This is a genomic window from Leptothrix cholodnii SP-6 (assembly GCF_000019785.1).
In the GTDB taxonomy this organism is placed as follows: Bacteria; Pseudomonadota; Gammaproteobacteria; order Burkholderiales; family Burkholderiaceae_C; genus Sphaerotilus; species Sphaerotilus cholodnii.
On sequence record NC_010524.1, the window covers coordinates 670,767 to 779,581 of the forward strand.

The following is a 108,815-nucleotide window of genomic DNA, read 5'->3' on the forward strand; positions in this document are numbered from 1 at the left end:
CAGCGGCACGCGGCTGTGGCCGCTGTCGCGTGCAGGCTATCCCAAGCAGTTCCTGGTGCTCGACGACAGCAACCGCAGCCTGTTCCAGCAAGCCGCGCTGCGCCTGGTCGATCTGGCCGCGCCTGACCTGGCGGTGGCCGCGCCGCTGATCGTCGGCAACGAAGAACACCGCTTCCTGGTGCTCGACCAGTTGCGCGAAGTGGGCTGCGATCCCAGCGCCGTGCTGCTCGAGCCGATGGGCCGCAACACCGCGCCGGCCATCACCCTGGCGGCCCTGCAGTCGCAAGCGGGCGGGACCGATCCGGTGCTCGTCATCGTCGCGGCCGATCACGTCGTTGCCGATCTGGCGGCCTTCACCGCTGCGCTGCAGCAATCGGCCCGGCTGGCCGCCGATGGCGCCATCGTCATCCTCGGCATCACGCCCGACCGCCCGGAAACCGGCTACGGCTACATCCGCAGCACCCCTGAAACCGGCGCCGCCCGGGTGATGCAGTTCGTCGAGAAACCCGACCTCGCCACCGCGCAGCGCTACCTCGCCGAAGGCAGCTACAGCTGGAACAGCGGCATGTTCGTGCTCAAGGCCTCGGTGTGGATGGCCGCGCTCGAGCGCTTCCGCCCCGACATCGCCGCCGCCACCCGCGCCGCCTTCGACGCCAGCACCACCGACGCCAAGTTCGTGCGCCCGTCCAAGGCGCTGTTCGCCGCCGTGCCGAGCGAATCGGTCGACTACGCCGTGATGGAGCGCTGCCCGCAAAGCGAGTTCGACATCCGCATGGTGCCGCTGTCGGCCGGCTGGAACGACCTGGGCGCCTGGGACGCCGTCTGGCAGGCCGCCACCAAGGACGCCGCCGGCAACGCCGCCTTCGGTGACGTCATCGCCCAGGACAGCCGCAACACCCTGGTGCACGCCACCAGCCGGCTGGTCAGCGTGGTCGGCCTCGACGATGTGGTCGTGATCGAAACGCCCGACGCCGTGATGGTGGCCGATCGCAGCCGCAGCCAGGACGTCAAGAAGATCGTCAACCTGCTCGACGCCCAGAAACGCACCGAACACAGCCTGCACCGCAAGGTGCACCGCCCCTGGGGCTGGTACGACAGCATCGACCACGGCCCGCGCCACCAGGTCAAACGCATCATGGTCAAGCCCGGTGCGAGCTTGAGCCTGCAGATGCACCACCACCGCGCCGAACACTGGATCGTCGTCAGCGGCACCGCCGAGATCACCAACGGCGACAAGGTCATGATCCTGAGCGAGAACCAGTCCACCTACATCCCGCTGGGCCAGACCCACCGCCTGGCCAACCCCGGCAAGATGCCGCTCGAGATCATCGAGGTGCAGTCGGGCAGCTACCTGGGTGAAGACGACATCGTGCGGTTCGAGGACACCTACGGCCGGCAATGACACGGGTCAGGCTCTTCGGCGTGTCGAAGAGCTTCTCATGTCGATCGGTTCCGCCGCATTGCTGATCGTCGACGTTGCTTCCACGATCGTTTCTGCGGCTTTCCCGATCCTTGGCGTTGTTTCCACGATCGTTGGCATTGTTTCCACGATCGTTTTCGTTGCCAAATCTATCGTTCAAGCTGCGTCCCCTGTCGAAAAACGGGCGTCCACCGATCGGTTTCGCAGCGTCCAGAGTCGGTTCCGGTTCTTCTCCGATCGGAAAAACCGCTTCCAGTGTCGGTTCACATCGCGTCGGTGGTCGAATTTGCAACATCTACGATCGGTGCAGCTTCGAGAAACGGTTGTTGATGGAACGTCCACGGTTGTGTTTGAAACGTCGACGGTTGTTCCTGAAGCTTTCGCGAGCGGAAAAATCGTTACGCGAGGCTGCGAAGATCACCTCGACCTCGCATCCGGATCTGGCATGAAGCAAGCCCTCACAGCATGAACAAGACCCTGAAGATCTACGTCACCGGCCACCGCGGCATGGTCGGCTCGGCCATCGTGCGCCGGCTCCAGTCGCTGGGTTACAGCAACATCCTCACCCGCACCCACGCCGAACTCGACCTGCTCGACCAGCGCGCGGTGCACGCCTTCCTGGCCGACGAGAAGCCCGACTACATCTTCATCGCCGCAGCCAAGGTCGGCGGCATCCAGGCCAACAACCTGTACCGCGCCGACTTCCTGTACCAGAACCTGCTGATCGAGGCCAACCTGATCCACGGCGCGCATCTGGCGGGCGTGCAGCGCCTGATGTTCCTGGGCAGCAGCTGCATCTACCCGCGCGACTGCCCGCAGCCGATCAAGGAGGACTATCTGCTGACCGGCCCGCTCGAACAGACCAACGAGCCCTACGCCATCGCCAAGATCGCCGGCATCAAGCTGGCCGAAAGCTACAACCGCCAGTACGGCCGGCAGTACATCAGCGCGATGCCGACCAACCTCTACGGCCCCAACGACAACTACGACCTCGCCAACAGCCACGTGCTGCCGGCGCTGCTGCGCAAGGCGCACGAAGCCAAGCAGCGCGGTGACGCCGAATACGTGGTCTGGGGCAGCGGCACGCCCAAACGCGAGTTCCTGTACGTCGACGACCTGGCCGACGCCTGCGTGCACCTGATGCAAAGCGGCTACGACGGCCCGCTGGTCAACATCGGCACCGGCGAGGACGTGACGATCCGCGAACTCGCCGAAACCGTGATGCAGATCGTCGGTTTCGAGGGCCGCATCGTCTTTGACGCCAGCAAGCCCGACGGCACGCCGCGCAAGCTGCTGGATGTGAGCCGGCTCAAGGGGCTGGGCTGGCAAGCCAGGACCGGCCTTCGTGATGGAATCCGTCTCGCCTACGAGGCCGCGCCGTTTCACACTTGAAAGCTCACATGGAAGCACTGCGTCTGATCCTCACGCCTGTCAAGCGGCAGTTGGTCATTGATCTGCCAGAAGCCCTGTCGCATGGTGAATGCGAGGTGATCATCCTGCCCGTCAGCCAGACTGACCGGCCACAGCTACAGCGACGCAAGCCTTCGGAGCGGCTTCAAGGCACCCGCGTTTCGGGCGACCTGCTCATCCCCGTGGTATCCGACGACGCCTGGGATGCCCTCCAATGATCTTGCTCGACACCCATGTCTGGGTGCGTTGGCTCGTGCCGGGGGATCAGCCTTTGCCACGGGCCTTGTCCGATCTGATCGACCTCGAGGACGACGTTTGCGTGAGTGCGATTTCGCATTGGGAGATTGCCTACCTGCAAAAGAGAGGACGACTCAGTCTTCCGCTGGACATTCAGGATTGGCTCCGTGAAGCCACCGTCGGATCAGACATACGCACGCTTGATCTCACCCCGGTATCGCAGTCAGGTCCGCCGCCTTGACCGATGTCCACCGTGACCCTGCCGATCGATTCATCATTGCCACCGCGCTCGAAACCCACTGTCGCTTGCTGAGCTTGGATCAGCAATTTCATCTCTACCCTGAACTCGCCGGCTTGTTGACCGCAGCCTGAGAAGCACACCATGACCACCCCTCAAAAAGTCGCCCTCATCACCGGCGTCACTGGCCAAGACGGCGCCTACCTCGCCGAGTTCCTGCTCAAAAAGGGCTACCAGGTGCACGGCATCAAGCGCCGCAGCAGCCTGTTCAACACCGACCGCATCGATCATCTGTACCAGGATCCGCACGTCGAGCAGCGCAATTTCACGCTGCACTACGGTGACCTGACCGACTCGACCAGCCTGGTGCGCATCGTCCAGCTGGTGCAGCCCGACGAGATCTACAACCTGGCCGCCCAGAGCCACGTCGCCGTCTCGTTCGAGGAGCCCGAATACACCGCCAACGCCGACGGCATCGGCGCGCTGCGCCTGCTCGAAGCCATCCGCATCTGCGGCCTGGAAAAGAAGACCCGTTTCTACCAGGCGTCCACCAGCGAGCTCTACGGCCTGGTGCAGGAAACCCCGCAGAAGGAAACCACCCCCTTCTACCCGCGCAGCCCCTACGCGGTGGCCAAGATGTACGCCTACTGGATCACGGTCAACTACCGCGAGGCCTACGGCATCTATGCCTGCAACGGCGTGCTGTTCAACCACGAAAGCCCGATCCGCGGCGAGACCTTCGTCACCCGCAAGATCACGCGTGCGGTCGCCCGCATCGCGCTGGGCCTGCAGGACTGCCTGTACCTGGGCAACATGAGCGCGCTGCGCGACTGGGGCCATGCGCGCGATTACGTCGAGATGCAGTGGCTGATGCTGCAACAGCAGAGCGCCGAAGACTTCGTCATCGCCACCGGCGTGCAGTACAGCGTGCGCCAGTTCGTCGAGAAGGCGGCTGCCGAACTAGGCATCACGATCGCCTTCGAAGGCGAGGGCGAGCAGGAGTTCGGCTACGTGTCGGCCGTCACCGGCAAGCAGGCCAAGTGCAAGGTGGGCGATGTGGTCGTCAAGGTCGACCCGCGCTACTACCGCCCGACCGAAGTCGAGACCTTGCTCGGCGACCCGACCAAGGCCAAGGTCAAGCTCGGCTGGACGCCGCGCACCACCTTCGACGAACTCGTCAAGGAAATGATCGAGGCCGACTACACCAGCGCGCGCAAGGACAGCCTGGTCAAGATGGCCGGTTTCCAGGCCTTCGATCACCACGAGTGAATCGGGCGGGCGTAGTGCCCGCCTTCGACGCGCTTCAGGCCGGCGGCTCTTCGGCGGCCGGCAGCACGTCTTCGTAGATGCTGGCCACGCTCAGGGTCTGGCCCAGGCTGGTCAATTCGATCGCGTCTGCCTCGCCAGCCGGATACAGCACCCAGTGGCCATCGTCGTTGCGGCGGAACAGGTCCACCTGCATGCGGTCCTGCTCGACAAACAGCACTTCCTGCAAGCTCGCCAGGCTGCGATACAACTCGAACTTGCGCCCGCGGTCGTAAGCGCCGGTGCTGTTGCTGATCACTTCGACCACCAGTGTCGGATGACGCTTGGCGAGATCCGCTTCGGTGCTGCGGTCACGTGGGTCGCAGGTGACGAACACGTCGGGGTAGACCACGGCGTCGGCGGTTTCGATGTACACCTTCATGTCGGACATGAAAGTGCGGCATGGCGTGCCGCGCAACGAATTTCTCAGTGCCACATACAGATTGCCGGCGATCCGGTTGTGCGCATCGCGCGCCCCGGTCATGGCGAACACCTCACCGTCGACCCATTCGTGGCGATCGTGCTGCTCGGCCTCCCAGGCCAGGAAACCGGCCAGATCGAATCGGCTGGCCACTTGCGCATGTCCCATCTGCAATCTCCGGCGAATGTTCGGTATCGCGTGATTCGGGATGCTATCGCGGCGCGGACAATGCGCGCTGATTTTCCAGCCGGAGTCACACAGCCTTGAAGGCGCTCTTCATCCACCAGAATTTCCCGGGGCAGTTTCGCCATCTGGTCGATCATCTGGCACGCCAGGGCGGCCACCAGCTGGTCTGCATCGGCCAACGTGACGGCGCGCCGCTGCCGAACACCACCTACGTGCGCTACCGGCCCAAGCGCGCGCCCGGCCCGGCGACCCATCCCTATCTGATCGGCATGGAGTCCGCGGTGCTCGCCGGCCAGGCGGTGCTCGAAACCCTGCTGCAGCTGCGCCAGCAAGGCTTCGTGCCCGACGTCGTGATCGCCCACCCCAGCTGGGGCGAGACGCTCTACGTGCGCGAGGCCTATCCCGCCGCCCGGCTGATCCATTTCTGCGAGTTCTACTACCACACCGAGGGTGCGGACGTCGGCTTCGACCCGGCTTTCCCGCTCACGCTCGATCAGCGCGCCCGGCTGCGCACCCGCAACGCCTTGCACCTGCTCAACCTCGAGAACTGCGACGTTGCCGTCTCGCCCACCCACTGGCAGAAATCGGTGCACCCGCTGGCCTACCAGCCGCGCATCGAGGTGATCCACGAAGGTGTCGACACCCGCGCGGCACGCCCCGACCCGCTCGCCACCTTCGAGCTGCCCGACGGCCGCGTGCTGCGCGCCGGTGACCCGGTGGTGACTTATGTGGCGCGCAACCTCGAGCCCTATCGCGGCTTCCCGCAGTTCATGCAGGCGCTGGCGCAACTGCAGGCCCAGCGCCCCGACGTGCAGGCGCTGATCATCGGTGCCGACGGCGTCAGCTACGGCAACCCGCCCGCCGACGCGCCCAACTGGCGCGAGAAGCTGCTGCGCGAACTGCCGCTCGACGCCAGCCGCACGCACTTTCTCGGCACCTTGCCGCACGCGCGTTACCTGCAGGCGCTGCAGGTGTCGGCCGCGCATGTCTACCTCACGGTGCCGTTCGTGCTGTCGTGGTCGCTGCTCGAAGCGCTGGCCAGCGGCTGCCTGGTGATCGCTTCCGACACCGCGCCGGTGCGCGAGGTCATCCAGCACGGCCGCCAGGGCCTGCTGGTCGATTTCTTCGACGTCGCTGCGCTGACGCAGCACCTGCTCGCAGCGGTCGACCAGTCCGCCGCGTTCACCGCCCTGCGCCAAGCCGGGCCGGCCCACGTGGCTGCGCGATACAGCGTCGACGCCGGCTGTGCCCAGTGGCTGGCGCTGCTGCAGCGTGTCACGCAGGATTTCAGGTTCCAGCGCTGAGCGAACGTTCCATCGCCGGAAGGAGGCGATCGAGCTCAGGACTGCAGCGCTGGACGGTAGGCCCGATCCAACTCGGCGGCCACCGCCTCAAGCCGTTTGTCCAAGGTCCAGATCCGGGTCTGGTCCTTGAGCAGTGCGGAGGCCAGCAGGCTGACGTCGACGAAACCACACCCGCGGCCGAAGAGCGCTCGGCGCTCAATCAGGGCCCGCAGTTCGTCGGGCGCCGCGACCGGCACGCTTTCAAGCTCAGCCAGCATCTCGATGATGGATTGCCAGCCAGGGGGTGTCCCGCAAGCGATTTCCACCACGACGTACGGGTGGCACACGACCAGGCCTGCTTCAAGCAGCGCCACGAGCCGCTCGTTGCGCTGCTTGAAGTGCCCGACCCATACGGAGGTGTCGACGAGCACGTTCATGAGGTCGGTGTTTCGTCGCGCCGGCGCGGAGCAAGGTCGATGTCCGGGGCCTGGCCACCCAGGGCTGCCAGGCGCCGAGCGGTCTGCTGCTGGATGAAGGCCTTGACGCACTCCTTCAGCAACTCGGACTTCTCGATCCCGGGCGCTGCCAGCGAAACAGCCTTGGCAAAGAGTTCGTCATCAATCGTGAGTGTGGTCCGCATGGATCGTCTGGTGCATCAACATGCGCATCAGTCTGCATCAACCAGTGTGCCAAGACAAGCGCGTCAGGCTCGGGGGCATCGGGGCGCGCCATCCGATGGGCTGAACAGAACATGAAGGCTCTTCCCTGGCCGTGATGCGCCGACAACACGCGCACGCCCGGCGCAGTGAGCATTGCCCGGTTCACCCACCACGCACTGCAAACGCCCGAACCACGGGATTGTTGTGCCCTGTTCGCTGCGGTCTAGTGGCGGGTGAAACATCCATCAGACAAGCCCGCGCGATGCGGGCGTTTTATTGCGCATAGGGACACCACCAGCATGGCCACGTACATCAGCGTCGACGACATCGTTTACAGCGAAGGTGACTCGCAAGCGGTCTTCACCCTCCGGCTGAGTGGCGATGCCGCCACCACTGCGATCGACGTCAATTTCTCGACCACCGACGGCACCGCGCTCGACGCCACCGACTTCGACCACGTGACGGGCATCGTCACGATCCCGGTCGGCGATACGAGTGCGACGATCAGCGTGCCGATCACGGACGATGCCACGCTTGAAACCATCGAAGGCATCCTGCTCCAACTCTCCACCACCACGCCGGGCGCGGTGCTCACCCGCGGCACCGTCACGGGGCTGATCGTCGACAACGACATGCCTGCCGGCGTGCCCAACGTGAGCGCAGGCGATGTGGTGGTCGATGAAACCGACGGCATCGCCACGGTCTACATCACGCTCGACAAGCCCTCCGACGTCGACGTCACCGTCCACTACCAGACCCAGGCAGCCACAGCAGCGCCCGGCCTTCTGGACACCGAGGGCGACTACGTCACCGACAGCGACAGCATCACCATCCCGGCCGGCCAGACCGTCGCCAGCGTCGACGTGCTGATCAACAACGACGCCCTCGCCGAAGGCCGCGAGGTGTTCGCCCTGGCGTTGACCGGCGCCGTCAATGCCGTCATCACCGACCCGCGTGCCCACGTCGTCATCCAGTACAACGACGCCGCCGCCGTGCCCACCCCGGTGGTCAGCGTGCAGGGCGGCACGATGGTGGAAAACCAGGGCTACGTCGACTTTCTCGTCACCCTGAGCGCACCCGGCAGCGCCGAGGCCCGCGTCAACTACAACACCGGCGACGGCACCGCGCTGGACGGCGTCGATTACGAGAGCGTCACCGGCACCCTGGTGTTCGCCCCCGGTGAAACATCGAAGACCGTGCGCGTGCTGGTGGCCGACAACGCCGTCATCGACGGGACCCGCACCTTCAGCCTCGGCCTCAGCGGCATGAGCGGCCTGGTCAGTGGTGTGCTCACGGCGCAGGGCGTGATCCTCGACAACGAATCGCTCACGCCGCCCACCGTGCTGGCGCCGGTGCTGATCAACGCCAATGCGGGTGCCACCGGCAACATCCTGGGCGGCACGGGCTACAACGACAGCCTGACCGGCGGCGCCGGTGACGACGTGCTCGACGGCCGAGCACTCGACGACACCATGAAGGGCGGCGCCGGCAACGACACCTACATCGCCGAAGAAAGCGGCGGCCAGATCACCGAAGAAGCGGCCAGCGGCAACGACACCATCATCAGTTACCTGTCCAACTACACCCTCTCGTCCACCATCGAGAACCTGGTGCTCGGCGGGGTGGCCAACATCAGCGGCACCGGCAGTGCCGAGGCCAACACGTTGACCGGCAATACCGGCAACAACACCCTGAACGGCGCGGGTGGCAACGACACGATCTACGGGGGTGCGGGCAATGACAGCCTGACGGGTGGCACGGGCACCGACAGCCTGCTGGGTGGCGCGGGGGACGACACGTACACCTACGACAGCGGCGACGTGATCGTGGAGGGGCTGAACGAAGGTAACGACACGATCCTGAGCGCCGTGAGCCTGACGTTGGCGGTGGCGAATGTCGAGGGCATCACGTTGACGGGGGCGGACAACGTCAATGCGACGGGCGACGGGTTGGCGAATACGTTGACCGGGAACACGGGCAACAATGTGATGGATGGGGGTGTGGGAGCCGATAGCCTGGCTGGTGGGCAAGGCGATGACACCTATGTGGTCGACAACGCGGGAGACGTGATCACCGAGGGGGCGGGCGCCGGAACGGATACCGTTCAGGCGAGCATCACGTACTCACTGGCAGGGCTTGCCAACGTCGAGAACATCACGCTGACGGGCAGTGCAGCGATCAACGCCACGGGCAACGCGCTGGCCAACCGTGTGATCGGCAACGCTGGCGCGAACCGTCTGGTGGGCGATGCTGGCAACGACACCCTGGGCGGTGGGGCGGGCAACGACACCATGGTGGGCGGGCTGGGTGACGACGTCTACTACGTTGATGCAGCCGGGGATGTGGTCACGGAAGTCGCAGGCCAAGGCACCGACACTGTGTATTCGAACGTCAGCTACACGCTGAGTTCGGAAGTCGAGTCTCTGGTGCTGACCGGCTCGGCTGGGTTGAGCGGGACGGGCAATGACTCGGCGAACCTGCTGGCGGGCAATGCGGGCGCGAACAATCTGACCGGTGGCCTGGGTAACGACACGCTCAACGGGGGGGCAGGTACCGATAGCCTGGCTGGTGGGCAAGGCGATGACACCTATGTGGTCGACAACGCGGGAGACGTGATCACCGAGGGGGCGGGTGCCGGAACGGATACCGTTCAGGCGAGCATCACGTACTCACTGGCAGGGCTTGCCAACGTCGAGAACATCACGCTGACGGGCAGTGCAGCGATCAACGCCACGGGCAACGCGCTGGCCAACCGTGTGATCGGCAACGCTGGCGCGAACCGTCTGGTGGGCGATGCTGGCAACGACACCCTGGGCGGTGGGGCGGGCAACGACACCATGGTGGGCGGGCTGGGTGACGACGTCTACTACGTTGATGCAGCCGGGGATGTGGTCACGGAAGTCGCAGGCCAAGGCACCGACACGGTGTATTCGAACGTCAGCTACACGCTGAGTTCGGAAGTCGAGTCTCTGGTGCTGACCGGCTCGGCTGGGTTGAGCGGGACGGGCAATGACTCGGCGAACCTGCTGGCGGGCAATGCGGGCGCGAACAATCTGACCGGTGGCCTGGGTAACGACACGCTCAACGGGGGGGCAGGTACCGATAGCCTGGCTGGTGGGCAAGGCGATGACACCTATGTGGTCGACAACGCGGGAGACGTGATCACCGAGGGGGCGGGCGCCGGAACGGATACCGTTCAGGCGAGCATCACGTACTCACTGGCAGGGCTTGCCAACGTCGAGAACATCACGCTGACGGGCAGTGCAGCGATCAACGCCACGGGCAACGCGCTGGCCAACCGTGTGATCGGCAACGCTGGCGCGAACCGTCTGGTGGGCGATGCTGGCAACGACACCCTGGGCGGTGGGGCGGGCAACGACACCATGGTGGGCGGGCTGGGTGACGACGTCTACTACGTTGATGCAGCCGGGGATGTGGTCACGGAAGTCGCAGGCCAAGGCACCGACACGGTGTATTCGAACGTCAGCTACACGCTGAGTTCGGAAGTCGAGTCTCTGGTGCTGACCGGCTCGGCTGGGTTGAGCGGGACGGGCAATGACTCGGCGAACCTGCTGGCGGGCAATGCGGGCGCGAACAATCTGACCGGTGGCCTGGGTAACGACACGCTCAACGGGGGGGCAGGTACCGATAGCCTGGCTGGTGGGCAAGGCGATGACACCTATGTGGTCGACAACGCGGGAGACGTGATCACCGAGGGGGCGGGTGCCGGAACGGATACCGTTCAGGCGAGCATCACGTACTCACTGGCAGGGCTTGCCAACGTCGAGAACATCACGCTGACGGGCAGTGCAGCGATCAACGCCACGGGCAACGCGCTGGCCAACCGTGTGATCGGCAACGCTGGCGCGAACCGTCTGGTGGGCGATGCTGGCAACGACACCCTGGGCGGTGGGGCGGGCAACGACACCATGGTGGGCGGGCTGGGTGACGACGTCTACTACGTTGATGCAGCCGGGGATGTGGTCACGGAAGTCGCAGGCCAAGGCACCGACACGGTGTATTCGAACGTCAGCTACACGCTGAGTTCGGAAGTCGAGTCTCTGGTGCTGACCGGCTCGGCTGGGTTGAGCGGGACGGGCAATGACTCGGCGAACCTGCTGGCGGGCAATGCGGGCGCGAACAATCTGACCGGTGGCCTGGGTAACGACACCCTCAATGGTGCGGCAGGTAACGATGTGCTGAATGGTGGCGTGGGTTCGGACCTATTTGTGTTCAACGGAACCCTGAACGCTGCATCCAACGTCGACACCATTTCTGATTTCTCCGCAGGCGATCGGATTGCGCTGGACAATGACATATTTTCGGCGCTTGGTGCGGCGGGCACCTTGAACTCGTCATCGTTCTACGCTGGTGCGGGTTTTGTCGAGAGTACGAGTGCCGCACAAGCTGCCGGCGTGTATTACGATCTGAACACGGGTAGCCTTTATTACGATGCAGACGGATTTGGCTCGGGTGTGGGTGTCAAGTTTGCTGAGGTTTCAGGCATCCCGACCTTGAGCAACGCGTCTTTCATTGTTCAGGAGTGATTCACTCCGATTGATGTATCGAGGCCGGTTGATACGTGGCGCCCTGCGGGCGCCCGTTCGACGGGTTCAGTTCAGCGGTTCAGTTCGTTGTAGTAACTCACAAGCGGACTGGCTGGCGGCCGCGAGATAGCTGTTCCGACATGGCTGCAGTTGCTGAAGCGCACCGCGCCATCGTGGCCGATCGCGTCATTGATGTCGATCCGACCGGCTGAGGCGGTGCTTCCTTCGACCGTGAGCTTCAGGGTACCGCCTGCGCCTGACCAGCGGATGTAGCGGGCGCGGGCATCTCTGCCGCTGAACTGCATTGCTGACAGGCGGATTTCGTTCCAGCCGCTCGAAATCCGAGAATCCACGAATCCGTTCTCAGAGTCGCTGTAGTTCGTTACACGTCCTGACGCAGTGAACCTGCTGGCCGTTCCGACGATTCGCCACGGCGTGTATTCAAAAGTGCCGTTCAGCGATACCTCGGGCGTGTACACCCATGCTGGCTGGCCTGGAGTTGCTCTGGCGTGCCACACGGTGCCGACCGATTCAATCCGAGTACCGCGCAGAACGGCTTCGTTCATGGGTCCAATGCGCCCGCCGCGGAACAGGATGGGTGTGGTCACTGAGGCGCCCACCCAATCTCCGTTCAGCCACGGTGACAAGGTGCAATCGTGCACCTCGGCGGTTTTTCGAGCGGACAGTGCCGACGATTGCGAGAACCGACTGGATCCTCCGCTTTCCACGACTCGTCTAAGGGTGAGCCCATCGATGTTCAAGACGACGTCGCCTACGACTTGGATGTCCTCGAACGTACAGTCCGGCGAAGTATTGAACGTGCCTAGCTGGCCGCGGGCGATGCCATTGCGAGCAGCCATTCGTTTCATTGCCTGCCCAAACACTGGGTCGTTCGCCCAACTCAGCCAGCCATCGAAATTCGTCAGGACGTTGTCATGGTCGAAACTCTGGTGGCAGGAGAAGCTCGCGATGCCGGTGAGCGGGCCGGTGTCGTACATCCCGTCTGCGCTGCAGTGCGCGCAGCCGGACCAGTCGATCACGTGTCGTGCCGCGGTCGCACGGGTGTCGGTTGACCGCTCGTGCCGACAGTGGATGAGCTGGATGCCGTAGCCCATTCCACCGGTAACAACGTCCTGAGGCTTGATGAGATCGCGCATGGACGACGTGCCGCCGACACACCAGCGTTTCATGACTGCGGGTTGCTTCGTGTTACGGGCCTTGCCGATCACCGCCGAGCCGCCGATCGAGTACTGCTCGCCGATGCCGGCTACGCCTGACGTTCGTGTCTCCAGGGTGGCGTATTCCAACTCTTGGATAAAAATCGAGGTATTTCGGACTGGTATGACCTGCTGAAAAACGTAGGGCGTGCCTGCCGCTACAGGCCAAGCCGACCGATAGTCAAAAGTGACTGTCCGTGCCAATAGGTCCACCGCTGTGACCTGCAATAGATATGACAAGGGACCCCATTCGCTGCGCTCAGGCCGGACCCGCCAATGGTCGCCCACCGAGAAGGCCGAGACATCACTGAGTTGCACCGTTTCGCCACCGTCGGATATCGCCGCAGCGAGTGGCAGGGTGAGTTCGATGCCCGACAGGGATCCATTGACCGTGATCACGCCGGTGAGACGTTCCGCTGTCACCCCGCGTGGTTGCTGCCCGCGCCAAGTTACCTTGCAACGCAGGCGCAGGGTTACACCGTCTGTTTCCACGCGCACCGGCGTGACGATCGTGCAGTTTGTGTCACAGGTGATGTCGGTGTAGCCCGCTGCCAACATCGCCTGTATGGACTGTCCTGCGTCCTCCCCGATGCCCCAATCTTCCAGGCGGCCTGACCGTCCACCAGCAGGTGCGGAAAGCACGCTGGCGCCGGCCATGAGTGCACATCCTCCGACGAACAGCGCAGCAATGTCTCGACGGGTCAATCGCTGGGAGGGTGAATCACCCGCCCCGTTTCCGTTGATGAATCCCGCTGGGCGGTTCCACCGGGGTCCGGGGGGACGCGAGACCATCGGTGAGTTGCTGTCGGCTAAGACCACTACAACTGCGAGCCCCCCAATGCGCGCGCCAAGGTGGCCCTGACCACGCGCAGGAGAAACTTCGGTAGCACGAGTTGACGACGGATTCTTGACGGCTCCAGCCACAATCGGTAAGCCCATTCGAGGTGAAGCCGAACGAGCCAATCCGGTGCTCGTTTTACCTTGCCGGTATAGACATCCAGTGATCCACCCACCGGTAGCACACGGCTTGCCGGGCAGCGCTCAAAGATTCGTGAGCCGATCAACTCTTGCCGCGGTTGACCCAGGGCCAGTACGACGATCTCCGGCTGGCGAGCCACGATTGCGTCGATCGACGCATCGTCATCTCGGGTGTAGCCGTTCTCGCAGAACACCAACTGATGCTGAGGGTACTGCGCCGCCAGCTGCGTGCGTGTCATCGCGTTGACCTCGGGAGAGCCACCCCAGACCGCGAGACGGCTCGGTGGCGCGGTTGCCAGCACGTCCAACCAGAGTTCGCACCCCGGGATCTTGTGAAGACGGGTTCTGCACAACCACCTGGCCGCGATCACGGTGCCGATACCGTCTGCGTATCCGATGCTGCTGTTCACACACGCCATGAACGCCGGGTCCTGCCGCATCAACGCCTCGGCACCGAGGGAGACGTAAACACCGGGCTGGTTCACCACCTGCCGTGCCAGCGCACCGCGCGAATCGAACGGCCAGACTCTGTAGCCGAAGATGTTCAGTGGCTGCATAGCTGGCGATAGAGTTGCGTGTACTTGCCGACCAGAGAGGGCCAGGTCCGGGTCTGCGTGACGTGCGCGTATCCGGCGTCGATGACCGGCTGGAATCGGCTGAAGTCACGATGGACCAATTCGATGGTGTCCATGAGGGCGTTCACGTCCTCTGCGGGTACCACGAGGCCCGTGCGGCCGCCGGTCACCAGTTCCTGCATGCCACGCACCGAACTTACGACCACCAGCTTGCGCTGCGCCATCGCCTCCAGTGGCTTGAGTGGCGTGACCGAGTGTGCAATCGGTTCGTCTCGTCGGAAGTTGATGATGACGTCCAGCCGGTCGTAGATGCCGCTCACCTGAGCGAACGGTACGGCCCCGGTGAACTCGATCAGGTCCGTGACGCCCCGCTCACGCGCAAGCACTTCGAGCTTTGCCTGCTCCTCCCCTCGGCCGGCAATGATCATGCGGGCATCAATGCCACGTTCGGTTCGGAGCCTGGCCAGCGCGTCGACAACGAACGCCAAGCCCTCCAGGGGGATCAGCGAGCCGATGAATCCGAATGTGGGGTTCGAGCCGCCCCCTGCTGTGGCTGTCAGCGCGCCCACGGGTTCCAACGGACGCACCATGTTCTGATGCACGCCATTGGGCACAAGAATCGGGCGCGGATTCAACGGTCCGTACTTCTCCATCAGGCCTTGGCTGATGACGGCCAGCGCATCGGCCCGGCGGGCTAGGAAGCGCTCAATGCCCCCGAACAGTTTCTGGAAGAACGTGCCCGAATCGAAATTTTCGTCGAGGTGCCAGTCGCTGCGCATCTCGTACACGAACGGCAGTCCGTACCGACGCGCTGCCAGCAGTCCGACCAAGCCACACGCGAAGATGGCGTGTGCATGGACAACCTGGGGGCGCTCCTCCTCGATGACGCGACACACGGTGCGATAGAAGCCGACGAACGAGAGCGCCTTCTTCGCCTTGACGAGCAGGCTCTTCTTGCGATTGATTGCGAAATCGGCGTTGCCTGCGTAGGTACGGTAATACTTGATTCCGTCGATCACGTCGATCGAATCTGATCCCTGGCCTGCCTGAAGCGGGGAAGTCACGATCACCGGAATCATTTCCCCGGACCCGAGTTGAGCATCGACGATGCTCTTGCTGCGGGTACTGGAGCCGGAGACGTCTGGAACTGATTGGTAGAGAATGTGAACGATTTTAATCATGCTGCGACTCCTGTTTTTTTACCATGCCGGAGGCGGAGGTCAGCCAAAATATAATGACGGCAAAATATGATTGATAAACGATTGACATGGTTAGGGCGCAAAGTGCCAATGCGAGTAGTGTTATTAATCGGCCATGTCTGCTGAACTGTTCTTGATCAAGGGCGTAGCGTAACGAGTAAAGGGTTAGTGCTAAGCCGGCAATTCCATACTTGTAGATGACTGTAAGAAAGAAATTGTCAATAAATGGTGAGAGTGGGTCAATTCCCTCTCTGTACTCAAACCATGGTATATGGAAAGCGCTTCCAAGTCCGGATCCAAAAAATATCCCAAGCCAACCTGGTCCTGTGTTTAGCCAGTTAAAGAATGGTTCATATCGGGTCGTTAGGGCCTGAAGTATGAGTTCCGCTGATGCGAGAGCGACGATGCGACTGGCTAGTTCTTGTAGTGCAAATATGAGCGCGGCAAGTCCTGTGCCCAATATGGCTGTGATCAAAGTGCCGACTAAAACATTGGATCGAAAAGCGATGTAGATTATTAAGAGTAGTCCGGCAATAAGAAAAGTTCGGTTTCCAGATGCGTAACTGACGACAACGAATGAAATGAAAATTATCCAAAGCGACGTGTTTATTTTTATGAATCTGAACGGTCTTGTCGCGAAGAGAAGCATAGTTGCAAACATAAATGGGAGAGAGAAGTCTGAGTATCTCTCTGTCATTTCTGGATCGTTTGCGTAAAATTCGTCACTGATGCCGCTAAAGCTAGCGAGTGCGCCTGATTGATTTAATTTTTGCAGAATTATGCACTTGATTGCCGCAGTAAAAAAGGCTGGTGCGATAGTTCTAATTATTTCGGTCGGCTCAATAAATTCCTTGCCGCTCGTTGGCGTGCTCCTGCTTGCGCGATGTAGTAAGTAGAAGGCAGGTACATATAGAAGTACTTTCGTATCTCGCAGCAAGCTCGGCATGTGTGCGCCAAATTTATTCGGCGCCATCGCGATTATGAAAACGATAAGAGCCGCCGATAGCGTGAGGAGCAAAAGGAAGCCAATTTTGAAGCGGACGCGCTGGTCAGGACTCAGTAACAAGTGAGCTGCGAACCCAAGCAGTAAACCATCAGTAGCGGTAACTCCGGCTCGATAATAATGGGCAACGAAAATGCTTGATAAGGGCAAAATCGCCGCACCCCAAGCAAATGCTCTGATAGTCGACAGACGCGGATGAGCGGCCGCTTGATAGCCAAGCAAGCATGATGCTGCGAAGAGCGTCAAAAAGACAATCAAGCTCATGCGATACTACTAATTTATCGGTTGACGCTTTTTGAAAAGCGCGGAAGTTTTTTTCTTAGTTGATTAATTCCCATGGCTAGCATTACTATCCAGCAGATCTGCAGGGGTGCTTCAAGTTGTTTCCCGTACAGAGCCGTTGCGACGGATAGCGCCGTGCAAGTGCTAGACATTAGGTAAAGTGTGGTGGTGTTGAAATTGATCCATGCTCGTTTTGCCATTTCTGTCCTTAATATCAATAGAGCTAGGAATGAAATGGCGGTTGCGCTTGCCGCACCTTGTGCGCCAAAATTTGGAATAAGTAGAAAATTTGCGATGCCGTTTACTACTAGCGCTGCGACTGCGGCGATCATTGTTTCTCGGCTTCTGCGGGTGATACCAAGCCCAATTCCGCTGGCTTCGCTCAATGTGTAAAGAAGTGGGTATCCGAGGCAGGCCACTAAAATAAACTGAACGTCGATATATTGTGGTGGAAGTATTGTTTTAATAATCCAAGAGAGTAGCCCTGATGTCGCGAATATTACGACAACCACTGAAAGGATTGTGCTGACCATTTTCTCGATAAGAATTGGGTCCACTCCATCCGAACTCTTTTTGTAGATCATCGGAGCCCAGATCGTCGAGAAAATGCTCTGAATGATCACAGCAATACCAGCAAAGCTGGCGGCTATTGAGTAACTGGCAAGTGATTCAAAGGTTGACAGTTCTTTAAGGAATATACGATCCAACGAAATCATTCCCCAAAATGCAACTCCGCTTAAAATAAGTGGGGAGCCGAAATGAAGTAATTGGCGCAGGGGTATGACTCTTGATGGTGTGTCACATATAGTCGCACTCATCCAAGATTTGCGGGTCATCCAGCCAATCACGACTACAACAGACAGTAGCGATATCGCATTCGCGATGAGGAGTTGAGTTAGTTGACGTTGGGTGGAGCCGATGACAAAGAACGTCAAACAAGCTAGGACAGAAAGCTTTGGAAGAATTTGGCTAAACGAAAAAATAAGGCCTCGCTCCTCCATCCGTACAACGAGCGCGATAAACCGCCCTAGGAAAGCACAGACTAGGCACGCCGCCACAATCGCACTAGCGGTCGCGCTCTCAAGATCAAACAGGAGTTTCGACAGCGCAGACGGCCATGCCAACAGAGTCAGGAGGCTGAGTGTCAGCAGGCTCAGGCCAGGCCAGACACAGCGCTTCAGGAGGGCAGCCTTGTCCGCGCTCTCATGGAATTCCCGCACGTAGGCCTGGTCCAAACCCAGGCTGAACAGCAGCAGGCAGAAACTGATCGCCACTTGGAGCATGGCGATCCGGCCCACGTCTTCTGCAGGGAAGTACCAGGCGGTGAACGGAACGATGAGCAGACCGAGCGCCGCGGAGCCGATCGGCCCGACGGCGAAGGCTGCAATCTTTCGCGCGTTCAAGAGTAGAAACTGTGCACGGTATCGATGACCTTCTGTCGAATCTCCGGCGACATCGAGTACCAGAAGGGAAGCCGAATCAGCCGCTCGCTCTCGGCCGTGGTGTATCGGTCTTCACCGTGAAAACGGCTGTATTTCCGGCCTGCAGTGGCAGAGTGCAGCGGTACGTAATGGAAGACAGCGAGGATGTCTGCGTCCTTCAGATGCTTGAGCAGGGCAGTCCTCTCCGCGAGGTTCTTCGCCTTCAATTGATACATGTGACCGTTGTGTTTGCAGTGTTCCGGTACATGAGGGCGCACGACCAGGCCGCTTGTCTCAAGATCTGCAAATGCGGCGTGATAGGCGTTCCAGGTGGCGAGGCGGTCACGATTGATTTCGTCAGCCATCGTCAGTTGACCCCACAAGTAGGCGGCCTGCAGTTCAGATGGAAGGTAACTGCTGCCGATGTCGACCCAACTGTATTTGTCGACCATGCCTCGGAAGAACAAACTGCGGTTGGTGCCTTTCTCCCGGATGATTTCCGCGCGCTGGGCATAGCGCGGATCGTTCACAATGAGTAGCCCGCCCTCGCCACCACTGGTGTAGTTCTTTGTCTCGTGGAAACTGTAGGCCCCCAGGTGGCCGATGGCGCCAAGTCGCCGGCCCTTGTAGGTGGACATCATGCCTTGAGCCGCATCCTCGATGACCTTCAGGCCATGTCTTTCTGCCAAGGCCAGGATCGGATCCATTTCGCAGGACACACCGGCGTAATGCACCACGACGATCGCACGAGTCTTCGCCGTGATGGCTGCTTCGATCAGGTTCTCGTCGATGTTCATCGTGTCTGGCCGGATGTCGACAAACACGATCTGCGCGCCACGCAGTGCGAAAGCATTGGCGGTGCTGACAAAGGTGTAGCTCGGCATGATGACTTCATCGCCAGGCTCAAGGTCGAGCAGGATCGCCGCCATTTCCAGCGCTTGCGTGCCCGATGGCGTCAGCAACGCGGAGTCGCACTTCAACTGTTCACGAAACCAATGATGACTGCGTTCGGTGAACGCACCGTCGCCGGACATCTTCGCGCTGCGCATGGCAGCTTGAACGTATTGATCTTCCTGCCCCGTGTAGGGCGGCCTGTTGAACGGGATCATCGTGATGCTTCCTCTTTCAAGAAGGCCTGCTCAAGATCGAGCAGGCCCTTCAGTCGGTCTTTCGTGCGCCGGGCTGGCACGCCGGCGTAAATGCCCCAGGGCAGGGTGGACTTTGTTACCAATGCCATCGCGCCGATGGCGCAACCTTCTGCAACTTCGACCCCCGGCATGACGATGGCTCCTGCGCCGACGATGGTCTGGCGCCTGAGGGTGACGGCCGCGAATTGTTCGTTCTTGTACTTGCGTGGGATGAGCGAGTTCGTCATCGTCGCGCCGCTGTAGTCATCCGTCTGGGAAAATACCTTGACTCCATAGGCCAAAGTACAGAAGTCGTCCATGAAGACACCCGGTACACCACCGGCCACCAGGCACATCGGGGTGACGTGGTTGTATCGGCCGATGCGGATGCGACCCGAAAGGACGCAGAAGTCGTCGATGCGGGAGTGATCTCCGATTTCGATCTGGTCTGCGTTGTAGATGGACGCCTTGTCGCTGATCTTGACATCTTGGCCCAAGTGGCGAAAGCCAAAGGCCTGCAATTGCGTTTCGGTGTAATACGCCATCAGTGTGTCTCCAGAATGCTGCGCCATTGATTCACGAGCTTGGTTTCACTGAATTGCTCTCGGATGATTTGACGGTTCCGCTCAGCGAGCTCCGATGACAGGGGTGCTGGTTTGAAGTCTTCGATGTTTCCCACCGTCAATCCCAGGTTCGTCAGGCTCTGCCACGACGTTGTGGACTTTCGCATATAGACGGTTTTGCCCAACCCCAGGAGCGAAATGATGTTGCCCATGCCTTGCTGGCGTTCATGATTGAAAACTGCGATATCGATGCCAGATAGAAGTTTCAGGTAGTCGCCGTAAGGCATGAACTCCCGCAGCGCATGGAATTTGCTGCCGAACTTCGCGCTGCCGAATTTGGTTACTTCGTCGGCATACTGTTGGTCGCCATAGGATAGCGGTGCATGGATTTCCAATCCCGTTTCCAAATGGGGAAGCAGTGCAGCAAAGATGCCATCATGATTATTCGAGCGATCTGCTGAATTTCCCACCAAGATCTGCAAGTTACTGCCTGAATTCCGTGTCGGTAGTTCAAGGTGGTGGTACACGTTACTCGCATAGCACAAGCAGTCATGGTGCTGTCCCTTCGCTCCATACCACTGCCTGGCAAGTGCAACGTCGCCGCTAACATAAGTCACCAAGTGACCGATCCGCGGAATGACGAATCGCCTGAGCATCTCCTTCAGGCGGGACTGCCAGCTCGTGCCGATCTTCTGGTATGCGTACAGGTCGGCTCCCCATATGATCCAGTAGGTTTTCTTGAGCAGCCATGGTTGCAGTGCCAGAAGGACCAGCAGTCTGAAATGTGTCAGTCCGTGCAGCACGATCTTGCCAGCCAAGTTCATCTTCTTGGCGAGCACAGCCAAGCCTATCGGTTTGGCCGCGTAGTCCGACAACCGATGTATTCGGCTTTTTTCACCAGGTTGGTACAAATCACCGCGGTGAATGAAGAAGAAATGGTGGCGGTCCGCTGCAAGCCGCGTGCGAGTCAGTTCGATGAAGGGTGGAATGAACTTCTCGAACTCGACGATGTGAAGAACGTCGTTAGGCTTCATCACGCACTCCGCCACGCAGGCCGTCAAATGCCGAAACCTGTATCGCAAGTGCAGTGCTCATTGCCATAGGCCGCGGCAATCGACGATTTTTAGCGGTTGGAGTTGCTCACGCGAAATTTCTTTGAATTGCTTGTGATCGACCAACAGGAGAATCACGTCGGCACAAGCAAGTGCAGTTTCTACCGACGTCAGATTCAGTCGGGTTTGCCACTTTTCAGGCAGTCGGTCGATATTGGGCTCGACCGCGAGTACCGAGCCGGGGTGGTTTGCTGCGATCTTCTGCGCGATAGATGCTGCAGGGCTCTCGCGCAGGTCATCGATGTCCGGTTTGAAGGCCAAGCCGAAGCAGGCGACGGTGATATCCGAGATTGTCTTGGCCGGTTGGCTGATGAGGCTGTCCGCCACCGCGACCTTGACCTTGTCAATCACCCAATCAGGCTTGCTGTCATTCACCTCACGAGCCGAACGGATCAGGCGAGCTTGATCGGGTGCTGCGCTTACGATGAACCAAGGATCGACCGCAATGCAGTGCCCGCCAACTCCGGGTCCGGGCTGCAGTATGTTCACGCGTGGGTGCCTGTTTGCAAGCCGAATCAGTTCCCAGACGTTGATTCCGAGCTTGTCGCAGATGATCGAGAGCTCGTTGGCAAAGGCAATGTTGACGTCACGAAAGCTGTTTTCCGTCAACTTGCACATTTCGGCGGTTCGTGCCGTCGTGATCACGCATTCGCCGAGCACGAACGTCTTGTACAAGCGTGCGGCCACTGCTGAGCAGGCAGGCGTCATGCCACCAATGACGCGGTCGTTTTGTACCAATTCCTTCAGGACATGACCCGGCAGCACCCTTTCCGGGCAGTGTGCTATGCGGATGTCTGACGTTTCGCCGTGTGTCTGCGGAAAGGTCAGGTCGGGCCGTTCCTGTGCCAGCCAAGCCGACATTTGCTCGGTGGCACCAACCGGCGAGGTCGACTCGAGAATGACGAGGTTCCCCTTTTCGAGCACCGGCGCAATCGATCGGCAAGCCTGTTCGATGTAGCAGAGGTCCGGATCGTGATCCCCGTTGGGGCCACTCTTGAAAGGCGTTGGCACAGCGATAAGGAATGCCTGAGCTCGCTCGGGTCGAGTGGTAGCCCGCAGATAGCCTTCTGTCACTGCTGCATGCACAACCATGTCGAGATCCGGCTCGACGATGTGGATGCGGCCTTGATTGATGGTTTCAACCGCATATTCGTTAACGTCGACCCCGACGACCTTGATCTTTCGACTCGCAAATACAGCCGCTGTCGGCAGACCGATGTAGCCAAGACCAATGATGGAAATAGTGTCGAACGATTGATTCATGATGCGGGTTTGAGTTGCCGGAAGGCTTGAATGATGCGATCGCTGGCTTGGCCGTCGCCGTAGGGGTTGTGAGCAAACGCCATTGCACGATATGCAGAAGGGTCGTCGAAGAGTCTGCGCGCTTCACGAACGATGGTGTCGCGGTCTGTTCCAACCAATCGGACAGTGCCGGCCGCCAAGGCTTCTGGGCGTTCTGTAGTGTCACGCATTACCAGAACTGGTTTGCCCAGAGATGGCGCTTCTTCCTGGATGCCTCCGGAATCGGTCAGGATGATGTAACTGCGCTTCATGAGGTATATGAAGGGCAGGTAGTTCAGCGGCTCTATCAGATGGACATTTTGAGCTTGCCCAAGGATTCGCCGCACTGGCTCTTGGACATTGGGGTTTAAGTGAACAGGGTATACGATTTGGATGCGAGGATCTTCTGATAAATCGCGCAGTGCATTGCATACGGCCTCAAATCCCTGCCCGAAGTTTTCGCGCCGATGGCCGGTAACCAAGATCAACTTGCGAGAAGAATCCAGGAAAGGAAAGAGATTTCCCATCTCTCGGTTCAACTCGGCGTCGTTGTCAATCCGGTGGCTGACGCTCAACAGCGCATCAATGACCGTGTTGCCAGTCACTCGGATGCGTGATGGTTCGACATTCTCTTTCAGGAGGTTGAACTTGGCTTCGTCAGTTGGCGCGAAATGCAGCGATGCAATGCGCCCCGTGATTTGCCGGTTGACCTCCTCGGGCCACGGCGAGTAGATGTTGCCAGTGCGGAGTCCGGCCTCCACGTGGGCGACTGGTATCTGTCTGTAGAAAGCAGCTAGGCTCGTGGCCATGGACGTCGTGGTGTCACCATGAACGAGCACCCACTGCGGCCTAAAGTCGTCCAGCACCGGATCAATGCCGTGCATGATACTGGTAGTGATCTGAGTCAGGTTCTGGCCGGGCTTCATCAAGTCGAGGTCATACTCAGGCTGGATATCGAACAATTGCAGCACTTGGTCAAGCATTTGTCGATGCTGTGCTGTCACGCAAACGCGGGTTTCGAACTCAGGGAACTGCTGAAATCGCTTGACGAGCGGGGCCATCTTGATGGCCTCGGGTCGGGTTCCGAATACGAGCAGGAGTCGGGTTTCAGTGGTCACGATAGATAATCAGTCTGAGTGCTGGGTGGTCGCGTTGTAAGTATGGGTCAGCGGATAATGGCCTGCTTCAGTGCATCCATTTTGAGACGGCCATCTGCTCGCGTCGTATAGCCTCTAAGGGCGTGGCTTGCCAGTACATACAGCACGGACAGTATGAATGTCAGAATCGTGGCAAGCACTGCGATCATGCCGCGCTTGGGGCCGGATTTGTACTCGGGTACCTGCGCGGGATCAATTACCTGGATTACCGATCCGTCACGAGCCTCATCTGCGCGAGCCATCTCGTATTGACGAGCAAACAAGTCGAATAGGGTTTCGTAATATTTGAAATCACGAAACCGTGTCACGTACTCTGCGCCGCTTCCTTTGGCGCGTTCTGGCTCGTCACGATTGGATCTATGAAGTTGTTCACGTAGTGATGCTAGTTCCAGTATCGCATTTCGCAACTGAGGGTTGCTGTTGGTCATCGATTCTCGCATCACTGATACCTTAACCTCCTGGGCGGTTACTGCTGCCTGCGCCTGCGCGAGTTGACTGACCGCTGCTTCGGGATTGGTCTTCAATACCCCTGTATTGATTCCGCCTTCCGTTAAAAGTATCTCGGCTTTAATGAGCTTGGTCTTCGTGTCGGAAAGCTGTTTCTCAAAAAACAAGCGTCGCTGTGCCGCTTCCGTCACTGCAAGGGTGCGCATTAAATTTTGGAGTTCGTCGACATAGGCGGTCGCTATCTTCGCAGCACGCTCAGGATCGTGATCGTCAACCTCGATGTCGATCAGTCCGTCTTTGCCGGCCACAATCCGGCTGTTTTTCTCGAGCCTTTCACGGGCTTTGAATTGGTATTCGACTTCGTAGATCTCACGCAAACTGAATTCGTTAACAATTGCATCGACGATGGCTCGACTCTTCAGCATGCCGATCCACTGATCTGACGGATTTTTAAGACCGGAGATGCCGCCAAGCGCACTTGCCATACCGCCCGCAGCGCCTAGTAGTGCCGTGAGTGCGCCACTTTGTTGTTGCTGCGGAGGTAGTAACTGGACGCTCGCGGTGTAGGTCGGTCGGACGAGATAACTCATTCCGAGTGCCGCGCAACCAACTAGCAGAGGGGCGACGACGAGGAGCAGTTTGCGTCGTGAGAGGATTAACAGGACATCGATGAGGGAAAGCTCCTCGCTGGCATTCATATCAGATATGACATTTCCAGTTTTTGTATCGGCGCCTGTCTGTTGTGTAATTTGACTCATGATGTACCCGCTTCTGCAGAGACTTGATCGCCGGCATTCAAGCCGAACTGACAAAAAATCCGGCTCCAATCCTTGCGCCTGCGTGTGAACGAATCCCAGAAGGTTTCACGATTGGTCTTGCCGGACACGACCAAGATGTCGCAGGACATCATTTCCACCTTCTCGATGCAGTTGAACGAGTCGCGGCAACTGGTGAGGAACATGGTGCCGTCGGCGCGCTCGGCGTGACGCCGTCTTCTAGCGTCAAACCCGGTACGGCGGGTGCAGAGTGTGGTTCGAGGGAGATGCATGGATCGCTGTTCTCGGCACAGGCCAAGGGTCAATGGGAGCGCGGTCGGTACGGTGGCGCTCAGTGTAAGACGGTCGATTTGCTCCCCGACCTGTGTCCCCAGATGGTTGTAACTGAATGCTGGGGGATCGCGATGTATTGCGGTTTCCAGCGGATTCAGTCTCAGCTACCCGCCCCGTTCACCAGCCAGGCCGCATGCTGGCCGTCCTCGATGGCGTACACCCCACGTGCGCTTTTCCACACCAGGGCCTTGTCGCGCAGGGCGTCCAGCGCGTACTGGATGGCCGAGTTGTCGATGCGGATCTCCTCGGCGCTGAGTTGGGCGCAGACGGCTCTGTAGCGTGTCAGGGTGGGGGTGCGAAAGGGGGCGTACAGGTCGCCGGTTTCCGCCATGGTCTGCAGCACGGCGGCTTGCAGCGGCGGCAGGCTGTTGACCTGGCGCATGAACTCGCGGCGCGCTTCCTCGAGCGCGGCGCGGGTCTGTTGCAGCAGCAGGGCGTCGGCGCGGCTGGCGTCGAGGTCGGGCACGAAGGCCAGTTCGTCGAGCACGCGGCGCAGTGTTTCCGGGCGATGGCCGCAGATGGCGAAGGCGTCGTGCAGGGCGCTCAGGCTGGGCAGGATTTCGCCGTCGAACTGCTGCAGCTCCCAGGCCAGGTAGGCGTCGTCGAGCAGGGGCATGTCGACCAGCGATGCGTTCAGGAAGGCCTGGTCTTTGCCATGCACCAGCAGCGCCAGCTTGTCGCGGTTGGAGCCGGTGGCCACGAGCCTGAAGCCATGGTGGGCCGAGCTGTTGATCTGGTCGCGCGCCGCCTTCAGGGCAAACAGGGCCGAGGCGCCCGCTTCGGTGGTGAGGGCATGCTGGGCCTCGTCGATCACCAGCACGATGAGCGCCTGGGTGGCGTCGGACAGCGCGCTCAGCCCCTCGGCCAGCGTGGTGCCGCGGCCGACGCCGACCTTCTGGATGTCGAGTTGCAGGCCGCCCACGGCGATCTTGTCGAGCCCGCCTTTGCGGGCCCATTGCAGCAACCGGCTTTCACGCGAGAGCAGGTGGCGCTGGATGGCGCTGCCGATGAGCTCGCCGGGGTCAGCGCTGCGGTCGGCCCACAGGTCGACATAGATCACCTCGGCGTGCTGGGCCTGCAGCGCAGGCACGAGGTCTTCGCGGATGAAGGTCGATTTGCCGGTGCGCCGCGGCGCAGCCAGAAACACCCCGGAGGCGCCCTTGGCCGACAGGATGCGGCGCACGTACACGTCGGCAAGGCTGGCGCGATGGAAGACCGACAGGTTGGAGTCCAAGGGCGTCGCGCTCGTTATGGAGGGGCTGGGGGCGTCAATTAGGGGGAATTATAGTTTTGTACAGTTTTGGCCGTTCAGGCGCAGCACTGTCTGCAGTGCGTGTGAGCGACGGTCAGGATCGGCTTGTCAAAAGTAAACTGACGCAATGCGCTTGACCGACGACCAGCGAAAGGCAATTGTCTCCATCACCGCCGACTTGGCAGGAGGCGATGCGCGTGTTCGCCTCTTCGGCTCGCGCGTGCACGACGATCTGCGCGGCGGCGACATCGATCTGCTGATCGAATGCCCGCGGCCCATCGAGCGCCCGGTGCGCTTGGCCACCCAGATCACGGCCCGCCTGCAACGCGCGCTGGGTGACCGGAAGATCGACGTGCTGGTGGTCGATCCGCAGACGCCGTTGGAGCCGGTTCACCACGCCGCTCGCGCGCAGGGCATTCTGCTGTGACCCAAGCGCCCGACCTGGCTGACCGGCTGCGTTTTTTGCTCGAAACCGTCGCCCTCGAAGCACAGCACCTGTGTGATACGGATCGGCGCCTGTTTGCCGAGCCTTTCACGGCCGAACGCGCCAGCCGGTTGAAAACCGATGCCTTGTTGTCCGAGCGTGCCGATGCTTTCGCGGCGCGCTTCGCACGGCTGCAAGACACGGCGGGCGACAAGTTGCTGCCCGCATTGTTGCGTCGACTGGCCGAGCCGGTCGGCAGCGTCTTCGACAACCTCGATCGCGCCGAGAAGCTGGGTCTGCTCTCGCAACCCAGCGACGAGTGGGTTGCCGCTCGTGCCTTGCGCAATCGCATGGTCCACGAGTACGTTCGTGATCCTTCGGCCTTGGCTGCGGCTCTGAACGAAGCGCATGCAGCCGTGCCGATGCTCACGGCCTTCGTGGCGGCGTGTCAGGCGTACGTCGCCGCTCGGAAACTGGTCTGAACGGCCTGCGCCCCATCGGCCGTTGCCTGCTTAATTCCGCAGCGTCTTGATCGCCGCCGCACTCAATCCGAACTGATAGAAGATCTGGCTCCAGTCCTTCAGCCCGCGCGTGAACGAGGCCCAGAAGGTTTCGCGGTTGGTCTTGCCAGGCACCACCAGGGTGTCGCCGGGCATCATTTCCACCTTCTCGATGTTGCTGAACCAGCCGCGGCGGCTGCTGTGGATCACGGTGCCGTCGGCGCGCACGACGAACAGGTTGTCGAAATCGGCATCGGCGTCCACGCCGGCGACGTCCAGGTAATCGCTGACCCTGCGGCCGGACCTCCACAGCAACGCGTTGTTGTTGGCCACGGCACCCACCGCGAACACGAAGGCGGGTTTGGCGGGGATGGTGACGCGGTCGCCGTCTTCGAGCTGCAGGCCGGGCAGGTCGGCGGTGCCGAACGCGGTGGTCGGCAACTCCAGCGAGATGCGGCCGCTGGCCTTCATGGTCTTGAGTTTCCTGAGCTGGGCCTTGGCGGCCTCGCCCTGGGCAATGCGCAGGGCCGCCGCACTTTGCGAGTCGGTGGCCGACAGGCTGGCGGCGGTGCTCGCCGCTTCGCTGGCCAGCTGCGCCTCGAGCCGGGTCACGGCTTCGTCGAGTGCCAGTTGCTGCTGGCGGCGGGTTTCTTCACGCGCGAATTCGGTGCCGAAGACATACGCCTCGGTCGTGACGCCACCGACACGTTCGAGCAGCTGCGGCAGGGTTTCGCCGGCGCGGATCTGATAGATGCCGGGCGCGCGTACCTCGCCCTGCACGCGCACCAGGCGGGTCTGCGAGCTGACGGGGTTGCGGATGTCGGCGCGGCCGAAGATGGTGATCACGTCACCGGGCTGCAGCACCAGGTCGTGCGCCGGGTCCCGGTCGATCACGGCCTTGCCGAGGTTGAACGGGATCAGTTCCATCGCCACGCGGTCGGTGTTCAGGCGCTCGATGGCGGCGTATTCCCAGTTCGGCTCGTCGAGCAGGTTGCGCACGTCGCGTTCGAGCTTGGCGGCGCTGACGTCCCGGCTTTCGGTGAACTGCACCAGCTTGTTCTTGCGGACGTAGTAATCAGGCGTGATCAGCGCTTCGCGGTCGGGGATCAACTGGCTGATGCGCATGCCCGGCGTGAAGGGGTAGCGCAGCGGTGCGGCGACGTTGCCGCGCAGGGTCACGGCGTTGGCAAAACGCGGCGCCACGCCGAACAGGGTGAGGATGTCGCCATCGCGCAGGCGGGCTTGGCCGACGGCGCTGGCCAGTTCCACGGTCGACACCACCCGCGGCGCGCCGGGGTTGCTGCTGTCGATGCGTTCGAGCTGGGCGCTGGCGAGGTTGGTGGACGCGGTGGTGCCGCCGCCGTAGGCCAGCACGTCGGCGATGGTCTCGCCACCGGCTTTGAGTTCGTAGATGGCGGGGATGTCGAGCGAGCCGGTCACGGCCACGCGCGGGCCGGCGGGGTTGAACACGATCACGTCGCCGGGCAGCAGGCGGGCGTCGCTGGTCTTGCTGCCGCGCACCAGGAAGTCGTAGAGGTCGAGCTCGCTCACCACCTTGCCGTCGCGCTTGAGCTGCACGCGGCGCATGCTGCCGTTCGGGCCGGGGCCGCCGCTGGCAAACACCACGTTGACGAGGGTCGACAGGCTGCTGACGGTGTAGCTGCCGGGCTTGCGCGCCTGGCCGACCACGAACACCTGCACGCTGCGCAGCTGTCCCAGCGTGACGTTGAGGCTGAAGTTCTTGAACACGCGGCCGACCTGGCTGCGCAGATGGCCTTCGACTTCGCCGGCCTTCAGGCCCGCCACGCCGATCGAACCCACGCGCGGGATGTTGATCTGGCCGTTGCGGTCCAGGGTGGCGCGGTAGTCGACGTCGATGCTGCCCCAGGCGCGGATGTAGAGCTCGTCGCCGGGGCCGAGCACGTAGTCGACCGGCACCGGCACGCGGTCGACCGGTGCGAAGGTGCGCTCGGCTTCGTCGAAGTAGCGCTGGCCGAACACCGGCAGCTGCTGGCCGGTGGCGCTGTAGACGAAGCGCTGGAACTCGTTGGTGGCCAGCGGCACGCGCACGATGCCGGTGCCGGGGTCGGCGCGCACCTCCAGTTCGGCCGGGCGCGGTGCGTCGGGGCTGAGTTGGCCGCTGTTGTCGATGGTGGGCACGCTGGTCGCGCCGGGGGTGGCGCCGCTGCCCGCCGCACCCGCAGACCCGGCACCGACACCACCGCCGATGGCCGTGCCGCCGACGGCCGCCGGAGCCCCGCCGCTGATGCCTTGTGACCAGGCGGGCGGGCTTGTCGTGCACATCAAGGCGGAGACCAGTGCCAGCGACAGGTGGGAGCGAAACATGGGCATCGAGGGGGCTCGTGGAGAGTCGTGGAGAGGGTGTGACAGTCGAACCGGCGGGGTTCGGATGCGGCCGATTCGAGAGGTGCGCAGTGTAAGACCCGTGTTCTGCCGATCCGCATTTCCGGGGCTGTGGCAGGGGTGCGAGCCCGGATCGGCGTGCCGATGTGGTGAATTTTCGCGGTTCGGCGTGGCGGCCCTGTCAAGTCCCCCCGGGCACGAGGGGTGCAAAACCTGGATGGTGGCTGAACCTGCCGATTCCGGCGTCGCCGGGTGGCGATTCAGGCCACGGATCGGGTCGAGAGGCCCGGTGAATCGCTTTTGAAGACGGATCCGGCCGGCTGGGCGGGGCTGTCGGAGCCTGTTTGGGGCCGATTTCAGGCTGCAACGCAACCGACACCGTGGATCGGGCAAGCCCAAATCTGCAATCGCAGATCGAAACCTGAACGGTTGCTGAAGCGTCGTCGCCCTTCGACAACGTGGCTTTACGGCCTTAAGCAATGAACTGTGATGTTTTCACGGGCGTTAAGCAGCTTTTCCGGATCGGGCCCCATGTGGGTCGATTTGTTAATGGGATCTCATCCCATGACTTTTGCCCGATATGCGATTTTTTCATCTGTGGTTTTGTCGGGTAATGACAGAAATCAACTTGCAAAGCGCCTCTGTGGGTCTTCCGCCCAGGTGAATGTGGGTGATTGCCCCCAATCGAAAGCTGAACGGTAGAAAAGAGGGGGTGTTGATACCCATCAAGCACACTTGTATCGTTCAGTCAGAGCTCCTTAAGAACGCTTACGGGCTCCCCCGGTTTTGTTACAGACGGCGTGCGCGCTGGCTGCGGGTGAAGCTGCGCTTTCTTTCGGCGAGTCGATTTGGCGGGCTGTTGATCGGCCCGATTTTCCAGATGGCTTGATTGACCTTCGAGATACTAATAAAGGGGTTAACTGTGTCGGACTTGAACAAGATACCGTCCCAAGGGCCGGTGGCTGAAAGCCGGTGGATGAGGCGTGGTGCCTACATCCTGGGTGCGCTGGGTGCCGTGAGCCTGTCGGTGGCCGTGACGGCGCAGGTGGTGGGCGAGGTCGACATCTTTGGCGATCCGCCGCCGAACGATCCGTCGGCACTGATCGAGCCCGCGATCGGCGACCAGGCCAACGAGGATCTCAAGCTGCTCGAGCACAGCAACCATTCGTCCTACGAGGGCACGCCCAACGGCGAGAAGGCCGACGTGTACGTCGAGGCCGCCATCCAGCCCCTGCAGCAGACCAGCGAGAAGATCCCGACCGGCGGCAAGCCGAGCCCGGACTTCGGCGCCAAGCGCTACACCACGCCGCTGCTGATGTTCGAGGAGTTCGGCCCCGAGAAGCTCGACCCGAGCGTGCAGGCCGGCACCAACCCGCTGCCGCGTCCGAAGATCGGCCCCTTGCCGGCGCAGGATCCGCGCAGCGCAGCGCGCAGCGCCCCGGACGGCACCGAACTCGAAGCCTTCCTGGCGCAGCCGGGCATGTACCCGTTCCCGACCCACCAGTCCAACACGCTCGACGCCAACCCGTGGCGTGACGACGTGGCCGAGTTCCTGGGCCGCAGCGTCAACTCGCCGGCCGAGGGTCGTCCGCCCGGCGAGGGCTGGGCGCACCAGCGCTGGAACGAGATGTACCCGCAGGCGTTCTTCAAGACCGCCCAGGCCGGCTCGCGCGTGAACAACGGCTTCCGCGACCAGAAGCAGCTGCACAAGTACAAGGTCGGCGAGTTCGGCCCCGGCGGCCTGTATCACAAGCCCTTCCTGACCTCGAAGGCCAACGGCACGACCGCCGGCATCGACGTGCGCTTCCACCAGAACTTCCCGGTGCAGCACCAGAACTCGGTCTGGACCTTCGACGGCACGATGCCGCCCAAGCTGCTGATGGTGCGTTACGGCGAGCCGATCCTCATGCGCCACTACAACGCGCTGCCGATCGATCCCGCCGCCAACAAGGGCTTCGGTCTGCACACCATTTCCACCCACATGCACAACGGCCACAACCCGGCCGAGAGCGACGGCGTGGCGCAGGCGTTCTTCTTCCCGGGCCAGTTCTACGACTACCGCTGGCCGATCCAGCTGGCCGGCTACGACACCGTCAACACCGGTGCCACCGACCCGCGCGCCGGTTTCCCGTGCTCGCCTGGCGAGACGCTGTTCGTCAACGACGCCAGCCCCGGCAAGAAGGCCTGCCCGGCCAACGGCGTGATCAAGATCCGCGGCGACTGGCGCGAGACGATGAGCACGCAGTGGTTCCACGACCACATGCTCGATTTCACCGCCCAGAACGTCTACAAGGGCAACGCGGTGATGATGAACTACTACAGCGCGATCGATCGTGGCAACGAGAAGATCGACTGCCATTACACCGACCCGAACGCCAACGACCCGAGCAAGGTGCCGACCAAGGTCAACCTGTGCCTGCCCAGCGGCAGCGGCATGCCCTGGGGCAACCGCGACTACGACATCAACCTCGTGATCGCCGACAAGGCCTGGGGCCGTGACGGCCAGCTCTGGTTCAACGTCTTCAACAAGGACGGGTTCCTGGGCGACCGCATCCTGACCAACTTCGTCTACCACCCGTATCTGGACGTGCGGGCACGGCGCTACCGCTTCCGCATCCTGCCGGGTTCGGTGTCGCGTTATTTCGCGCTGGCGCTGGTGCATGAGCGCACCGACACCAAGGGCGAGATCAAGGCCACGGTGGGCGGCAAGAAGATCAGCTACGACCGCGTGCCGTTCCACATGGTCGCCAACGACGGCAACATCCTCGAGCACGCCGTGCCGTTCGATGGCACGGTCGACCTCGACGCCAACGGCGACAAGCTCGAGCACAAGGGCACGCTGCCGCAGATGGCGATCGCCGAGCGCTACGACATCGTCGTCGACTTCAAGAAGTTCAAGGCAGGCGACAAGCTCTACTTCGTCAACACGCAGGAACACGCCGACCCGGTCAAGACCAACCGGCGCATCCCGGTGGCCGACGTGCTGACCGGCAAGTACAAGCCGGCCGTGCTCGAGGACAAGGACGGCGACGGCGTGGCCGACCGCTGGACGGATGGCGACCCGGGTGTGGGCAAGTTCATGGAACTGCGCATCCAGTCGTGCAAGAACGCCGCCGGCAAGGCTGTCGCCTGTGTCGACACCAGCATGAACCCGGCCGACTACGTGGCCGGCAAGAAGAAGATGGTGCCGCTCAAGCTCAACCGCGACGACCCGGTCCACCACGCCAAGCTGCAGAATGCGACGCACCGCGAGTTCAAGTTCGGCCACAGCGGCGGTACCGACGAGCAGCCCTGGACCATCAAGACCGACGGCGGCCCGGGCTACAACGCCGACATGCGTCGCATCACGGCAGCGCCGCAGCTGTCGACCGGCCCGACCGCAGGGGGTTCGGTGCAGAACGAATCGCCGTACGAGGTCTGGTATCTGGAGCTGCAGGGCAGCTGGGATCACCCGGTGCACGTGCACTTCGAGGAAGGCATCATCCTGCGCCGCGACGGCAAGGCACCGCCCGAGTGGGAGAAGTGGGCTCGCAAGGACATCTACCGCATCGGCCCGGACCCGCATGCCGGCTCCAGCGTCGAGGTGGCGCTCCAGTTCCGCGAGTTCGCCGGCACCTTCGTCGAGCACTGCCATGCCACGCAGCACGAGGACAATGCCATGCTGATGCGCTGGGACCTCGAGCGCCCCGGCCAGACCCTGGCTATGCCCACCCCGATGCCGACCTGGGACGGCGTGCACTACACCGGCTCGGCCGCTCTGGCCACCTTCAAGTCGGGCGCCGGCACCGGCACGACCTACCAGCTCGGTCAGTGATCACGGTACCCTGATGCCCTGACCCTCGAGGCGGCGCGCAAGCGGCCGCCTCGTTTCCGTTTCTGCATCCTCACCGGAGTCGTCCATGCGCTCTTTCAGCCTCAGGCACTGGCCCTTGCTCGGTGGCATCGCGGTGGCTGCCGGGGTGGCGCTGGCCGCCTCGTTCTGGCTCCAGCCCCATGAAGCCGTTGCCGCCGCTTCCAACCAGACCGGCGGTGAAGTCTGGGGCGCCAACTACTTTCCGAACGTCGTCCTGACCGACCAGGACGGCAACAAGGTGCGGTTCTTCGACGACCTGGTCAAGGGCAGGATCGTCGCGATCAACACCTTCTTCACCAGCTGCTCGGCCAGCTGCGGGCTGGAGACCGCGCGCATGCGCGAGGTCCAGCAGCTGCTCGGCGACCGGGTCGGCAAGGATGTGTTCTTCTACTCGATCACGATCGACCCGCTGACCGACGGGCCGGCCGAGATGAAGGCCTATGCCAAGCGCTTCAACGTCGGTCCGGGCTGGCGTTTCCTGACCGGCAGCGTCAAGGACACCGAGCTGCTGCGCCGCAAGCTCGGTCTCTACGACGACAAGGACGCCGCCAATCCGAACAAGAACGATCACATGCTGCATTCGGTGATCGGCAACCAGGCCACCGGCCGCTGGATGCGGGCCTCGCCGTTCGAGAACCCGGTCGTCACCGCCACCCAGATCGGCACCTGGCTCAACAACTACAAGCTGCCGCCCTCGAAGGACACCGCCTACGCGCTGGCGCCGCAGCTGCTGCGCAACATCTCCGACGGCGAGAAGCTGTTCCGTACCCGCTGCGCCTCGTGCCACAGCGTGAACGCGGGCGACAAGTCGATGGCGGCGATGCAGAAGGTCGGGCCCGACCTGCAGGGCGTCGGCCAGCGCCGCCCGCGCGCCTGGCTGGAGCGCTGGCTCAAGGAGCCCGACGTGATGCTGGCCCAGAAGGATCCGATCGCCGTCGCGATCTACAACCAGTACAACAAGGTGGCCATGCCCAACCTGCGGCTCGACTCGAAGCAGATCGCGCAGCTGCTGGAATTCATCGACGAAGAAAGCGCCTTGCCGGCCGGCGAAAAGCGCATCAAGCAGTGAGCTCGGCCGGCAGCAGGCCGCGCAGGCTGTTGCACAGCACGATCCGTTCGGCCGACAGCAGCTCGGCGCGGCTGATCGGGCGCTCGGTGGCCCGGTCGATCGGCCCGGCTGCCTGGCCGTCCAGCACCGCGCCACGCAGCACGCCGGGCAGCAGCTGGCCGCGTGCCGGCGGCGTGAACCAGCGGCCCTGCAGGCGCACGAAGACGTTGCTGCGGGCGCCTTCGGTGAGCCGGTCGTCGGCATCGAAGAACAGCATGTCGAAGGCGCCGGCGGCTTCGGCCTGGCCGATCGCGGCGTCGTAATGGCTGCGCCGCGAGGTCTTGTGGCCGAGCAGCACGGCCTCGTCGGGTGGCACCGGTCGATCGGCGACGAGCACGCGCACCGACGGCCCGGTGGCGTCTGGCGATGACGCCAGCGGTGCCAGCGGCGCGGTGCGTACGCTGAGGCGGCCGTCGGCGGCGAGGTCGAGCCGCACCCGCTGCAGCGTCGCCGGCCCGCCAGTTGCGCCCAGGGCCTGCGCCAGCGTCGCCCGCGCCGCGGCTTCGTCCCACACGAACCCGAGTGCGCGCGCGCTGCGTGCCAGCCGCGCCAGGTGGGCTTCGAGCCGCAGCAGCCGCGGGCCTTCGGCGCGCAAGGTCTCGAACAGCGTGAAGCCGGGCTCGAGCGCGGTGGCGTAGCGGGCCTTGAGACGGCATTCCTCGGCTTCGTCGGCGGCCACCGAGTCGAGCACGATGCCGGCGCCCACCGCCAGCGTGGCCGCGCGCCGGCCGCCATCCTGCGCCGACAGCCGCGGGCCGAGCGTGACGGTGCGGATGGCGACGCTCAAGCAGAAATCGCCCACCGCGCGGCCCGGCTCGGCCCCATCGAGCCAGCCGATCGCGCCGGTGTAGAGGCCGCGCGGGCTGGCTTCGAGCCGCGCGATCAGTTCCATCGTGTGGTGCTTGGGCGCGCCGGTGATCGAGCCGCACGGGAACAGCGCGCGCAGCAGCGCGGGCAGGCCGGTGGCGGGTGGCAGCTCGGCGGTGACGGTGGACGTCATCTGCCAGACCGTCGGGTAGGCCTCGGTCTCGAACAGCCGCGGCACCCGGACCGAGCCGGTGCGGGCGACGCGGCCGAGGTCGTTGCGCAGCAGGTCGACGATCATGAGGTTCTCGGCGCGGTTCTTGACGTCGGCCTGCAGCCAGCGCGCGGCGGCCTGGTCGGCCGCGGGCTCGGCGGCGCGTGCGGCCGTGCCTTTCATCGGCCGGGCGGTCAGCCGGCCGCGCTGGTGCTGCAGGAACAGCTCCGGTGAACACGACAGCACCCAGCCTTCATCGGGCAGGTGCAGCAGCGCGCCGAACGGCACCGGCTGGCGTGCCCGCAGGCGCCGGTAGAGCGCCAGCGGGTCGCCCCAGGCCTGGCCGCGCATGCGGTAGGTGTGGTTGATCTGGTAGGTCTCGCCGGCGCGGATCCAGGCGTGGATCTGCTCGATGGCGGCGGCAAATGCGGGTTCGTCGACCTCGGCCTGCAGGGCGCTGAAACCGGCCGGACCGGGCCCGTCGCCGGCCGCGTCGTGATCGGCCAGCCAGCGGTCGACCGCCGCGCCGGCGAGCCGCTCGCAATTGCGAAAGATCAGCAGCCGCAAGGCGCTGGCATCGTGTGCTTCGAGGTGCTGGTGACCGGCACGCAGCAGCTTGGCGCCCCATTCGTAATCGGCCAGCAGCACCGCGTGATGGCCGGCGGCGAGGTCGGCCGAAGCGGCGGCGCAGACGGCGTCGAGCGTGGCCGGGTCGGTGCAGCGGTGTTCGTGCAGGTAGCCGCTGTAGAGCCGGCTGCAGGCTGCGGACGGGTTGGAGGGGCTCGACGTCGAGTCGTCGAGCAGCGCAAAAACGGCGTCCATCAGCGGCGGGCCTTCACGGGGGCGTCAGAGGTTCAGCAGCGCGGCCAGAAAGGCGGTGGCCACGCACAGGTGTGCGCTCGTCTGGGGGTTGAGGTCGCGGGTCTTGAGCATCTCGTCCCAGCGCGCCCATTCGGCCGGTTCGGGGGCGTGATGCGGGGCGGGCAGGCGCATGCGCCAGCCGCGCGCCTGCAGGTTGACGCTGAGGGCGCGCTCGGGGCCGTGCTGGCGCACCAGGTGCGAGTCGGGGCCGGTCGACAGCCAGCGCAGGAAGGTGCGCTGCATCGCGTGTTCGAGCGCGCTGTTGAGCGTGGGCAGGCCGCCGGCGCGGATCTGCGGCGACACCGGCACGGTGCCCATCGCGCTCAGGAACACCGGCAGGCCGAGCTCGAACATCTCGTGGTAGGCGTCGGTGTACTGCAGGGCGATGCGGTCGCGTGGCGCCGCCGATGCCATCGCGGCGCGCAGCGTCATGCCGGCCGGGCGGACCAGGCCGCGTTCGTCGGTGCGGCCCAGGCCGTCCGGATCGGCCTGCGCGATGGCACGAAAGGCGGCCACGGCGTCGTCGGCGTCGAGCCGGCCGAGCAGCATCTCGAGCCCGTGGCGCAGCCCGCTCGGGCCGTGTGTGTCGGCTCGCTGTTCGGCCGCGGCGGCCAGCGGCGCGCACAGCAGCACGATGCCCAGGTTGGGGCTGCAGCCGGTGGCCTCGCGGCCGGCCTGGATCGCGCCTTCGATGCGGGCGCCGATGCTGGCGCCGTGATTGGTGAGCGGGCCTGCCGCAGCGTTTGCGCTGTCGAGCAGCTGGCCCGGGCTGGGGCCGGTGCCGGGGGATGCGAGGCTGACGTTGCCGGGCTTGCGCACCGCGACGTCGAGTCCGCAAGCCCAGCGGAACGCCGACTGGATGCGCGCGCGGCGTCCGGTCGAAGGGTCGAGGGTCGAGGAGCTCATGACCCGTAGTGTGTCAGGCCTCGCGTTACATGTGCTTAGCAAGGGGCAGGCCGACTTTGTGTGCAGGGCTGCACGGTCTGCCCGGCGGGTGCGTCCGGCAGGCTCATGGCCTGAGCCAGTTGGGGCCCAATGGATCACCGCGTGAGCCACCGCGACCTCGTGGTTCGTGGCTTTTTCCGAGGGGTGTGGCCGAGCTTGAACAACGGTGCGTGCATTCGGGATTTTTGCGTACCCCGCGCACCCTCGTTCGCGGGGGCAACAGCCCCAAACCGGCTTCGGCCTCCATGGTGCGTGGCTACCATGAAAAAACTCGAAAACAGGCCTGCAAGTCGTGGCCTCGGATCGATCGGATCGACAGCGTCAACAACCACGGACGGACACCGGCATGAACACCTCGCGCCAGACTCAAACCGCTACCTCTAACGGGATTGGCAGCATGCTGTTCGGACGCAGGAAAAAGCGCGGCGACCCGCTGCAGGAACGCATCGACTGCCTGATCGGGCCGGGCACCACGATTGCCGGCGACCTGATCTTCACCGGCGGCCTGCGCATCGACGGCATGATCCAGGGCGACGTCACGGTCTCCGACATCAAGGCCGGCACGCTGGTGATCGGCGACGGCGGCTGCATCGAAGGCGACGTGCGGGTCTCGCACGTGATCGTCTACGGCGAGATCCGCGGCACGGTCTACGCCACCGGCCTGGTCGAGCTGCATCCGAATGCGCGCATCACCGGCGATGTCCATTACGACGCGATCGAGATGCGCGCCGGTGCCGAGATCGAAGGCCACCTCGTCAAGCAGTCGGCGGCCGGGGAAACGCAGTGACCGTGCAGGCCTGGGAGACCCATCCGGTGTTCTCGCATGTGCGCAGCGGCAGCCTCGAGCCGCTCGAGCATGGTGATGCCCGCGAGCAGTGGCGTCACCTGAGCGCGCTGGTCGCACGCGATGGCCACGACCTCGAATCGCATGCGCGGCGCGTCCTGCTGGCGTTCCGTCCGCCGCTGACGGACCTGGCGTTCGGCGCGCTGGTCGACCTGTTCCTCGCGCTCGGCGAGCGTGGCCGCGGCCTGCGCCGGCGCCTGCTCGAGACGGGCGAGGGCTGGCTGGAGGCCGACGAGGCCCATTTCCTGCGCATGCACCTCGAGCCGGGCCTGACCCGGGCCACCGCGCTGCCCGCCGCGCCGGGTTCGGTGTTCCACAACGCCCTGGTCGGCGTGGCGCAGATGGTGGCGCACCAGCGTCACGCCGTCGCGCAGATGTCGCCGCATGCGCAGGCGGTGTCGCTGCTCGAGGACGGCGACCTGGCCGGCGCCTCGCAACTGCTCGAGGACGCCTTGCTGGCCGATCCGTCCGATGCCGAGGTCAGTCATGAACTGCTGGGCATCTACCGCCACAGCCGCAACGACGCCGCGCGTGCCGCGATGGCCGAGCGCCTGCAGGCCAGCCACGGGCGTCTGCCCGACGGCTGGGCCTGAGCGCAGACCCCCTCATCCCGCTTCACCCGAACCGAGCCCAGACCCCGTGGATCTCTCCAAGCCGCCAACCCGCCTGAAGGTGGTGCTGCTCTCGCTGCCACCCCGCACCCAGGCCGTGCTGGACTATTTTTTCTCCAGCACCGGCCGCAGCAGCTTTTCGCCGACCTCGGCCGACGTCGCTGACGCTGCCATCTTCGACCTCGACACGCTCGAGTCGCGCAACCACTGGGATGCCTTCTACGGGCAGACCGGGCGGCCCGGCATCGCGATGTCGATCCAGCCTCAACAGGTGACCGGCGCGGTCTGGGTGCGCAAGCCCATCACGCCGGCCGCCCTGCTGCACGCCGCCGCCGAACTGCATGCCGGCCGCTGGGCCCGTGCCGAAGCGCCGCCGGCCGCTGCAGCGGCGCCGGTTGCCGTCGCGCCGATCGTGCCCGCACCTGCACCCGCCGCACCCGCACCGGTCGTCACCGCACCGGCACCGGCACCGGTCATGGCCGTGCCGGCACCGGTGCTCGCGGTGGCGGCGCCCGTGCAGCCCGCGGCCGTGCCTGCGCCTGTTTCCGCCCCGCTGCCCGTGGCCGAGGCGCCGGCTGTCGTGGCGCCGCAGCCTGAAGCGCCTGCGGTCGTCCCCGCACCGGTTGCTCCGGCGCCGGTGGTCTCTGCGCCGGTGGTGCCGGTCGTGAGCGCCGCGGTGGTCGAGGCACCGACTGCGCCGGCGCCCGTGTTGACGGCGCCCCGTGTCAGCCCGTCGCCCGCCCCCGGCCCGGTCGCCGCGCCGGTGGCCGAGCCGGTCGCGGCACCGACGCCGCGGGGGATCGCCGCGGCAGCGCCGGCCGTGCCGGCACCGGAGCCGCGCGTAGCCAGGCCGCCCGTCGCGGCGCCGACCGTTGCGCCGCGCGCGCCGGTCAGCACGCCTGCCGTCGCGCCGGTCCCCGCCCCGGCTCCGGCGGCGGGAATCACCGGGCTGTTCAAGCGGCTGATCGGCGTGGCCCTCGGCAAGACCGAGCCGGCGCCGGTGGCGGCCAGTCCGGCGCCGTCGACGCCGCGAGCCGAACCGGCCGCGCCGCCGGCCGTGGTGCTCGGTGTCGCCGAGCCTGCGGCGGTGCCGCCCAATCACGGCACCGACGCCGCCGATGGCGCCGCACCGCGTGCCGGCTGGCACGAGGTGCCGGTCAGCGAGGCGGCATCCGGCGCTGCGTCGAATCCGGCCGCGCCGCCGCGCACGGCGCTTCAGCCGGGCGCGCAGAAGGCGCCGGTCGCCGGCGGCAAGAACGGCCGCAAGCGCGGTCGCAAGGGTTCGACACGCTGGGTCGAGGCCGGCGGGGCGTCGTCGTCCTCGGCGTCGTCCGCTCAGGCCGATGCCGATGGCGACGACGATCTGGACGATGACGAACTCGTCACGCCGGCGCAACCGGTGGCGGCTGCAGAGGCTGTTGCGGCCGCGGTGGTCGAGGCCGCGCCGCAGCCGGTCGTGCCCCGGCCCGAGGTGGCGGTGGCGCCGATCGACACCGCGCAGGCCGCCGCCGCGTCGCACGAGGTGGCCGACGATGCCGCGCCGCTGCGGTCGTCGGGCTGGGGCCCCAGCGCCGCGGACCACGATCCGGCCGACGAGGCGCTGCTGTGCGGCACGCGCGAGGACTGGCCCGAGCAGCGCCTGGCCAGCGACGCGGCGCTGCGCTACGACCCGGCGTTGACGGTGGTCGGCGCGATCACCGAGGCCTATCTGGTGGGTGGCAAGTGGCGGGTGCCGACGCACTTCGACTGCAGCGCCGGCCGCATCACGGTCGACAGCACCCGCAACCGCGTGCACATGAACTTCGACGCCGGCCTGCTGCCCGCGCTGTGGGCCAGCACGCTCGACAAGCGCCTGAAGACCAACACGCTGAACCGCCAGGAGCATGCCGACCTGATGGAGCGCACCGGCGACGCCTCGGCCTGGCAGCCGCTCGACCGCGTGCTGTGGCGCGCCGGCATGGAGACCGCGGGCGGTCGCCTGCCGCTGGGGGTCGACGTGCGCAGCACGGTCTACCTGAAGCACTGGCCCAACCTGACGCGCCTGCAGCGCACGCCGCATGCCCTGCGCATCGCCGCGCTGTGGGCCGTGCGGGGCGCCAGCCTGCTCGAGACCACCGAACTGCTGCACATCCCGCAGCGCCATGTGTTCGCGTTCTACAACGCGGCGCTGGCGATGGACCTGATCACGGCGGACGGCAGCCAGATCCGGCGCTCACAACGCAAATCGCAACGCAACCGCGGACTGCTCACGCGTCTGTTCGGCTGGCTGCACAAATAAACAGAAGGCGACAAGGGCCCCCCACACACCATGGCTCATACAGACCACAAAATCATCTTCACCGGCCCGGTCGGCGCCGGCAAGACCACCGCCATCGCCTCGATCAGCGACATCGAACCGATCCGCACCGATGAACATGCGTCCGACATGACGCAGCGTCGCAAGTCCAACACCACCGTGGCGATGGACTACGGGATGATCCGGCTCGGCCCCAAGGAGAAGGTCCACCTGTACGGCACGCCCGGCCAGGAGCGCTTCGACTTCATGTGGGAGATCCTGACCAAGGGTGGCATCGGCCTGGTGCTGCTGCTCGACAACACCCGACCGGCGCCGTTCGAGGACATGAAGTTCTACGTCAACGCGTTCCAGGAGTTCATCGAGAGCACGCGCCTGGTGATCGGCGTGACGCAGATGGACACCAACGCCACGCCGACGATCGACGACTACGTGCGCCAGATGAAGGACCTCGACATCAGCGCCGCGGTCTTCGAAGTGGACGCCCGCCGTCGCGACGACGTGTCGTCGCTGATCCAGGCGCTGCTGCTGTCGATCGACCCGGTGATCTGAGCCGCGCGCCGCACTGCCGCCCGACGCGTTTTCCCCCAGCCTGCGACACCGCGAGACCCGCGCGACCATGGATCAATACACCCTCACCGGCGACTACTTCCTGCACCCCACGCCGGCTGGCGCCTACTACGCGGCCAGCCGGCCCGAGCGGGATCCGGCGCGCATCTTCCTGCAGCGCCTGATGCGCGAGCAGCAGACGCCGCGCCTGTCCACCGCGCTGGTGCAGGACTGGATGAGCCTGGGCGAGCAGGACGCGCTCGAGTTCATCTACCGTCTGCAGTCGTCGGGCTTCATCCAGGGCCTGCCGGTGCAGGTGGAGGTGCCGCCCGATCGCATCGAGGCGCTGCTGCCGCCGATCCTGAGCCAGATCTCTGACGAAGGCCGGGCGATCCTGGCCGAGAAGCGCGGTCTCTACCTCGCGACCGCCGGCTTCGCGCACGAGCAGTCCGAGGAGCTGGCCGCGCTGGGCGCCGACCTGGCCAACGTGCAGGAGCGCCACGCCAAGCTGCTGCACGGCAACATGCGCCTGCGCAGTGACGGCTGGGGGCTGGTCAATGCCAGCGGCTATTGCGACATCGGCTTCTGGCCGCTCTACCTCGGCAACGAATATTTCATCCTGGTGGTCGGCGGCATGCCGCGTTTCAACCAGGAAGCGTTCACCACGCTGATCTGGACCCTGGGTGTGCGCTACGGCGGCGCCGCCTGACGTCTCGCGACGCCCTTCATCCGCCCACCCGTTTTTCCCCATTCCCCCAAAGGACGACCGCCATGCGCGCTGAACTGCTGAACTCCATCCTGAGCGAACTCAACGGCTCCACCGCCGACATCGAGGCCTCGGCCGTGCTCTCGAACGACGGCCTGATGATGGCCTCGATGCTGCCCTCGGGCATGGACGAAGACCGCGTCGGCGCCATGAGCGCGGCCATGCTGTCGCTGGGCGACCGCACCTCGCGCGAACTCGCGCGTGGCGAACTCGAGCAGGTGCTGGTCAAGGGCCACAAGGGTTACGTGCTGATGACGCACGCCGGCGGCGACGCCGTGCTGACCGCGCTGTGCAAGCCCAACGCCCGCCTGGGCCTGATCTTCCTGGACGTCAAGCGCGCCGCCGACTCGATCAGCAAGGTGATCTGAGGCCACGACCGAAAGAGATCCGAACATGACCGACATGGACGAGGCCAATCTCGTGCCCGGTTCGCGCCGCGAACATTTCCTGCGCTATCACGACGGCCGCGAGCGCCGCCTGCTGGTGGTCGACCAGGAGGTGCCGTATCCGGATGGCATGCTGATCGTCTCGCGCACCGACCCGGCCGGCATCATCACGCATGCGAACCAGGCGTTCATCGACATGTCCGGCTACACCCGCGACGAATTGATCGGCCAGCCGCACGCGATCCTGCGCCACCCCGACATGCCGTCGGCGGCGTTCCGCGACCTCTGGGACACCGTCAGCCGCGGTGCCAAGTGGCAGGGCTACGTCAAGAACCTGCGCAAGGACGGCATGCACTACTGGGTGTTCGCCACCGCGATCCCGAACGTGCGCGACGGCCGCGTGGTGGGCTACACCTCGGTGCGCCGCAAGCCCTCGCGCACCAAGATCGATGAATGCCAGGCGCTCTATGCGCGCCTGCGCGCTGAAGAGATGTCGACATGACGCTGCAACTGACCGTCAGCCCTGACTTTTCGCCCGACTACATCGCCGGCTGGTACGTCTTCAACACCTGGCTGCAGCGGCGCCTGGGCACGCGCATCCACCTCGAGCTGTACGACGACTTCGTCAGCCAGCGCCAGGCGATCGCCGAAGACCGCGTCGACGTCATCTACGCCAATCCGCACGACGCCGCGATGCTGGTGCGCGAGAAGGGCTACACCGCGCTGGCCGCGCCGCGCAACAAGCCCGACGAGGTGGTGCTGGCGGTGCAGGCCGACGCCGCGGCCCAGCGCGTCGAGGACCTGCAGCCCGGCCTGAAGATCGCCGTCACGCGCGATCCGGACGTCAACCTGATCGGCATGATCCTGCTCGAACCGGCCGACCTGCACCGCGACAACACCGTGACCGCGCAGCTGTCGAGCTACGTGCTGGTGGCCAAGCAGCTGCTGACCGGGCGGGCCGATTGCGGCTTCTTCCTGAAGGACGCCTACGACGGCCTCAGCGCGCCGATCCGGCGCCAGATGCGCCCGCTCGTCACCAGCCAGATCAGCGTGGTGCACCACGTGCTGCTGGCCAGCCCGCGCTGCGCCGAACTGCACGCCCCGCTGCGTGACCTGCTGCTGACGATGGACGGCGAGGCCGACACGCGCCGCATCCTCGAAGGACTGGGGTTGACCGGCTGGGAGAGCCAGGACCCGGAGTCCACCGAGTTCATGATCGACCTGATGGACACCCTGATGGTGTGAGGCTGCGGCCTCGCACAGCCCCTACTGGTCGCCAACGGCCCACGGACATGATCGCACCCCTTCCGCGTCGTCTCATCACCCTGGCCCTGGCCGCCTTGCCCTGGCTGCCGGTGGCGCACGCCCAGGCGCCCGAGGTGGCTGCAGCAGCGTCGGTTTCGGCGTCCGCACCGGGCCCGCGCCTGACGATTCCGCGCGACACGCTCTGGAACATCGCGGCCACGCTGGTGCCGGGGCGTGAGCCGTCGCGGCCGCAGGTGATGGTGGCGATCCTGCGCGCCAACCCGGACGCCTTCCTGCACGGCAACATGCACCGCCTGCGGCAGGGCGTGTCGCTGCTCATCCCGCCGCTCGAGGCGATGCGTGCCGAGCCCGCGGCCAAGGCCGCGGCACTGGTGGATGCGCATCTGGCGGCGGCGAGCGCACTGCTGCCGGGAGCGGTGCCCGCGCTGGAGCCCCTGCCGGGCGCTGCCGCGGTGCAGGCGCGGCCGGCTGTTCCTGCCCCTCCGGTCCCTCCGATCGCGCCCCCGATCGCCCCTGCCGTTCCCGCCGTGCCGGTCGCCAAGGCCGCTTCGGCAGCAGCGCCTGCCGCGTCGGTGCCGGCCGTGCAGCCTGTCCCGCCCGCTGCGTCCGCGGTGCGCCCGGTTCCGCCGGTGGCGGTCGTGGCGTCGGCGCCGGCCGCGGCCTCGATGCCGGCAGCCACGGTGCCCGCGCCGTCGCCGGCGTCGGCGCCCGAACCGATCCGCGCAACCCCACCCGCCGCTGCCAGCGCGCCTGTGCCGATGGCCGCTGCGCAGCAGCCGCTGCCGACCCGCTGGCTGCCCTACGCGATGCTGGTGGTGCTGGTGGGCACGGCGGTCGTTCTGTGGATACGGCGCCGGCCGGTGAAGAAGGAGGACGCGCTGCCGTCGTCCTTCGTCGACGAGCAGGGCGTGCAGCGGCGTCGGCGCCCGAAGGTGCTGGATGTGTCGCAGGCCGCGGCCGACATGGCGCGCGTGGTCGAGACCCTGCAGCCTGCCGTCCGGCTCGTCAGCGGCGGTGCGGCGGCGCCGGTGTCCGGTGACCCGGCCGACCCGCGTGCGCAAGCAGCCCTCAAGCTCGACCTGGCGCGTGCCTGCATGGAAGTGGGCCGCAAGGAGTCGGCCCGTGCCCTGCTGCTGGCCGTGAGCCAGGAGGGCAGCCTCGACCAGCAGGCCGACGCGGCTGAGCTGATGGCGCGTCTGGCCTGACGCGACCCGGCCGTCGGCCGGCCTGCGTCAGAGGAACTGCTTGGGCGAGTAGCTGCGTGCCGCAGGCACCAGCTCGGCCTGCTTGACGGCGCGTGTCAGCACCTGGTCGGCATCGACCGGGCCCAGGGTCTCGCACAGCGCCACGTACAGCACGTGGACCAGTTCGGACAGGCCCTTCGGAGCGAGGTCGATGTGCCAGGTCGCGTCGGCGCCACGCTGCCAGGCTTCGCGCACCGCGGCACGCACCTGCGCGCTCAGCCGGGCGCCGTCCAGCGTGGCGATGGCGCTGGCGCGCAGGTCGTCCATCTCGGCGCCGTGCAGCTGGCGGATGTCGGCCAGCACGGCCTGCATCAACGATCCGAACACCAGCACATGCGCCGGCAGGTCCGGAGTCGCGGCGGTGGGCGGTGCCATCGGCACGGCCTGCGCTGGCTCCGGCTGCCGCACGGTTTCGGCTGTGGCCAGCGCCGCTGCGGCAGGCGCCCAGGCCGTGGGTGACGCGACCACCGGCTGGGCCGTCGCCGGGGCCGGCCAGGCGGCCGGCGCCGGGCCTCGTGACAAGCCCGGCGCGGCGGCCGATGCCGGGCGCAGGGCCTGCATCGCCGGCCAGGGGTCGAGCGGCAGCTCGTCGTCGGGCAGGTGCAGGGCGCGGTAGAAACCTTCGTACAGCCGCTTGCAGGTGCGCGGGTCGAGCCCGTGGCGCTGCGCCACGCGGTCGACGGCGGCGATGATGTCGCGCGCCGTGTCGCCCCGCAGCGAGTCGTGCAGCAGCCAGAGCGTGTCCATCAGCGCGTCTTCGCTCAGCACCGGCGTGAAGACGGCCAGCGCGGCGCAGCGTCGTTTGGTGCTCGGATCAAGCATCACGTGCCTCCATGCGCAACTGCGCCGGTGAGTCCTGGAACTCAGGGTACGCGATCTCGTGGTGCTCGGTGTAGTCGAGGCCCCGCTGTTCGTTGAGCGTCGGCGCGCGCAGGCCGGCGAAGCGGTCGATCAGCTTGAAGCAGGCGTAGGCCATCGGGAAGGCCCAGGCGAACGCGATGAAGGCGCCCAGCGCCTGCACCAGGACGCGCTGGCCGTTGAACATGTCGCCCTGATAGAACAGGCCGGTGGCGATCAGGCCCCAGACGCCGCCGATGCCGTGCACGGCGATCGCATCGACCGCGTCGTCAATGCGCCAGCTGCGGATCTTTTCCGCGCCCCAGGTGCACAGCGCGCCGCCGATCATGCCGACCAGCGTGGCCGTCAGCGGGTTGAGCGTGGCCGCGCCGCCGGTGATCGCCACCAGGCCGCACAAGCTGCCGTTGACCGAGGCGCTCATCAGCACCGGGCGGCCGGTGAGCTTCATGAACGCCAGCGCGCCGATGCCGCCGGCGCAGGCGCCGAGGTAGGTGTTGAGCAGGACCGTGCCGAGGTTGGCGCTCTCCAGGCCGCTGATGCTGCCGCCGTTGAAGCCGAACCAGCCCAGCCACAGCACGAAGCCGCCGAGCGCGACCATCGGCAGGTTGTGGCCGGGGATCTCGCGCACCTCGCCCTTCTTGCTGAAGCGACCCAGGCGCGGCCCGAGCACCATCACGCCGGCCAGCGCGCACCAGGCGCCGATCGAGTGCACCGCGCCGTCACCGGCGAAGTCGACGAAGCCCAGTTGCTTGAGCCAGCCGTCGGCGTTCCAGGACCAGTGCGCGTAGACCGGATAGATCAGCAGCGACATCAGGACGGCAAAGAACAGGTAGGCGCCGTAGCGCATGCGCTCGGCCACCGCGCCCGAGACGATCGTCACGGCGGTGGTGGCGAACATCATCTGGTAGAGCAGGCTCATGGCCTGGGTGGCCGGCAGTTCCATCGGCGCGTAACCCGCGCCGCCGAACAGGCCGCCCACGCTCGGACCGAACGCCACGCCGTAGCCCACCAGCCAGAACCCGACACCGATGAAGCAGGTGCCGAGGTAGATCTTCATGATCACGTTGACCGAGTTCTTGGCGCGCGCCAGGCCACCTTCGACCAAGGCAAATCCAGCCTGCATGAAAAACACCAAAGCGGTGCATATCCCGACCCAGGCGAGGTTGATCAGTTCGTTCATCGAAAGTCCATCAGAGCAGTTGAGGGCCGGCCGTCGATATTTTTCGATGTGCGTCTAGGCACAACACTGGCCGGTACCAAGGTCTGATGAAGGTAGGGGGAGCGCCGCGCAGCGTCAATCCGGCCGCTGTTGCCGGACCCCCTGGAGCGGGGGTGTGGCTGACAGGGGCACGTCAACAAAACACGGATCTGCCGATCGGCGCCTGGCGTCGCGGTCGCGCCGGGTCGTGAGCCCGATGTCGCGGCTTTGACCTCGCAGCGCACGCTGGCCGGCGAGGAGCCGCGTTCGACCAGACTGTGGGTAATCCTCTATTGGTGCGTTTGATTGCACCAATATGGTTCACCCAATGCGGTGAACCGCTTCCGGTGGCTCAGGCGGTGACCCACCCGGCCCCGGGTCTTCAGGCGGGAAACACGCCCGTGGAGAGGTAGCGATCGCCGCGGTCGCAGACGACGAACACGATGGTGGCGTTCTCGACCGTGCGGGCGATCTGCAGCGCGACCCAGCAGGCGCCGGCGGCCGAGATGCCGGCGAACAGGCCTTCTTCGCGCGCCATGCGGCGCGCCATGTCTTCGGCGTCGGCCTGGCTGACCAGCACCAGATCGTCGACGCCGCTGGGGTCGTAGATCTTGGGCAGATAGGCCTCGGGCCACTTGCGGATGCCGGGAATGCGCGAGCCTTCGGCCGGTTGTGCGCCGACGATGCGGATCGCCCGGTTCTTTTCCTTCAGGAAGCGCGACACGCCGGTGATGGTGCCGGTGGTGCCCATCGCGCTGACGAAGTGGGTGATCCGGCCGGCGGTGTCGTCCCAGATCTCGGGACCGGTGGTCTCGTAGTGGATGCGCGGGTTGTCGGCGTTGGCGAACTGGTCGAGCACCACGCCCTTGCCCTCGCGCTGCATCTGCTCGGACAGGTCGCGCGCGTATTCCATGCCGCCGGCCTTGGGCGTGAGGATCAGTTCGGCGCCGAAGGCCTTCATGGTCTGGGCGCGTTCGATCGACAGGTCCTCCGGCATGATCAGCACCATCCGGTAGCCCTTGATGGCCGCGGCCATCGCCAGCGCGATGCCGGTGTTGCCCGAGGTGGCCTCGATCAGCGTGTCGCCGGGCTTGATGTCGCCGCGCTCCTCGGCGCGCCGGATCATGCTGATGGCGGGCCGGTCCTTCACGGAACCGGCCGGGTTGTTGCCCTCGAGCTTGCCCAGGATGACGTTGCCGCGTGCGGCCATGTCGGCGCCGGGCAGGCGTTGCAGTCGCACCAGTGGCGTGTGGCCAATGACGTCTTCGATGGTCTGATACTCGCTCATGACACCTCCTGCAGGAATTGTCGCAGCAAGCCTGGGCACGCGCGCCGCGCCGCAGGGCGCTCGGCAATGGCTTCCTCACGGTGCATGCCATAATCGCCGCCGCTGCCAGACAGCGCCCATCCTGCCGGAGTGGCGAAATCGGTAGACGCAGGGGACTCAAAATCCCCCGCCGCAAGGCGTGCCGGTTCGAGTCCGGCCTCCGGCACCAAAGTCCAGGCACCGCCTTCTGCATCCACCGCGGGTGCCGCGCGTTGCTCACGACGATCTTCTGCTCCCCCACATGCCCCAGCTTCCTCCCGTCACCAAGGCGCTGATGCTGATCTGCACAGCGATGTTCTGTGTCCAGCTGCTGTTCGGGTCGTGGCTGGAGGGCCTGTTCGCGTTGTGGCCGCTCGGCAGCGGGCTGTTCATGCCCTGGCAGCCGCTGACCCATGCCTTCCTGCATGGCGACCCGCTGCACCTGTTCTTCAACATGTTCGGCCTGTGGATGTTCGGCTCCGAGATCGAGATGATCTGGGGCCGCAAGCGCTACTGGCATTTCCTGCTCGCCAGTGCCGTGGCCGGTGCGGTGGCGCAGATGCTGGTGTCGCTGCTCGGCATTCCGATGGGGCCGACCGTCGGTGCTTCGGGTGCGCTGTACGGCCTGCTGCTGGCCTTCGGGATGATGTTTCCCGAGCGCATCATCATGCCGCTGTTCCCGCCGATCCCGATGAAGGCGAAGATCTTCGTCGTGGTGTTCGGCGGCATCGCGCTGCTGTCGGGCATCTTCAGCCCGACCGGGGGTGTCGCCCACTTCGCCCACCTCGGCGGCATGCTCGGCGGCTGGCTGATGATCCGCTACTGGCGCGGTCAGGCGCCGTTCCCCTCGCGCCGCCGGCGCTGACCCGAATACCCCCTCGCCTGCAGGGGGTTGACGAGAAGTCCATGCTGGGCCTTCAGACCTTCGCAGGGATGTGCCATGAGGCTGTACTTCTCCTTCGGGCCGATGTTGCGGTTCTTGCGTGTGCTGCATCAGTGGCAATGGTCGTGGCCTGTCGTCTGGCCATGGCTGGCCGTGGTGGTGCTGTCGCTGGTTTCGGCGGTGTGGACGCCCGCCTCGGCCGCTTCGCTGGGCATCGGTGTCGACCGCGGCGCCGATGACCGCGAGGCCATCGGCCGCGCGCTGCAGCGTGCCAGCGATGCCTCGATCGGACTGGTCGTCCGCGCCGTCGAAGGCGCTTCATCGGCCGAGACGCTGGGTGACGTCCGCAAGGGTTCGGGCGTGGTCATCAGCGCCGACGGCGTCGTGCTGACCATCGGCTACCTGATCCTCGAGGCCGAACAGATCGACCTGGTGCTCGACGACGGCCGCCTGGTGCCGGCGCGCGCGCTGGCCTACGACCTTGCCACCGGCTTCGGACTGGTGCAGGCGCTGGTGCCGCTGCCGGTTCCGTCGGTGCCGCTGGGCGATTCGGCCCAGGTCGGCGCCGACGAGACGCTGATGTTCGTCAGCGGCGGTCAGGGTGGCGCGGTGAGCCCGGCGCGTCTGCTGGCGCGCAGCCGGTTTGCCGGCTATTGGGAATACCTGATCGACGGCGCCCTGTTCACGGCCCCGGCGCGGCGCGATCACAGCGGTGCGGGCCTGTACAACCGCCGCGGCGAACTGGTCGGCATCGGTTCGCTGGCGCTGCCCGATGCCCGTGCCAGCGTGCGTCAACCGGGCGCCTGGCTGCATCCGGTCGATGACGAGGTGGGCCGGATCCCCGGCAACATGTTCGTGCCGATCGATCTGCTCAAGCCGATCCTGGGTGAATTGCGCAGCCAGGGCCGTTCCCAGGCCAGCCGCCGGGCGTGGCTGGGGCTGAACTGCAGCGAGGCCGATGGCCGCGTCACGGTGTTGCGGGTCAGTCGCGACAGCCCGGCGCAGGCGGCCGGCCTGGAGCCGGGCGACCGCATCCTGCGGCTCGACGGCGTGGCGATCGACGACCTGGCGGGCTTCTACCAGCACCTCTGGGAGGACGGCGACCCCGAGCGCGAGATCCACCTCGAGATCACGCGCGCCGGCCAGCCGCGCGATCTGCTGCTGCGTGCCGTCGATCGGTCCGTCACGCTCAAGCGCGCCCGCGGCATCTGAGGTCCGCGTCCGAGGCGGCGTCAGACCAGCAGGCCGGTCCGGACGTGCGGGTGCCGCAGGTGCACCCGCAGTTCGTTGAGCAGGCGGGCGTTGTCCAGGCGCCTGGATTCGCTCATGAAGCTCAGCAGCATCGGGCCGAGTTCCCGCTGCGCGTCGGTGCGGCTGATGCGGCGCGGGCGTGGCAGTCCGCACAGGTCGGCCGCGAGGTCGAAGTAGTCGCCCATCCGCAGGTCGCTCGTGTCGCTGGCGTGATAGGCCCGCAGCGGCCGGCCGCGCATCAGCGCAGCCAGGCAGATGCGCGCCAGGTCGTCGGCGTGGATGTGGTTGGTGTAGACGTCGTCCTCGCTGCGCAGCACCGGCGTGCCACGCTGCAGGCGCTCGCGCGGATGGCCGCCGGGGCGGTCGCCGGCGTAGATGCCGGGGATGCGCAGGATGCTGGCTGCCACACCCTGGCGGCGCGCCCAGCGGCGGATCTGCTGTTCGGCGTCGACCCGGCGACGTGCCCGCGCAGTGGCCGGCGCGGTCGGCCGGGTTTCATCGAAACGCGCGCCCGCGGCATCGCCGTAGACCCCGCTGGTGCTGGCGTAGACCAGTCGTCGAACGTTCCCGCCCATCGCCCAGGCGTGCAGCAGGGCACGGGTGCGGGTGTCGTGCTCGCCCGCGCCGGGTGGCGGGGCCAGGTGCAGCACCCAGCCCGACAGCGCAGACAGCCGGCGCAGGCTGGCGGCGTCATCGAGGTCGCCGAGCAGCGGTGTGACGCCGAGCGCGCGCAGCGCCGGCAGGCGCTCGGCTTGCGAGGTGAGGGCGCGCACCCGCAGGCGGCCGCCGAGGGCGCGCACCACGCGCTGGCCGACGTCGCCGCAGCCGATGATCAGCAGGCGCGACCGCCTGAACGGCCGGGGTGGTGTCGCGGCCGGGGCGCGGGCGGCGTCCAGCTTGGTCCGCGATCGACGGGCTGCGGCGCGCTGGCGCCGGGTTGCAAGGGTCATGTGGGGATGCGGTCGATGCCGCCCGAGCGCGGCGAGGGCACAATTCCGGCTGTTTTGCCTGGAGAGGGCGAGAGGATAACGAGATGAATCTGAGCGTGACCGTACAACCGGCCGGACGCAGCTTCGAGGTGATGCGTGACGAGACGATGCTGGGGGCGGCGATCCGTCAGGGCGTCGGCCTGCCTTATGGCTGCAAGGATGGCGCCTGCAGTTCCTGCAAGAGTCGCCTGATCGAGGGCCGCGTGATCCACGGCGCCCACCAGCTCAAGGCGCTGAGCGTGGCCGAAGAGGAGGCCGGTTTCATCCTGACCTGCTGCGCCACGCCGCAGACCGATTGCGTGATCGAGCAGCGCCAGGTCGCGGCGGCGGGCCAGTTCTCGATCCTGAAGATGCCGGTGCGGGTGTCATCGATCGAGCGGCCGGCGCCCGACGTGGCCTTGCTGCGGCTTCAGCTGCCGGCCAATCAGGCTTTCCGGTATCACGCCGGGCAGTACGTCGAGTTCATCTTGCGCGACGGCGTGCGGCGCAGCTATTCGATGGCCAATGCGCCCGAGCTGGTGCAGGGCAGCATCGAACTGCACATCCGCCACATGCCGGGCGGGCGCTTCACCGACCATGTCTTCGGGGCGATGAAGGAAAAGGAGATCCTGCGCATCGAAGGGCCGTACGGCAGCTTCTTCCTGCGCGAGGACAGCGACAAGCCGATCGTGCTGCTGGCGTCGGGCACCGGTTTCGCGCCGATCAAGGCGCTGATCGAACACATGCGCGCACGCGGCATCGTGCGGCCGACCCGGCTCTATTGGGGTTGCCGCAGCCGCGCCGACCTCTATCTGCACAACTGGGCCGAACAGGCTGCCGGCGAGTTGCCTTGGCTGAGCTACGAGCCGGTGCTGTCGCAGCCGCGTGCCGACGATGGCTGGTGCGGTCGGACCGGACTGGTGCATCACGCGGTGCTGGCGGATCTGCCGGACCTGCGCGGTCATCAGGTCTATGCCTGCGGCGCGCCGATCATGGTCGAGTCGGCCCGTTGCGATTTCGTGGCCCAGGCCGGCCTGCCCGACGAGGAGTTCTACGCCGACGCCTTCACCAGCGAAGCCGACAAGCACGTCAGCTGAACACGAGTGGCCCAGACGCAAGAAGGGCCCGCAATGCGGGCCCTTCGAGGCGTCCACCCGGAATATCTGTCAGGCCGCGACAGCCAAGGCTTTGACCTTGGCAGACAGGCGGCTCTTCAGACGGCTGGCCTTGTTCTTGTGGAAGATGCCCTTGTCGGCGATCGAGTCGATCACGCTTTGGGCAGACTTGAAGGTGTCGCTGGCTTTGGCCTTGTCGCCAGTGGCAACGGCCTTCAGCACACCCTTGACGGCGGTGCGGAACTTCGAGCGCAGCGCGGTGTTGGCGGCGTTGAGCTTGACGTCCTGGCGGGCGCGCTTGCGGCCCGACGCAATGCGAACCGTCTTTTTCTTGGCTTTGGAAGCGGTGGCCATAGTGTCTTAAGTCCGGGTGGGAAGCCCGAAAGTATAGCACTGCTCAACCCGGTACTCAAACACTTCAAGTCGGGGCCCGACGGCGACCGGCCCGGATCCGATCCCGGGCACCGGATAATCGACGGTTTTTGCTGTCGGGCCCATGGCCCCGAGCCATGAACCTGCTGCGCGCCGCCTCACTTGTTTCTGCCTGGACGCTGGCATCGCGTATCACCGGGCTGGTGCGCGAGCAGCTGATCGCCGCGGCCTTCGGCGCCAGCAGCGCGACCGACGCCTACCAGGTCGCCTTCCGCATCCCCAACCTGCTGCGCCGGCTGTTTGCCGAGGGTGCGTTCTCGCAGGCTTTCGTGCCGATCCTGGCCGCCAGCCGCGCCAGGCAGGGCGACGAAGCCACCTCGCGCCTGATCGACGCCGTCGCCACCGTGCTGCTGTGGGTGCTGCTGCTGGTCTGCCTGCTGGGCGTGCTGGGCGCGCCGGTGCTGGTGTGGCTGATGGCGTCGGGCCTGCCCGAGCAGGGCCAGGCCGACGCCGTCACGATGACGCGCTGGATGTTCCCGTACATCGGTTGCATGTCGCTGGTGGCGCTGTCGGCCGGCATCCTCAACACCTGGAGGCGTTTTGCCGTGCCGGCCGCCACGCCGGTGCTGCTGAACCTGAGCGTGATTGGCGCGGCCTGGTGGCTGGCGCCGGTGTTCGAGCGCCAGGGCTGGCCGCCGATCCGATCGCTGGCGGTGGGCGTGATGATCGGCGGCCTGCTGCAGCTGGCGCTGCAGGTGCCGGCGCTGCTGCGCATCGGCGTGTTCCCGCGGGTGGGCCTGACGCCTGCGCGTTTTCGTGCGGCCTGGGCGCACGATGGCGTGCACCACATCCTGCGGCAGATGGCGCCGGCGCTGCTGGGCGTGTCGGTGGCGCAGCTGTCGCTGCTGATCAATACGCAGATCGCCTCGCATCTGCAACCCGGCTCGGTCTCGTGGCTGACCTATGCCGATCGCCTGATGGAGTTCCCGACCGCGCTGCTCGGTGTCGCGCTCGGCGTGGTGCTGCTGCCGCAGCTGTCGGCGGCGCAGGCCTCGGGCGAGTCCGAACGCTATTCGGCGCTGCTCGACTGGGGCCTGCGCCTGGTGGTGCTGCTGGCGCTGCCGTGCGCGGTGGCCTTGCTGGTGTTTCCGCAGCCGCTGGTGGCGGTGCTGTATCACTACGGCCAGTTCAAGCCGACCGACGTGAACCAGACCGTGATCGCGCTGATGGGCTACGGCGCCGGGTTGCTCGGGCTGGTGGCGATCAAGGTGCTGGCGCCGGGTTTCTACGCGCGCCAGGACATCCGCACGCCGGTGCGCATCGCCATCACCGTGCTGGTGCTGACGCAGCTGATGAACCTGGCGCTGGTGCCGCTGCTCGGGCATGCCGGGCTGGCCCTGTCGATCGGGCTGGCCGCGCTGGTCAATGCCACCTGGCTGCTGATCGGGCTGCGCCGGCGCGGCAGCTATCGGCCGTCGGCCGAGTGGCGGGGTTTCCTGCTGCGCATCGGCCTGGCCTGCGGCGTGATGGGTGTCGGCCTGGCCTGGGCCGCCCGCGCCATCGACTGGATCGGGCTCGGTGCATCGCCGGGTCTGCGGGTGCTGTGGCTGGCCGGCGTGCTGGTGGCCGCGGCGCTGGCCTACTTCGGATCGCTGCTGCTGGCGGGGGTTCAGTTGCGCCAGTTCGCGCGTCGACATTGAGGCTCTCGATACACTGGCACGATGCTCTGGACCGCGCCCACCCCGCTCGACTACTTCGCCTCGCTGGTCGCCGATGACGACCACTTCGCGTTGACCGAAGCGGCCGTCGCCCTGGCGCAGGACGACCACCCCGAGCTCGACACCCAGTCCGTGCTGGCCACCCTCGACGCCCACGCGCAGGCCGTGCGGCAGCGCTTCGAGACGCCCGCCGGCGAGCTGCACAAGCTGCGCAAGCTGCACCACTACCTGTATGTCGACCTCGCGCTGGCGGGCAACGTCAACGACTTCTACAGCCCGGCCAACAGCCACCTGCACGAGGTGCTGCGCACCCGCCGCGGCATCCCGATCTCGCTGGCGGTGATCTACCTCGAGCTGGCTGGCCAGCTCGGCCTCGAGGCCCACGGGCTGTCGTTCCCGGGGCACTTCCTGATCAAGCTGCGGCTGCCGCTGGGCGATGCGGTGATCGATCCGCTCAACGGCACCTCGCTGTCGCGCCAGGAGCTCGAAGACCGGCTCGAGCCCTATCTGCGGCGCGGCCGCGACTGGGGCGTCGAAGGGGCGGGCGCGCCGGCCGACCTGCTGGCGCCGTTCCTGGTGCCGGCCAGCCCGCGCGAGATCATCTCGCGCATGCTGCGCAACCTCGAGGCCGTGCACCGCAGCAACGACGACCTGCCGCGCATGCTGCAGGTCCAGCAGCGCCTGGTGGTGCTGCAGCCCGACGAGTGGGATTGGCGCCGCGACCGTGGCCTGACGCTGGCCAAGCTCGGCCAGACCGAGGCTGCGATCGCCGACCTGGCGCTCTATCTGCGCCACGCCCGCACCCTCGATGACCGCGCCCGTGTCGCTGCCCAGCTGGAGGCCTTGCGCGAGGCCGGTCCACCGCGTTGGCATTGAAACGGCGTGCGCAACCTGAACCGATGCGGGATTTCCTAGAATCCCGTTCTTTTGTCGCGCATCCATGACCCTCACGCTTGCACAACGCTTTGCCCTGGCCTGGGTGGCCCTGGCGGCGCTGTTGCTGGCCGTGCTGTGGCTGCTGGCGCCCGTGCTGACGCCGTTCGTGACCGCCGCCGTGCTGGCCTACGCGCTCGAGCCGGCGGTCGAGCGGCTGGTCCGCCTGCGTGTGCCGCGCCTGCTGGCGGTGGTGCTGGTGGTGCTGGCGGCGATCATGGTGGCCCTGAGCGTGCTGCTGCTGATCGTGCCGATCCTGTCGCAGGAGCTGCCGTTGCTGCGTGAGCAGATCCCCGTGCTGGCCGCGCGCCTGAACGACACCGTGGTGCCGTGGCTGCGCGGCTACGGCATCCGCGTGAGCCTCGACATCGGCAGCATCAAGACGTTCGTCGTCAAGTACCTCAGCGCCAACGTCGACGACTGGCTGGCCACGGTCGTCAGCTCGGCGCGCATCGGCGGCAGCTTCGTGCTGGCGCTGATCGGCAACGCCGTGCTGGTGCCGGTGGTGCTGTTCTACCTGCTGGCCGACTGGTCGCACCTGATCGAGCGGCTGCGCAGTCTGGTGCCGCAGCGCCACGCCGCGGCGATCCACGGCTTCATGAGCGAGTGCGACGAGGTGCTGGGTCAGTACCTGCGCGGCCAGCTGCTGGTGATGCTGGTGCTGGCGATCTACTACACCGTCGCGCTGTCGCTGGCCGGCTTCGACCTGGCCTTGCCGGTGGGCGTGTTCACCGGCCTGGGCATCTTCGTGCCCTACCTCGGCTTCGGCCTCGGCGCGCTGCTCGCCACGCTGGCCGGGGCCTTGCAGTTCGCCAGCGTCTACGGCCTGCTGGCGGTGCTGCTGATCTACGGGGTCGGCCAGCTGATCGAGAGCTTCTACCTCACGCCCCGCCTGGTGGGCGAGCGCATCGGCCTGCACCCGATCGCGGTGATCTTCGCGCTGCTCGCCTTCGGCCACCTGTTCGGCTTCGTCGGCGTGCTGATCGCCCTGCCGGCCGGTGCGCTCGCGCTGGTGGCCTTGCGGCGCCTGCGCAGCGCCTACCTCGACAGCCCGCTGTTCCTGCGCTGACCCATCGTGACCGACCCAAACCTCCTTCCGATGCGTCAGGTGCCGCTGGCCCTGGGCCCCGAGCCCAACTGGCGGCTCGACACCTTCCTGCCCGGCGCCAACGCCCAGTGGCAGCAGGTTTGCGCCGCGCTGGCCCAGCCGCAGCCGGCCACGCCGCTCTACCTCTGGGGCCCGCCGGGCAGCGGCAAGACCCACCTGCTGCGCGCCGCCGCCGCGCTGGCGCAGGAGCGCAGCCAGCTGGTCGTCGCGCTCGACTGCAGCGGCGTGCCGCCCTGGGAATTCGACGACCACACCGGCCTGCTGCTGCTCGACGACTGCGACCGCTACGACACCCGGCGCCAGCAGGCCGCGTTCGCGCTGTTCGTGCAGGCCACCACGCTGGGCGTGCCGGTGCTCGCCGCCGGGCGCCTGCCGCCGGTCGACCTGCCGATCCGCGACGACCTGCGCACCCGTCTCGGCTGGGGCCTGGTCTACCAGCTGGTGCCGCCCGGCGAGGATCACGTGCGCGCCCTGATGCGCCGCGAGGCCGATCGCCGTGGCATCGTGCTGTCCGACGACGTGATCGACTACCTGCTCAAGCGCTGCGCCCGCGACCTCAGCCACCTGATGCGCCTGCTCGACCGGCTCGACCAGCAGGCGCTCGCTACCAAACGTGCCGTCACGCTGCCGCTGGTGCGCAAGGTGCTCGCAGAATCCGAATCCACATGACCTCAGAACCCCGCCACCTCTGTCTTTTCGACCTCGACGGCACGTTGATCCCGATCGATTCCGACCACGCCTTCGGCGAGTTCATGGTCTCGATCGGCTGGGCCGACGCCGACGAGTTCCGCCGCCGCAACGATGTCTTCTACGCCGACTACCAGGCCGGCACGCTCGACCTGACCGCCTACATCGAGTTCGCCACCGGCGTCTGGCGCAACCGGCCGCTGGCCGAGGCCGAGCAGGCGCGCGAGCGCTTCATGGCCGAGGTGATCGGCGCCCAGCTGCATCCGGCCGCCTTCGAGCTGGTGCGCGAGCACCAGGCGCGTGGCGATCTGGTGGCCATCGTCACCGCCACCAACGAGTTCGTGACCACGCCGATCGCCGCCGCGCTGGGTGTCGAGCACCTGCTGGCGGTGCAGCTCGAACGCACCGCCGACGCGGCCTGGACCGGCCGCATCCGTGGTACACCCACTTTCCGCGAGGGCAAGGTCGCGCGCGTGCACGACTGGCTGGCCGGCCTGGGGCACCAGATCGGCGATTTCTCCGGCATCAGCGTCTACAGCGACTCTCCCAACGACCTGCCCCTGATGGAACTTGCCACCGAGCCGGTGGCCACCAACCCGAGTCCCGCACTCGAAGCCACCGCGGTCGAACGCGGCTGGCGCATCCTGCGGCTGTTCCCATGATCAAGAACTTCATCAACAAGCTGCTGCGCAAGTCCGACAAACCCGCCGAGCCGGCCGAGGGGCGACGTGTCGAGGTGCCCGTCTCCGAGCACGGCATCGATCCCGGCCTGGTCGACGACCGCGCGGTCAAGGTCGTCACCACCTTGCAGGACGCCGGTTTCGAGGCCTACATCGTCGGCGGCGCGGTGCGCGACCTGCTGCTCGGGCACCGGCCCAAGGATTTCGACGTCGCCACCAACGCGACGCCCGAGCAGGTCAAGAGCCACTTCCGGCGCGCCTTCATCATCGGCCGGCGCTTTCGCATCGTGCACGTGGTGCACGGTCGCGGGCGCGAGCACGAGGTGATCGAGGTCTCGACCTTCCGCGCCAAGCCCGACGCCAGCGCGGCCGAGCAGGTCAGCGGCAACGAGAAGACCTCGAAGGCCGCGCTGCAGGGCAAGAGCCACGTCGTCGACGCCGAGGGCCGGGTGCTGCGCGACAACGTCTGGGGCCCGCAGATCGACGATGCGGCGCGGCGCGACTTCACCGTCAACGCGCTGTATTACGACCCGCGCGGCCAGATCGTGGTCGACTATCACAACGGCATCGCCGACGCCAAGAAGCGCGTGCTGCGCATGATCGGCGAGCCCGAGGCGCGTTACCGCGAAGACCCGGTGCGCATCATCCGGGTGGTGCGGTTCGCCGCCAAGCTGGGTTTCGAGATCGAGCCGGCCACACGCGCACCGATCATCCGCATGGCCGACCTGCTGGCCAACGTGCCGGCCAGCCGGCTGTTCGACGAGATGATCAAGCTGCTGCAGACCGGCCACTCGCTGGCCAGCCTCGAAGAGCTGCGCAAGCAGGGCCTGCACCGTGGCGTGTTTCCGATCCTCGACGCGGTGCTCGACGACGCGCACCGCCACGACGGGCGCGAGAAGTTCATCCAGATGGCGCTGGCCGACACCGACCGGCGCGTCAACGAAGGCAAGCCGGTGGCGCCGAGCTTCATGCTCGCCTGCATGCTGTGGCACGACGTGATCCGGCGCCGCGACGACCTGCGCCACAAGGGCGAGCCGCCGATGCAGGCGCTGCAGCTGGCGATCGACAGCGTGTTCGACGCCCGCATCGGCGACATCTCCGGGCGCGGCAAGCTGGCCGCCGACATGCGCGAGATCTGGATGATGCAGCCGCGTTTCGAGCGCCGCACGCCGTCGGGCGCACAGACGCTGATCGAGCAGCCGCGCTTTCGCGCCGGCTTCGATTTCCTGCGTCTGCGCGCCGATGCCGGCGAGGTCGAGGATGCGCTGGCCGGCTGGTGGGAAGACTATTCGCTGGCCGACGACACCGAACGCGAAGACCTGCTCGAGCAGGCCCGCCTCGACGATCAGGCCCGCCGCCAGGGCGGCGCGCCCGCGCCGGCGGCCGCCAAGAAGCGCCGCCGCCGTCGCAAGCCGGCCGCTGCGGCAGGCGAGGGTGGCAGTGCCGAGCCGGGCAGCGGGGCCGATGCCGGTTGAGCCCGCCGAGGTGGCGCCGATGCATCGGCTCTACATCGGCCTGGGCGCCAATCTCGGCGACAGCCGTGCCACGCTGGAAGCCGCTTGCGCAGAGCTGGCGGTGTTGCCCGATTGCCGCTGGGTGGCGCGCTCGGGCTGCTACCGCAGTGCACCGGTCGACACCAGCGGGCCGGATTTTCTCAACGCCGTGGTGGCGCTCGACTGCCACCTCGATCGCATCGACGGGCCGCTGCGGGTGCTGCGCGCGCTGCAGGCGATCGAGCTCGGCCACGGCCGCGAGCGGCCTTTCCGCTACGCGCCGCGCACCCTCGATCTCGACCTGCTGCTCTACGGCGACGTGGTGCTCGACAGCCCCGAGCTGACCGTGCCGCATCCGCGTCTGCACCTGCGGGCGTTCGTGCTGCGGCCCCTGCTCGAACTGGCGCCTGACCTGCTGCTGCCCGGCATCGGCCCGGCCCGCAACTGCCTGCCGGCCGTGCTCGATCAGGCGATCGAACGCCTGGCCTGAGCGCAGGCCGACGCTCGCGGCGCCGATTTGCCGCCGCTCGGGCGCAGAAAGTTCCCGCTGATCGAGCGGCTACACTCGCGCGGTTCAAAAATGGTGACAGTTTCGTGACTTTGATGTGACGAATTTGTCATGCCCGCGGTGTTCGCCGCACGGGCTCGTACCCCCTTTCTGGAGTCTCCATGCTGTTCGGCAAGCTGCTGCCGCGCGACGGTAATTTCTTCGAGATGTTCAACGCGCATGGCCAGGCCATCGTCTCGGGTGCCCGCGCCTTCCAGGCCATGATCCAGAACTACAACGATCCGATCCTGCGCGAGAAATACGCCGCCGAGGTCGACGGTGCCGAACACGCGGCCGACAAGATCACCGCCGAGGTCAACCGGCTGCTGCACAAGACCTTCATCACGCCGATCGACCGCGAGCAGATCCACACGCTGATCAACTCGATGGACGACATCCTCGACCTGCTGCAGGACACCAGCGAAACGCTGTCGCTCTACGACGTGCGTGTCATCACCGAAGAAGTCGTGCGTCTGGGCGACATCTCGGCCAAGTGCTGCGAACGCGTCGCGCATGCGGTGTCGCTGCTGTCGCAGCTGTCCAAGAGCAGCGTGGCCGAGGCCACCATCAAGACCTGCGAGGAGATCGATCGCCTCGAGTCGGATGCCGACCGGGTGATGCGCTCGGCGATGTCCAAGCTGTTTCGCGAGCAGCCCGACATCCGCGAGCTGATCAAGCTCAAGGCGATCTACGAGCAACTCGAATCGATCTCCGACAAGTGCGAGGACGTCGCCAACGTGATCGAGGGCATCGTCCTCGAGAACTCCTGAGCCGCGTCGTCCCATGGATGCTGTCCAGGTGGGGTTCTGGGTCATCGTGATGCTGGTGCTGCTGGCGGTCGCGTTCGACTTCATGAACGGCTTTCACGATGCCGCCAACTCGATCGCCACGGTGGTTTCCACCGGCGTGCTCAAGCCGCAGCAGGCGGTGCTGTTCGCGGCGTTCTTCAATGTGGTGGCGATCGGGATCTTCCAGCTCAAGGTCGCCGCCACGGTCGGCAAGGGCATCGCCGAGCCGGGGGTGATCGATCACCACGTGGTGTTCGGCGCGCTGATCGGCGCGATCGTCTGGAACGTCATCACGTGGTGGTACGGCATCCCGTCGAGCTCGTCGCACGCGCTGATCGGCGGCATCGTCGGCTCGGTGGTGGCGAAGGCCGGCGCCACGGCGCTGATCGGCGCGGGCATCTGGAAGACGGTGATCTTCATCTTCGTGTCGCCGGCGCTCGGCTTCGTGCTCGGCTCGCTGCTGATGGTGGCGGTGGCGTGGATCTGCCGGGACACCTCGCCGCTGCGGGTCGATCGATGGTTCCGGCGGCTGCAGCTGGTGTCGGCGGGGCTGTACAGCCTGGGCCACGGCGGCAACGATGCGCAGAAGACGATCGGCATCATCTGGATGCTGCTGATCGCCTCGGGTTATGCCTCGGTCAACGACAAGATGCCGCCCAACTGGGTGATCTGGATCTGCTACCTGGCCATCGGTGCGGGCACCATGTTCGGCGGCTGGCGCATCGTCAAGACCATGGGCCAGCGCATCACCAAGCTCAAGCCGGTGGGCGGCTTCTGTGCCGAGACCGGCGGCGCGATCACGCTGTTCATCGCCACGGCGCTGGGTGTGCCGGTGTCGACCACCCACACCATCACCGGCGCGATCGTCGGCGTCGGCTCGACCCAGCGCGCATCGGCCGTGCGCTGGGGCGTGGCGGGCAACATCGTCTGGGCCTGGATCTTCACGATCCCGGCGTCGGCCGCGGTGGCCGCCGCCGCCTACATGGTCAGCATCAGGCTGTTCTGATGACGTCCGCGGCGTGCGCGCGCGGTGCCACGCAGGCACTGGCGGTCGCCTCGAGCTGCAACTCGAAGTAGCGCTGCAGGCCGAAGCTGATCACCGAGATCAGCACCGCCGCGCCCACGAACAGCGCCACGATGACGCCGAACACCACCGGCCAGCCGGCCGGCGCGCAGGGTTCGGCGTCGCGGTTGTGACGCTCGTTCCAGCGCTCGTCGGGCATCAGGCCGTAGATCAGCGCGGCGAGCATGCCGGCGGCGATCGACAGTCCGCCGAACGGCATCAGCAGCCACGCCAGGCGGTCGTCCTGGCCGAGCGCCTGGACCCGCTGGATGCCCATCACGCCGAGAAACGTCGGCAGCGGATGCAGCCAGCCCCACGGGTCGCGCAGGCCGTGCAGATAGAAGCGGTGCAGCCCCAGGCTGCCGAACAGCACGGCCAGCCAGGTCGCCAGCGTCTTCGATCGGGTCGCGCTCATGCGGCGACTCCGGCAGCGGCCGGTCCGTAGTCCTGCGGGCTGCCCTGGTTGCCGAGGCCCAGGCTGCGTTGCATGATCACCACGTCGAGCCAGCGATCGAACTTCCAGCCCGCCGCGCGCATCACGCCCACTTCGGCGAACCCGCAGCGCCGATGCACGCCGATCGAGCCGGCATTGGCCGAGTCGCCGATCACCGCGAACATCTGCCGCGCACCGATCGCCGTGCAGCGCGCCAGCAGTTCGGCCAGCAGCAGCGTGCCGAGCCCCTGGCCCTGTGCTGCGGGGGCGAGATAGACCGAGTCCTCGAGCGCGAAACGGAACGCCGGGCGCGGGCGGAAGTGATTGGCGTAGGCATACCCCAGCACCTGGTCGCCGCGCTGCGCCACCAGCCAGGGCAGCCCCTTGGACAGCACGTCGTCGCGACGGTGCGCCATCTCGGCTTGCGAGGGCGCCTCGAGCTCGAAGGTGCCGGTGCCGTGTTCGACGTTCCAGGCGTAGATGTCGGTGATGGCCGGCAGGTCGGCAGCGACGCCGGGCCGGATCAGAAAGGAGGCCATGTGCGAGGGTGGGTTTGCATGAGGTGATGACGAGTTTATAATCTTGCGTTTTCCGATGACGGCTGACCGGCTCACGCCACGCAGCATGTATCTGACGGGGTCGGGAGCCGTGGTAGCCGCTGAACGCAGGATGATCCTGTGCCGGCGTTACCCCTTTCTGATCTGCTGACCCGTGTGTCTCCTGGTCGAGTAGATCACCCCATGCCAGTGATCAAGGAAACATCATGGTCGTGATTCGACTCTCCCGCGGCGGCTCCAAGCGGCGCCCGTTCTACAACATCGTCGCTGCCAACAGCGCCAACCGCCGTGACGGCCGCTTCCTCGAGCGAGTGGGTTTCTACAACCCGGTCGCTTCGGGTGGTGAAGAAGCCCTGCGCATCGCCTTCGACCGCGTCGAGCATTGGGTCAGCCACGGCGCCCAGCTGTCGCCGACCGCTGCCCGTCTGGTCAAGCAGGCGCAAGCCAAGGTCGCTCCGGCTGCCTGAAGCCTGACCGCGCACCCGATACCTTGAGCCCCGCAACCTTCACCCTGATCCGTGTCCATGGCAGCTGCTGACGAGTCGAGCTGGCCGGCCGACGTGGTGGAGGTCGCCAAGGTGATCGACGCCTGGGGCGTCAAGGGCTGGTTCCGTGTCCACCCCTACGCAGCCGATGCGCAGGCGGTGTTCACGTCCAGGCGCTGGTATCTGCAGGGGCCTGACAACCGGCCGCGTCCCAAGGACGCGCCGGCCTTGCCCCGGCTGCTGCACGTCACCGAGGTCAAGGAGCACGGCGACGGCATCGTCGCCTGCGCGCCCGAGGTGGCCGACCGCAGCGCTGCCGAGGCACTCAAGGGTGCCCGCATCTTCGTTTCACGAGCCAGTTTTCCGACCGTCGGCGACGGCGAGTACTATTGGATCGACCTGATCGGCCTGTCGGTCGTCAACCGCGACGGCGAGTCGCTCGGCACGGTCACCGATCTCATCGACACCGGCCCGCACAGCGTGTTGCGCCTCGGCTACCCGAGCGTCGACGACAAGGGCGCGCCGGTCGAAGGCGAGCGGCTGATTCCGTTTGTCGCGGCCTACATCGATTCGGTGCAGCTGGACCAGAAGCGCATCGTCGCCGACTGGGGCCTTGACTACTGAGCTGTCCGGGCTCGCTGCCCGGCCGTCGATGCCATGCGCTTCGATGTCCTGACCCTTTTTCCCGAGCTGTTCGAGCCTTTCCTGCACGCGGGAGTGACTCGGCGTGCCTTCGAGAGCGGGCAGGTCGACGTCAAGCTGTGGCAGCTGCGCGATTTCGCCGAAGACAATTACAAGCGGGTCGACGATCGGCCCTATGGCGGCGGACCGGGCATGGTGATGCTGGTCGAGCCGCTCGAGCGTGCCTTGCGTGCCGTTCGTGCCCAGGCCGGTGATGCGGCCCCGCTGATCCACTTCACGCCGGCCGGTGCGCCGATGACGCAGAAGCGCGTGCGCGAACTCGCCGCGGGGCCGGGTGCGGTGCTGCTGTGCGGGCGCTACGAAGGCATCGACCAGCGCTTCATCTCGCGTCATGTCGACGAAGAGATCAGCCTCGGCGACTTCGTGCTGTCGGGCGGAGAGCTGCCGGCGCTGGCCTTGCTCGATGCGGTGACGCGCCTGCAGCCGGGTGTGCTCAACGATGCCGCGTCGCACCAGCAGGACAGCTTCTCGGACGGTCTGCTCGATTGCCCGCACTACAGCCGCCCCGAGCGGCTGGGTGAGGCCGCCGCCGATGCGGTGCCGGCGGTGCTGCTGTCGGGCCATCACGCCCGCGTGGCCAGCTGGCGGCGCGAGCAGCAACTGCGCATCACGGCCCTGCGCAGGCCCGACCTGATCGATGCCGCACGTGCCGCTGGCGCTCTCAGTCCCGCCGACGAGCGCTTGCTGGCTTCATTGCAGTTATAATCAAAGGCTTTGATCCTCTGCCGAGGCAGCGCGTTGCGCTTGAAAAACACGTCGGCACGATCGCTTGGAGTAGCAAATGGATCTGATCCAACAACTTGAGCAAGAAGAAATTGCTCGCCTGAACAAGGTCATCCCCGTCTTCGCCCCCGGCGACACGGTGATCGTCAGCGTCAACGTGGTCGAAGGCACGCGCAAGCGTCTGCAGGCTTACGAGGGTGTCGTGATTGCCAAGCGCAACCGCGGCCTCAACAGCAGCTTCATCGTGCGCAAGATCTCGAGCGGCGAAGGCGTCGAGCGGACCTTCCAGCTCTACAGCCCGCTGATCGCCTCGATCGAAGTCAAGCGCCGCGGTGACGTGCGCCGTGCCAAGCTCTACTACCTGCGCCAGCGCAGCGGCAAGTCGGCACGCATCAAGGAAAAGCTGTCCTGATCGCGGTTTCCCGCGTTTCATGCCCGCTTTGACAAGGCCGCCTTCGGGCGGCTTTGTCGTTTTCGCCCTAAGCTCGAGCAGATGTCTGCCGCCACACCGTTGATCCTTGATCCCCGCGCCATCCCCGTGATCGGGGTCGACGAACACCTGCCGGCTGTGCCGCCGACGGCCCTCGGCGAAGCCGCTGTGCGCGCGCGGTTTGCGCGCAGCGATGCCTGGACGCCGATGTTTTCAGGCGATGGCCAGCGCCTCGGCGTCCAGGGGCGGCCGCCGGCCGCTGCTGCCGTCCTGGTGCCGCTGGTGCTGCGCCCCGACGGGCTGCACGTCCTGCTGACACGTCGCACCGATCACCTGCGCGATCATGCGGGGCAGATCAGCTTTCCCGGCGGACGCGCCGAACCGGGCGAGGACGACCCGGCCCAGACCGCCTTGCGCGAGGCCGAGGAAGAAGTCGGCCTGCCGCGCGAGCAGGTCGAGGTGATCGGCCGGATGCCGGCCTACACCACCATCACCTCGTTCGTGGTCACGCCGGTGGTGGCGCTGGTGCACCCACCCCTGGTGCTGCAACTCGATCCGTTCGAGGTGGCCGAGGCCTTCGAGGTGCCGCTGTCGTTCCTGATGACACCGGCCTTCCACCGCCGCCACCGGTTCGACAGCGATGGCCAGCAGCGCCATTTCCTGTCGATGCCCTGGCAGGGGCGCGGCGGCGACGGCGAACTGCGCGAGTACTTCATCTGGGGCGCCACGGCCGCGATGCTGCGCAATCTCTACCATTTCCTGTCGGCCTGAGCGTGTGCGCCCGAACCGCGCACCCGGGCGGGTTGCCGGGTGTGGCCGGTATCATTGTCGGATGAGCTTTTTCGCGGTCTTGCTGGCCCTCGTCATCGAACAGTTGCGGCCCCTGCCGCAGGGCAATCCGGTCCATGAAGGGCTGATTGCCTGGTCGCGCTGGACCGGCTTCAACTTCGATGCCGGCCGTGAGCACCACGCCTGGGTGGTCTGGACCGTGACGGTCTTCGTGCCGGCGTTGCTGGTCGGGCTGGTGCACTGGGCGCTCGACAGCTACAGCAGCATCCTGTCGCTGGCCTGGGATCTGGTCGTGCTCTACATGACGCTCGGCTTTCGCCAGTTCAGCCACTACTTCACCGACATCCGGGATGCTCTCGAGCAGGGCCAGGAGGAGCGCGCCCGTGAATTGCTGCGTGCCTGGCGCAACCTCGACGCCAGCGAACTGCCACGCACCGAACTGCTGCGCCATGTGATCGAGCACGCGCTGCTGGCGGCGCACCGCCATGTGTTCGGCGTGTTCTTCTGGTTCGTGCTGGGCTCGGCGCTCGGGCTCGGGCCGGTCGGTGCCGTGATCTACCGGATGGCCGAGTTCTGTGCCCGTTACTGGGCCTACAAGAGCCGCACGCTGAGCGCGCCGACCAACGAGCGCCTGATGCTGCGTGCGCAGCAGGCCTTCGCCCTGATCGACCACGTTCCGGCGCGTCTGACGGCGGCAGGGTTTGCGGTGGTCGGCAATTTCGAGGAGGCGGTCGACTGCTGGCGCCACCATGCGGGGTTGTGGAAGCACTCCAACGACGGCATCCTGCTGGCGTCGGCAGCCGGCGCGGTCGGTCTGGCGCTCGGCGGCACCCATGCGCCCGAACTGATGCCCAACCGCAGCCGCGGTTTCGATGCCGGCGCCTTGCCCGACGAGGCCGGCGCCGAAGGCAGCACGCCCGGCGCTGCGCCGCAGCTGGCGCACCTGCGCGCGGTGGTCGGTCTGGTCTGGCGCTCGGTGGTGCTGTGGATGCTGCTGCTGGCGCTGCTGTCGCTGGCCAACCTGCTCGCCTGACGCCGGTGCGCCCGGCGGTGACGCTGGCTCAGGTCGGCTCGCGCGCCGCGTCCTTCAGGATCGCCAGGATGTCGGAGCGGAACTCGCGCTGGTAGAGGATGTAGATCACGCCCGCGCTGCCCAGCGCGAAGGCCAGCGGCGACATGAACCACAGCATCGCCGCAAAGCTCAGGTAGACCGCCCGCAGGCCGTCGTTGAAGGTCTCGGCGGCCAGCGCGACGATGCGCCCGGCGTGGCGCGAAAAGCTCTCGCTGAGCGCCGGCTGCTGCTGGTAGGTGTGGTGGTCGGGGGCGGCCGCGATCAGCAGCGCGGCAAAGCTGTACTGCCGCATCGACCACGTGAAGCGGAAGAACGCGTTCACGAAGATGCCCACCAGCAGCAGCAGCTTGAGGTCGAAGATCAGCGCCGAGGTGCGTGCCGCGAACGGCAGCTCACGCACCAGCTCGCTGGTCTTCTCGGTCGCGCCGAGCGCGGCGATCAGGCCGCCGATGATGAAGATCGTCGTCGAGGCAAAGAACGACGGGCTGGTCGACAGGTTCTGCAGCACCACGCCGTCGATCATGCGGTTCTCGCGCAGCGTGGTCTGCGTCATCCAGCGGTTGCGAAACTGGTTGGATGTCGCGATCAGCGAACCTTCGACGCTGGCGCGGCGCCGCGCAAAGCTCACATAGCCGATCCAGCAGGTGAAAAACCAGCCGAGCGCCAGCCAGTCGGCCAGTGGCAGGAGGGTGATGACGCGCAGTGTCCAGTCCATCCGGACACTGTATCAAGCGCGTCTCAGGGCGCCAGATCGAACACCAGCACCTCGGCGGCGTCGCCCTGGCCGAGCGTCAGGGCCGTCTCGCGGTCCAGCGCCAGCGCATCGCCGGCCTGCAGCACATGGCCGTTGACGTTCAAGGTGCCGCGCGCCAGGAAGACGTAGGCCTTGCGAGCGGGCGGCAGCGCCAGTTCGGCCCGCTCGTCGCCGTCGAACAGGCCGACCCACAGGCGCGCGTCGGCATGCAGCGTGACGGCATCGCCGACGTCCGCCGAGCCCTCGGGCGCGGCCACCAGGCGCAGCCGGCCGCGTTTGTCTTCGGCCGCAAACTGACGCTGCTCGTAGCCCGGCGCCAGGCCGGCGCGGCTGGGCAGCAGCCAGATCTGCAGGAAATGCGTGGTGGCGTCGGGTGCGTGGTTGAACTCGCTGTGGCGCACGCCGGTGCCGGCGGTCATGCGCTGCACCTCGCCCGGGCGGATCGCCTCGCCATTGCCGATGCTGTCGCGGTGCGCGAGTTCGCCTTCGAGCACGTAGCTGACGATCTCCATGTCGCGGTGGCCGTGGGTGCCGAAACCGGTGCCGGGGGCGATGCGGTCTTCGTTGATGACCCGCAGGTTGCCCCAGCCCATGCGCGCCGGGTCGTGGTAGTCGGCGAACGAAAAACTGTGGAAGCTCTTGAGCCAGCCGTGGTCGGCCTGGCCGCGGTGAGCCGACTTGTGTAGCGTGATCATCGTGGGGTCTCCTGTGGTGGGGGGATGATGCGCTGCGATCCCCCCGCCAGGCCTGAGCCGGCCTGATGGCATCATTCAAAGCACTTGAAAGGCCCTCGCGGCCCACTGCCATGACCCCACGCCGCCACGCCCTCACGCCCGAAGCCCTGGAGATGATGGACACCATCGCGCGCACCGGCAGCTTCGCCGCGGCCGCGCGCGAACTGGGCAAGGTGCCGTCGGCGCTGACCTACAGCGTGCGCCAGCTCGAGGAGGCGCTCGACGCGCTGCTGTTCGACCGCCGCTCGCGCCAGGCCCAGCTCACGCCGGCCGGCGACGAGCTGCTGCGCGAGGGCCGCCGCCTGCTGCAGCAGATCGACACGGTGGCCAACCGGGTGCAGCGTGTGGCCAACGGCTGGGAGACCGAGCTGGCGATCGCGGTCGACAACATCGTGGCGCCGGCCGCGCTGTTCGACCTGATCGACGCCTTCTTCACGCTGCCCAGCGGCGTGGGTGACGACACCGTCGCGACCGGCCAGACCGCCTCCGGCCACCGCGGCCCGCCGACCCGCCTGAAGCTGCTCGACGAAGTCATGGCCGGCACTTGGGAGGCGCTCGTCACCGGCCAGGCCGACCTGGCGATCGGCGTGACGCTGCCCGGTGCGGCCTTCGAGGACATCCAGACCGCGGTGCTGGGCCCGCTGCGCATGGTGATGGCGGTGGCGCCGCACCACCCGCTGGCGCGCGAGGCGGCGCCGCTGTGTTCGGACACCATCGCCCGCCACCGCATCGTCGCCATCGCCGACAGCGCCAAGCGCCACGATCCGATCACCGTGGGCGTGCAGGCCGGCCAGGACGTGCTGACCGTGCCGTCCGTGGCCGCCAAGCTCGAGGCCCAGCTGCGCGGCCTGGGTTGTGGCCGCCTGCCCGAAAACCTGGTGCGCCGCCACGCCGAAGCCGGCCGTCTGGTGGTGCTCGAGACCGAAGAGCCGCCGCGCGAGATCGAGCTGCACTACGCCTGGCGGCGCAGCGCGGCGCAGGGGCGGGCGCTCGGCTGGTGGTTGTCGCAGCTCGAAAGCGTCACCACGCGGCGTGCGCTGATGGAGCAGCACGCCGGCCTGCTGCTCTGAGCCGGCGATGGCCGAGGTCGTGACCGGGCGCTTCGCGCCTTCGCCCACCGGTGCGCTGCATGCCGGCTCGATGGTCGCGGCGCTGGCTTCGTGGCTGGATGTGCGCGCGCAAGGAGGTGTCTGGCTGGTGCGCATGGAGGACGTCGACACGCCGCGCTGCGTGCCCGGTGCCGCCGAGCAGATCCTGTCCCAGCTCGCCGCCTGCGGATTGAACAGCGACCGGCCGCCGATGTGGCAATCGAGCCGCGGCGCGGCCTACGGCGCGGCGCTGGCGCAGCTGGTCGAGGCCGGACTCGCCTACCCGTGTGCGTGCACGCGCAAGCAGATCGAGCAGGACGCGCTCGCCGCCGGCCATCTGCATCTGCGTCAGGCCGAACGGGTCTACCCCGGCACCTGTCGACCCGAGCGCGGCGGGCTGGCCGGGCGTGCCGCGCGGGCCTGGCGGCTGCACACGGCGCGCGCAGGGGGCAGCGCGGCGGTGTCATGGTCGGATCGCCGACTCGGCCGGCGATCGCAGGGGGTCGAAGCGGCGGTCGGTGACTTCGTCCTGCGCCGCGCCGACGGGCTGTGGGCGTATCAGCTCGCGGTGGTGGTCGACGATGCGGCACAGGGCATCACCGACGTCGTGCGTGGCGAAGACCTGGCCGACAACACCGCGCGCCAGATCCTGCTGCAACGTGCGCTCGGCCTGCCCATGCCGCGTTACCTGCACACGCCGCTGGTGCTGGCAGCCGACGGCCAGAAGCTGTCCAAGCAGAACGGCGCCGTGCCGGTGGCCATGGACGACCCCGCCGGCGTGCTGCGCGCTGCCGCCGCCGTGCTGGGCCTGACGCTCGATGCGGGCCGGCCGGTGGGCGAGACGTTGGCCCAGGCCGTCGCGCTCTGGCGGGCCGGCTGGCTCGCTCGGTGAGTGGCCGCGCCGCCCGGATCGGCGCTGTGACGGTGGCATCATCGCGGCCTCGCCGGCGGCCGGATTGCGATCCGCCGCCGACCCGCAGCGGCGCAAGGACAGGCGCCCCCACCCGATCGAAAGGCTCTCCACCATGACCATGATCACCACCGAAAGTGGCCTGCAATATGAAGACACCGTGGCTGGCAGCGGCGCCACGGCGACTGCCGGCAAGCAGGTCAGCGTGCACTACACCGGCTGGCTGTACGACCCGGCCCAGGCCAACGGCCGCGGCCGCAAGTTCGACTCCAGCAAGGACCGCGGCCAGCCGTTCCGCTTCAACCTCGGCGCCGGCATGGTGATCGGTGGCTGGGACGAAGGCGTGCAAGGCATGCAGGTCGGCGGCACGCGCGTGCTGCTGATCCCGCCCCAGCTCGGCTACGGCGCACGCGGCGCCGGCGGCGTGATCCCGCCGAACGCGACGCTGGTGTTCGAGGTCGACTTCCTCGGCTGATGCAGTGCCCGCCTGGTGCGGGCCGCAGACAGAAAAAAGCCCGCTGAACTTGCGTTCAGCGGGCTTTCTCTTTTGGCGGAGAGGGTGGGATTCGAACCCACGGTACCTTGCGGTACGCCTGATTTCGAGTCAGGTACAATCGACCACTCTGCCACCTCTCCTTAACCGGGTAGCCCGCTAGTATAACCAGTCAGGCGCGCAATTCAAGCAGTCCGCCGAGATAAGGACGCAAAATTTCCGGCACCGTGATGCTGCCGTCGGCGTTCTGGTAGTTCTCGAGCACCGCCACCAGCGTGCGGCCCACCGCCAGGCCGGAGCCGTTGAGCGTGTGCACGAACTCGTTCTTGCCCTGCGCGTTCTTGAAGCGCGTCTGCATGCGCCGGGCCTGGAAGGCCTCGCAGTTGCTGCAGGAGCTGATCTCGCGGTAGGTGGCTTGCGCCGGCACCCACACTTCCAGGTCATAGGTCTTGGCCGAGCCGAAACCCATGTCGCCGGTCGACAGCAGCAGCACGCGGTACGGCAGGCCGAGCTTCTGCAGCACCGCTTCGGCGTGGCCGACCATCGATTCGAGCGCGGCGTCGCTCTGCTCGGGCGTGGTGATCTGCACCATCTCGACCTTGTCGAACTGGTGCTGGCGGATCAGGCCGCGGGTGTCGCGCCCGGCCGAGCCGGCTTCGGAGCGGAAACATGGGCTGTGCGCGGTCAGCTTGATCGGCAGCTGGTCGGCCGCCAGCACCTGCTCGCGCACGCTGTTGGTGAGCGAGATCTCGGAGGTCGAGATCAGGTACTGCTCGGGCTGGGTTTCGTCGCCGCCGCGCGAGACCCAGAACATGTCTTCCTTGAACTTGGGCAGCTGGCCGGTGCCTTCGAGCACTTCGCGGTTGACGATGTAGGGCGTGTAGCACTCGGTGTAGCCGTGTTCCTGCGTCTGCACGTCGAGCATGAACTGGGCGAGCGCGCGGTGCAGCCGCGCCGCCGGGCCCTTCAGGAAGCTGAAGCGCGCGCCCGAGAGCTTGGCGCTGGTCTCGAAATCGAGGCCCAGCGGTGCGCCGAGGTCGACGTGATCGCGCACCGTGAAATCGAATTCGCGCGGGCTGCCCCAGCGCCGCACCTCGAGGTTGGCGGTTTCATCCGCGCCCACCGGCACGTCGGCCTGCGGCAGGTTGGGCACGTGCATCAGCATCAGGCCGAGTTCGCCCTGGATCTGCTCGAGCCGCTCGGCGCCGGCCTTGAGCGTGTCGCCGATGCCACCGACCTCGTCCATCACCGGCGCCACGTCGCCGCCCTTGGCCTTCAGGTGGCCGATCTGCTTGGACAGCTGGTTGCGCCGCGCCTGCAGGTCCTCGGTGCTGCTCTGCAACGTCCGGCGCTCGGCTTCGAGCGCGCGGAAACGCTCGGCGTCGAGAAACGGCTGCGGGTTCTTGCGGGCGGACAGGCGCGCCAGCACGGCGTCGAGGTCTTTGCGCAGCAGGGTGATGTCGATCATGGAAATCCTTCGATGCGGCCTGCGCGCGCTCGCGCTCAGGCCGGTGTAACGGTGGGGCAGGACGGGCGTTGAAACGCGGGCGCAGCGACCAGGGTCACGATCGCGAGGCCGCCGAGGCGGCCATCGACTTGTCGCCCAGGCCCATCGGCAGCGGAAACTCGATCGTCTCCTCGACGCCGGGCATCTTGCGCACGCTGACCGCGCCGAAGCTGCGCAGCCGCTCGATCACCTGCTGGACCAGCAGCTCGGGTGCCGACGCGCCGGCGGTCAGGCCGACCCGCGCACGGCCGTCGAACCAGGCGCCTTGCAGCTCGTCGGCGTTGTCGACCATGTAGGCCGGCGTGCCGCGGCGCTCGGCCACTTCGCGCAGCCGGTTGCTGTTGGAGCTGGTGGGGCTGCCGACCACGATCAGCACGTCGACCTCGGCCGACAGCAGCTTGACCGCGTCCTGGCGGTTCTGCGTGGCGTAGCAGATGTCCTGCTGCTTGGGTTCGCGCACCTGCGGAAAGCGCGCCTTCACCGCGGCCAGGATCTCGGCGGCGTCGTCGACGCTGAGCGTGGTCTGGGTGACGACCGCCAGCCGGCTCGGGTCGGCCAGCTGCACCTGCGCGACGTCGGCGACGTCCTCGACCAGGTGGATGCCGCTGTCGAGCTGGCCCATCGTGCCCTCGACCTCGGGGTGTCCCTTGTGGCCGATCATGATGAACTCGTAGCCCTCGCGGCGCATCTTGGCCACCTCGACGTGCACCTTGGTGACCAGCGGGCAGGTGGCGTCGAAGATCTGGAAGCCGCGCTCGGTGGCTTCGGCGCGCACCGCCTGGCTGACGCCGTGGGCGCTGAACACCAGCGTGGCGCCGGGTGGCACCTCGGCCAGGTCCTCGATGAAGATCGCGCCCTTGGCCTTCAGGTCGTTGACGACGTAGGTGTTGTGCACGATCTCGTGGCGCACGTAGATCGGCGCGCCGAAGCGGGTCAGGGCGCGCTCAACGATCTCGATCGCACGGTCGACCCCCGCGCAGAAGCCGCGCGGCTGGGCCAGCAGCACTTCCTGCGGCGCGGCGCCATCGGCGGCGGCCATCACAGCACCCCGATCAGCTGCACCTCGAAGGTCACGGGCTGTCCGGCCAGCGGGTGGTTGAAGTCGAACAGCGCCCAGTCCTCCTCGATGGGCCCGAGCTCGCGCAGCACGCCGGCGTAGGAGCCCTGGCCGTCGGGGGTCGGGAACTGCACCACGTCGCCGACGTGGTATTGCTCGTCCGGATCGCCGAACTCGCGCAGCAGCGCGAGCTTGACGCGCTGCATCATCTGCGGGCTGCGCGGGCCGAAGGCCTCGCCGGCGGCCAGCGTGAAGGTGCTGCGGGTGCCTTCCTCGAGGCCCAGCAGCTGCGCCTCGATGGCGGGCGCCAGCTCGCCGGTGCCCAGCGAGAGCGTCGCGGGCTTGTCGGCGAAGGTGTTGACGATGTCGGCGCCGTCGGGGCCGGACAGACGGTAATGCAGGGTCAGAAAAGAACCCGGTTGGACCTGAGGCACGCGGTGATCCTGTGTTCGGTAGACTGGCCGCGATTTTAGTTGCGCCGCAGCGGCGCGCAGCCCGGATGCCCGACATGAAGGACTTGCCAGCGGCCATGCGCCCGCGCGAAAAACTCCTGGCCCTGGGGCCGGCAGCCCTGGCCGACGCCGAACTGCTGGCGCTGCTGTTGCGCACCGGCCTCAAGGGCACGGGGGTGTTGCAGCTCGCCGGCCAGTTGCTGGCGCAGTTCGGCGGCATCGGCGGGCTGCTGCAGGCCGACCCGGCCGGCCTGAAGACCGTCAAGGGACTGGGCCCGGCCAAACGCTCCGAACTGCAGGCCGTGCTCGAACTGGCGCGCCGCGCGATCGTCTCGCAGCTGGCGCAGCGGCCGGTCTTCGACAGCCCGCAGGCGGTGCGCGACTACCTGCGCCTGCAGCTCGGCCGGCTCGATCACGAGGTGTTCGCGGTGCTGTTCCTGGACGCCCAGCATCGCCTGATCGCCTACGAGCCGCTGTTTCGCGGCACGCTGACGCAGACCAGCGTCTACCCGCGCGAGGTGCTCAAGCGCGCGCTGGCGCTCAACGCGGCGGCGCTGATCCTGGCGCACAACCACCCGTCGGGCGTGGCCGAGCCGTCGCGCGCCGACGAGTTCCTGACCCAGAGCCTGAAGACCGCGCTGGCGCTGATCGACGTGCGGGTGCTCGACCATTTCGTGGTCGGCCGCGAGAGCGTGGTGTCGTTTGCCGAGCGGGGGCTGCTGTGAGCGCCGACTCGCCACGCCGCCGAGCCGTGCGGCCGCAAGGCCGCCACGGCTGGGCCGATCTCGACCAGATCGGTCGCCAGTTGCGCGAGCAGCGCATCGCCGCCGAGCAGGCCGCCGCGCGCGAACGCGCCGAAGCGGCGGCGCGCCAGCGCGAGAAGGAGCTGTTCGTGCGCAGCATCGGCGCGGTCATCCCCATGCCGCCGAGCGACCGCGCCGACATGGCCCGGCCACGCCCCGCGCCGCTGCCGCTGCAGCGCGAGCTCGACGACGTGATGGTGCTGCGCTCGTCGCTGTCGGACGACTTCGACGCCGAATCGCTGCTCGAGACCGACGATCAGCTGTCCTACCGGCGCGTGGGGCTCGGGCCCGACGTGCTGAAGAAGCTGCGGCTGGGGCGCTGGTCGGTGCAGGGCCAGATCGACCTGCACGGCTACACCCGCGATCACGCCCGCGAGGCGCTGGCGGCGTTTCTGGCCGACGCCGGCAAACGTGGCTGGCGCTGCGTGCGGGTGGTGCACGGCAAGGGGCTGGGATCGCCGGGCCGCCAGCCGGTGCTCAAGGGCAAGGTACGCAGCTGGCTGGTGCAGCGACAGGAGGTGCTGGCCTTCACGCAGGCGCGCGGGCCCGATGGCGGCGCCGGGGCGCTGATCGTGCTGCTCGACAGCGCGCCGCGGCGCGCGCGCCAGCGGCCGCAAGCGGGCGTCTGACGCTCGGTCAGCGGCCCGCTGCCGACGCGCTCACTTGTTGCGCATCCAGTCGGCGGTGTTGAAGAAGCTCTCGTTCAGGCGCTCGATCAGCTGCGGGTGGATCGCCAGTTCCTGCATCGCCTGGTGCATGCACGCGAGCCACTGGTCGCGCTCGCGGATGCCGATCGCGAACGGCAGGTGGCGCGCGCGCAGCCGCGGGTGGCCGAAACGCGCCACGTAGTGCTGGGGGCCGCCGAGCCAGCCGCACAGGAACCAGTTCAGCTTGTCGCGCGCCTGTTCGAGCGTGTCGCCGTGCGCGGCGCGCAATTCGCGGTAGGCCGGCTCCAGGTCCATCAGGTCGTAGAAGCGGTCGACCAGGGCGCGCACGCCGGCTTCGCCGCCGACGAGGTCGAAGGCCGTGGCGGCGGCGGTTTCGGTGGTGGGCGTGGTGTCGCCGGGATCGGTGTCAGACATGGGCATGGCAGGGCAATGAACGATCGGGCGCACTGTAGTCCAGTGCGCCCGATCGACGTTTCAACGCTGGATCGTCGCGGGCAGCTTGCCGGCCAGGTTGACCAGTGCCAGCGCGGCGCTCGAGCCGGGATAGCTCAGCATCAGCAGCTGGCGGCGCTGCACGGCCTGGCGCACCGACGGGTCGCTCGGGATCTCGCCGACGTAGTTGATCCTGACCGTGCCACCTTCGGGCAACTGCACGAACCGCTCGATCACCGTCTGCAGCTGCTGTGCGACGCCGCGGCCTTCGCCCAGGCGCTGGGTCTGGTTGACGGCCACATGCATGTGCGAGCGGCCCTGCTGCGTGGCCAGCACCTTGATGGTGGCGTAGGCGTCGGCCAGCGCGGTCGGCTCCGGGGTGGCGATCACCAGCACCTCGTCGGCCAGCGAGACCGCGTAGAGCACGACGTCGGAGATGCCGGCGCCGGTGTCGAGCAGCACCCGGTCGTAGCGCGGGCGCACGCTCTGCAGCACCGAGGCGAGCTGATCGCGCACCTCGGGCGTCAGGCGCGAGTATTCGACCAGGCCCGAGCCGGCCAGCAGCACGTGGAAGCCGCCCGGTGCTTCGATGATGGCGTTCTCGAGCGGCACCTTGCCGGTGAACACGTCGTGCAGCGTGGCCCGCGGCTGCAGGTTGAGCACGACGTCGAGGTTGGCCAGGCCGAGGTCGGCGTCGACCACCAGCACCCGCTCGCCGCGGCGTGCCAGCGCGGCGGCCAGGTTGGCCGACACCATGGTCTTGCCGACACCCCCCTTGCCGCTGGTCACGGCCATGATGCGGGCCATCGGGCCGGCCGGAGGTGCGGCGCCGGGCGGGCTGGTCTTGGACGGGGGGGCGGTCATGGCGCGGACTCGTTGTCTTGCGGCAGGAGGGGCGGCGCTGCGCCAAACAGCATGCCCCGCTCTTCTGCACTCACTTCGGATATCGGGGGGGATTCAAGACAGGTGCGGTTGCGGCCCTCGGACTTGGCGCGGTAGAGCTGCTGGTCGGCCCGTTCGAGCCACAGCGGACCTGACGAGCGCACCCACTGCGGTGCAAAGGCGCCGCCCACGCTGGTGGTCACCGTGACGATCTGGCCCGGCGCGATGGCGATGCGCAGGGCCTCGATGTTGCGTCGCACGCGCTCGGCCACCGTGTGGCCGAAAGCGGCCGGGCAGCTCGGCAGCACCGCGGCAAACTCTTCGCCGCCGATGCGCGCCACGCTGTCCATCGGCCGCACGCTGTCTTCCAGGGCGGCGCCGACGGCCTGGATCACCAGGTCGCCGACGGCATGGCCGTGGGTGTCGTTGATGTGCTTGAAGTGGTCGATGTCGAGCATCAGCAGCATCGCCGGTTCGCCCGAGCGCGCGACGCGGTCGATCTCCTGCTCGAGCGCCGCCTCGAACTGGCGGCGATTGGGCAGGCCGGTGAGCGGGTCGCGGCTGGAGAGCGTGCACAGGCCATCGATGAGGCTTTGCAGCCAGGCGGGCGACCCGGCGGCGGCCGACTCGGGGAATGAATGACCTGCACGGTCGAGCATGCGCAGCGCGAGATCGAGCTGCAACGAGCCCGCTTGAACCGGTGTGTGGATCGGCCCGTCATGTCCGGCCGCAGGGGTGACGGCCGGGCCATGCAGGCTGAAATATCCGTGGGGCGAGGTGTCTTTTGACACGGCGCGAAGCGGCTCCGTCAGGGTGACGCGGCCTGCCCGACGGCAGGAGCGGAGGGCGGCCCGGCCGAAAATGCAAAAGCCGGGCACCGTTGCGGACAAGTCTACTTGAGCGGCCCGGGCGCCTCCCGGACGAATAGGGCGGCGTTTGTCGTGCATCTCGCGGCTCGGGATTTCTTCAGCGCCGACACACTGTTTCCGATAACGGGACAGAGAGCCGGCGCATCTTGCGTCGGCGCACCTCGGTGCCGAGCAAGCAGACTCCCATGGCCCATCCGATGCCCGACGCGTCCAGCGAGACCCCGCCGCGAGAATTCAGTTTCGACGACCGCGACTTCCAGCGCGTGCGCGAACTCATCCACCAGCGCGCGGGCATCAGCCTGCACGACCAGAAGCAGGCGATGGTCTACAGCCGCCTGTCGCGCCGCCTGCGCGACACCGGCCACCGCTCGTTCGGCAGCTATCTGCAATGGCTGGAGTCGGGCCACGGCGAGGGCAGCGACGGCGAGTGGCAGCAGTTCGTCAACTGCCTGACGACCAACCTGACCTCGTTCTTCCGCGAGGAACACCACTTCCCGGTGCTGCACGAAACCCTGCGCGGCCTGGGCGGCAGCCAGCCGGTGCGGATCTGGTGCAGCGCCGCCTCCACCGGCGAGGAGCCCTATTCGCTGGCGATGTGCGCGATCGAGGCGCTGGGGGCCAACACGACGGCCCGGATCATGGCCAGCGACATCGACACCCAGGTGCTGGCGACCGCGCAGCGCGGCGTCTACAGCGCCGACGCCCGCGGCCTGAGCCCCGAGCGCCTGAAGCGCCATTTCATGCGCGGCACCGGCGCCAACGCCGGCCAGATCCGGGTGCGCCCCGAGCTGCAGCGCCTGATCGAGTTCCGGCCGTTCAACCTGATGAGCGCCCACTGGTCGCTGGGCGAGCCGTTCGACATCGTGTTCTGCCGCAACGTGATGATCTATTTCGATGCGCCCACGCAGCGCCGCGTGCTCGAGCGCATGCATTCGGTGATGCGCCCGCGCGGCCACCTGTTTGTCGGGCACTCCGAAAACTTCACCGACTCTCGCGACCTGTTCCTGCTGCGCGGCAAGACGGTCTACCAGCGCGTCTGAGCGGGCCTGCCCGACCCCCGCGCATCCGAACAGCCACAGGATCTCCCGATGTCGATCTCGACCGCTCCCAAGACCTCGCCGCCGCGCAGCAGCCGCATCGACAAGCTGCGCGCGCAGCCGCGCAAGCCCGGCGAGGCCTCGTTCTTCTTCTACGACGCCTTTTTCAAGGCCGACGCCGTCAAGGTGCTGCCGGGCGAATATTTCGTCGACAACGAGGACACGCTGATCCTGACCACGCTGGGCTCGTGCATCGCCGCCTGCCTGTGGGACCGGGTGGCGCGGGTGGGCGGCATGAACCACTTCATGCTGCCCGACGTCGGCAGCGGTGCGATCGACGGCGGCCGCTATGGCTCGTACGCGATGGAACTGCTCATCAACGAACTGCAGAAACGCGGCGCCAACCGGTCCACGCTGGAGGCCAAGGTGTTCGGCGGCGGCGCCGTGATCGGCGGCATGAGCAGCCTCAACGTCGGCGAGCGCAACACCCAGTTCGTGCTCGACTACCTGCGCACCGAGCGCATCCCGGTGGTCTCGAAGGACGTGCTGGAGATCTATCCGCGCAAGGTCTGCTTCTTCCCGGCCAGCGGCAAGGCGATGGTCAAGCGCCTGGCGCCGACCAACACCGACGCGGTGGCCGCGCTCGACCGCGATGCGGCGCAGAAGGCGCGCAGCAGCAGCAGCGTCGGCGGCAGCGTCGACCTGTTCTGACGCGCCCGTCCGCCCCGACTCGAACAATCAAGACAAGGAAACCGTGATGCCCAAGACCCGCGTGGTGGTGGTCGACGATTCGGCGCTGGTGCGCAGCCTGCTGGCCGAGATCATCAATCGCCAGAGCGACATGGAGTGCATCGGCGCGGCCAGCGACCCGATCGCCGCGCGCGAGATGATCCGCAGCCTCGACCCGGACGTGATCACGCTCGACGTCGAGATGCCGCGCATGGACGGCATCGACTTCCTCGCCAAGCTGATGCGCCTGCGACCGATGCCGGTGGTGATGGTCTCGACGCTGACCGAGCGAGGCGCCGAAGTGACCTTGCGTGCGCTCGAATTCGGCGCGATCGACTTCGTCGCCAAGCCCAAGATCGGCGTCGCCAACGGCCTGCGTCTGCTGGCGCAGGAAATCACCGAGAAGGTGCGCATCGCCGCCGGTGCGCGGGTCACCAAGCTGGCGCCGGCACCGGCCCATGCGCCCCCGCGTGCGCCATCGCACGGCCACGCTGCACACGGGTCGCAGGGGCCTTCCGGCGCATCGTCTGCGCCAGAGACCGCGCCGCCGACCGGCCCCGTGCCGAGCCCGTTGGGGCGGCTGTCGACCGAAAAGCTGATCTTCATCGGCGCCTCCACCGGCGGCACCGAAGCCACCCGCGAGGTGCTGTGCGGCCTGCCCGCCGACGCGCCGGCGATCCTGATCACGCAGCACATGCCACCCGGCTTCACCACCAGCTACGCGGCACGGCTCAACAACCTGTGCCGCATCGCGGTGAAGGAGGCCGCGGATGGCGAGCGCATCCTGCCCGGCCATGCCTATCTGGCGCCGGGCGGATTTCACCTGTCGGTGGAGCGCTCGGGCGCCAACTACATCGCCCGGGTGCGCGACGGCGATCCGGTCAACCGGCATCGGCCGAGCGTCGAGGTGCTGTTCCAGTCGGCTGCGCGGGTGGCCGGGCGCAACGCGATCGGCGTCATGCTGACCGGCATGGGTGCCGACGGTGCCCGCGCGATGAAGGAAATGCGCGACGCCGGTGCCTACAACGTCGCGCAGGACGAGGCCAGCTGCGTCGTCTTCGGCATGCCGCGCGAGGCGATTGCGGCCGGCGCCTGCCAGGAGGTGCTGCCGGTCAAGCGCATTGCCCAGCACTTGATCGAACATCTGCGCAGCACCGCCGGTGCGGCCTTGAGCCGGGTCTGAACCGCAATTCAGCGCGCCCTGGCTCAGGCCAGGAACAGCTCCTGCAAGTCGTTCAGGAAGTCGAAACCGCGCGCGCTGGGCCGCATCTGCGCAAAGTCGCGCGTGATCAGGCCGCGCTGCTCGGCCTGCTGGAGCGCCGCTTCGATGCTCGACAGCGGCAGCCCCGTGCGCTCGCGGAACAGCTCGAGCGCAAAACCCTCGCGCAGGCGCAGCGCGTTGAGCATGAACTCGAAGGGCAGGGCCTTGCGGCCGACTTCTTCTTCGTTCGACACGGCCTGACCGGCCAGCGCCTGCGTCATGTAGGCCGCCGGCTCGCGCCAGCGCACCTGGCGCAGCACGCGGTGCGGAAAGCTCAGCTTGCTGTGCGCACCGGCGCCGATGCCCAGGTAGTCGCCGAACTGCCAGTAGTTGAGGTTGTGCGCGCAGCGGTGGCCCGGCTTGGCGAAGGCCGACACCTCGTAGCGTTCGAGCCCTGTGGCGCCGGTCAGGTCGACGATCTGGTCGAGCATCTCGGAGGCCGCGTCGTCGTCGGGCGTCACCGGTGGGCGCACCGCGAACAGCGTGTTGGGCTCGATCGTCAGGTGATAGACCGACAGGTGCGGTGGCTGCAGCGCCAGCGCGGTGCGCAGGTCCTCGCCGGCCTGCGCCAGGCTCTGGCCCGGCAGCGCGTACATCAGGTCGAGGTTGAAGGTGTCGAAGGCGTCGGCGGCTTCTTCGGCGGCGGCCAGCGCCTGGCCGCGGTCGTGCACCCGGCCGAGCGCGCGCAGGTGATCGTCGTTGAAGCTCTGCACGCCGATCGACAGCCGGTTCACGCCCGCGCCGCGGAAGGCCCGGAAACGCTCGCGCTCGAAGGTGCCGGGGTTGGCTTCGAGCGTGATCTCGCAGTCGGGCATCAGCGGCAGCAGCGCGCGCACGTCGCTCAGCAGGCGGTTGATGCCTTCGGGCGAAAACAGGCTCGGTGTGCCCCCGCCGATGAAGATCGACAGGATCTGCCGGCCCCAGATCAGCGGCAGCGCGGCTTCGAGGTCGGCGCGCAAGGCGTCGAGGTAACGCGCTTCGGGTATGCCGCCGCGGGCCTGTCCGGCGCCGGGCCGCCCCAAGCCGGACGCTCCCCCTCGGGGTGACGATGCCGCAGGCGTCTCGGGGGCCCATTCATGCGAGTTGAAGTCGCAGTACGGGCACTTGCGCAGGCACCACGGCAGGTGGATGTAGAGCGACAGCGGTGGCGGTGCGCCCAGTTGCAGCGTGCCGGGGCGCAGGTAGCGGTCGGCCACCGAGGCGTTCAGCGCCGCGGTGTCGGGTGCCGATGCTGATACCGGCGCGTTGGCGATCCGGATCACGGCGCTGTGGCCCGTCGGGGCTGCGTCCGGCAGGTCGGGCTGGGTCGGGCGGTTCATCGCAAGCTCAGGCGAGGTGCCAGGCGCTGCGCATCAGCGCGACCATCTGCTCGGCGGCCAGCGCGCGATGGCTGTGGCGGTTCTTGGTCTCGGCGTCGAGTTGCGCGACGGTCGCGTCCAGCGCCGGGATCGACAGCAGCGGGTCGTAGCCGAAGCCGCCGCTGCCGCGCAATCCGGTCAGCAGTTCGCCTTCCCAGCGGCCCAGCGCGACCAGCGGTTCGGGATCGTCGGCCGAGCGGATCGCCACCAGCGTGCAGACGAAGCGGGCGCGCCGGTTGGCCTGGCCGTCCAGCGCGCTCAGCAGGCGCCGGTTGTTGGCGGCGTCCTGCCGTTCGCGCAGCGCCTCGCGCGCCAGTCCGTCGATGTCGGCCGGATCGAGCGTGGCGTAATGCGCCGACTGCACGCCCGGCTGGCCGCCGAGCGCGTCGACACACAGGCCCGAGTCGTCGGCGATCGCCGGCAGGCCGCTCGCCGCCGCGGCGTGGCGGGCTTTCGCGAGCGCGTTCTCGATGAAGGTGTGGTGCGGCTCCTCGGCCTCGGCGATGCCCAGGCTGCCTTGCGTGACCAGTTCGACACCGGCCGGCGCCAGCAGCGTGCCCAGCTCCTTGAGCTTCTTGGCGTTGTTGGAGGCGAGCACGAGCCGCATCGTCAGACTCCCAGCGCGGCCTTCTGCGCCGCCACCAGCTCGGCGATGCCGGCGCTGCCGAGCGCCAGCAGCTGGTCCATCTCGGCGCGGCTGAAGGCGACACCTTCGGCCGTGCCTTGAACTTCGACGAAGCCGCCCGCGCCGGTCATGACGATGTTCATGTCGGTGTCGCAGGCCGAGTCCTCGACGTATTCGAGGTCGAGCAGCGCCACGCCGTCGAGGATGCCGACCGACACCGCGGCGACGAAGTCGCGGATCGGGCTGCGCTTGAGCTTGCCCTGCGCGATCAGGCCCTGCACCGCGTCGTGCGCAGCCACGAAGGCGCCGGTGATCGACGCGGTGCGCGTGCCGCCGTCGGCCTGCAGCACGTCGCAGTCGATCAGGATGCTGCGCTCGCCCAAAGCGGCGAGGTCGAACACGCAGCGCAGCGAGCGGCCGATCAGGCGCTGGATCTCCTGCGTGCGCCCGCTCTGCTTGCCCTTGGCGGCTTCACGCGCGCTGCGGGTGTGGGTGGCACGCGGCAGCATGCCGTATTCGGCCGTGACCCAGCCCTCGCCGCTGCCCTTCTTGTGCGGCGGCACCTTTTCTTCGACCGAGGCGGTGCACAGCACCTGGGTGTCGCCGAACTCGATCAGCACCGAGCCCTCGGCGTGTTTGGTGTAGCTGCGGGTGATGCGCACCGGGCGCAGGGCGTCGGCGGCGCGGCCGAGGGGGCGGGTGGAACTCATGCGGATGATCTCGGTGCAAGGTGCCAGCTCGTCGGTTGAGCCGGCAAGGAAGGATTCGGACGGTTCGAGGCGGCGCAATGCGCTCGGTTGCGTGGCAACCGGGCGCCATCATGAACGTTTCAGCCGCGTTTCTGGGCGCTGCGCTTGATGGCCTCGTTGATCTCGCGGATCGAGCGTTCGATCTCGGCGTCGTCGAGCAGGTCGTCGGGGTTGCCGGCACCGACGCCGGCCTGGATGGTCGAGGCGAACACGTCGCTGCCGAGGTCGTCGGTCTCGATGCCGGTGCCGGGTTCCTCGTCTTCGGCCGACTCCCATTCGACCGCGATGACGGTGACGTTGTCGCTCTTCTCGCCGGCGATGCGCAGCGCCAGCTCGACCAGATCGGGCACCGCGTCGGTGATCGGACTGGTGGCCAGATGCTCGGTGATGGTGTCGTCGTCGACGCTGCCCCACAGGCCGTCGGAGCACAGCAGCAGCTTGTCGCCGGGCTGCAGCGTGAGTGGCCCGACGGTGTCGATCACCGGCTTGCCCGGGCTGCCCAGGCAGGTGAACAGCACGTTGCGGTTGACGCGTTCGCCGATCGGCACCACGCCGGCGAGCGTTTCCTGCAGTTCGGAATAGGAGTGGTCACGCGTGCGCGCCAGCAGCTTGCCGCCACGCACCAGGTACAGCCGCGAGTCGCCGCAGTGCGCCCAGTAGGCTTCGCGGCCTTGCAGCACGCAGGCGATGATGGTGGTGCGCGGGGTGTCGAGCAGGGCGCGCTCGGTGGCGTAGCGGATCAGCTGGTGGTGGCCGGCGATGATGCCTTCGTTGAGAAAGCGCCGCGGATCCTTCAGGATCGGCTTGGCCTCGCGCTGGAACATCACGCCCAGTGTCTGCAGCGACAGCTGCGAGGCGACCTCGCCCTCGGGATGGCCGCCCATGCCGTCGGCCAGTGCAAACAGCCCGGAGTCACGGGTGTAGCAATAGCCCATGCGGTCTTCATTTTTCTCACGGCCGCCGCGACGGCTGATCTGGTAAACCGAAAAGCGCATGGATGGGGATTCTCAGTGCAGGCCGGCTCGGTCCTGATCGGCGATTCAGGCCTTGGCGCCGGTCTTGATGTTCTCGAGCTGCAGCTTCAGGCGTTCGCTGAAGCTGAGCTTGGTGTAACGCCGCTCGGTCTCGCGCGACAGTTCCTTTTGCAGCGCAAACACGCTTTGCGGCCGCGACAGCGGATCGAGCGACATGCACCACTCGGTGACCTCGATCAGGTTGTCCGAGTAGACATTGCGCAGCCGCGACAGCGACAGGCTGAGGCGGTCCTTCTCGATGCGCTGCGGCGCGTCGTTGGGCGGATAGCCCTGCATGCAGGCGTAGATGCAGGCGCCGATGGCGTAGATGTCGGTCCAGGGGCCGAGCGTGCCGTCGCGCCGGTACATCTCGGGCGCGGCGAAGCCGGGCGTGTACATCGGCCGGATGAAGTTGCCTTCCTTGCTCAGCACTTCGCGTGCGGCGCCGAAGTCGAGCATCACGGCCTTGTTGTCGCTGGTGATGAAGATGTTGGCCGGCTTGATGTCGAGGTGCAGCATCTTGTGCTGGTGCACGATGCGCAAGCCGCGCAGGATCTCGTCGAACAGCGAGCGGATGGTGCTTTCGCGGAACACCTTGTCGCGCTTGAGATCGCGTGCGGTGACGATGAAATCCTGCAGCGTGTCGCCCTGCAGGTAGTTCATCACCATGTAGACGGTCTCGTTCTCGCGGAAGAAGTTCAGCACCGAGACGACGCTGGGGTGCGAGATCTGCGCCAGCGAGCGGCCTTCCTCGAAGAAGCTTTTCAGGCCGAGGCGATACAGCGGCTGCTTCTCGGGCTTGACGCGCGGAATCAGCTCCCCCGTCGAGCGCTCGGCGAGCGATGACGGTAGGTATTCCTTGAGGGCGACCAGTCTGCGCTCGGCGTCTTCGGCGAGGTAGACCACGCCAAAACCTCCCGCCGCCAGTTTGCGTATGACTTGGTAGCCACCTACCACGGTGCCAGGGGGCAGCGGAGCAGGTTTGGGCTTTGACATAATTGTGTTTTGCTCAGCGAAATCCGCGATGGCAGTTTACAGCATGACCGGCTACGCGAGCGCTACCGTGAGCTCGCTGCAGGTGGCCCCACAACAGGTGCAGGCAGCGGCGGTGAACGTCGAACTGCGCTCCGTCAACAGCCGCTTTCTCGACCTCGTGCTGCGTTTGCCAGACGAATACCGCGCGCTCGAACCGGCCTTGCGCGAGGTGGTGAGCGCGGCCTTCAAGCGCGGCAAGATCGAGTTGCGTGTCTCCAACGAACGCGGTGCCGATGCCACGCAGTTGCCGCCCCAGGTCGAGCAGCTGCAGCAGCTGTCACAGATCCAGCGCCTCGTGCAGGACAGCCTGCCGAAGGCAGCGCCGTTGAGCGTCTACGAGGCGCTGCAGTGGTGCCGGACCTCGGCGCCGCCCGTGGTGCTGGATGAGACGGTGCTCGCCGCGGCGCGGCAGTCGGTCGAGCGGCTGCGCGAGGCGCGCGGCCGCGAAGGCGACAGGCTGGTGTCGATCCTGATGGAGCGCGTCGAGCGCCTGCGCGCCCTGGCCTTGCAGGCGGCACCGGTGCTGCCGCAGGTGGTGGCTCGCCAGCAGCAGCGCTTCCTCGAGCGCTGGAACGAAGCCTTGGTGAGCGCCGGCGCGAACAGCGCCGCGACGCCCCAGGCCTTGGCCGAGCGCGCGATGGCCGAGGCGGCAGCGTTTGCCTTGCGCATCGACGTGGCCGAGGAGTTGTCGCGACTCGGCGCACACCTCGACGAGATCACTCGCCTGTTGCGGGCCGGCGGCGAGGTCGGCAAGCGGCTGGATTTCCTGATCCAGGAGCTGCATCGCGAAGCGAACACGCTCGGCTCGAAATCCGCGGCACTCGAGCTGACGCAGATCTCGGTCGAGATGAAGGTGGCCATCGAGCAGCTGCGTGAGCAGGTGCAGAACATCGAGTGATGTTTCAGGGGATCCCGGACGGTCCCTGAAAGCTCGATAACCTGTTGTTCCGTAAGGTACTTTCTGTTTTGTTGTGGGGTTTTCGGGTTGACGGCGCTCTTGGCGTGCCCACCCGACAAAAACCTCTACAGCTTCATAGCAGCAAAGGGACATGAACGAGCAGCATCGAACCATCAAGGACCGCGCCCTCCGGGCCTGATCCAGTGATGCTGCCCACGGAGCATTTCCACGACTTGAAGAAGCCGGCACCACAGCAGCCCGCCGAGCCGGCTGAGGAACCGCCGGCAGTCACCCCCCCTGCGCGCAAAGCGGTCCGCATTGCGGCGCACGTGCTGATCCGAACAGCGCTTCGCGGATGGCGAGGCGAACGTCATGATGTCGTGGGCAGCACCGTCCCGATGCAGGCACCCAATCCGATGCGCACAGCCCCGGGCGCCTCGCACCAGCCGCGCAAGGTCACGCTGTCGCCATCGACCAGGTAGGTTCGGGATTCACCGCCCGCAAGGGTCAGTGGCTGCTGGCCGCCCACCGTCAGCTCGATCAGCGCCCCGGCCTCCTGAAGCGTCGGGCCTGAAAGAGTGCCACTGCCGAACAGATCGCCCGGTCGCAGGTTGCAGCCGTTCATCGTGTGGTGGGTCACCAACTGCGCGGGGGTCCAGTAGGCATGACGGTAGCTCGTCGAGGTGAGACACTGGGGACTCAGGCCGCGCTCGCGCATGAGTCGGGACTGCAGGTCGACCTCCAGCCGGATGTCCAGCGCGCCCTCGGCCCGGTTGGCCGGGGAATCGAGGTAGGGGAGCGGATCCGGGTCACCGGCCGGCCGCACGAACGGCACCCTGAAGGGCGCGAGGGCCTCGAACGTCACGATCCAGGGAGAAAGGGTCGTGGCGAAATTCTTCGACAGGAAGGGGCCGAGCGGCTGGTATTCCCAGCCCTGGACGTCCCGCGACGACCAGTCGTTGAGCAGGCACAGCCCGAACACCTGCGATTCGGCCTCATCCATCGACACGGGCCGGCCCGTCGCGTTTCCCGGCCCGATGAAGATGCCCAGTTCCAGCTCGTAATCGAGTCGCTCACAAGGCCCGACCACAGGCGACGGCGCACCGGGTCGCATCATCTGGCCGATCGGCCGCGGGAAGGACAGGCCCGACACGCCGATGCTTGAAGACCGCCCGTGATAGCCGATCGGCACCCACTTGTAGTTGGGCAGCAGCGGCTGGTCCGGTCGGAACTGCCTGCCGATGTTGGTGGCGTGATGGACCGAGGTGTAGAAGTCCGTGTAGTCGCCGATCCGGGCCGGGACGGCAAACTCCGCCGCGGCCTGGGGAACCAGGCAGGCTTCCACCAGGCCCCTGGACGCCGACTGCATGCGCAGCGCCTTCGAAAGCGCCAGGCGTAGCGCAGACCAGGCTGTCGGGCCGAGCGCCATCAAGCCATTCAAAGAATCGCTGGCTGCCGCCTGCAAGGCCACGCTGGCGTCGCCTGTGAAAGGGCGCTCGGCGGCCAGCGCTGCCAGGTCCACGATCTGGTCACCGATGGCCACGCCGCCTCGGAACGGCTCGTCGGTGCCGTCACGCCGGAACACCGCGAACGGCAGGTTCTGGATCGGGAAATCCGTGTCGTGCGCATTCGCGCTGTCGATCCAGCTGCGCAACGAGGGCGCGTGCGTTTCGTTCAGGTGGGCCATGGCTTGGGAAGAAGTGGGGCCCGTGACCTTACTGCAAGGCGTCGAGGCGGTACAGGCGTGCGGCGTTGGTGGACAGGATCGCCGTGTGCTGGCCAGGCGGTGTCCATTCCTGGAAGAGCCGCAGCAGTGCGTCGGTCTGGGGCCGGGTGCCCGCCGGCTTGGTGTGTGGCCAGTCCGAGCCCCACAGCAGGCGCTCGGGTCTGGCTGCCAGCAGGACCTCATGGATCGCACGCACATCGTCGTACCCGGGCGCGGCGTCCGAGATGTTGGCGATGCCCGACAGCTTGACCCAGACGGGACCGCCCGTCATCAGATCCGCCAGGGCCTGGATGCCCGGGTGTCGGGCGCCCAGCAGCGCCGGGGTACGCCCCATGTGGTCGACGCATCGAACCTTGCCACGCCGGCCTCGGCCAGCGTGGGGACGTCGGGCATCAACGGCGAACGTCTGGCCGTCGTCACTGCCAGCGGCCGCAGCCTGCCGCCCTGCACCAGCGGCAGCACCGACGAGAGCTGGTCGAAGTGGATGTCGACGTGACCGCCCGCCAGGTCGGTATTGGCCGGCGCACTGCCCTTGTAGGGCACATGCACGAAGCGCGTGCCGGTCGCGTCCTGGAACAGTTCGCCGACGATGTGGTTGCCACTGCCACTGCCGCTGCCGGCCGAAGCCATCGTCATCGCGCCATTCCGGGCGCGTGCCATCGTCAACAGCTCCTGCACCGACTTCACCGGGGACGATGGGCCGACCACCAGCACCATCGGCACGCTGGCGATCAGGCCCACCGGCGTGAAGTCCTTGATCGAGTCATACGGCAGCTTCGGGTACAGCGACGGCGCCGCGAGGTGGTTCACGGGCGAGGCCATGCCGATCGTGTAGCCGTCGGGAGCCGACTTCGCTACCGCATCGAGCCCCAGCGTGCCGCCGGCACCGGACTTGTTCTCGATGATCACGGGTTGCCCCAGTTCCTTGGACAGTTCGGGCCCAAGGATGCGTGCGTTGAGATCGACGTTGCCGCCGGGCGGGAACGGCACGATCAGCTTGATCGGCTTGTCCGGATAGACGCCCTGGGCGTGGATGCCCATCGGCTGCGTCAGAGCCCCGAAGACAAGGGCGAGCGCCAGCAGGCGTCGGGTGGTGTTCGACATGACTGGCTCACTCCGTCTTGAGGTTGAGCTCCCGCGCGATGCGGGTGTTGGCATCGATTTCGCGGGCGATCTGCGCGACGAAGGGTTCGCCGCAGACGCCTTGCGGCTCCAGACCGGCGCCGGCCAGGCGTTCGCGCACCGCCGGCGAACGGGCGAAGTCGTTGGCTTCGCGCGTCAGCACGCGCAGGGCCTCCACCGGCGTTCCGGCCGGGGCGAGCAGGCCGTACCAGGTGTCGATGACGAAGCCCTTGATGCCGACCTCCTCGAAGGTGGGCACCTGCGGCAACAGCGCCGAGCGCTGCCGCGATGCGACCGCCAGCGCCGTCAGCTTGCCGGACTTGATGTGCGGCAGGACCGACCCCACGGTGGCAAACGAGAGATCGACCTGGCCGCCGATCAGATCCGTCACGGCGGGCGCTGCGCCCTTGTAAGGCACGTGGATCATCGAGAGGCCGGCCAGCTTGCGGAACTGTTCGGTGGCCAGATGCGGCGAACTGCCTTGCCCGGGCGTGGCGTAGGTCGCCGTGTCCGGCCTGGCCTTGACCCGATCGAGGAACTCGCCCACCGTCTTGACCGGCATCGAGGGGCCGACGACCAGCACCGTCGCGCTGCTGGCCAGCGTGCAGACCGGCACGAAGGACTTGGCCGCATCGAACTTGATGCGCCCGGTGTACAGCGCCGGGATCATCGTGTGGTTGGTGGCGGCGGCGAGCAGCGTGAGGCCATCGGGCTTGGCCGCGGCGACCGCTTCGGTGGCGAGCACGGCATTGGCGCCGGGCTTGTTCTCGACGATGACGGTCTGCGACAGCGACTTGGCCGCCTGGTCGGCAAAGACCCGCGCGACCAGATCCGAGGGGCCGCCGGCCGCGAAGCCGACCACGAGCTTGACCGGCTGCTGCGGGTAGGGCGGTGAGGTTTGCGCCGCAGCGGCCGTTGCAGCGACGATCGCGCCAATTGCCGACAGGGTGGGTTTTCCGAGCATGGCCATGTCTCTCGATCAGAAGTTGTGCCGCAGGCCGAGTTCGATCGCCTTCGACGTGCCGCCACCAGCCATTCCGCTGGTGCCGCCACTGATGGTTCGCGTGCCCGCTCCGCTGTTGGCGATGCGTGCCCAGGTCGTGTAGAGCGCCGTGCGCTTGCTCAGCGAACGGACATAACCCAGGCCGACTTGAACCGCATCATTCGCATCCACCACGGCCGCTCCGACACGCCCGGACAGGTCTGCCCGCTGCACTGAAAGACGGATCTCACCCGCGCCCACAGGCACCCAGGCGCCAAGCAGCTGGTTGGTCTGCTTGGCATCGGCCTGCTTGATGTGCCGGACCACGGCGCTGAGCCGCACGACTCCGAAGTTGTAGATACCACCGACGGATGAATCGGTCAGGGCGCCGGCCACGGTCAGATCGTTCCGAGTGCGCGTATGGGCCAATCCGACGCTGAGCGGTCCGCCACTCCAACCCAGGCGGAAACCTTTCACGTTGTTGGCGCCGCTCGCTGCGGAGGTGTCGCCAGCCTTGGTGAGCATCACCGATCCTTCAACGCCACCGAGATTCTTGGGGAGCAGCCATTGAACCTCGCTGTTGGCCCGAACCGTCGTGTTCGGGTTGGTGCCGAATGAATTGCGCAACGGCCCGACCGGCGTGGTCGACACCAGGTTGCCGGCACTGGCCGCCCCGACGTGACCGAAGGGGTCATAACGGCTCCAGTTCGTGTAGGTCGGGATGAAATCCCGGCCCAGGCGCCATTCGCCGAAACGGCTGTCGGCCAGGCTGACCGTCGCCCGCCGATCCCAGAATTGAGTCGCTGTCGTGGCCGTGCCATTGGCCACATTCAGACCATGCTCCAGATGAAAGCCCGCAGACAGGCCACCACCGATGTCTTCGGTCCCCTGAACCGCCAGACGGCTCGTGGCATTCGACCCGCTGACCAGGGTGGTCAGTGCGGGCAGGCCGCTGTTGCTGACGTTTCGCAGCCCGGCATCCAGGACGCCGGACACTGAAACACTGCTTTGGGCATGGGCGCCGTGACTCAGTCCCAGCGAAGCAAGGCCCAACACGATGACGATCTTTTCCATGTTGCGAAGTCTCCAGATCTAGATTGAATTGCCAGGACGAAACCCGTCGTGGCTGGCTGCCGTCTTCTCTTTGACGAATGACCGCCTGGCCACGAGGCCAGGTTCTGGGGGGACGTTTCTCGTGAGGGACGTCCTGCGTGGTCAGCGGGCCGCCCGATGGAGGGTCAGTCCGGGCGTGTCCAGCGCCACCCGCAGCACCGATCCGGTGACGGATTCGGTGGCATGCAGCGTCTTGCGATCAGGCCCGCCGAAGGCGATGTTGGTCAGCGAACTGCCGGCGCAACTGCGCAGGACCCGCTCAGGTTCGGCGCGATGGTTCAGCACCCAGGCCAGACCCAGCCCCGGATTGGCGACGATCACGCGACCGGCCTCGTCGACCGCCAGGCCGTCCGGCCCGCTCGGTCCGTACGAGGTGAAGAACGCGCTCACCTTGGACACGCTGCCGTCGTCCAGCAGCGGCACGCGCCAGACCTGGTTGCCGCGCGTGACGGCCAGGTAGAGCACACGCTCGTCGGGCGACAGTGCCACGCCGTTGGGACTGGGCACGTTGGCCAGCAGCAGGTCGAGCCGGCCATCGGGGCGCAGCCGGTACAGGCGGCCGGTCGGGTCGTGCAGGCCGGTCTGCCCCTGGTCGGTGAAGTAGACGTTGCCGTGGCTGTCGAAGACCAGGTCGTTGACGCCCTTGAAGCGCTCGCTGTTGCGACGGTCGAGGTAGGGGCGCACCTCGCCGGTGATCACGTCGCAGGCCATCAGGCCGTTGCGGTAGTCGGTGACGAGCAGTTCGCGGTCGTTCAGGAACTTCATGCCGTTGGGCTCGCCCGCCCACTCGGCCACCTGCTCCCACTCGCCCGCGGGGTCGATGCGGAAGATGCGCCCGAAAGGGATGTCGCTCACGTACAGATGGCCTGCCGCATCGAACACCGGACCTTCCAGGAAACAATCGGTGGGCTGGCCGCCGCGGTTTGCATCGGCCCAGTCCGAGCGCACACCGGTGCGGCGAAAGCGCTCGGGCAGGCGCGTGAAGACCGCCATGTCGTGGATCCGGGGTGCTTGCAGCAGGAACATCAGCGGCCTCCGTCGATGCCGGTCACTGGCGCTCGAAGGCGGTGTTGGCCGCCACCTTGCCCCAGTACGCCGTGCGCTCGTGCAGATCCCTGGCGAAGGTCGCCGCGTCCCAGTAGCCCGGCTCGGAGGCGATGCCTTCGGAGAAGGCCTTCATGTCCGCCGAGGCCATCGCGGTGGCGATTTCCCTCTGCAGTCGGTCGGTCACGGCCTGCGGTGTGCCCTTGGGTGCCCACAGGCCGGTGAAGTTGATGAGGCCGAAGTTCTTGATGCCGGCCTCCGCAAAGGTCGGCACCTCGGGCAACGCGGCCAACCGCTTGGCGCCGCTGACTGCCAGCAGGCGCGCCTTGCCGCCCTTGACGTTGCCCATCACGCCCGGTGTCGAGGCGACCTGGAAGTCGATGGTGCCCGACAGCATCGCCATGGTGGCCTCGCCCGCGCCCTTGTACGGCACGTGCATGAAGTTGACGCCGGCGGCAATGCCCAGCGCTTCGCTGACGAAGTGCGGCGTCGTGCCGGCGCCGCCGGTGCCGTAGGTCACCTTGTTGGCCTCGGCCTCGGCCTTGGCCGCGCCGATCAGGTCGGCCAGCGTGCGGTACTTCGAGTCCCCCTTGACGACCACGCCCATCGGCGCGAAGACGAAGGCGCTGACCGGCACCAGGTCATGCTCGTGGTCGAACGGCAGCTTCTTGAAGATGTGCGGCAGCAGCGCAAAGGTCGTGTCGTTGGCGGCCAGCGTGTAGCCGTCGGCCGGTGCATGCACCACGGACGACAGGCCGATCGTGCCGGTGGCGCCAGCCTTGTTCTCGACGAAGAAGGTCTGGCCGGTCTGCTCCTGGAGCTTGGCGGCGATCTTGCGCGTCACGACATCGACCGCCCCACCCGGTGCATAGGGCACGACGATCTTGACGGGCTTGGCGGGCCAGGCCTGGGCCTGGGCGAGCGCAGAAACGGTGAGGGCGGCCGCAGCCAGGGCGATGCGAATTCGGGTCTTCATGGGTGTCTCCGGGGGGCGTTGATTTCGTTGTTGTCGGTTGTCTGTTGCGGGGTTCAGACCGTGGCGATCGGCGTGGCCGGCGAGCCCACCGCACCGGGCAGCCGCAGGGGCGGCGCGGTCAGCAGGAACCGATGGCGGTGCTCGGATCGCAGCCAGCCGGCCAACTCGGTCAGGTACCAGAGTTCGCCCAGGTGGATGCCGCTCTTGAACAGGCAGTGCGCGTGCAGCGGCAGCCGCGCCTGCCGCAGCGGGCGCAACTGCAAGACCTTGGGCACCACCAGTTCGACGGCAGGGTTGTCGGCGACCAGGCAGGCCAGGCGTACATCGACGATCCAGTTCAGCAGCCTGGCATCCCAGCCGTCGAGGCCGCTGCCGGTCTCGTGCAGCCGCGCGACGTCCGGCGAGCGGTTCATCGCCAGCAGCGTGTCGGCGAACCCGGTGTGCAGGCACACCATGTCGCCCGCCTCGACCTCGATGCCGTCGGCCTCCAGGATGCGCATCAGCGTGTCGTAGCCGACCGCCTGGCGACGTCGGCCGAGGTGATGCGCGAGGTCGATCAGCACGCCACGGCCCTGCACGCCGTGCTCGGCCAGGCGCTCGATGCCGAGCGCCTTCGCCGCAGGCTGCGGGTAGCGTGCATGCGGTTCACCGGCCGCACGGTCCTCGGTGGCCGCGATGATGTCTTCGCCGGCGCGGAAGCCGTTGTAGAAGACCGCCTCGTCGACGCCGTCGCCATCGGCGTCGAAGCGGCTGCCGACGTGGGCCAGGCTGTCCCACTGCGTGGAGTACTGCAGGCTCATCAGCACCAGGTCGTCGTTGACGACATCGGTGAGATCCGGATCCTCGCCGGCGTAGGACCAGCAGAAGCCCTGCTGGCCCGCGCTCTTGCCGTCACGCGTCACGGCATAACGGCGCGGCGCGATGCGGCGCGGGTTCATCGCCTGGCCGCCGGGCACGTCCAGCGGCAGGCTCAGACAGAAGGTGCGACCGTGCCGCACTTCGGCGATGCCCTGCAGCACCTTCTGCGGCGTGACGAGGTTCATTCGCCCGAGGTGGTCGTCCGGACCGAACTCGCCCCAGTGGCTGCCAGGTGGTGCCTGAACCCAGCGCTGCGTCATGGCGCTCAGCCCTGCAGCACGGCCAGTGCGTTCTTCGCCGCGGCCACGCCCATCTTGACGTAGGCATCGGCGGTGACGCCGCCGATGTGCGGACTCAGCGTGATGCGCGCTTCGCCGTGGAAGGGATGCGGCGCCGTCATCGGTTCGGCGGCGAAGCTGTCCAACCCCGCGCTGCCCACCTGCCCGCTGCGGATGGCCGCCAGCAGCGCTGGCTCGTCGATCAGGCCGCCACGTGCGGTGTTGACGACGATCACGCCCTTCTTGCAGGCGCCCAGCGTCTGCGCATTCAGCAGCTTCGCGTTTTCGGGCGTCAGCGGGCAGTGCAGCGAGATCACGTCCGACTCGCGCCAGATCGTCGCCAGCTCGGCGCGTTCGATGTAGTCCGGCAGCTCCTTGGCAAAAGGGTCGAAGCCGAGCACGCGCATGCCCATCGCGTCGGCCATGCGCGCGAAGCGTTGGCCGATCGCACCGAGTCCGATCAAACCGACCGTGCGGCCTTCGAGTTCGACGCTCTTGTGGGTTGCCTTGTCCCAGTGGCCCTGACGCATGCGGGCATCGAGCGTGACCACCGACTTGGCGCAGGCCATCAACAGCGCCAGCGCATGCTCGGCGACGGCCGCCGCGTTGGCGCCGGCCGCCGCGACAACCTGGATGCCACGCGCAGCGGCGGCGCTCTTGTCGATCGTGTCGGTGCCGCTGCCGTGCTTGGAGATCACCTTCAGGCTTGGCGCGGCGTCCATCGCGGCGGCGCCCACCTTGCTGTAGCGCACGATGATCGCCACCGGGTCGTGCTGCCGGCACAGCGCGACGATGTGATCCTCGGTCGGCGTCTTGCCGGCATAGACGACCTCGTGGTCGTGCAGCAGCGCCAGCGCCGCGGCGGCGAGATCGCTGCCCGTGACGAGGAAGGTTGGCTTGATCGCGCTCACAGCGTTTCGCCTTCCTTGATCACGCCGGCAGCGCGCAGCGCAGCGTCCAGCCAGCCCGGGCGCAGGGCCTTGCGGCTGCGGATGTCGGCGATGCGCCTGGTTTCGGCAGCGACCTTCTCGGCTGCGAGCGGCAGCATGGCGGCGGCCTTGTCGCGCTCGATCACCGTCACGCCGTCGGCATCGCCGACGACCAGATCGCCCGGGTTGACGCTGACACCGCCGATCGAGATGGGATGATTGAGTCGCCCCGCGATGCTCTTGGTCGGGCCGTTCGGATTCAGGCCTGCGGCATACATCGGAAAGCCGAGTTCGCGGATCGCCTCGCTGTCGCGCACCGCGCCATCGATGACCACGCCGACGATGCCCAGCGCCACGCACTGCTGCGACATGATCTCGCCCATCAGCGCGCTGCTCAGGTCGCCCTTGCCGTCGATCACCAGCACGTCACCGGCTTGGGCGACCGCCATGGCGGCGTGGATCATCAGGTTGTCGCCCGGACGCACCTCGACCGTGATGGCCGGACCCGCAAAGCGCATCGACGGCGCCAGCGGCGCGATGCGGCCGCTCAAGGCACCGCGCCGGCCGGCGACGTCGGCGAGGATCGACGAGGGGTACTGGGCGGCTGCGGCGACGGTGGCGGCATCCACGCGCTCGATGCTGCGGATCACGTCGGGCAATGCGGCGGCTTGACTCATGAGAATCTCCTGGAAAGGTCGGGGGAGGTACGTGCGGCGAACGCGCAGGCGTCGCGTGATGTGCGCGCGATGGCGCGTCAGTCGAGGCGAGCGCCGGATTCCTTGACGGTCCTGCCCCAGCGCACGATGTCGTCGCGGATCAGGTCGGCAAACTGCTCGGCCGAGCCGCCCATCGGGTCGGCGCCTTCGTCACCGAGGCGCTTGCGCAGGTCGGGTTGCTGCAGCGCCTTATTGAACTCGGCATTGAGCCGGGTCACGATGTCCTTGGGCGTTCCGGCAGGCGCGAGAAAACCGAACCAGGTGACGGCATCGAAGCCCTTGTAGCCACTCTCGCCGACGGTCGGGGTCTGCGGCAGGTCATCGACGCGCTTGGCCGACGTGACAGCCAGCGGGCGCAGTTTCCCCGTGCGGATCTGGGCCAGCACCGAAGGCACCGACGAGACATAGAGCTGCACCTGGCCACCGATCACGTCGTTCAGTGCCTGGTTGGCGCCCTTGTAGGGCACGTGCTGGAACGTGATGCCCGCCGTCTTCTGGAATTGTTCGCCCGTGAGGTGGGCGACCGTGCCATTGCCGGGCGATGCGAAGTTCACTTCGCCGGGCTTGGCCTTGGCGGCTGCCACGAGGTCCGGCAGCGTCTTGAACACGGACTGCGCCGGCACGACGATGACCAGCGGCGCGCTCGCCACCAGCCCGATCGGTGCCAGATCCTTCTGCGGGTTGTACGGCAGCTTGGCGTAGAGCGTGGGGTTGATGGCCAGGTTGCTGGTCTGACCCAGCACCAAGGTGTGGCCGTCTGCGGGGGACTTCGCGACCGCATCGACACCCAGGTTGCCGCCGGCACCGGGCTTGTTGTCGATGACGAAGGTCCAGCCGGTCGCCGCGGCGACCTTCTGCGTCACCTCACGCGCGATGATGTCGGTGCCGCCGCCCGGCGGGAACGGCACCACGACGCGGATTGCCTTGTTCGGAAACGCCTGCGCCAGGGCGCCGGTGCTGAGGGTCGTGGCGGCGAACGTGGCCGTGATGGCCAGCAGCGCGCGTCGTGTCGATTGCATGGATGTCTCCGTCTGGACGGGCTGGCTGCGGACTGCAGGATCCCGTGTTGTGTGACTGAAGTATTGGCGTCACGACAGATACGGTCCAATCGATAGTTTCTTGAGATTCATAAACGGAGCTTTTGCAATGGACCTGCGTGACCTGCGCTACTTCGAGACCATCGCCGAGCTGGAACACATCGGGCGCGCGACCGAACGCCTGCATCGCACGCAGCCCGCGCTGACCAGCAGCGTGCGGCGTCTGGAGGAGGCGGTCGGCGCCCCCTTGTTCGAGAAGGCGGGACGGGGGATCCGGCTCACGCAAGCGGGCAAGGTCTTGCTCAAGTGGGCGCAGCGTGTGCGCTTCGATGTCGAGGATGCCCGCCGGGAGATCGGCGACATCGACCGTGGCCTGTCAGGCCACATCCGCATCGGCATCGTGCCGACCGCCGCCCAGTTCATCCTGCCGCCGGCCGCGCGGCAGCTGATGTCGGTGGCACCCGAGGTGACCCTGAGAACGGTCGTCGGCCTGATCGACACGCTCAAGCCCTTGCTGCACGCCGGTGAACTCGACTTGATGGTCGCCACCGAAAGTCCCCCGGAGGCCGGGTTCACGTCGCAGCGCCTGGCCGAGGACCCCATCGTCGTGGCCGCCAGTGCGACGCATCCGATCTTCGCCAACCCGCCGACCTTGCGTGATCTGACGAAGTTTCGATGGGTTCTGCAGCCCCCAGGCGCACCCACGCGCGACTGGCTCGATCACACCTTCGATCGAAAACGCCTGCCGCGACCGCAAGTCCAGGTCGAGAGCACGATGTTGTTGATGCTGCCCGCGCTGATCGCCGAAACGGGACTCCTGAGCTTCATCTCGCGCCATCATCTCGGACCGTTCGAGAGCCGGTCGCCGCTCAAGGAAGTGCCGTTGAAGGAAACGACCATGCATCGGCGCCTGGTCGTGACCTACCGCGAGACCCGCTATCTGTTGCCCGCGGCCCGGTTGTTGATCTCGTTTCTGGGTGAGGCCGGCCACGGGGCCGGAGAATGAGGCCGTGTCTCGAAGGACAGGCGGTGAGCCTTGGGCCACTGAGCGTGCAGACGCGCCGAGAGCCGTGCAACCCATTGCGTCGCGTCCTCGGCGTCAGTCCAGAGCGAAGCCGATGCGCTGGCTGCCCGTCCCCAATGCCTGCACGAGCCCATCCACCGGGGTGACGCGCCCGATTCGCGTGTAGCTGTAGCTCGACGGAAAGGTCTTGTAGAACACCACCAAGGTGTCGCTGCCGTAAAGCATCACGTCACCGGTTCGGATCGTTCCCGGCCGTTGCGCGTGGGTCGGCAAGCTGTGCGGCAAGCGCACGTGCTTCTCGTTGTCGTTCAGGTCGGGCATGTCGAGCGTCAGCGGGAGCATCTGCGCAAACGCCCGCGCGGTCGGGTTGTTCTCCAGTGTCACGGCAAAGCGGTGCGTGCCGCCGATGGTCATCCACATGTGGGTCTTCTCCTGGGACGCCATGGCAGCTTGTGTGTGGCGGAGGTCGTCTGCGGCCAGGCTGCCGACGGTGCCCGTCGCGAGCGCGGCCGCCAAGCCGAGCCCCGCCGCATGGCGCCAGCGCCGGCCACCGAGATCGAACGATGTGCGCAAGGCGGTCCCCTTCATGGCGTTCGTTTCGATGCCAGTTGTCGGTCCAGCGCCCGGCCCGCGCGCTGCGTCCAGGCGCGGCATGTCGCCCACCGCTTGCGTTCAGACATGGCCTGCCCCAGCCGGCTTCAGGTTCGTCTCGAAGAAGGCAGCCATCCTGTCGAACGGGATCACGTCCAGACGGTCATACAGATCGACGTGGTTGGCGCCGGGGATGATCAGCAGTTCCTTGGGCTGCGCCGCGGCCGCGAAGGCGGCTTCGCTGAAGTAGCGCGAGTGGGCCTTCTCGCCGTGGATGAGCAGCAGGGGCCGCGGCGCGATCTCGGCGATGGAGGTCATCAGCGGCGCATTCATGAACGACAGCGGCGTGGTGACCGTCCACGAGCTGTTCGAGTTGATCGCCCTCGGATGGAAGCCGCGCCGGCGCGACTTGTAGTAGCCCGCGTACTCCACCACGAAGGGCGGCTCGCCGCCTTTGAGCTCGAGGGACACCGGGCCGACCGCGGGGCTGCCCTTCTCCGCATCGACCCAGCGCTGGCGGCTCAGCTGCTCCAGCGCCTGCGCGCGCTGCGCGGGGGTCACGCTGTCGTTGTAGCCCTTGGACATGACGCGCGACATGTCGTACATGGTGCTTGCCACCACCGCCTTGACACGCTTGTCCACCGCCACCGCGTTGAGCGCGATGCCGCCCCAGCCGCAGATGCCGACCACGCCGATGCGCTCGCGGTCCACCAGCGGCTGCAGCCCGAGGAAGTCCACCGCGGCGCTGACGTCCTCGGTGTTGATGTCGGGCGAGGCGACGTTGCGCGGCTGCCCGCCGCTTTCGCCGGTGAAAGAGGGATCGAAGGCGACCGTGGCGAAGCCTCGCTCGGCCAGCGTCTGCGCATACAGCCCCGAGGACTGCTCCTTCACCGCGCCGAAGGGGCCGCACACCGCGAGCGCGGCCAGCTTGCGCCCGCCGGCGTTCTTCGGCACGTAGAGGTCGGCGGCCAGCGTGATGCCGTAGCGGTTCTTGAACGTCACCTTGTGGTGATCGACCTTGGGGCTCTTGGGGAAGGTCTTGTCCCAGACGATGGTCAGCGGCATGGCAGGCTTTGCGGTTGAAGGGGTGGCGGGGTTCGCCAAGACCTCCCGGGAGGTGACGAGCGCTGCGGCCACGGCCGCGGCGGAACCTTGAAGAAAGCGCTTGCGAGACAGGGATGTGCTCATGGGGGTGGCTCCGAAGGATCCAATGCCTTGCGCCCACCGGACGGCGGGCTGGCGAAGCGCCTTGGATGCGTGGCACCAATGTTCCGATCCGCAGCCGCCGAGCGGTAGACCGTTGCTGCAGAGTTCTTGCCTGATCCTCCAGAGGCCCGGACTGTGGCGTCGGATTCAGCTACCGTACAAGCCCGTCGGCGAATGGGTCAATTCCATGCAGAGCTCACCCGAAAGAGACCGTCGCAGCCGCATCGCAACGCTGCAGACTGACATCGCAGGCGTCATCGAACGACACACACGCGGCCTGGCGGACTGCGCGACGCCCATGGCCGAACTCGGCCTCTTCCGGCGCGAGGCGCCGGCCCGTCCCGCGGTCTGCATGGTGCAGCCCAGCATCGTGATGGTGGCCCAGGGCACCAAGCGCCTGCTGGTCGGCGGTGAGGGCTACGTCTACGACGCCGAGCGGTTCCTGGTCACATCGCTGGACCTGCCGGCCAACTCGGAGGTCATCGCTGCATCGGTGCCCAAGCCCTGCGTCGGCCTGGTGCTCAGGCTGGACGTCCGACTGCTCGCCGAACTGATCGCGCGGGAACCCGAGGCACCGCCGCGCGAACGTTCGCTGCAGGGCAGCGTCGGTGTCGGCGGGGTCACGGCGGCGATGCTGGAGCCGATCGCGCGCCTGCTGGCGCTGCTCGACGAACCGGCGGCCATCCCCGTGCTCGCCCCCTTGATCCAGCGGGAGATCCACTACCGGCTGCTGGCCACCGACCAGGCGCCCCGTTTGCGACAGATCGTGTCCGTCGGCAGCCAGAGCCACCGCGTCGCGCGGGCGATCGACTGGCTGAAGATGCACTACGTCGAGCCCCTTCGGGTCGAGGACCTGGCAGCCCGGGCCCAGATGAGCGTGTCGGGCCTGCACCACCACTTCAAGCAGCTCACCGGCTTGAGTCCGCTGCAGTTCCAGAAGTGGTTGCGGCTGAACGAAGCGCGACGGCTGATGCTGAGCGATGGCGCGGAAGCCGCGACCGCTGCTTTCAGCGTCGGCTACGAGAGCCCGTCGCAGTTCAGCCGTGAATACGCCAGGCTGTTCGGCGCGCCACCACGGCGGGACGTCGAGGCGCTGCGGCCAGGCCGTGGCGCGCAGATGTCGGGACCGGCGGCGCCAGGACGCCATCGCCGATCGATGGCCGCAGCCGGTGCAGCAGGGTAGCGCGCGCCGCGGTCCGTTGGGTGCAAGAGCTGTCGCGCCAGTCTGAAGTGGCGCATCGTGCCGGCTGTCATGGGCATTCTTCTTCGTTCTCGTCAGCTACAGCTCCCGGGCGCGGACTTCTCCAGGAACAGCAACCTGAAGTCTCTGCATGCGTCACCTTCAGCCTGGTGCGCGCGGTGGTGGGCGATGCGTTCGGCGATGACGTGCGCGTCGCGCGCCACGCCCGAGAAACGGCCCGAGCCCCAGGTGTGCAGCCACGGCCGGCCGATGAAATACAGGCCCGGCACGCGGGTCACGCCGCGCTCGTGCACCGGGTGCCCGCGGCCGGTGAACACCGGCGCGTCGAGCTGATGCCCGAACCGGCCAGCGACAGCGTCTCGCGCTCCTGCGCGGGCGCCCACACCGGCTCGTACACGCCGCCCGCGGGCGCATCGAGGCCCTTCTCGGCGATGGGTCTGTCGATGGCGGCATTGATGCCGTTGTAGATGCGGTCGGCCTGGTCGAGCGTGGCGCCCAGCTGCGGCGCAAACCGCAGGCTGGCGCCGCCCGCGACCACCAGCCGGGCGTCGGCCCAGGCGGCCTCGCTGCGGCGCAAGCGGGCGAAGGCGTGCAGCAGGCGCGGCGTGTTCTTGCGCTGCTCCACGCCGCCCACCAGCAGGCAGACCGGCCCGGTGTGGGCAGGCAGCCCCAGCGCCGCCACCCGCCCCGCCTCGGCCAGGCGTGGCAGCAGGTCGAGGTCGGCACGCAGACGCTCGGCCGGGGCCTCGGTCGACGCGTTCCAGAACGGATACGGGTCCTGCCACTGGCCACGCAGATCGACCGCCACCAGCAACGGGTCACCCGGCTGCGCCGCGAAGCTGCTGATGAGCTGCGCTACAGCGTCCCGCTGATCGAGGACGACGCCTACGGCATGCTCACGCGCGAAGACTGCGGGCGTGCGTTGCCGGCGGTGGTGGACGCCCTGCCCACGTGGCCGTCAACGGCCCGCCGCCATCTCGCAGGCCAGCTCGCCCAGCGTGCGCAAGGCCGCGTCCACGCGCGGGTCGTCCGGGTGGCCCACATTGAGCCGCAGGTGGTGCGCAAAGCGCGCATCGGCCGAGAACAGCACGCCCGGTGCGGTGCTGATCGACAGCGCCATCGCGCGCCGGTGCAGCGTGACGCCATCGACGGCCTCGGGCAGGTCGAGCCACAGGAAGTAGCCGCCGCTGGGCCGCGTCACGCGCGTGCCGGCGGGGAAGTGCCGCTCGATCAGCCGCAGCGCCCGCCGCTGCTGTGCGGCCAGCGCTGCCCGCAGCTGGCGCAGGTGCCGGTCGTAGACGCCCTGGCCGAGGTAGTCGGCCAAGGCCATCTGCGGCGGCAACGCGGTCGCCAGCGAGCTCATCATCTTGAGCCGCTGCACCTGGGCGGTGTAGCGCCCGGCGGCGGCCCAGCCGACTCGGTAGCCCGGCGCCAGGCATTTGGAGAACGACGCGCAATGCAGCACGCCACCGTCGCGGTCGAAGGCCTTGGCGGGCAGGGGACGGCGCGCACCGGCGTGCAATTCGCCGTACACGTCGTCCTCGATCAGTGGCACGCGGTGACGTGCCAGCAGTTCGACCAGCGCCTGCTTGCGCGCGGCGGGCATCAGCGCACCGAGCGGGTTCTGGAAGCTGGGCATGAACCAGCAGGCGGCCACCGGCTGCGCGGCCAGCAGGGCTTCCAGCGCGGCCAGATCGACCCCCTCTTGCGGATCGGTGCGCACCTCCACCGCCTGCAGGTGCAGGCGTTCCAGCGCATGCAGCGCGGCATAGAAGGTGGGCGACTCGACCACCACCACGTCACCCGGCTGCGTGACGGCCTGCAGGCACAGGTTGAGCGCCTCCATCGCGCCGTTGGTGATGACGAGTTCGTCGTCGGCGAGCGCCACGCCGTGCAGCGCGTAACGGCGTCGCAGGGCCTGGCGCAGTCCGTCGTCGCCCGACAGCAGCGCGCCGGTGATCTGCGCCGGCCCGAGCTTGCGCATGGTGCGTGCGCCGCTGCGCGCCAGCGCCTCGAACGGAAACAGGTGCGCCGCCGGAAACGCCGAACCCAGCGGCACCACGCCGGGCCGGGAGGTCGAACCCAGCAGGTCGAACACCAGGGCGCTGACGGCCACCGGCTGCGCGGTCGACGAGGCGGGTGCGGCTCGCGGTGGCGCCCGCAGGGCCCGCCGCGGCGTGCACACGAAGTAGCCCGAGCGCGGCCGTGCCTCGATCAGGCCCTCGGCCTCCAGCTGTCCGTAGGCATGGAACACGGTGGCCGGGCTGAGGCCGCGTTCGCGACAGGTCTCGCGCACCGAGGGCAGGCGATCGCCCGGGCGCAGCACGCCGGACCGCATGGCCTCGCCGAGGTCATCGGCGAGCTGCTGGTAGCGCGGCAAGGCGGTGGGGTTGTCCATGGTGAGCATCTGATGCTATCGAATATCGATGGATCTGAATCTACCGGATCAGATGCGGGCCTCGGATGATGCCGCCATGCACAGCCAGACCGCCTTTTCGCACCCGGTGCCGCCCACGTCCGTTCCCGCTGCGTCGATCCGCAGCCCGGACGCCTTTCAACGCGTGATCGACAGCTGCCTGCTGCGCTGCGCGGTGCCGCCGGAGCTGGGGGGGCTCGGTGGCCCGATCAGCGCGCTGCACGACGGCGCGCAGCGTCTGGCCGCAGACTGCCCGGCGGCGGCCTGGGTGCTGTGGGCGCAGCGGCTGGCGATCGAGGCGCTGGTGCAGTCGCGCAATGCCGGTCTGCGCGACTTCATCCTGCCCGATCTGCTCGCCGGCGAGCGCGCCGGCACCTTGCCGCTCAGCCTGGGCCGCAACCCCGTGCAAGCGATCGACACGGGCCGCGGCTGGCGGCTGCACGGCCGCCTCGTGTGTGCATCCAACTGGCAGTGGGTCGGCCATTCGGTGGCCGTGCCGGTGCAGTTCGGGGCCGATCCGGCGGGCGTCGCCTGGGTCTGGCTGCGCGGTGAAGAAGACGGCCTGGACATCGCGCCGCCGACCCATGCCGACGCACGGCCCGGCAGCCAAACGGCCGAGCTCACGCTGCGCGGCGTGTACTTCCGTGAGGACGAATGGCTGGCCGGCGCCGAACTCGCCGCGCTGATCGACCCGATCGACCAGGCCCTGCGGCCTACCTTGCGCGATCGCTGAACACCGACGACATCTCGCCCCGCTTTTCCATTGAACATGGCGCCCTGACCGGGCGCTGCACCATGTCCGCCTCGCCCCGCAAGATCATTCCGCTGGTTCCCCTGAACCCGCTCGGCCCGCCCGAACAGAAGATCCAGGCCCGTGCCGTCACCGGCCGCCACGCGCGCTGGCGCTGGGCGATGGTGTGGCTCACGCAGGCGTTCTTCTACGGCCTGCCGTGGCTGAACTTCAACCAGCGCCAGGCGGTGCTGTTCGACGTGGCGGGCGGGCGCTTCTACCTGTTCGGCGCGGTGCTCTATCCGCAGGACCTGATCTACCTGACCGCGCTGCTGGTGCTGTGCGCGCTGCTGCTGTTCGCGGCCACGGCGCTGGCCGGGCGCGTGTGGTGCGGCTTCGCCTGCCCGCAGACGGTCTACACGCAGATCTTCCAGTGGCTGGAGCTGCGCATCGAAGGCGATCGGCTGGCCCGCATGCGTCTGGACGCGCAAGCCTGGGACGCCGGGAAGCTGCGCCTGCGCACGGGCAAGCACCTGGCCTGGGCGGCCGTCAGCCTGTGGACGGGCTTGACCTTCGTGGGCTGGTTCACGCCGATCCGCGACCTGTCGACGGGCCTGCTGACCGCAAGCGGCATCGGTCCGTGGGAGGTCTTCTGGGTGCTGTTCTACAGCCTTGCCACCTACGGCAACGCCGGCTACCTGCGCGAGAAGGTGTGCCAGCACATGTGCCCCTACGGCCGCTTCCAGGGCTCGATGCTCGACCGCGACACCCTCATCGTCGGCTACGACAGCGCCCGGGGTGAACCGCGCGGTGCACGCGCGCGTGGCAGCGACGCCCAGGCGCTCAAGCTCGGCAGCTGCGTGGACTGCACGATCTGCGTGCAGGTCTGCCCGGTCGGCATCGACATCCGCGAGGGACTGCAAGCCCCCTGCATCAGCTGCGGCCTGTGCATCGACGCCTGCGACACCGTGATGGACAAGCTGCAGGCGCCACGCGGGCTGATCCGGTTTGCCTCGCAGCGTGAACTGGCGGGTGAGGCCGCGGCGGTGGGCTGGCGTGCGCAGTGGCGGCGCCCGCGCGTGCGGATCTACGCGGCACTGCTGCTGGGCGTGAGTGCTGCGCTGATGCTGGGCTTTGCCTCGCGCCCGACCTTGCGGGTCGATGCGATCCGCGACCGCGGCGTGCTTGCACGCCAGGGCGAAGACGGCCGCATCACCAATGTCTACCGACTGCAGGTGATGAACGCCAGCGAGCGGGCTCGGCGCATCGAGGTGCGGGTGGACGGGACGCCGGGCTTGCAGGTGGATACGCAGGTCGGCCGCACCCTGCTTGCTGCGCAGGCCCTGACCCTGCCGGTCACCCTCAGCTTGCCGCCCGCGCAGGCCGTGTCGCTGGCGGGGCGGATCGTGCCGATCCGGCTGCGGGTGGTGGACCTGGATCATGCGGCGCAGGAATTCGCCGCGGCCGACTCGACTTTCGTGATACCGCATTGAGCCACCCGTGATCGGCCGGTGCGCACCCGTTCGGGCATCTGCTGGCCAAACGCCGCCGGGTACGCAGGCCTGGTCCTGGCCATGGTGGCCTCGTTGTCGTCGCAGGGCAAGGTGTGCGTGAAAGCGGGGCAACTTCACAAGCTACAGTCACGGGACTGCTGTCGCTTGCGACCAGCGCCTTCTGAGCAGCGCTGCGAGACAGAGACCATCTGATGCAACGGCAGGTACTTGGCCCTGGACTCGAAGTTCAGGTGCGGAACATCGAATGAAGATCATGGAATTTCCCGGCAATCTCTATGTCGTCGCAGCGCCTTCCGGGGCGGGCAAATCGAGCCTGGTCAAGGCCCTGCTGGAACTGGATGCGCGCCTGATGGTGTCGGTCTCGCACACCACGCGCAAGCCGCGTGGCCAGGAGCAGGACGGCCGCGAATACTGGTTCATCCCGGAGCCGGCGTTCCGCGCCATGATCGCGCACGGCGACTTTTTCGAGTGGGCCGAGGTGCACGGCAACCTGTACGGCACCTCCCGCGCAGCGATCGAGGCCCGCCTGAAGGCGGGCGAGGATGTGGTGCTGGAGATCGACTTCCAGGGCGCTCTGCAGATCAAGCAGCTGTTCCCGATGGCGGTGCTGATCTTCATCCTGCCGCCGTCGTGGAGCGAGCTTCGTCAGCGTCTGCTGCGGCGCGGCGAGGATGCCGGCGAGGTGATCGAGCAGCGCATGGTCAACGCCCGTCACGAGGTGGCGCAGGCGCGGCATTTCGACTACATCGTCGTCAACGCGCTGTTCGAGACGGCGTTGTTCGACCTCAAGACCATCGTGCACGCACAACGGTTAAAATACGCGGCTCAGCGCCGCAGCCGCCCGGCTGTGTTCGACGCGCTGCAACTGTCCTGATGTCTCGCAATGCGCCCGCCGGGTGTGGTTGTCGACATCTTCTTGAGAGTGCCCATGGCCCGCATCACCGTTGAAGACTGTCTGCAGAAGATCCCCAACCGCTTCCAACTCGTGCTCGCGGCCACCTACCGTGCCCGCATGCTGAGCCAGGGCCACGCGCCCAAGGTCGAGACCAAGAACAAGCCTGGCGTGACGGCGCTGCGCGAAATCGCTGCCGGTGCGGTCGGCATCGAGATGCTGCGCAAGGTCCCGGGCTGAGCGGGTTTTCCTGCCGATATCGCCCCGGATGCCCGGTCTGCCGCTGCTCGCGCCGTACCGGGCTTGCCCTCGCGCAAGGCCCCTGCACGCCCTGCTGCCGGCTTGCACGCTAGAGTGAGTGCATGGTGTCCCGAGCTGCCGATGTCCTGCGTCGAATGTTTTTCCCGCCCTGGGTCGGGCGAGGGGCGGGTCGTCCCGCCGCGGGCGGAGAGGGGCCGGGTGCCCCGCCCAATGCGCCCAGGCGCGACCCGGTTCCGGGGGCGCACGGCGCCAGCGCCGCCTCTTTTGCGGCCCTGACGGGCAAGCTCGACTACCTGGACGAATCCGACGTCCGGCGGGTGCGTGACGCCTACCGCTTCGCCGACGAGGCCCACCTGGGCCAATACCGCGCCAGCGGTGAGCCCTACATCACCCATCCGATCGCGGTGGCCGGCCTGTGTGCCGACTGGAAGCTCGACGCCCAGGCCATCATGGCCGCGTTGATGCACGACGCGATGGAGGACTGCGGCATCACCAAGGTGCAGCTGGTCGAGCGCTTCGGCGCCGCCACCGCCGATCTGGTCGATGGCCTGACCAAGCTCGACAAGCTGCAGTTCTCGACCCGCGAGGAGTCGCAGGCCGAGTCCTTCCGCAAGATGCTGCTGGCGATGGCGCGTGATGTGCGCGTCATCCTGATCAAGCTCGCCGATCGCCTGCACAACATGCGGACGATGGAGGCGATGGCGGCCAACAAGCGCGGTCGCATCGCCCGCGAAACGCTCGAGATCTACGCGCCGATCGCGCACCGACTGGGGTTGAACCAGACCTATCGCGAGCTGCAGGAGCTGTCGTTCCGCTTCCTGCAGCCGTGGCGGCATGCCGCGCTGTTCAAGGCGGTGCAGCGCGCACGCGGCAATCGGCGCGATGTCGTCGAGCGGGTGCAGGCCGAGGTCGAGGCCGCGCTGTCGCAGGCGGCGCTGCCGGCACAGGTCTACGGGCGCGAGAAGACGATCCACTCGATCTACAGCAAGATGCGCGAGAAGCACCTGAGCTTCGCGCAGGTGAGCGACATCTTCGGCTTCCGCCTGGTGGTGACGACCTTGCCCGAGTGCTACCTGGCGCTGGGCGTGCTGCACCAGCTCTACAAGCCGGTGCCGGGCCGCTTCAAGGACTACATCGCCATCCCCAAGGCGAACGGCTACCAGAGCCTGCACACCACGGTGGTCAGCCCGGTGGGCACGGCGGTCGAGTTCCAGATCCGCACCGC

At 66.9% G+C, this 108,815-nt stretch carries 109 protein-coding genes, 2 tRNA genes and 2 pseudogenes (2 of these 113 cut by a window edge); 57 read left to right on the top strand and 56 right to left on the bottom strand.

Features of this window, described 5'->3' with window-relative positions; translation table 11 throughout:
* The 7 genes in view from LCHO_RS03135 to gmd are tightly spaced (at most 37 nt apart) and all read left to right on the top strand, a layout consistent with a single transcriptional unit that may run on beyond the window.
* Positions 1–1,402: the 3' portion of a mannose-1-phosphate guanylyltransferase/mannose-6-phosphate isomerase gene (locus tag LCHO_RS03135; RefSeq protein ID WP_012345660.1), read on the top strand. The gene continues 44 nt to the left of window position 1, outside the view; 1,402 of the gene's 1,446 nt are visible here — the last part of the coding sequence; its start codon lies beyond the left edge, outside the window; it ends in the stop codon at positions 1,400–1,402.
* Positions 1,403–1,439: 37 nt separating this feature from the next.
* A complete protein-coding gene (locus tag LCHO_RS23250) occupies positions 1,440–1,889 on the top strand; it encodes a hypothetical protein (RefSeq protein ID WP_150105404.1) in 450 nt (149 codons plus the stop codon).
* Positions 1,886–2,812: a GDP-L-fucose synthase family protein gene (locus tag LCHO_RS03140; protein WP_012345661.1), complete on the top strand. Its 927-nt coding sequence runs from the start codon at positions 1,886–1,888 to the stop codon at positions 2,810–2,812. Before LCHO_RS23250 ends, LCHO_RS03140 begins: the two co-directional genes overlap by 4 nt.
* Positions 2,813–2,820: 8 nt before the next feature.
* Entirely contained in the window at positions 2,821–3,048 is a 228-nt protein-coding gene (locus LCHO_RS03145) for a hypothetical protein (protein ID WP_012345662.1), read from the top strand.
* Positions 3,045–3,308, top strand: a complete 264-nt coding sequence (locus LCHO_RS22530; RefSeq protein WP_012345663.1) for a type II toxin-antitoxin system VapC family toxin — start codon at positions 3,045–3,047, stop codon at positions 3,306–3,308. The genes LCHO_RS03145 and LCHO_RS22530 overlap by 4 nt, the downstream gene beginning before the upstream one ends.
* Positions 3,305–3,439, top strand: a complete 135-nt coding sequence (locus tag LCHO_RS23860; protein WP_223210493.1) for a PIN domain-containing protein — start codon at positions 3,305–3,307, stop codon at positions 3,437–3,439. Before LCHO_RS22530 ends, LCHO_RS23860 begins: the two co-directional genes overlap by 4 nt.
* Positions 3,440–3,449: 10 nt before the next feature.
* A complete protein-coding gene (gene gmd, locus LCHO_RS03150; protein ID WP_012345664.1) occupies positions 3,450–4,574 on the top strand; it encodes a GDP-mannose 4,6-dehydratase in 1,125 nt (374 codons plus the stop codon).
* Between the two features lie 34 nt (positions 4,575–4,608).
* Here the strand turns inward: gmd and LCHO_RS03155 are convergent, their stop codons facing one another.
* Positions 4,609–5,199, bottom strand: coding sequence for a Uma2 family endonuclease (locus tag LCHO_RS03155; RefSeq protein ID WP_012345665.1), 591 nt, complete (start codon positions 5,197–5,199; stop codon positions 4,609–4,611).
* 95 nt (positions 5,200–5,294) lie between these two features.
* On the opposite strand from LCHO_RS03155, the gene LCHO_RS03160 reads away from it, so the two are divergent.
* Complete coding sequence (locus LCHO_RS03160; RefSeq protein ID WP_012345666.1) at positions 5,295–6,521, top strand: glycosyltransferase family 4 protein; 1,227 nt, start codon at positions 5,295–5,297, stop codon at positions 6,519–6,521.
* 35 nt (positions 6,522–6,556) lie between these two features.
* Here LCHO_RS03160 and LCHO_RS03165 read toward each other — a convergent pair whose 3' ends face one another.
* On the bottom strand, positions 6,557–6,937 hold the full coding sequence (locus LCHO_RS03165) for a type II toxin-antitoxin system VapC family toxin (protein ID WP_012345667.1): 381 nt from the start codon (positions 6,935–6,937) through the stop codon (positions 6,557–6,559).
* Positions 6,934–7,140: a type II toxin-antitoxin system VapB family antitoxin gene (locus tag LCHO_RS03170; protein WP_012345668.1), complete on the bottom strand. Its 207-nt coding sequence runs from the start codon at positions 7,138–7,140 to the stop codon at positions 6,934–6,936. The genes LCHO_RS03165 and LCHO_RS03170 overlap by 4 nt, the downstream gene beginning before the upstream one ends.
* A gap of 318 nt (positions 7,141–7,458) precedes the next feature.
* On the opposite strand from LCHO_RS03170, the gene LCHO_RS23260 reads away from it, so the two are divergent.
* The gene (locus LCHO_RS23260) at positions 7,459–11,706 is read left to right on the top strand and encodes a Calx-beta domain-containing protein (RefSeq protein ID WP_012345669.1); all 4,248 of its coding nucleotides are present in this window, start codon (positions 7,459–7,461) and stop codon (positions 11,704–11,706) included.
* Between the two features lie 71 nt (positions 11,707–11,777).
* On the opposite strand, the gene LCHO_RS23265 is transcribed toward LCHO_RS23260, so the two are convergent.
* The 13 genes from LCHO_RS23265 to LCHO_RS03225 form a co-directional block, all read right to left on the bottom strand.
* The gene (locus tag LCHO_RS23265; RefSeq protein WP_012345670.1) at positions 11,778–13,580 is read right to left on the bottom strand and encodes a hypothetical protein; all 1,803 of its coding nucleotides are present in this window, start codon (positions 13,578–13,580) and stop codon (positions 11,778–11,780) included.
* A gap of 161 nt (positions 13,581–13,741) precedes the next feature.
* Entirely contained in the window at positions 13,742–14,458 is a 717-nt protein-coding gene (locus tag LCHO_RS03185) for a WecB/TagA/CpsF family glycosyltransferase (protein ID WP_012345671.1), read from the bottom strand.
* The gene (locus LCHO_RS03190) at positions 14,446–15,657 is read right to left on the bottom strand and encodes a glycosyltransferase family 4 protein (protein WP_012345672.1); all 1,212 of its coding nucleotides are present in this window, start codon (positions 15,655–15,657) and stop codon (positions 14,446–14,448) included. The genes LCHO_RS03185 and LCHO_RS03190 overlap by 13 nt, the downstream gene beginning before the upstream one ends.
* Positions 15,650–16,942 carry a DUF6369 family protein gene (locus tag LCHO_RS23270; RefSeq protein ID WP_012345673.1) on the bottom strand — a complete coding sequence of 431 codons (1,293 nt, stop codon included), beginning with the start codon at positions 16,940–16,942 and terminating at the stop codon, positions 15,650–15,652. The genes LCHO_RS03190 and LCHO_RS23270 overlap by 8 nt, the downstream gene beginning before the upstream one ends.
* A gap of 14 nt (positions 16,943–16,956) precedes the next feature.
* On the bottom strand, positions 16,957–18,363 hold the full coding sequence (locus LCHO_RS22595) for a lipopolysaccharide biosynthesis protein (RefSeq protein WP_012345674.1): 1,407 nt from the start codon (positions 18,361–18,363) through the stop codon (positions 16,957–16,959).
* Positions 18,360–19,490, bottom strand: coding sequence for a dTDP-4-amino-4,6-dideoxygalactose transaminase (gene rffA, locus LCHO_RS03195; RefSeq protein ID WP_012345675.1), 1,131 nt, complete (start codon positions 19,488–19,490; stop codon positions 18,360–18,362). The genes LCHO_RS22595 and rffA overlap by 4 nt, the downstream gene beginning before the upstream one ends.
* Positions 19,487–20,053: an acyltransferase gene (locus LCHO_RS03200; RefSeq protein ID WP_012345676.1), complete on the bottom strand. Its 567-nt coding sequence runs from the start codon at positions 20,051–20,053 to the stop codon at positions 19,487–19,489. Before LCHO_RS03200 ends, rffA begins: the two co-directional genes overlap by 4 nt.
* A complete protein-coding gene (locus LCHO_RS03205) occupies positions 20,053–21,105 on the bottom strand; it encodes a TDP-N-acetylfucosamine:lipid II N-acetylfucosaminyltransferase (protein WP_012345677.1) in 1,053 nt (350 codons plus the stop codon). Before LCHO_RS03205 ends, LCHO_RS03200 begins: the two co-directional genes overlap by 1 nt.
* 57 nt (positions 21,106–21,162) lie before the next feature.
* Positions 21,163–22,446 (bottom strand): UDP-N-acetyl-D-mannosamine dehydrogenase, encoded by a 1,284-nt coding sequence (gene wecC, locus LCHO_RS03210; protein WP_012345678.1) that lies wholly within the window; start codon positions 22,444–22,446, stop codon positions 21,163–21,165.
* A complete protein-coding gene (gene wecB / locus LCHO_RS03215; protein WP_043703778.1) occupies positions 22,443–23,585 on the bottom strand; it encodes a non-hydrolyzing UDP-N-acetylglucosamine 2-epimerase in 1,143 nt (380 codons plus the stop codon). Before wecB ends, wecC begins: the two co-directional genes overlap by 4 nt.
* Positions 23,586–23,629: 44 nt before the next feature.
* Positions 23,630–24,826: a Wzz/FepE/Etk N-terminal domain-containing protein gene (locus LCHO_RS22600; RefSeq protein ID WP_012345680.1), complete on the bottom strand. Its 1,197-nt coding sequence runs from the start codon at positions 24,824–24,826 to the stop codon at positions 23,630–23,632.
* Positions 24,823–25,116 carry a hypothetical protein gene (locus tag LCHO_RS23275; protein ID WP_150105405.1) on the bottom strand — a complete coding sequence of 98 codons (294 nt, stop codon included), beginning with the start codon at positions 25,114–25,116 and terminating at the stop codon, positions 24,823–24,825. The genes LCHO_RS22600 and LCHO_RS23275 overlap by 4 nt, the downstream gene beginning before the upstream one ends.
* A gap of 161 nt (positions 25,117–25,277) precedes the next feature.
* A complete protein-coding gene (locus LCHO_RS03225; protein WP_012345682.1) occupies positions 25,278–26,411 on the bottom strand; it encodes an ATP-binding protein in 1,134 nt (377 codons plus the stop codon).
* Positions 26,412–26,556: 145 nt separating this feature from the next.
* Between LCHO_RS03225 and LCHO_RS03230 the strand changes: the two genes are divergently transcribed.
* Both LCHO_RS03230 and LCHO_RS03235 read left to right on the top strand, forming a co-directional pair.
* A complete protein-coding gene (locus LCHO_RS03230; protein ID WP_012345683.1) occupies positions 26,557–26,856 on the top strand; it encodes a nucleotidyltransferase domain-containing protein in 300 nt (99 codons plus the stop codon).
* Positions 26,853–27,335: a hypothetical protein gene (locus tag LCHO_RS03235; protein ID WP_012345684.1), complete on the top strand. Its 483-nt coding sequence runs from the start codon at positions 26,853–26,855 to the stop codon at positions 27,333–27,335. The genes LCHO_RS03230 and LCHO_RS03235 overlap by 4 nt, the downstream gene beginning before the upstream one ends.
* Positions 27,336–27,365: 30 nt before the next feature.
* Here the strand turns inward: LCHO_RS03235 and LCHO_RS03240 are convergent, their stop codons facing one another.
* Positions 27,366–29,705, bottom strand: coding sequence for an SLBB domain-containing protein (locus LCHO_RS03240; RefSeq protein ID WP_012345685.1), 2,340 nt, complete (start codon positions 29,703–29,705; stop codon positions 27,366–27,368).
* 988 nt (positions 29,706–30,693) lie between these two features.
* Between LCHO_RS03240 and LCHO_RS03245 the strand changes: the two genes are divergently transcribed.
* Both LCHO_RS03245 and LCHO_RS03250 read left to right on the top strand, forming a co-directional pair.
* Positions 30,694–33,531, top strand: a complete 2,838-nt coding sequence (locus LCHO_RS03245) for a multicopper oxidase domain-containing protein (protein WP_012345686.1) — start codon at positions 30,694–30,696, stop codon at positions 33,529–33,531.
* An 85-nt stretch (positions 33,532–33,616) separates the two neighbouring features.
* Complete coding sequence (locus LCHO_RS03250) at positions 33,617–34,639, top strand: SCO family protein (protein ID WP_012345687.1); 1,023 nt, start codon at positions 33,617–33,619, stop codon at positions 34,637–34,639.
* Here LCHO_RS03250 and pabB read toward each other — a convergent pair.
* Together pabB and LCHO_RS03260 are read right to left on the bottom strand one after the other, a co-directional pair.
* Positions 34,629–36,518 (bottom strand): aminodeoxychorismate synthase component I, encoded by a 1,890-nt coding sequence (pabB, locus tag LCHO_RS03255; RefSeq protein ID WP_012345688.1) that lies wholly within the window; start codon positions 36,516–36,518, stop codon positions 34,629–34,631. The two genes, LCHO_RS03250 and pabB, sit on opposite strands and share 11 nt — an antisense overlap.
* 24 nt (positions 36,519–36,542) lie before the next feature.
* Entirely contained in the window at positions 36,543–37,463 is a 921-nt protein-coding gene (locus LCHO_RS03260; protein ID WP_012345689.1) for a triphosphoribosyl-dephospho-CoA synthase, read from the bottom strand.
* 436 nt (positions 37,464–37,899) lie between these two features.
* Between LCHO_RS03260 and LCHO_RS03265 the strand changes: the two genes are divergently transcribed.
* From LCHO_RS03265 to LCHO_RS03305, 9 genes are all read left to right on the top strand, one after another.
* Entirely contained in the window at positions 37,900–38,289 is a 390-nt protein-coding gene (locus LCHO_RS03265; RefSeq protein WP_012345690.1) for a bactofilin family protein, read from the top strand.
* Entirely contained in the window at positions 38,286–38,939 is a 654-nt protein-coding gene (locus LCHO_RS03270) for a hypothetical protein (RefSeq protein ID WP_012345691.1), read from the top strand. Before LCHO_RS03265 ends, LCHO_RS03270 begins: the two co-directional genes overlap by 4 nt.
* A gap of 46 nt (positions 38,940–38,985) precedes the next feature.
* Positions 38,986–41,235: a hypothetical protein gene (locus LCHO_RS03275; protein ID WP_012345692.1), complete on the top strand. Its 2,250-nt coding sequence runs from the start codon at positions 38,986–38,988 to the stop codon at positions 41,233–41,235.
* Between the two features lie 30 nt (positions 41,236–41,265).
* Positions 41,266–41,802 (top strand): GTP-binding protein, encoded by a 537-nt coding sequence (locus tag LCHO_RS03280; RefSeq protein ID WP_012345693.1) that lies wholly within the window; start codon positions 41,266–41,268, stop codon positions 41,800–41,802.
* Between the two features lie 67 nt (positions 41,803–41,869).
* Positions 41,870–42,508 (top strand): hypothetical protein, encoded by a 639-nt coding sequence (locus LCHO_RS03285; RefSeq protein WP_012345694.1) that lies wholly within the window; start codon positions 41,870–41,872, stop codon positions 42,506–42,508.
* 62 nt (positions 42,509–42,570) lie between these two features.
* Complete coding sequence (locus LCHO_RS03290) at positions 42,571–42,933, top strand: roadblock/LC7 domain-containing protein (protein ID WP_012345695.1); 363 nt, start codon at positions 42,571–42,573, stop codon at positions 42,931–42,933.
* A gap of 25 nt (positions 42,934–42,958) precedes the next feature.
* Entirely contained in the window at positions 42,959–43,453 is a 495-nt protein-coding gene (locus tag LCHO_RS03295) for a PAS domain-containing protein (RefSeq protein WP_012345696.1), read from the top strand.
* Positions 43,450–44,196 (top strand): phosphate/phosphite/phosphonate ABC transporter substrate-binding protein, encoded by a 747-nt coding sequence (locus LCHO_RS03300; RefSeq protein WP_012345697.1) that lies wholly within the window; start codon positions 43,450–43,452, stop codon positions 44,194–44,196. Before LCHO_RS03295 ends, LCHO_RS03300 begins: the two co-directional genes overlap by 4 nt.
* A 47-nt stretch (positions 44,197–44,243) precedes the next feature.
* Complete coding sequence (locus LCHO_RS03305) at positions 44,244–45,422, top strand: FimV/HubP family polar landmark protein (RefSeq protein WP_012345698.1); 1,179 nt, start codon at positions 44,244–44,246, stop codon at positions 45,420–45,422.
* Between the two features lie 27 nt (positions 45,423–45,449).
* On the opposite strand, the gene LCHO_RS03310 is transcribed toward LCHO_RS03305, so the two are convergent.
* The 3 genes from LCHO_RS03310 to cysM all read right to left on the bottom strand — a co-directional run bounded on the left by LCHO_RS03310 (position 45,450) and on the right by cysM (position 48,805).
* Positions 45,450–46,283, bottom strand: coding sequence for a hypothetical protein (locus LCHO_RS03310; protein WP_012345699.1), 834 nt, complete (start codon positions 46,281–46,283; stop codon positions 45,450–45,452).
* The gene (locus LCHO_RS03315; protein ID WP_012345700.1) at positions 46,276–47,499 is read right to left on the bottom strand and encodes an ammonium transporter; all 1,224 of its coding nucleotides are present in this window, start codon (positions 47,497–47,499) and stop codon (positions 46,276–46,278) included. Before LCHO_RS03315 ends, LCHO_RS03310 begins: the two co-directional genes overlap by 8 nt.
* 400 nt (positions 47,500–47,899) lie before the next feature.
* Positions 47,900–48,805: a cysteine synthase CysM gene (gene cysM, locus LCHO_RS03320; protein ID WP_012345701.1), complete on the bottom strand. Its 906-nt coding sequence runs from the start codon at positions 48,803–48,805 to the stop codon at positions 47,900–47,902.
* Positions 48,806–48,928: 123 nt separating this feature from the next.
* Between cysM and LCHO_RS03325 the strand changes: the two genes are divergently transcribed.
* The 3 genes from LCHO_RS03325 (at position 48,929) to LCHO_RS03335 (ending at position 50,918) form a co-directional block, all read left to right on the top strand.
* A tRNA-Leu gene (locus LCHO_RS03325) sits at positions 48,929–49,013 on the top strand.
* A 72-nt stretch (positions 49,014–49,085) separates the two neighbouring features.
* Positions 49,086–49,688: a rhomboid family intramembrane serine protease gene (locus LCHO_RS03330; protein ID WP_012345702.1), complete on the top strand. Its 603-nt coding sequence runs from the start codon at positions 49,086–49,088 to the stop codon at positions 49,686–49,688.
* 75 nt (positions 49,689–49,763) lie between these two features.
* On the top strand, positions 49,764–50,918 hold the full coding sequence (locus tag LCHO_RS03335) for a S1C family serine protease (protein WP_012345703.1): 1,155 nt from the start codon (positions 49,764–49,766) through the stop codon (positions 50,916–50,918).
* 20 nt (positions 50,919–50,938) lie between these two features.
* Here LCHO_RS03335 and LCHO_RS03340 read toward each other — a convergent pair whose 3' ends face one another.
* On the bottom strand, positions 50,939–51,907 hold the full coding sequence (locus LCHO_RS03340; protein WP_012345704.1) for an NAD-dependent epimerase/dehydratase family protein: 969 nt from the start codon (positions 51,905–51,907) through the stop codon (positions 50,939–50,941).
* A gap of 83 nt (positions 51,908–51,990) precedes the next feature.
* On the opposite strand from LCHO_RS03340, the gene LCHO_RS03345 reads away from it, so the two are divergent.
* On the top strand, positions 51,991–53,022 hold the full coding sequence (locus LCHO_RS03345; protein WP_012345705.1) for a CDP-6-deoxy-delta-3,4-glucoseen reductase: 1,032 nt from the start codon (positions 51,991–51,993) through the stop codon (positions 53,020–53,022).
* A 69-nt stretch (positions 53,023–53,091) separates the two neighbouring features.
* Here the strand turns inward: LCHO_RS03345 and rpsT are convergent, their stop codons facing one another.
* A complete protein-coding gene (gene rpsT / locus LCHO_RS03350) occupies positions 53,092–53,394 on the bottom strand; it encodes a 30S ribosomal protein S20 (RefSeq protein ID WP_012345706.1) in 303 nt (100 codons plus the stop codon).
* Positions 53,395–53,549: 155 nt separating this feature from the next.
* Here rpsT and murJ point away from each other — a divergent pair, with 155 nt between their 5' ends.
* The 9 genes from murJ to LCHO_RS03395 all read left to right on the top strand — a co-directional run bounded on the left by murJ (position 53,550) and on the right by LCHO_RS03395 (position 62,372).
* Positions 53,550–55,112, top strand: a complete 1,563-nt coding sequence (gene murJ, locus LCHO_RS03355) for a murein biosynthesis integral membrane protein MurJ (RefSeq protein WP_012345707.1) — start codon at positions 53,550–53,552, stop codon at positions 55,110–55,112.
* Between the two features lie 21 nt (positions 55,113–55,133).
* Positions 55,134–56,006: a SirB1 family protein gene (locus LCHO_RS03360; protein WP_012345708.1), complete on the top strand. Its 873-nt coding sequence runs from the start codon at positions 55,134–55,136 to the stop codon at positions 56,004–56,006.
* 64 nt (positions 56,007–56,070) lie between these two features.
* Positions 56,071–57,132, top strand: coding sequence for an AI-2E family transporter (locus LCHO_RS03365; protein ID WP_012345709.1), 1,062 nt, complete (start codon positions 56,071–56,073; stop codon positions 57,130–57,132).
* 30 nt (positions 57,133–57,162) lie between these two features.
* On the top strand, positions 57,163–57,840 hold the full coding sequence (hda, locus tag LCHO_RS03370) for a DnaA regulatory inactivator Hda (protein ID WP_012345710.1): 678 nt from the start codon (positions 57,163–57,165) through the stop codon (positions 57,838–57,840).
* Positions 57,837–58,520 (top strand): HAD family hydrolase, encoded by a 684-nt coding sequence (locus LCHO_RS03375; RefSeq protein WP_012345711.1) that lies wholly within the window; start codon positions 57,837–57,839, stop codon positions 58,518–58,520. The genes hda and LCHO_RS03375 overlap by 4 nt, the downstream gene beginning before the upstream one ends.
* Positions 58,517–60,013 carry a polynucleotide adenylyltransferase PcnB gene (gene pcnB / locus LCHO_RS03380; RefSeq protein ID WP_012345712.1) on the top strand — a complete coding sequence of 499 codons (1,497 nt, stop codon included), beginning with the start codon at positions 58,517–58,519 and terminating at the stop codon, positions 60,011–60,013. The genes LCHO_RS03375 and pcnB overlap by 4 nt, the downstream gene beginning before the upstream one ends.
* The gene (gene folK, locus LCHO_RS03385) at positions 60,003–60,521 is read left to right on the top strand and encodes a 2-amino-4-hydroxy-6-hydroxymethyldihydropteridine diphosphokinase (RefSeq protein WP_223210495.1); all 519 of its coding nucleotides are present in this window, start codon (positions 60,003–60,005) and stop codon (positions 60,519–60,521) included. Before pcnB ends, folK begins: the two co-directional genes overlap by 11 nt.
* A gap of 179 nt (positions 60,522–60,700) precedes the next feature.
* Positions 60,701–61,348: a DUF47 domain-containing protein gene (locus LCHO_RS03390; RefSeq protein ID WP_012345714.1), complete on the top strand. Its 648-nt coding sequence runs from the start codon at positions 60,701–60,703 to the stop codon at positions 61,346–61,348.
* A gap of 13 nt (positions 61,349–61,361) precedes the next feature.
* Positions 61,362–62,372, top strand: a complete 1,011-nt coding sequence (locus LCHO_RS03395) for an inorganic phosphate transporter (protein ID WP_012345715.1) — start codon at positions 61,362–61,364, stop codon at positions 62,370–62,372.
* Here LCHO_RS03395 and LCHO_RS03400 read toward each other — a convergent pair.
* Together LCHO_RS03400 and LCHO_RS03405 are read right to left on the bottom strand one after the other, a co-directional pair.
* Positions 62,359–62,844: a TM2 domain-containing protein gene (locus tag LCHO_RS03400; protein ID WP_012345716.1), complete on the bottom strand. Its 486-nt coding sequence runs from the start codon at positions 62,842–62,844 to the stop codon at positions 62,359–62,361. The genes LCHO_RS03395 and LCHO_RS03400 overlap by 14 nt on opposite strands.
* On the bottom strand, positions 62,841–63,401 hold the full coding sequence (locus LCHO_RS03405; RefSeq protein ID WP_012345717.1) for a GNAT family N-acetyltransferase: 561 nt from the start codon (positions 63,399–63,401) through the stop codon (positions 62,841–62,843). Before LCHO_RS03405 ends, LCHO_RS03400 begins: the two co-directional genes overlap by 4 nt.
* A gap of 224 nt (positions 63,402–63,625) precedes the next feature.
* On the opposite strand from LCHO_RS03405, the gene rpsP reads away from it, so the two are divergent.
* The 6 genes from rpsP to LCHO_RS03435 all read left to right on the top strand — a co-directional run bounded on the left by rpsP (position 63,626) and on the right by LCHO_RS03435 (position 67,581).
* A complete protein-coding gene (rpsP, locus tag LCHO_RS03410) occupies positions 63,626–63,886 on the top strand; it encodes a 30S ribosomal protein S16 (RefSeq protein ID WP_012345718.1) in 261 nt (86 codons plus the stop codon).
* Positions 63,887–63,943: 57 nt separating this feature from the next.
* Entirely contained in the window at positions 63,944–64,528 is a 585-nt protein-coding gene (gene rimM, locus LCHO_RS03415; protein ID WP_012345719.1) for a ribosome maturation factor RimM, read from the top strand.
* 33 nt (positions 64,529–64,561) lie between these two features.
* A complete protein-coding gene (gene trmD / locus LCHO_RS03420; RefSeq protein WP_012345720.1) occupies positions 64,562–65,311 on the top strand; it encodes a tRNA (guanosine(37)-N1)-methyltransferase TrmD in 750 nt (249 codons plus the stop codon).
* Positions 65,312–65,387: 76 nt separating this feature from the next.
* Entirely contained in the window at positions 65,388–65,741 is a 354-nt protein-coding gene (gene rplS / locus LCHO_RS03425) for a 50S ribosomal protein L19 (protein ID WP_012345721.1), read from the top strand.
* 81 nt (positions 65,742–65,822) lie between these two features.
* Positions 65,823–66,530, top strand: coding sequence for a CoA pyrophosphatase (locus LCHO_RS03430; protein ID WP_012345722.1), 708 nt, complete (start codon positions 65,823–65,825; stop codon positions 66,528–66,530).
* Positions 66,531–66,591: 61 nt separating this feature from the next.
* Positions 66,592–67,581 (top strand): CobD/CbiB family protein, encoded by a 990-nt coding sequence (locus LCHO_RS03435; RefSeq protein WP_012345723.1) that lies wholly within the window; start codon positions 66,592–66,594, stop codon positions 67,579–67,581.
* 28 nt (positions 67,582–67,609) lie between these two features.
* On the opposite strand, the gene LCHO_RS03440 is transcribed toward LCHO_RS03435, so the two are convergent.
* Both LCHO_RS03440 and LCHO_RS03445 read right to left on the bottom strand, forming a co-directional pair.
* Positions 67,610–68,335 carry a DUF599 domain-containing protein gene (locus tag LCHO_RS03440; protein WP_012345724.1) on the bottom strand — a complete coding sequence of 242 codons (726 nt, stop codon included), beginning with the start codon at positions 68,333–68,335 and terminating at the stop codon, positions 67,610–67,612.
* Positions 68,336–68,358: 23 nt separating this feature from the next.
* On the bottom strand, positions 68,359–69,069 hold the full coding sequence (locus tag LCHO_RS03445; RefSeq protein WP_012345725.1) for a pirin family protein: 711 nt from the start codon (positions 69,067–69,069) through the stop codon (positions 68,359–68,361).
* Positions 69,070–69,179: 110 nt separating this feature from the next.
* Between LCHO_RS03445 and LCHO_RS03450 the strand changes: the two genes are divergently transcribed.
* From LCHO_RS03450 to LCHO_RS03460, 3 genes are all read left to right on the top strand, one after another.
* Complete coding sequence (locus LCHO_RS03450) at positions 69,180–70,178, top strand: LysR family transcriptional regulator (protein WP_012345726.1); 999 nt, start codon at positions 69,180–69,182, stop codon at positions 70,176–70,178.
* 7 nt (positions 70,179–70,185) lie between these two features.
* Positions 70,186–71,088, top strand: coding sequence for a tRNA glutamyl-Q(34) synthetase GluQRS (gluQRS, locus tag LCHO_RS03455; RefSeq protein ID WP_012345727.1), 903 nt, complete (start codon positions 70,186–70,188; stop codon positions 71,086–71,088).
* 133 nt (positions 71,089–71,221) lie between these two features.
* Positions 71,222–71,581, top strand: coding sequence for an FKBP-type peptidyl-prolyl cis-trans isomerase (locus LCHO_RS03460; protein ID WP_012345728.1), 360 nt, complete (start codon positions 71,222–71,224; stop codon positions 71,579–71,581).
* 73 nt (positions 71,582–71,654) lie between these two features.
* Here LCHO_RS03460 and LCHO_RS03465 read toward each other — a convergent pair.
* From LCHO_RS03465 to LCHO_RS03480, 4 genes are all read right to left on the bottom strand, one after another.
* Positions 71,655–71,742 (bottom strand) — tRNA-Ser (locus LCHO_RS03465).
* 29 nt (positions 71,743–71,771) lie between these two features.
* Positions 71,772–73,067 (bottom strand): serine--tRNA ligase, encoded by a 1,296-nt coding sequence (gene serS, locus LCHO_RS03470; RefSeq protein WP_012345729.1) that lies wholly within the window; start codon positions 73,065–73,067, stop codon positions 71,772–71,774.
* A gap of 94 nt (positions 73,068–73,161) precedes the next feature.
* Entirely contained in the window at positions 73,162–74,145 is a 984-nt protein-coding gene (gene ispH / locus LCHO_RS03475; protein ID WP_012345730.1) for a 4-hydroxy-3-methylbut-2-enyl diphosphate reductase, read from the bottom strand.
* The gene (locus tag LCHO_RS03480) at positions 74,145–74,597 is read right to left on the bottom strand and encodes an FKBP-type peptidyl-prolyl cis-trans isomerase (protein ID WP_012345731.1); all 453 of its coding nucleotides are present in this window, start codon (positions 74,595–74,597) and stop codon (positions 74,145–74,147) included. The genes ispH and LCHO_RS03480 overlap by 1 nt, the downstream gene beginning before the upstream one ends.
* 74 nt (positions 74,598–74,671) lie before the next feature.
* Here LCHO_RS03480 and radC point away from each other — a divergent pair, with 74 nt between their 5' ends.
* On the top strand, positions 74,672–75,340 hold the full coding sequence (gene radC, locus LCHO_RS03485; RefSeq protein WP_012345732.1) for a RadC family protein: 669 nt from the start codon (positions 74,672–74,674) through the stop codon (positions 75,338–75,340).
* 26 nt (positions 75,341–75,366) lie between these two features.
* A complete protein-coding gene (locus tag LCHO_RS03490) occupies positions 75,367–76,047 on the top strand; it encodes a Smr/MutS family protein (protein ID WP_012345733.1) in 681 nt (226 codons plus the stop codon).
* Positions 76,048–76,077: 30 nt separating this feature from the next.
* Here the strand turns inward: LCHO_RS03490 and LCHO_RS03495 are convergent, their stop codons facing one another.
* The 3 genes from LCHO_RS03495 to LCHO_RS03505 are packed head-to-tail and all read right to left on the bottom strand — an operon-like array spanning position 76,078 to position 78,059.
* Complete coding sequence (locus tag LCHO_RS03495) at positions 76,078–76,506, bottom strand: group II truncated hemoglobin (protein WP_012345734.1); 429 nt, start codon at positions 76,504–76,506, stop codon at positions 76,078–76,080.
* A gap of 54 nt (positions 76,507–76,560) precedes the next feature.
* Positions 76,561–77,382: a MinD/ParA family protein gene (locus LCHO_RS03500; protein WP_012345735.1), complete on the bottom strand. Its 822-nt coding sequence runs from the start codon at positions 77,380–77,382 to the stop codon at positions 76,561–76,563.
* Positions 77,379–78,059 carry a GGDEF domain-containing protein gene (locus LCHO_RS03505; protein WP_012345736.1) on the bottom strand — a complete coding sequence of 227 codons (681 nt, stop codon included), beginning with the start codon at positions 78,057–78,059 and terminating at the stop codon, positions 77,379–77,381. The genes LCHO_RS03500 and LCHO_RS03505 overlap by 4 nt, the downstream gene beginning before the upstream one ends.
* 395 nt (positions 78,060–78,454) lie before the next feature.
* On the opposite strand from LCHO_RS03505, the gene LCHO_RS03510 reads away from it, so the two are divergent.
* From LCHO_RS03510 to LCHO_RS03520, 3 genes are read left to right on the top strand one after another with little or no spacing between them, the layout of a single operon-like run.
* Positions 78,455–79,309: a CheR family methyltransferase gene (locus LCHO_RS03510; RefSeq protein ID WP_012345737.1), complete on the top strand. Its 855-nt coding sequence runs from the start codon at positions 78,455–78,457 to the stop codon at positions 79,307–79,309.
* A 48-nt stretch (positions 79,310–79,357) separates the two neighbouring features.
* The gene (cheD, locus tag LCHO_RS03515) at positions 79,358–80,017 is read left to right on the top strand and encodes a chemoreceptor glutamine deamidase CheD (RefSeq protein ID WP_012345738.1); all 660 of its coding nucleotides are present in this window, start codon (positions 79,358–79,360) and stop codon (positions 80,015–80,017) included.
* A 46-nt stretch (positions 80,018–80,063) separates the two neighbouring features.
* Positions 80,064–81,218, top strand: coding sequence for a protein-glutamate methylesterase/protein-glutamine glutaminase (locus LCHO_RS03520; protein ID WP_012345739.1), 1,155 nt, complete (start codon positions 80,064–80,066; stop codon positions 81,216–81,218).
* A 23-nt stretch (positions 81,219–81,241) separates the two neighbouring features.
* On the opposite strand, the gene hemW is transcribed toward LCHO_RS03520, so the two are convergent.
* From hemW to LCHO_RS03545, 5 genes are all read right to left on the bottom strand, one after another.
* Entirely contained in the window at positions 81,242–82,615 is a 1,374-nt protein-coding gene (gene hemW, locus LCHO_RS03525; RefSeq protein ID WP_012345740.1) for a radical SAM family heme chaperone HemW, read from the bottom strand.
* A 7-nt stretch (positions 82,616–82,622) separates the two neighbouring features.
* On the bottom strand, positions 82,623–83,261 hold the full coding sequence (gene rdgB, locus LCHO_RS03530) for an RdgB/HAM1 family non-canonical purine NTP pyrophosphatase (RefSeq protein WP_012345741.1): 639 nt from the start codon (positions 83,259–83,261) through the stop codon (positions 82,623–82,625).
* A gap of 2 nt (positions 83,262–83,263) precedes the next feature.
* Positions 83,264–83,989: a ribonuclease PH gene (gene rph / locus LCHO_RS03535; protein ID WP_012345742.1), complete on the bottom strand. Its 726-nt coding sequence runs from the start codon at positions 83,987–83,989 to the stop codon at positions 83,264–83,266.
* Positions 83,990–84,108: 119 nt separating this feature from the next.
* On the bottom strand, positions 84,109–85,023 hold the full coding sequence (locus LCHO_RS03540) for a PP2C family protein-serine/threonine phosphatase (protein ID WP_012345743.1): 915 nt from the start codon (positions 85,021–85,023) through the stop codon (positions 84,109–84,111).
* A 45-nt stretch (positions 85,024–85,068) separates the two neighbouring features.
* Positions 85,069–86,037, bottom strand: a complete 969-nt coding sequence (locus tag LCHO_RS03545) for a serine/threonine protein kinase (RefSeq protein WP_043703791.1) — start codon at positions 86,035–86,037, stop codon at positions 85,069–85,071.
* 28 nt (positions 86,038–86,065) lie between these two features.
* Here LCHO_RS03545 and LCHO_RS03550 point away from each other — a divergent pair, with 28 nt between their 5' ends.
* Positions 86,066–86,974: a YicC/YloC family endoribonuclease gene (locus tag LCHO_RS03550; protein ID WP_012345745.1), complete on the top strand. Its 909-nt coding sequence runs from the start codon at positions 86,066–86,068 to the stop codon at positions 86,972–86,974.
* 370 nt (positions 86,975–87,344) lie between these two features.
* Here the strand turns inward: LCHO_RS03550 and fahA are convergent, their stop codons facing one another.
* The 11 genes from fahA to LCHO_RS03605 all read right to left on the bottom strand — a co-directional run bounded on the left by fahA (position 87,345) and on the right by LCHO_RS03605 (position 97,737).
* Entirely contained in the window at positions 87,345–88,661 is a 1,317-nt protein-coding gene (gene fahA / locus LCHO_RS03555) for a fumarylacetoacetase (protein ID WP_012345746.1), read from the bottom strand.
* Positions 88,662–88,689: 28 nt separating this feature from the next.
* Complete coding sequence (locus tag LCHO_RS03560; protein WP_083772668.1) at positions 88,690–89,034, bottom strand: amidohydrolase family protein; 345 nt, start codon at positions 89,032–89,034, stop codon at positions 88,690–88,692.
* Positions 88,971–89,804, bottom strand: a complete 834-nt coding sequence (locus LCHO_RS03565; RefSeq protein ID WP_012345748.1) for a Bug family tripartite tricarboxylate transporter substrate binding protein — start codon at positions 89,802–89,804, stop codon at positions 88,971–88,973. Before LCHO_RS03565 ends, LCHO_RS03560 begins: the two co-directional genes overlap by 64 nt.
* Before the next feature lie 7 nt (positions 89,805–89,811).
* A complete protein-coding gene (locus LCHO_RS23105) occupies positions 89,812–90,786 on the bottom strand; it encodes a Bug family tripartite tricarboxylate transporter substrate binding protein (protein ID WP_012345749.1) in 975 nt (324 codons plus the stop codon).
* A gap of 15 nt (positions 90,787–90,801) precedes the next feature.
* A complete protein-coding gene (locus tag LCHO_RS23110) occupies positions 90,802–91,878 on the bottom strand; it encodes a porin (protein WP_012345750.1) in 1,077 nt (358 codons plus the stop codon).
* Positions 91,879–92,019: 141 nt separating this feature from the next.
* The gene (locus LCHO_RS03580) at positions 92,020–92,943 is read right to left on the bottom strand and encodes an SMP-30/gluconolactonase/LRE family protein (protein WP_012345751.1); all 924 of its coding nucleotides are present in this window, start codon (positions 92,941–92,943) and stop codon (positions 92,020–92,022) included.
* A gap of 22 nt (positions 92,944–92,965) precedes the next feature.
* Positions 92,966–93,937, bottom strand: coding sequence for a Bug family tripartite tricarboxylate transporter substrate binding protein (locus LCHO_RS03585; protein WP_012345752.1), 972 nt, complete (start codon positions 93,935–93,937; stop codon positions 92,966–92,968).
* A 53-nt stretch (positions 93,938–93,990) separates the two neighbouring features.
* Entirely contained in the window at positions 93,991–95,055 is a 1,065-nt protein-coding gene (locus LCHO_RS03590) for a cyclase family protein (protein WP_012345753.1), read from the bottom strand.
* Between the two features lie 5 nt (positions 95,056–95,060).
* Positions 95,061–95,984 carry an NAD(P)-dependent oxidoreductase gene (locus LCHO_RS03595; protein WP_012345754.1) on the bottom strand — a complete coding sequence of 308 codons (924 nt, stop codon included), beginning with the start codon at positions 95,982–95,984 and terminating at the stop codon, positions 95,061–95,063.
* On the bottom strand, positions 95,981–96,679 hold the full coding sequence (locus tag LCHO_RS03600) for an RraA family protein (RefSeq protein ID WP_012345755.1): 699 nt from the start codon (positions 96,677–96,679) through the stop codon (positions 95,981–95,983). The genes LCHO_RS03595 and LCHO_RS03600 overlap by 4 nt, the downstream gene beginning before the upstream one ends.
* A gap of 77 nt (positions 96,680–96,756) precedes the next feature.
* The gene (locus tag LCHO_RS03605) at positions 96,757–97,737 is read right to left on the bottom strand and encodes a Bug family tripartite tricarboxylate transporter substrate binding protein (protein ID WP_012345756.1); all 981 of its coding nucleotides are present in this window, start codon (positions 97,735–97,737) and stop codon (positions 96,757–96,759) included.
* 127 nt (positions 97,738–97,864) lie between these two features.
* Here LCHO_RS03605 and LCHO_RS03610 point away from each other — a divergent pair, with 127 nt between their 5' ends.
* Positions 97,865–98,761 carry a LysR family transcriptional regulator gene (locus LCHO_RS03610; RefSeq protein ID WP_012345757.1) on the top strand — a complete coding sequence of 299 codons (897 nt, stop codon included), beginning with the start codon at positions 97,865–97,867 and terminating at the stop codon, positions 98,759–98,761.
* A gap of 93 nt (positions 98,762–98,854) precedes the next feature.
* On the opposite strand, the gene LCHO_RS03615 is transcribed toward LCHO_RS03610, so the two are convergent.
* Both LCHO_RS03615 and LCHO_RS03620 read right to left on the bottom strand, forming a co-directional pair.
* Positions 98,855–99,367, bottom strand: a complete 513-nt coding sequence (locus LCHO_RS03615) for a cyclophilin-like fold protein (protein ID WP_012345758.1) — start codon at positions 99,365–99,367, stop codon at positions 98,855–98,857.
* A gap of 84 nt (positions 99,368–99,451) precedes the next feature.
* Positions 99,452–100,558, bottom strand: a complete 1,107-nt coding sequence (locus LCHO_RS03620) for an alpha/beta hydrolase (protein WP_012345759.1) — start codon at positions 100,556–100,558, stop codon at positions 99,452–99,454.
* A gap of 205 nt (positions 100,559–100,763) precedes the next feature.
* On the opposite strand from LCHO_RS03620, the gene LCHO_RS03625 reads away from it, so the two are divergent.
* The gene (locus LCHO_RS03625) at positions 100,764–101,759 is read left to right on the top strand and encodes an AraC family transcriptional regulator (RefSeq protein ID WP_012345760.1); all 996 of its coding nucleotides are present in this window, start codon (positions 100,764–100,766) and stop codon (positions 101,757–101,759) included.
* Positions 101,760–101,851: 92 nt separating this feature from the next.
* Here the strand turns inward: LCHO_RS03625 and LCHO_RS23115 are convergent.
* From LCHO_RS23115 to LCHO_RS03640, 3 genes and pseudogenes are all read right to left on the bottom strand, one after another.
* Positions 101,852–102,294: pseudogene (locus LCHO_RS23115) on the bottom strand (hypothetical protein); the annotation flags it as partial.
* 168 nt (positions 102,295–102,462) lie between these two features.
* Positions 102,463–102,630 (bottom strand): annotated as a pseudogene (locus LCHO_RS24345) (sll0787 family AIR synthase-like protein); the annotation flags it as partial.
* 105 nt (positions 102,631–102,735) lie between these two features.
* On the bottom strand, positions 102,736–104,184 hold the full coding sequence (locus tag LCHO_RS03640; RefSeq protein WP_012345761.1) for an aminotransferase-like domain-containing protein: 1,449 nt from the start codon (positions 104,182–104,184) through the stop codon (positions 102,736–102,738).
* Positions 104,185–104,251: 67 nt separating this feature from the next.
* Here LCHO_RS03640 and LCHO_RS03645 point away from each other — a divergent pair, with 67 nt between their 5' ends.
* From LCHO_RS03645 to LCHO_RS03665, 5 genes are all read left to right on the top strand, one after another.
* Complete coding sequence (locus LCHO_RS03645) at positions 104,252–104,926, top strand: acyl-CoA dehydrogenase family protein (protein WP_012345762.1); 675 nt, start codon at positions 104,252–104,254, stop codon at positions 104,924–104,926.
* A 62-nt stretch (positions 104,927–104,988) separates the two neighbouring features.
* The gene (ccoG, locus tag LCHO_RS03650) at positions 104,989–106,416 is read left to right on the top strand and encodes a cytochrome c oxidase accessory protein CcoG (RefSeq protein WP_012345763.1); all 1,428 of its coding nucleotides are present in this window, start codon (positions 104,989–104,991) and stop codon (positions 106,414–106,416) included.
* A gap of 274 nt (positions 106,417–106,690) precedes the next feature.
* On the top strand, positions 106,691–107,311 hold the full coding sequence (gene gmk / locus LCHO_RS03655) for a guanylate kinase (protein WP_043704814.1): 621 nt from the start codon (positions 106,691–106,693) through the stop codon (positions 107,309–107,311).
* Positions 107,312–107,365: 54 nt separating this feature from the next.
* Positions 107,366–107,569, top strand: coding sequence for a DNA-directed RNA polymerase subunit omega (gene rpoZ / locus LCHO_RS03660; protein WP_012345765.1), 204 nt, complete (start codon positions 107,366–107,368; stop codon positions 107,567–107,569).
* A gap of 155 nt (positions 107,570–107,724) precedes the next feature.
* Positions 107,725–108,815, top strand: the 5' end (the start) of a protein-coding gene (locus tag LCHO_RS03665; protein WP_012345766.1) for a RelA/SpoT family protein. It continues 1,219 nt past the right edge of the window; the window shows 1,091 of its 2,310 coding nt (coding positions 1–1,091); its start codon is at positions 107,725–107,727; the stop codon falls past the right edge of the window.

What these genes read in the sequence shown, in the direction of transcription:
- trmD (WP_012345720.1), top strand. Translation starts at nt 64,562, where the DNA reads ATGCGCTTCGATGTCCTGACCCTTTTTCCCGAGCTGTTCGAGCCTTTC.
- LCHO_RS03435 (WP_012345723.1), top strand. Translation starts at nt 66,592, where the DNA reads ATGAGCTTTTTCGCGGTCTTGCTGGCCCTCGTCATCGAACAGTTGCGG.
- wecC (WP_012345678.1), bottom strand. Translation starts at nt 22,446, where the DNA reads ATGAATCAATCGTTCGACACTATTTCCATCATTGGTCTTGGCTACATC.
- hemW (WP_012345740.1), bottom strand. Translation starts at nt 82,615, where the DNA reads ATGAACCGCCCGACCCAGCCCGACCTGCCGGACGCAGCCCCGACGGGC.
- LCHO_RS23110 (WP_012345750.1), bottom strand. Translation starts at nt 91,878, where the DNA reads ATGGAAAAGATCGTCATCGTGTTGGGCCTTGCTTCGCTGGGACTGAGT.
- gmd (WP_012345664.1), top strand. Translation starts at nt 3,450, where the DNA reads ATGACCACCCCTCAAAAAGTCGCCCTCATCACCGGCGTCACTGGCCAA.
- LCHO_RS03620 (WP_012345759.1), bottom strand. Translation starts at nt 100,558, where the DNA reads ATGAGCACATCCCTGTCTCGCAAGCGCTTTCTTCAAGGTTCCGCCGCG.
- LCHO_RS03565 (WP_012345748.1), bottom strand. Translation starts at nt 89,804, where the DNA reads ATGTCGAACACCACCCGACGCCTGCTGGCGCTCGCCCTTGTCTTCGGG.
- LCHO_RS03285 (WP_012345694.1), top strand. Translation starts at nt 41,870, where the DNA reads ATGGATCAATACACCCTCACCGGCGACTACTTCCTGCACCCCACGCCG.
- LCHO_RS03550 (WP_012345745.1), top strand. Translation starts at nt 86,066, where the DNA reads ATGGCAGTTTACAGCATGACCGGCTACGCGAGCGCTACCGTGAGCTCG.
- LCHO_RS03170 (WP_012345668.1), bottom strand. Translation starts at nt 7,140, where the DNA reads ATGCGGACCACACTCACGATTGATGACGAACTCTTTGCCAAGGCTGTT.
- LCHO_RS22530 (WP_012345663.1), top strand. Translation starts at nt 3,045, where the DNA reads ATGATCTTGCTCGACACCCATGTCTGGGTGCGTTGGCTCGTGCCGGGG.
- LCHO_RS03495 (WP_012345734.1), bottom strand. Translation starts at nt 76,506, where the DNA reads ATGCCCATGTCTGACACCGATCCCGGCGACACCACGCCCACCACCGAA.
- gluQRS (WP_012345727.1), top strand. Translation starts at nt 70,186, where the DNA reads ATGGCCGAGGTCGTGACCGGGCGCTTCGCGCCTTCGCCCACCGGTGCG.
- LCHO_RS03605 (WP_012345756.1), bottom strand. Translation starts at nt 97,737, where the DNA reads ATGCAATCGACACGACGCGCGCTGCTGGCCATCACGGCCACGTTCGCC.
- LCHO_RS03330 (WP_012345702.1), top strand. Translation starts at nt 49,086, where the DNA reads ATGCCCCAGCTTCCTCCCGTCACCAAGGCGCTGATGCTGATCTGCACA.
- LCHO_RS03140 (WP_012345661.1), top strand. Translation starts at nt 1,886, where the DNA reads ATGAACAAGACCCTGAAGATCTACGTCACCGGCCACCGCGGCATGGTC.
- LCHO_RS03250 (WP_012345687.1), top strand. Translation starts at nt 33,617, where the DNA reads ATGCGCTCTTTCAGCCTCAGGCACTGGCCCTTGCTCGGTGGCATCGCG.
- rpoZ (WP_012345765.1), top strand. Translation starts at nt 107,366, where the DNA reads ATGGCCCGCATCACCGTTGAAGACTGTCTGCAGAAGATCCCCAACCGC.
- pabB (WP_012345688.1), bottom strand. Translation starts at nt 36,518, where the DNA reads ATGGACGCCGTTTTTGCGCTGCTCGACGACTCGACGTCGAGCCCCTCC.
- radC (WP_012345732.1), top strand. Translation starts at nt 74,672, where the DNA reads ATGAAGGACTTGCCAGCGGCCATGCGCCCGCGCGAAAAACTCCTGGCC.
- LCHO_RS03315 (WP_012345700.1), bottom strand. Translation starts at nt 47,499, where the DNA reads ATGAACGAACTGATCAACCTCGCCTGGGTCGGGATATGCACCGCTTTG.
- LCHO_RS03560 (WP_083772668.1), bottom strand. Translation starts at nt 89,034, where the DNA reads ATGGGGCGTACCCCGGCGCTGCTGGGCGCCCGACACCCGGGCATCCAG.
- LCHO_RS03165 (WP_012345667.1), bottom strand. Translation starts at nt 6,937, where the DNA reads ATGAACGTGCTCGTCGACACCTCCGTATGGGTCGGGCACTTCAAGCAG.
- ispH (WP_012345730.1), bottom strand. Translation starts at nt 74,145, where the DNA reads ATGGCCGCCGCCGATGGCGCCGCGCCGCAGGAAGTGCTGCTGGCCCAG.
- LCHO_RS03375 (WP_012345711.1), top strand. Translation starts at nt 57,837, where the DNA reads ATGACCTCAGAACCCCGCCACCTCTGTCTTTTCGACCTCGACGGCACG.
- ccoG (WP_012345763.1), top strand. Translation starts at nt 104,989, where the DNA reads ATGTCCGCCTCGCCCCGCAAGATCATTCCGCTGGTTCCCCTGAACCCG.
- rffA (WP_012345675.1), bottom strand. Translation starts at nt 19,490, where the DNA reads ATGATCCCGTTCAACAGGCCGCCCTACACGGGGCAGGAAGATCAATAC.
- LCHO_RS03185 (WP_012345671.1), bottom strand. Translation starts at nt 14,458, where the DNA reads ATGCAGCCACTGAACATCTTCGGCTACAGAGTCTGGCCGTTCGATTCG.
- LCHO_RS03360 (WP_012345708.1), top strand. Translation starts at nt 55,134, where the DNA reads ATGCTCTGGACCGCGCCCACCCCGCTCGACTACTTCGCCTCGCTGGTC.
- LCHO_RS23250 (WP_150105404.1), top strand. Translation starts at nt 1,440, where the DNA reads ATGTCGATCGGTTCCGCCGCATTGCTGATCGTCGACGTTGCTTCCACG.
- LCHO_RS03640 (WP_012345761.1), bottom strand. Translation starts at nt 104,184, where the DNA reads ATGCTCACCATGGACAACCCCACCGCCTTGCCGCGCTACCAGCAGCTC.
- LCHO_RS03300 (WP_012345697.1), top strand. Translation starts at nt 43,450, where the DNA reads ATGACGCTGCAACTGACCGTCAGCCCTGACTTTTCGCCCGACTACATC.
- cysM (WP_012345701.1), bottom strand. Translation starts at nt 48,805, where the DNA reads ATGAGCGAGTATCAGACCATCGAAGACGTCATTGGCCACACGCCACTG.
- LCHO_RS23270 (WP_012345673.1), bottom strand. Translation starts at nt 16,942, where the DNA reads ATGAGCTTGATTGTCTTTTTGACGCTCTTCGCAGCATCATGCTTGCTT.
- LCHO_RS03205 (WP_012345677.1), bottom strand. Translation starts at nt 21,105, where the DNA reads ATGAAGCCTAACGACGTTCTTCACATCGTCGAGTTCGAGAAGTTCATT.
- LCHO_RS03460 (WP_012345728.1), top strand. Translation starts at nt 71,222, where the DNA reads ATGACCATGATCACCACCGAAAGTGGCCTGCAATATGAAGACACCGTG.
- LCHO_RS23265 (WP_012345670.1), bottom strand. Translation starts at nt 13,580, where the DNA reads ATGGCCGGCGCCAGCGTGCTTTCCGCACCTGCTGGTGGACGGTCAGGC.
- LCHO_RS23275 (WP_150105405.1), bottom strand. Translation starts at nt 25,116, where the DNA reads ATGCATCTCCCTCGAACCACACTCTGCACCCGCCGTACCGGGTTTGAC.
- hda (WP_012345710.1), top strand. Translation starts at nt 57,163, where the DNA reads ATGCGTCAGGTGCCGCTGGCCCTGGGCCCCGAGCCCAACTGGCGGCTC.
- LCHO_RS03510 (WP_012345737.1), top strand. Translation starts at nt 78,455, where the DNA reads ATGGCCCATCCGATGCCCGACGCGTCCAGCGAGACCCCGCCGCGAGAA.
- LCHO_RS03400 (WP_012345716.1), bottom strand. Translation starts at nt 62,844, where the DNA reads ATGAGCGCGACCCGATCGAAGACGCTGGCGACCTGGCTGGCCGTGCTG.
- LCHO_RS03190 (WP_012345672.1), bottom strand. Translation starts at nt 15,657, where the DNA reads ATGATTAAAATCGTTCACATTCTCTACCAATCAGTTCCAGACGTCTCC.
- LCHO_RS03615 (WP_012345758.1), bottom strand. Translation starts at nt 99,367, where the DNA reads ATGAAGGGGACCGCCTTGCGCACATCGTTCGATCTCGGTGGCCGGCGC.
- folK (WP_223210495.1), top strand. Translation starts at nt 60,003, where the DNA reads ATGCCGGTTGAGCCCGCCGAGGTGGCGCCGATGCATCGGCTCTACATC.
- LCHO_RS03230 (WP_012345683.1), top strand. Translation starts at nt 26,557, where the DNA reads ATGCGCTTGACCGACGACCAGCGAAAGGCAATTGTCTCCATCACCGCC.
- LCHO_RS03540 (WP_012345743.1), bottom strand. Translation starts at nt 85,023, where the DNA reads ATGCGCTTTTCGGTTTACCAGATCAGCCGTCGCGGCGGCCGTGAGAAA.
- LCHO_RS03335 (WP_012345703.1), top strand. Translation starts at nt 49,764, where the DNA reads ATGAGGCTGTACTTCTCCTTCGGGCCGATGTTGCGGTTCTTGCGTGTG.
- LCHO_RS03645 (WP_012345762.1), top strand. Translation starts at nt 104,252, where the DNA reads ATGCACAGCCAGACCGCCTTTTCGCACCCGGTGCCGCCCACGTCCGTT.
- LCHO_RS03295 (WP_012345696.1), top strand. Translation starts at nt 42,959, where the DNA reads ATGACCGACATGGACGAGGCCAATCTCGTGCCCGGTTCGCGCCGCGAA.
- LCHO_RS03505 (WP_012345736.1), bottom strand. Translation starts at nt 78,059, where the DNA reads ATGCTCGACCGTGCAGGTCATTCATTCCCCGAGTCGGCCGCCGCCGGG.
- LCHO_RS22600 (WP_012345680.1), bottom strand. Translation starts at nt 24,826, where the DNA reads ATGAGTCAAATTACACAACAGACAGGCGCCGATACAAAAACTGGAAAT.
- LCHO_RS03240 (WP_012345685.1), bottom strand. Translation starts at nt 29,705, where the DNA reads ATGCCCATGTTTCGCTCCCACCTGTCGCTGGCACTGGTCTCCGCCTTG.
- rdgB (WP_012345741.1), bottom strand. Translation starts at nt 83,261, where the DNA reads ATGCGGCTCGTGCTCGCCTCCAACAACGCCAAGAAGCTCAAGGAGCTG.
- LCHO_RS03365 (WP_012345709.1), top strand. Translation starts at nt 56,071, where the DNA reads ATGACCCTCACGCTTGCACAACGCTTTGCCCTGGCCTGGGTGGCCCTG.
- rpsP (WP_012345718.1), top strand. Translation starts at nt 63,626, where the DNA reads ATGGTCGTGATTCGACTCTCCCGCGGCGGCTCCAAGCGGCGCCCGTTC.
- LCHO_RS03265 (WP_012345690.1), top strand. Translation starts at nt 37,900, where the DNA reads ATGCTGTTCGGACGCAGGAAAAAGCGCGGCGACCCGCTGCAGGAACGC.
- LCHO_RS03345 (WP_012345705.1), top strand. Translation starts at nt 51,991, where the DNA reads ATGAATCTGAGCGTGACCGTACAACCGGCCGGACGCAGCTTCGAGGTG.
- LCHO_RS03580 (WP_012345751.1), bottom strand. Translation starts at nt 92,943, where the DNA reads ATGTTCCTGCTGCAAGCACCCCGGATCCACGACATGGCGGTCTTCACG.
- LCHO_RS03155 (WP_012345665.1), bottom strand. Translation starts at nt 5,199, where the DNA reads ATGGGACATGCGCAAGTGGCCAGCCGATTCGATCTGGCCGGTTTCCTG.
- LCHO_RS03520 (WP_012345739.1), top strand. Translation starts at nt 80,064, where the DNA reads ATGCCCAAGACCCGCGTGGTGGTGGTCGACGATTCGGCGCTGGTGCGC.
- LCHO_RS03450 (WP_012345726.1), top strand. Translation starts at nt 69,180, where the DNA reads ATGACCCCACGCCGCCACGCCCTCACGCCCGAAGCCCTGGAGATGATG.
- rpsT (WP_012345706.1), bottom strand. Translation starts at nt 53,394, where the DNA reads ATGGCCACCGCTTCCAAAGCCAAGAAAAAGACGGTTCGCATTGCGTCG.
- LCHO_RS03590 (WP_012345753.1), bottom strand. Translation starts at nt 95,055, where the DNA reads ATGACGCAGCGCTGGGTTCAGGCACCACCTGGCAGCCACTGGGGCGAG.
- murJ (WP_012345707.1), top strand. Translation starts at nt 53,550, where the DNA reads ATGAACCTGCTGCGCGCCGCCTCACTTGTTTCTGCCTGGACGCTGGCA.
- LCHO_RS03395 (WP_012345715.1), top strand. Translation starts at nt 61,362, where the DNA reads ATGGATGCTGTCCAGGTGGGGTTCTGGGTCATCGTGATGCTGGTGCTG.
- pcnB (WP_012345712.1), top strand. Translation starts at nt 58,517, where the DNA reads ATGATCAAGAACTTCATCAACAAGCTGCTGCGCAAGTCCGACAAACCC.
- rplS (WP_012345721.1), top strand. Translation starts at nt 65,388, where the DNA reads ATGGATCTGATCCAACAACTTGAGCAAGAAGAAATTGCTCGCCTGAAC.
- LCHO_RS03310 (WP_012345699.1), bottom strand. Translation starts at nt 46,283, where the DNA reads ATGCTTGATCCGAGCACCAAACGACGCTGCGCCGCGCTGGCCGTCTTC.
- LCHO_RS03440 (WP_012345724.1), bottom strand. Translation starts at nt 68,335, where the DNA reads ATGGACTGGACACTGCGCGTCATCACCCTCCTGCCACTGGCCGACTGG.
- LCHO_RS03245 (WP_012345686.1), top strand. Translation starts at nt 30,694, where the DNA reads ATGAGGCGTGGTGCCTACATCCTGGGTGCGCTGGGTGCCGTGAGCCTG.
- LCHO_RS03340 (WP_012345704.1), bottom strand. Translation starts at nt 51,907, where the DNA reads ATGACCCTTGCAACCCGGCGCCAGCGCGCCGCAGCCCGTCGATCGCGG.
- gmk (WP_043704814.1), top strand. Translation starts at nt 106,691, where the DNA reads ATGGAATTTCCCGGCAATCTCTATGTCGTCGCAGCGCCTTCCGGGGCG.
- LCHO_RS23260 (WP_012345669.1), top strand. Translation starts at nt 7,459, where the DNA reads ATGGCCACGTACATCAGCGTCGACGACATCGTTTACAGCGAAGGTGAC.
- LCHO_RS03430 (WP_012345722.1), top strand. Translation starts at nt 65,823, where the DNA reads ATGTCTGCCGCCACACCGTTGATCCTTGATCCCCGCGCCATCCCCGTG.
- LCHO_RS03600 (WP_012345755.1), bottom strand. Translation starts at nt 96,679, where the DNA reads ATGAGTCAAGCCGCCGCATTGCCCGACGTGATCCGCAGCATCGAGCGC.
- LCHO_RS23105 (WP_012345749.1), bottom strand. Translation starts at nt 90,786, where the DNA reads ATGCTCGGAAAACCCACCCTGTCGGCAATTGGCGCGATCGTCGCTGCA.
- LCHO_RS03610 (WP_012345757.1), top strand. Translation starts at nt 97,865, where the DNA reads ATGGACCTGCGTGACCTGCGCTACTTCGAGACCATCGCCGAGCTGGAA.
- rph (WP_012345742.1), bottom strand. Translation starts at nt 83,989, where the DNA reads ATGAGTTCCACCCGCCCCCTCGGCCGCGCCGCCGACGCCCTGCGCCCG.
- LCHO_RS03625 (WP_012345760.1), top strand. Translation starts at nt 100,764, where the DNA reads ATGCAGAGCTCACCCGAAAGAGACCGTCGCAGCCGCATCGCAACGCTG.
- LCHO_RS03545 (WP_043703791.1), bottom strand. Translation starts at nt 86,037, where the DNA reads ATGTCAAAGCCCAAACCTGCTCCGCTGCCCCCTGGCACCGTGGTAGGT.
- LCHO_RS03390 (WP_012345714.1), top strand. Translation starts at nt 60,701, where the DNA reads ATGCTGTTCGGCAAGCTGCTGCCGCGCGACGGTAATTTCTTCGAGATG.
- rimM (WP_012345719.1), top strand. Translation starts at nt 63,944, where the DNA reads ATGGCAGCTGCTGACGAGTCGAGCTGGCCGGCCGACGTGGTGGAGGTC.
- LCHO_RS03405 (WP_012345717.1), bottom strand. Translation starts at nt 63,401, where the DNA reads ATGGCCTCCTTTCTGATCCGGCCCGGCGTCGCTGCCGACCTGCCGGCC.
- LCHO_RS03260 (WP_012345689.1), bottom strand. Translation starts at nt 37,463, where the DNA reads ATGAGCTCCTCGACCCTCGACCCTTCGACCGGACGCCGCGCGCGCATC.
- LCHO_RS03585 (WP_012345752.1), bottom strand. Translation starts at nt 93,937, where the DNA reads ATGAAGACCCGAATTCGCATCGCCCTGGCTGCGGCCGCCCTCACCGTT.
- LCHO_RS03145 (WP_012345662.1), top strand. Translation starts at nt 2,821, where the DNA reads ATGGAAGCACTGCGTCTGATCCTCACGCCTGTCAAGCGGCAGTTGGTC.
- LCHO_RS03280 (WP_012345693.1), top strand. Translation starts at nt 41,266, where the DNA reads ATGGCTCATACAGACCACAAAATCATCTTCACCGGCCCGGTCGGCGCC.
- serS (WP_012345729.1), bottom strand. Translation starts at nt 73,067, where the DNA reads ATGATCGACATCACCCTGCTGCGCAAAGACCTCGACGCCGTGCTGGCG.
- fahA (WP_012345746.1), bottom strand. Translation starts at nt 88,661, where the DNA reads ATGGCCCACCTGAACGAAACGCACGCGCCCTCGTTGCGCAGCTGGATC.
- cheD (WP_012345738.1), top strand. Translation starts at nt 79,358, where the DNA reads ATGTCGATCTCGACCGCTCCCAAGACCTCGCCGCCGCGCAGCAGCCGC.
- LCHO_RS03500 (WP_012345735.1), bottom strand. Translation starts at nt 77,382, where the DNA reads ATGACCGCCCCCCCGTCCAAGACCAGCCCGCCCGGCGCCGCACCTCCG.
- LCHO_RS03445 (WP_012345725.1), bottom strand. Translation starts at nt 69,069, where the DNA reads ATGATCACGCTACACAAGTCGGCTCACCGCGGCCAGGCCGACCACGGC.
- LCHO_RS03200 (WP_012345676.1), bottom strand. Translation starts at nt 20,053, where the DNA reads ATGGCGTATTACACCGAAACGCAATTGCAGGCCTTTGGCTTTCGCCAC.
- LCHO_RS03290 (WP_012345695.1), top strand. Translation starts at nt 42,571, where the DNA reads ATGCGCGCTGAACTGCTGAACTCCATCCTGAGCGAACTCAACGGCTCC.
- LCHO_RS03305 (WP_012345698.1), top strand. Translation starts at nt 44,244, where the DNA reads ATGATCGCACCCCTTCCGCGTCGTCTCATCACCCTGGCCCTGGCCGCC.